General features: G+C 70.9%; 105 protein-coding genes (1 of these 105 cut by a window edge). 44 read left to right on the forward strand and 61 right to left on the reverse strand.

Translation table 11 applies throughout. The features are described 5' to 3' along the window. Together MKK54_RS15565 and MKK54_RS15570 are read right to left on the reverse strand one after the other, a co-directional pair. A partial coding sequence (locus tag MKK54_RS15565; protein WP_244012104.1) for a PepSY-associated TM helix domain-containing protein occupies positions 1–624 on the reverse strand: 624 nt, incomplete at its 3' end. Beyond that, positions 621–959: an iron transporter gene (locus MKK54_RS15570; protein WP_244012105.1), complete on the reverse strand. Its 339-nt coding sequence runs from the start codon at positions 957–959 to the stop codon at positions 621–623. The genes MKK54_RS15565 and MKK54_RS15570, both read right to left, overlap by 4 nt. A gap of 613 nt (positions 960–1,572) precedes the next feature. Between MKK54_RS15570 and minC the strand changes: the two genes are divergently transcribed. Then, positions 1,573–2,226 carry a septum site-determining protein MinC gene (gene minC, locus MKK54_RS15575; protein ID WP_244012278.1) on the forward strand — a complete coding sequence of 218 codons (654 nt, stop codon included), beginning with the start codon at positions 1,573–1,575 and terminating at the stop codon, positions 2,224–2,226. On the opposite strand, the gene MKK54_RS15580 is transcribed toward minC, so the two are convergent. The 3 genes from MKK54_RS15580 to MKK54_RS15590 form a co-directional block, all read right to left on the reverse strand. Next, positions 2,204–3,244 (reverse strand): ABC transporter ATP-binding protein, encoded by a 1,041-nt coding sequence (locus MKK54_RS15580; RefSeq protein ID WP_244012106.1) that lies wholly within the window; start codon positions 3,242–3,244, stop codon positions 2,204–2,206. The genes minC and MKK54_RS15580 overlap by 23 nt on opposite strands. Positions 3,245–3,278: 34 nt before the next feature. Further along, a complete protein-coding gene (locus MKK54_RS15585) occupies positions 3,279–3,560 on the reverse strand; it encodes a hypothetical protein (protein WP_244012107.1) in 282 nt (93 codons plus the stop codon). A gap of 183 nt (positions 3,561–3,743) precedes the next feature. After that, complete coding sequence (locus MKK54_RS15590; protein WP_244012108.1) at positions 3,744–4,064, reverse strand: PetM family of cytochrome b6f complex subunit 7; 321 nt, start codon at positions 4,062–4,064, stop codon at positions 3,744–3,746. Positions 4,065–4,240: 176 nt separating this feature from the next. Here MKK54_RS15590 and MKK54_RS15595 point away from each other — a divergent pair, with 176 nt between their 5' ends. Both MKK54_RS15595 and MKK54_RS15600 read left to right on the forward strand, forming a co-directional pair. After that, a complete protein-coding gene (locus MKK54_RS15595) occupies positions 4,241–4,957 on the forward strand; it encodes an HAD family hydrolase (protein WP_244012109.1) in 717 nt (238 codons plus the stop codon). A 413-nt stretch (positions 4,958–5,370) separates the two neighbouring features. Then, the gene (locus MKK54_RS15600; protein WP_244012110.1) at positions 5,371–5,715 is read left to right on the forward strand and encodes a hypothetical protein; all 345 of its coding nucleotides are present in this window, start codon (positions 5,371–5,373) and stop codon (positions 5,713–5,715) included. 3 nt (positions 5,716–5,718) lie between these two features. Here the strand turns inward: MKK54_RS15600 and MKK54_RS15605 are convergent, their stop codons facing one another. From MKK54_RS15605 to msrA, 7 genes are all read right to left on the reverse strand, one after another. Continuing rightward, positions 5,719–6,387 (reverse strand): TenA family protein, encoded by a 669-nt coding sequence (locus tag MKK54_RS15605; protein ID WP_244012111.1) that lies wholly within the window; start codon positions 6,385–6,387, stop codon positions 5,719–5,721. After that, entirely contained in the window at positions 6,384–7,289 is a 906-nt protein-coding gene (locus MKK54_RS15610) for an aldose 1-epimerase family protein (protein WP_244012112.1), read from the reverse strand. Before MKK54_RS15610 ends, MKK54_RS15605 begins: the two co-directional genes overlap by 4 nt. A 49-nt stretch (positions 7,290–7,338) precedes the next feature. Further along, the gene (gene mepA / locus MKK54_RS15615) at positions 7,339–8,262 is read right to left on the reverse strand and encodes a penicillin-insensitive murein endopeptidase (protein WP_244012279.1); all 924 of its coding nucleotides are present in this window, start codon (positions 8,260–8,262) and stop codon (positions 7,339–7,341) included. Between the two features lie 121 nt (positions 8,263–8,383). Next, positions 8,384–8,926: a hypothetical protein gene (locus MKK54_RS15620; protein ID WP_244012113.1), complete on the reverse strand. Its 543-nt coding sequence runs from the start codon at positions 8,924–8,926 to the stop codon at positions 8,384–8,386. Positions 8,927–8,931: 5 nt separating this feature from the next. Further along, positions 8,932–9,141, reverse strand: a complete 210-nt coding sequence (locus tag MKK54_RS15625; protein WP_055948660.1) for a molybdopterin-binding protein — start codon at positions 9,139–9,141, stop codon at positions 8,932–8,934. A 197-nt stretch (positions 9,142–9,338) separates the two neighbouring features. Then, positions 9,339–9,686: a DUF2293 domain-containing protein gene (locus MKK54_RS15630; RefSeq protein WP_244012114.1), complete on the reverse strand. Its 348-nt coding sequence runs from the start codon at positions 9,684–9,686 to the stop codon at positions 9,339–9,341. Between the two features lie 153 nt (positions 9,687–9,839). Next, complete coding sequence (msrA, locus tag MKK54_RS15635; protein ID WP_244012115.1) at positions 9,840–10,496, reverse strand: peptide-methionine (S)-S-oxide reductase MsrA; 657 nt, start codon at positions 10,494–10,496, stop codon at positions 9,840–9,842. 383 nt (positions 10,497–10,879) lie between these two features. On the opposite strand from msrA, the gene MKK54_RS15640 reads away from it, so the two are divergent. The 9 genes from MKK54_RS15640 to MKK54_RS15680 all read left to right on the forward strand — a co-directional run bounded on the left by MKK54_RS15640 (position 10,880) and on the right by MKK54_RS15680 (position 19,679). After that, a complete protein-coding gene (locus tag MKK54_RS15640; RefSeq protein ID WP_244012116.1) occupies positions 10,880–12,007 on the forward strand; it encodes an HD-GYP domain-containing protein in 1,128 nt (375 codons plus the stop codon). A gap of 346 nt (positions 12,008–12,353) precedes the next feature. After that, on the forward strand, positions 12,354–12,950 hold the full coding sequence (gene msuE / locus MKK54_RS15645) for an FMN reductase (RefSeq protein ID WP_244012117.1): 597 nt from the start codon (positions 12,354–12,356) through the stop codon (positions 12,948–12,950). Between the two features lie 12 nt (positions 12,951–12,962). Beyond that, on the forward strand, positions 12,963–13,949 hold the full coding sequence (locus MKK54_RS15650) for an aliphatic sulfonate ABC transporter substrate-binding protein (RefSeq protein ID WP_244012118.1): 987 nt from the start codon (positions 12,963–12,965) through the stop codon (positions 13,947–13,949). A 5-nt stretch (positions 13,950–13,954) separates the two neighbouring features. Continuing rightward, positions 13,955–14,737, forward strand: a complete 783-nt coding sequence (gene ssuC / locus MKK54_RS15655) for an aliphatic sulfonate ABC transporter permease SsuC (RefSeq protein WP_244012119.1) — start codon at positions 13,955–13,957, stop codon at positions 14,735–14,737. Positions 14,738–14,851: 114 nt separating this feature from the next. Further along, complete coding sequence (locus tag MKK54_RS15660) at positions 14,852–15,718, forward strand: ATP-binding cassette domain-containing protein (protein WP_244012120.1); 867 nt, start codon at positions 14,852–14,854, stop codon at positions 15,716–15,718. Between the two features lie 39 nt (positions 15,719–15,757). Then, positions 15,758–16,921 (forward strand): FMNH2-dependent alkanesulfonate monooxygenase, encoded by a 1,164-nt coding sequence (ssuD, locus tag MKK54_RS15665; RefSeq protein ID WP_244012121.1) that lies wholly within the window; start codon positions 15,758–15,760, stop codon positions 16,919–16,921. A gap of 245 nt (positions 16,922–17,166) precedes the next feature. Next, positions 17,167–18,147 carry a sulfonate ABC transporter substrate-binding protein gene (locus MKK54_RS15670; protein WP_409564192.1) on the forward strand — a complete coding sequence of 327 codons (981 nt, stop codon included), beginning with the start codon at positions 17,167–17,169 and terminating at the stop codon, positions 18,145–18,147. A 294-nt stretch (positions 18,148–18,441) separates the two neighbouring features. Beyond that, entirely contained in the window at positions 18,442–18,786 is a 345-nt protein-coding gene (locus MKK54_RS15675; RefSeq protein WP_244012122.1) for a hypothetical protein, read from the forward strand. Between the two features lie 533 nt (positions 18,787–19,319). Then, positions 19,320–19,679 carry a hypothetical protein gene (locus MKK54_RS15680; protein ID WP_244012123.1) on the forward strand — a complete coding sequence of 120 codons (360 nt, stop codon included), beginning with the start codon at positions 19,320–19,322 and terminating at the stop codon, positions 19,677–19,679. 34 nt (positions 19,680–19,713) lie between these two features. On the opposite strand, the gene MKK54_RS15685 is transcribed toward MKK54_RS15680, so the two are convergent. The 5 genes from MKK54_RS15685 to MKK54_RS15705 all read right to left on the reverse strand — a co-directional run bounded on the left by MKK54_RS15685 (position 19,714) and on the right by MKK54_RS15705 (position 26,978). Then, positions 19,714–20,106, reverse strand: a complete 393-nt coding sequence (locus MKK54_RS15685; protein ID WP_244012124.1) for a hypothetical protein — start codon at positions 20,104–20,106, stop codon at positions 19,714–19,716. Between the two features lie 127 nt (positions 20,107–20,233). Then, complete coding sequence (locus tag MKK54_RS15690) at positions 20,234–20,443, reverse strand: hypothetical protein (protein ID WP_244012125.1); 210 nt, start codon at positions 20,441–20,443, stop codon at positions 20,234–20,236. Positions 20,444–20,619: 176 nt separating this feature from the next. After that, the gene (locus MKK54_RS15695) at positions 20,620–21,846 is read right to left on the reverse strand and encodes an oxalate decarboxylase family bicupin (protein ID WP_244012126.1); all 1,227 of its coding nucleotides are present in this window, start codon (positions 21,844–21,846) and stop codon (positions 20,620–20,622) included. A gap of 92 nt (positions 21,847–21,938) precedes the next feature. Further along, positions 21,939–25,385, reverse strand: a complete 3,447-nt coding sequence (locus MKK54_RS15700) for a helicase-related protein (RefSeq protein ID WP_244012127.1) — start codon at positions 25,383–25,385, stop codon at positions 21,939–21,941. A 108-nt stretch (positions 25,386–25,493) separates the two neighbouring features. Then, positions 25,494–26,978: a DUF2252 domain-containing protein gene (locus MKK54_RS15705; RefSeq protein WP_244012128.1), complete on the reverse strand. Its 1,485-nt coding sequence runs from the start codon at positions 26,976–26,978 to the stop codon at positions 25,494–25,496. A 632-nt stretch (positions 26,979–27,610) separates the two neighbouring features. On the opposite strand from MKK54_RS15705, the gene MKK54_RS15710 reads away from it, so the two are divergent. After that, positions 27,611–29,242, forward strand: a complete 1,632-nt coding sequence (locus tag MKK54_RS15710) for an alpha-D-glucose phosphate-specific phosphoglucomutase (RefSeq protein WP_244012129.1) — start codon at positions 27,611–27,613, stop codon at positions 29,240–29,242. On the opposite strand, the gene MKK54_RS15715 is transcribed toward MKK54_RS15710, so the two are convergent. Next, complete coding sequence (locus MKK54_RS15715; RefSeq protein ID WP_244012130.1) at positions 29,235–30,434, reverse strand: CaiB/BaiF CoA transferase family protein; 1,200 nt, start codon at positions 30,432–30,434, stop codon at positions 29,235–29,237. The genes MKK54_RS15710 and MKK54_RS15715 overlap by 8 nt on opposite strands. A 167-nt stretch (positions 30,435–30,601) precedes the next feature. Here MKK54_RS15715 and MKK54_RS15720 point away from each other — a divergent pair, with 167 nt between their 5' ends. The 4 genes from MKK54_RS15720 to MKK54_RS15735 all read left to right on the forward strand — a co-directional run bounded on the left by MKK54_RS15720 (position 30,602) and on the right by MKK54_RS15735 (position 34,711). Next, on the forward strand, positions 30,602–31,831 hold the full coding sequence (locus tag MKK54_RS15720; RefSeq protein WP_244012131.1) for an acyl-CoA dehydrogenase: 1,230 nt from the start codon (positions 30,602–30,604) through the stop codon (positions 31,829–31,831). Positions 31,832–31,867: 36 nt separating this feature from the next. Further along, positions 31,868–32,845, forward strand: coding sequence for a hydroxyacid dehydrogenase (locus MKK54_RS15725; RefSeq protein WP_244012132.1), 978 nt, complete (start codon positions 31,868–31,870; stop codon positions 32,843–32,845). Positions 32,846–32,897: 52 nt separating this feature from the next. Beyond that, the gene (locus MKK54_RS15730; RefSeq protein ID WP_244012133.1) at positions 32,898–33,833 is read left to right on the forward strand and encodes a dihydrodipicolinate synthase family protein; all 936 of its coding nucleotides are present in this window, start codon (positions 32,898–32,900) and stop codon (positions 33,831–33,833) included. 71 nt (positions 33,834–33,904) lie between these two features. Beyond that, positions 33,905–34,711 carry a fumarylacetoacetate hydrolase family protein gene (locus MKK54_RS15735; RefSeq protein WP_244012134.1) on the forward strand — a complete coding sequence of 269 codons (807 nt, stop codon included), beginning with the start codon at positions 33,905–33,907 and terminating at the stop codon, positions 34,709–34,711. Between the two features lie 260 nt (positions 34,712–34,971). Here MKK54_RS15735 and MKK54_RS15740 read toward each other — a convergent pair whose 3' ends face one another. The 3 genes from MKK54_RS15740 to MKK54_RS15750 are packed head-to-tail and all read right to left on the reverse strand — an operon-like array spanning position 34,972 to position 37,587. Further along, complete coding sequence (locus MKK54_RS15740) at positions 34,972–35,766, reverse strand: ABC transporter ATP-binding protein (protein WP_244012135.1); 795 nt, start codon at positions 35,764–35,766, stop codon at positions 34,972–34,974. Positions 35,767–35,782: 16 nt separating this feature from the next. Further along, positions 35,783–36,586 carry an ABC transporter permease gene (locus tag MKK54_RS15745; protein WP_244012136.1) on the reverse strand — a complete coding sequence of 268 codons (804 nt, stop codon included), beginning with the start codon at positions 36,584–36,586 and terminating at the stop codon, positions 35,783–35,785. A gap of 8 nt (positions 36,587–36,594) precedes the next feature. Then, positions 36,595–37,587 (reverse strand): ABC transporter substrate-binding protein, encoded by a 993-nt coding sequence (locus MKK54_RS15750; protein ID WP_244012137.1) that lies wholly within the window; start codon positions 37,585–37,587, stop codon positions 36,595–36,597. A gap of 114 nt (positions 37,588–37,701) precedes the next feature. On the opposite strand from MKK54_RS15750, the gene MKK54_RS15755 reads away from it, so the two are divergent. Together MKK54_RS15755 and MKK54_RS15760 are read left to right on the forward strand one after the other, a co-directional pair. Next, a complete protein-coding gene (locus tag MKK54_RS15755; RefSeq protein WP_244012138.1) occupies positions 37,702–38,640 on the forward strand; it encodes a 3-hydroxyacyl-CoA dehydrogenase NAD-binding domain-containing protein in 939 nt (312 codons plus the stop codon). Positions 38,641–38,722: 82 nt separating this feature from the next. Then, complete coding sequence (locus tag MKK54_RS15760; protein WP_244012139.1) at positions 38,723–39,493, forward strand: SDR family NAD(P)-dependent oxidoreductase; 771 nt, start codon at positions 38,723–38,725, stop codon at positions 39,491–39,493. Positions 39,494–39,499: 6 nt separating this feature from the next. Here MKK54_RS15760 and MKK54_RS15765 read toward each other — a convergent pair whose 3' ends face one another. Then, positions 39,500–39,910: a hypothetical protein gene (locus MKK54_RS15765; protein WP_244012140.1), complete on the reverse strand. Its 411-nt coding sequence runs from the start codon at positions 39,908–39,910 to the stop codon at positions 39,500–39,502. A gap of 149 nt (positions 39,911–40,059) precedes the next feature. Continuing rightward, positions 40,060–41,361 carry a leucine-rich repeat-containing protein kinase family protein gene (locus MKK54_RS15770; protein ID WP_244012141.1) on the reverse strand — a complete coding sequence of 434 codons (1,302 nt, stop codon included), beginning with the start codon at positions 41,359–41,361 and terminating at the stop codon, positions 40,060–40,062. Between the two features lie 309 nt (positions 41,362–41,670). On the opposite strand from MKK54_RS15770, the gene MKK54_RS15775 reads away from it, so the two are divergent. Continuing rightward, positions 41,671–41,997, forward strand: a complete 327-nt coding sequence (locus MKK54_RS15775; RefSeq protein ID WP_244012142.1) for a hypothetical protein — start codon at positions 41,671–41,673, stop codon at positions 41,995–41,997. A gap of 55 nt (positions 41,998–42,052) precedes the next feature. Here the strand turns inward: MKK54_RS15775 and MKK54_RS15780 are convergent, their stop codons facing one another. The 3 genes from MKK54_RS15780 to MKK54_RS15790 form a co-directional block, all read right to left on the reverse strand. After that, complete coding sequence (locus MKK54_RS15780; RefSeq protein ID WP_244012143.1) at positions 42,053–43,153, reverse strand: tyrosine recombinase XerC; 1,101 nt, start codon at positions 43,151–43,153, stop codon at positions 42,053–42,055. 64 nt (positions 43,154–43,217) lie between these two features. Continuing rightward, a complete protein-coding gene (gene fghA / locus MKK54_RS15785; protein ID WP_244012144.1) occupies positions 43,218–44,051 on the reverse strand; it encodes an S-formylglutathione hydrolase in 834 nt (277 codons plus the stop codon). 135 nt (positions 44,052–44,186) lie between these two features. Next, positions 44,187–45,323: an S-(hydroxymethyl)glutathione dehydrogenase/class III alcohol dehydrogenase gene (locus MKK54_RS15790; RefSeq protein ID WP_244012145.1), complete on the reverse strand. Its 1,137-nt coding sequence runs from the start codon at positions 45,321–45,323 to the stop codon at positions 44,187–44,189. Positions 45,324–45,595: 272 nt separating this feature from the next. On the opposite strand from MKK54_RS15790, the gene MKK54_RS15795 reads away from it, so the two are divergent. Together MKK54_RS15795 and MKK54_RS15800 are read left to right on the forward strand one after the other, a co-directional pair. Then, positions 45,596–46,213, forward strand: coding sequence for a DUF938 domain-containing protein (locus tag MKK54_RS15795; protein WP_244012146.1), 618 nt, complete (start codon positions 45,596–45,598; stop codon positions 46,211–46,213). 92 nt (positions 46,214–46,305) lie between these two features. Beyond that, positions 46,306–50,088 carry a PAS domain S-box protein gene (locus tag MKK54_RS15800; protein ID WP_244012147.1) on the forward strand — a complete coding sequence of 1,261 codons (3,783 nt, stop codon included), beginning with the start codon at positions 46,306–46,308 and terminating at the stop codon, positions 50,086–50,088. A gap of 43 nt (positions 50,089–50,131) precedes the next feature. On the opposite strand, the gene trmFO is transcribed toward MKK54_RS15800, so the two are convergent. The 3 genes from trmFO to MKK54_RS15815 all read right to left on the reverse strand — a co-directional run bounded on the left by trmFO (position 50,132) and on the right by MKK54_RS15815 (position 54,075). Then, positions 50,132–51,562 carry a methylenetetrahydrofolate--tRNA-(uracil(54)-C(5))-methyltransferase (FADH(2)-oxidizing) TrmFO gene (gene trmFO / locus MKK54_RS15805; protein WP_244012148.1) on the reverse strand — a complete coding sequence of 477 codons (1,431 nt, stop codon included), beginning with the start codon at positions 51,560–51,562 and terminating at the stop codon, positions 50,132–50,134. 31 nt (positions 51,563–51,593) lie between these two features. Beyond that, on the reverse strand, positions 51,594–52,568 hold the full coding sequence (locus MKK54_RS15810; protein WP_244012149.1) for a S1C family serine protease: 975 nt from the start codon (positions 52,566–52,568) through the stop codon (positions 51,594–51,596). Positions 52,569–52,659: 91 nt separating this feature from the next. Beyond that, positions 52,660–54,075, reverse strand: coding sequence for an FAD-binding oxidoreductase (locus tag MKK54_RS15815; protein ID WP_244012150.1), 1,416 nt, complete (start codon positions 54,073–54,075; stop codon positions 52,660–52,662). A 268-nt stretch (positions 54,076–54,343) separates the two neighbouring features. Between MKK54_RS15815 and serA the strand changes: the two genes are divergently transcribed. The 4 genes from serA (at position 54,344) to MKK54_RS15835 (ending at position 58,676) form a co-directional block, all read left to right on the forward strand. Continuing rightward, positions 54,344–55,591: a phosphoglycerate dehydrogenase gene (gene serA / locus MKK54_RS15820; protein ID WP_244012151.1), complete on the forward strand. Its 1,248-nt coding sequence runs from the start codon at positions 54,344–54,346 to the stop codon at positions 55,589–55,591. A 248-nt stretch (positions 55,592–55,839) separates the two neighbouring features. Next, entirely contained in the window at positions 55,840–56,436 is a 597-nt protein-coding gene (locus MKK54_RS15825; protein WP_409564193.1) for a sigma-70 family RNA polymerase sigma factor, read from the forward strand. Beyond that, the gene (locus MKK54_RS15830) at positions 56,433–57,158 is read left to right on the forward strand and encodes an anti-sigma factor domain-containing protein (protein WP_244012152.1); all 726 of its coding nucleotides are present in this window, start codon (positions 56,433–56,435) and stop codon (positions 57,156–57,158) included. Before MKK54_RS15825 ends, MKK54_RS15830 begins: the two co-directional genes overlap by 4 nt. 198 nt (positions 57,159–57,356) lie before the next feature. Beyond that, positions 57,357–58,676 (forward strand): MFS transporter, encoded by a 1,320-nt coding sequence (locus tag MKK54_RS15835; RefSeq protein ID WP_244012153.1) that lies wholly within the window; start codon positions 57,357–57,359, stop codon positions 58,674–58,676. Here MKK54_RS15835 and MKK54_RS15840 read toward each other — a convergent pair. From MKK54_RS15840 to MKK54_RS15850, 3 genes are all read right to left on the reverse strand, one after another. Beyond that, positions 58,657–59,178 carry a GNAT family N-acetyltransferase gene (locus tag MKK54_RS15840; RefSeq protein ID WP_244012154.1) on the reverse strand — a complete coding sequence of 174 codons (522 nt, stop codon included), beginning with the start codon at positions 59,176–59,178 and terminating at the stop codon, positions 58,657–58,659. The two genes, MKK54_RS15835 and MKK54_RS15840, sit on opposite strands and share 20 nt — an antisense overlap. 32 nt (positions 59,179–59,210) lie before the next feature. Continuing rightward, positions 59,211–60,137 carry a DMT family transporter gene (locus MKK54_RS15845; RefSeq protein ID WP_244012155.1) on the reverse strand — a complete coding sequence of 309 codons (927 nt, stop codon included), beginning with the start codon at positions 60,135–60,137 and terminating at the stop codon, positions 59,211–59,213. 202 nt (positions 60,138–60,339) lie between these two features. Continuing rightward, a complete protein-coding gene (locus MKK54_RS15850) occupies positions 60,340–62,058 on the reverse strand; it encodes an L-lactate permease (RefSeq protein WP_244012282.1) in 1,719 nt (572 codons plus the stop codon). Positions 62,059–62,338: 280 nt separating this feature from the next. Here MKK54_RS15850 and MKK54_RS15855 point away from each other — a divergent pair, with 280 nt between their 5' ends. Continuing rightward, positions 62,339–63,262: a manganese catalase family protein gene (locus MKK54_RS15855; RefSeq protein ID WP_056468548.1), complete on the forward strand. Its 924-nt coding sequence runs from the start codon at positions 62,339–62,341 to the stop codon at positions 63,260–63,262. A 91-nt stretch (positions 63,263–63,353) separates the two neighbouring features. Here the strand turns inward: MKK54_RS15855 and MKK54_RS15860 are convergent, their stop codons facing one another. From MKK54_RS15860 to yajC, 5 genes are all read right to left on the reverse strand, one after another. Next, on the reverse strand, positions 63,354–64,235 hold the full coding sequence (locus MKK54_RS15860) for a phytoene/squalene synthase family protein (protein WP_244012156.1): 882 nt from the start codon (positions 64,233–64,235) through the stop codon (positions 63,354–63,356). A 65-nt stretch (positions 64,236–64,300) separates the two neighbouring features. Continuing rightward, complete coding sequence (locus MKK54_RS15865) at positions 64,301–64,690, reverse strand: Mth938-like domain-containing protein (protein WP_244012157.1); 390 nt, start codon at positions 64,688–64,690, stop codon at positions 64,301–64,303. 8 nt (positions 64,691–64,698) lie between these two features. Then, entirely contained in the window at positions 64,699–65,646 is a 948-nt protein-coding gene (gene secF, locus MKK54_RS15870) for a protein translocase subunit SecF (RefSeq protein ID WP_244012158.1), read from the reverse strand. Positions 65,647–65,725: 79 nt separating this feature from the next. Beyond that, positions 65,726–67,333: a protein translocase subunit SecD gene (secD, locus tag MKK54_RS15875; protein WP_244012159.1), complete on the reverse strand. Its 1,608-nt coding sequence runs from the start codon at positions 67,331–67,333 to the stop codon at positions 65,726–65,728. Positions 67,334–67,414: 81 nt separating this feature from the next. Next, the gene (gene yajC / locus MKK54_RS15880; RefSeq protein ID WP_244012160.1) at positions 67,415–67,750 is read right to left on the reverse strand and encodes a preprotein translocase subunit YajC; all 336 of its coding nucleotides are present in this window, start codon (positions 67,748–67,750) and stop codon (positions 67,415–67,417) included. A gap of 273 nt (positions 67,751–68,023) precedes the next feature. On the opposite strand from yajC, the gene MKK54_RS15885 reads away from it, so the two are divergent. Further along, positions 68,024–68,935, forward strand: a complete 912-nt coding sequence (locus tag MKK54_RS15885; protein ID WP_244012161.1) for an ATP-binding protein — start codon at positions 68,024–68,026, stop codon at positions 68,933–68,935. 107 nt (positions 68,936–69,042) lie between these two features. Here MKK54_RS15885 and MKK54_RS15890 read toward each other — a convergent pair whose 3' ends face one another. Further along, positions 69,043–69,459: a DUF3597 domain-containing protein gene (locus MKK54_RS15890; protein ID WP_244012162.1), complete on the reverse strand. Its 417-nt coding sequence runs from the start codon at positions 69,457–69,459 to the stop codon at positions 69,043–69,045. Between the two features lie 349 nt (positions 69,460–69,808). Here MKK54_RS15890 and MKK54_RS15895 point away from each other — a divergent pair, with 349 nt between their 5' ends. Next, positions 69,809–70,837 carry an ABC transporter substrate-binding protein gene (locus MKK54_RS15895; protein ID WP_244012163.1) on the forward strand — a complete coding sequence of 343 codons (1,029 nt, stop codon included), beginning with the start codon at positions 69,809–69,811 and terminating at the stop codon, positions 70,835–70,837. 155 nt (positions 70,838–70,992) lie between these two features. Here MKK54_RS15895 and MKK54_RS15900 read toward each other — a convergent pair whose 3' ends face one another. Next, entirely contained in the window at positions 70,993–72,582 is a 1,590-nt protein-coding gene (locus MKK54_RS15900) for an ATP-binding protein (RefSeq protein ID WP_244012164.1), read from the reverse strand. A gap of 396 nt (positions 72,583–72,978) precedes the next feature. On the opposite strand from MKK54_RS15900, the gene MKK54_RS15905 reads away from it, so the two are divergent. Both MKK54_RS15905 and MKK54_RS15910 read left to right on the forward strand, forming a co-directional pair. Beyond that, positions 72,979–73,185 carry a hypothetical protein gene (locus MKK54_RS15905; RefSeq protein WP_244012165.1) on the forward strand — a complete coding sequence of 69 codons (207 nt, stop codon included), beginning with the start codon at positions 72,979–72,981 and terminating at the stop codon, positions 73,183–73,185. Positions 73,186–73,248: 63 nt separating this feature from the next. Continuing rightward, complete coding sequence (locus MKK54_RS15910) at positions 73,249–73,527, forward strand: hypothetical protein (RefSeq protein ID WP_244012166.1); 279 nt, start codon at positions 73,249–73,251, stop codon at positions 73,525–73,527. A 206-nt stretch (positions 73,528–73,733) separates the two neighbouring features. On the opposite strand, the gene MKK54_RS15915 is transcribed toward MKK54_RS15910, so the two are convergent. The 9 genes from MKK54_RS15915 to MKK54_RS15955 form a co-directional block, all read right to left on the reverse strand. Continuing rightward, positions 73,734–74,087, reverse strand: coding sequence for an STY0301 family protein (locus tag MKK54_RS15915; protein ID WP_244012167.1), 354 nt, complete (start codon positions 74,085–74,087; stop codon positions 73,734–73,736). Continuing rightward, complete coding sequence (locus MKK54_RS15920) at positions 74,074–74,508, reverse strand: BPSL0067 family protein (RefSeq protein ID WP_244012168.1); 435 nt, start codon at positions 74,506–74,508, stop codon at positions 74,074–74,076. Before MKK54_RS15920 ends, MKK54_RS15915 begins: the two co-directional genes overlap by 14 nt. A 148-nt stretch (positions 74,509–74,656) precedes the next feature. Next, positions 74,657–75,652, reverse strand: coding sequence for a P1 family peptidase (locus MKK54_RS15925; protein WP_244012169.1), 996 nt, complete (start codon positions 75,650–75,652; stop codon positions 74,657–74,659). Between the two features lie 56 nt (positions 75,653–75,708). Beyond that, positions 75,709–76,566, reverse strand: coding sequence for an EamA family transporter RarD (gene rarD, locus MKK54_RS15930; protein ID WP_244012170.1), 858 nt, complete (start codon positions 76,564–76,566; stop codon positions 75,709–75,711). A 100-nt stretch (positions 76,567–76,666) separates the two neighbouring features. After that, a complete protein-coding gene (locus tag MKK54_RS15935) occupies positions 76,667–77,089 on the reverse strand; it encodes a hypothetical protein (RefSeq protein WP_244012171.1) in 423 nt (140 codons plus the stop codon). A gap of 125 nt (positions 77,090–77,214) precedes the next feature. Continuing rightward, positions 77,215–77,943 (reverse strand): amino acid ABC transporter ATP-binding protein, encoded by a 729-nt coding sequence (locus MKK54_RS15940; RefSeq protein ID WP_244012172.1) that lies wholly within the window; start codon positions 77,941–77,943, stop codon positions 77,215–77,217. After that, the gene (locus tag MKK54_RS15945) at positions 77,940–79,076 is read right to left on the reverse strand and encodes an amino acid ABC transporter permease (protein WP_244012173.1); all 1,137 of its coding nucleotides are present in this window, start codon (positions 79,074–79,076) and stop codon (positions 77,940–77,942) included. Before MKK54_RS15945 ends, MKK54_RS15940 begins: the two co-directional genes overlap by 4 nt. A 13-nt stretch (positions 79,077–79,089) precedes the next feature. Continuing rightward, entirely contained in the window at positions 79,090–80,247 is a 1,158-nt protein-coding gene (locus MKK54_RS15950) for an amino acid ABC transporter permease (protein WP_244012174.1), read from the reverse strand. A 96-nt stretch (positions 80,248–80,343) separates the two neighbouring features. Next, positions 80,344–81,333 carry an amino acid ABC transporter substrate-binding protein gene (locus tag MKK54_RS15955; protein ID WP_244012175.1) on the reverse strand — a complete coding sequence of 330 codons (990 nt, stop codon included), beginning with the start codon at positions 81,331–81,333 and terminating at the stop codon, positions 80,344–80,346. Between the two features lie 173 nt (positions 81,334–81,506). Here MKK54_RS15955 and metC point away from each other — a divergent pair, with 173 nt between their 5' ends. Both metC and MKK54_RS15965 read left to right on the forward strand, forming a co-directional pair. Continuing rightward, entirely contained in the window at positions 81,507–82,694 is a 1,188-nt protein-coding gene (gene metC, locus MKK54_RS15960; protein ID WP_244012176.1) for a cystathionine beta-lyase, read from the forward strand. Positions 82,695–82,825: 131 nt separating this feature from the next. Then, positions 82,826–83,749: a three-Cys-motif partner protein TcmP gene (locus MKK54_RS15965; protein ID WP_244012177.1), complete on the forward strand. Its 924-nt coding sequence runs from the start codon at positions 82,826–82,828 to the stop codon at positions 83,747–83,749. Here MKK54_RS15965 and MKK54_RS15970 read toward each other — a convergent pair. The 6 genes from MKK54_RS15970 to MKK54_RS15995 form a co-directional block, all read right to left on the reverse strand. Beyond that, entirely contained in the window at positions 83,701–84,453 is a 753-nt protein-coding gene (locus MKK54_RS15970; RefSeq protein ID WP_244012178.1) for a DUF5131 family protein, read from the reverse strand. The two genes, MKK54_RS15965 and MKK54_RS15970, sit on opposite strands and share 49 nt — an antisense overlap. A gap of 108 nt (positions 84,454–84,561) precedes the next feature. After that, positions 84,562–85,155 (reverse strand): pyridoxamine 5'-phosphate oxidase family protein, encoded by a 594-nt coding sequence (locus MKK54_RS15975; RefSeq protein WP_244012179.1) that lies wholly within the window; start codon positions 85,153–85,155, stop codon positions 84,562–84,564. Positions 85,156–85,165: 10 nt separating this feature from the next. Further along, positions 85,166–85,507, reverse strand: a complete 342-nt coding sequence (locus MKK54_RS15980) for a lipid-A-disaccharide synthase N-terminal domain-containing protein (protein ID WP_244012180.1) — start codon at positions 85,505–85,507, stop codon at positions 85,166–85,168. Between the two features lie 4 nt (positions 85,508–85,511). Beyond that, positions 85,512–86,237 carry a glycosyltransferase family 2 protein gene (locus MKK54_RS15985; protein ID WP_244012181.1) on the reverse strand — a complete coding sequence of 242 codons (726 nt, stop codon included), beginning with the start codon at positions 86,235–86,237 and terminating at the stop codon, positions 85,512–85,514. 21 nt (positions 86,238–86,258) lie between these two features. Next, the gene (locus MKK54_RS15990; RefSeq protein ID WP_244012182.1) at positions 86,259–87,989 is read right to left on the reverse strand and encodes an ArnT family glycosyltransferase; all 1,731 of its coding nucleotides are present in this window, start codon (positions 87,987–87,989) and stop codon (positions 86,259–86,261) included. A 152-nt stretch (positions 87,990–88,141) separates the two neighbouring features. Continuing rightward, on the reverse strand, positions 88,142–89,188 hold the full coding sequence (locus MKK54_RS15995) for a GlxA family transcriptional regulator (RefSeq protein WP_244012183.1): 1,047 nt from the start codon (positions 89,186–89,188) through the stop codon (positions 88,142–88,144). A 59-nt stretch (positions 89,189–89,247) separates the two neighbouring features. Here MKK54_RS15995 and MKK54_RS16000 point away from each other — a divergent pair, with 59 nt between their 5' ends. The 6 genes from MKK54_RS16000 (at position 89,248) to mfd (ending at position 98,982) form a co-directional block, all read left to right on the forward strand. Beyond that, positions 89,248–89,958: a DJ-1/PfpI family protein gene (locus MKK54_RS16000; RefSeq protein ID WP_244012184.1), complete on the forward strand. Its 711-nt coding sequence runs from the start codon at positions 89,248–89,250 to the stop codon at positions 89,956–89,958. Between the two features lie 125 nt (positions 89,959–90,083). Then, on the forward strand, positions 90,084–91,397 hold the full coding sequence (locus MKK54_RS16005; protein ID WP_244012185.1) for an O-antigen ligase family protein: 1,314 nt from the start codon (positions 90,084–90,086) through the stop codon (positions 91,395–91,397). Next, positions 91,394–92,569, forward strand: a complete 1,176-nt coding sequence (locus MKK54_RS16010; protein ID WP_244012186.1) for an acyltransferase family protein — start codon at positions 91,394–91,396, stop codon at positions 92,567–92,569. Before MKK54_RS16005 ends, MKK54_RS16010 begins: the two co-directional genes overlap by 4 nt. A 10-nt stretch (positions 92,570–92,579) precedes the next feature. Beyond that, a complete protein-coding gene (locus MKK54_RS16015; protein ID WP_244012187.1) occupies positions 92,580–94,454 on the forward strand; it encodes an acyltransferase family protein in 1,875 nt (624 codons plus the stop codon). A gap of 97 nt (positions 94,455–94,551) precedes the next feature. Next, positions 94,552–94,875, forward strand: coding sequence for a GCG_CRPN prefix-to-repeats domain-containing protein (locus MKK54_RS16020; RefSeq protein ID WP_244012188.1), 324 nt, complete (start codon positions 94,552–94,554; stop codon positions 94,873–94,875). Positions 94,876–95,388: 513 nt separating this feature from the next. Then, on the forward strand, positions 95,389–98,982 hold the full coding sequence (mfd, locus tag MKK54_RS16025; RefSeq protein ID WP_244012189.1) for a transcription-repair coupling factor: 3,594 nt from the start codon (positions 95,389–95,391) through the stop codon (positions 98,980–98,982). 123 nt (positions 98,983–99,105) lie between these two features. Here the strand turns inward: mfd and MKK54_RS16030 are convergent, their stop codons facing one another. Then, positions 99,106–99,450 carry a hypothetical protein gene (locus MKK54_RS16030; RefSeq protein ID WP_244012283.1) on the reverse strand — a complete coding sequence of 115 codons (345 nt, stop codon included), beginning with the start codon at positions 99,448–99,450 and terminating at the stop codon, positions 99,106–99,108. Between the two features lie 297 nt (positions 99,451–99,747). Next, a complete protein-coding gene (locus MKK54_RS16035) occupies positions 99,748–101,151 on the reverse strand; it encodes an AMP-binding protein (protein ID WP_244012190.1) in 1,404 nt (467 codons plus the stop codon). Positions 101,152–101,609: 458 nt separating this feature from the next. Between MKK54_RS16035 and MKK54_RS16040 the strand changes: the two genes are divergently transcribed. Beyond that, the gene (locus tag MKK54_RS16040) at positions 101,610–102,389 is read left to right on the forward strand and encodes an invasion associated locus B family protein (protein ID WP_244012284.1); all 780 of its coding nucleotides are present in this window, start codon (positions 101,610–101,612) and stop codon (positions 102,387–102,389) included. A gap of 124 nt (positions 102,390–102,513) precedes the next feature. Here MKK54_RS16040 and hspQ read toward each other — a convergent pair whose 3' ends face one another. Both hspQ and MKK54_RS16050 read right to left on the reverse strand, forming a co-directional pair. Then, positions 102,514–102,870 carry a heat shock protein HspQ gene (gene hspQ / locus MKK54_RS16045; RefSeq protein WP_244012191.1) on the reverse strand — a complete coding sequence of 119 codons (357 nt, stop codon included), beginning with the start codon at positions 102,868–102,870 and terminating at the stop codon, positions 102,514–102,516. Positions 102,871–102,948: 78 nt separating this feature from the next. Further along, positions 102,949–104,001, reverse strand: a complete 1,053-nt coding sequence (locus tag MKK54_RS16050) for an HpcH/HpaI aldolase/citrate lyase family protein (RefSeq protein WP_244012192.1) — start codon at positions 103,999–104,001, stop codon at positions 102,949–102,951. A gap of 206 nt (positions 104,002–104,207) precedes the next feature. Between MKK54_RS16050 and MKK54_RS16055 the strand changes: the two genes are divergently transcribed. After that, positions 104,208–105,470, forward strand: coding sequence for a patatin-like phospholipase family protein (locus MKK54_RS16055; RefSeq protein WP_244012193.1), 1,263 nt, complete (start codon positions 104,208–104,210; stop codon positions 105,468–105,470). A 19-nt stretch (positions 105,471–105,489) separates the two neighbouring features. Here MKK54_RS16055 and MKK54_RS16060 read toward each other — a convergent pair whose 3' ends face one another. Beyond that, complete coding sequence (locus MKK54_RS16060) at positions 105,490–106,701, reverse strand: FAD-dependent monooxygenase (protein WP_244012194.1); 1,212 nt, start codon at positions 106,699–106,701, stop codon at positions 105,490–105,492. 192 nt (positions 106,702–106,893) lie between these two features. Between MKK54_RS16060 and MKK54_RS16065 the strand changes: the two genes are divergently transcribed. Beyond that, a complete protein-coding gene (locus MKK54_RS16065; RefSeq protein ID WP_244012195.1) occupies positions 106,894–108,285 on the forward strand; it encodes a GntP family permease in 1,392 nt (463 codons plus the stop codon). On the opposite strand, the gene MKK54_RS16070 is transcribed toward MKK54_RS16065, so the two are convergent. After that, the gene (locus MKK54_RS16070) at positions 108,264–108,506 is read right to left on the reverse strand and encodes a hypothetical protein (RefSeq protein ID WP_244012196.1); all 243 of its coding nucleotides are present in this window, start codon (positions 108,504–108,506) and stop codon (positions 108,264–108,266) included. The genes MKK54_RS16065 and MKK54_RS16070 overlap by 22 nt on opposite strands. Positions 108,507–108,832: 326 nt before the next feature. On the opposite strand from MKK54_RS16070, the gene MKK54_RS16075 reads away from it, so the two are divergent. Further along, positions 108,833–109,807, forward strand: coding sequence for a quinone oxidoreductase family protein (locus tag MKK54_RS16075; protein WP_244012285.1), 975 nt, complete (start codon positions 108,833–108,835; stop codon positions 109,805–109,807). 28 nt (positions 109,808–109,835) lie between these two features. After that, the gene (gene pncA / locus MKK54_RS16080; RefSeq protein WP_244012197.1) at positions 109,836–110,480 is read left to right on the forward strand and encodes a bifunctional nicotinamidase/pyrazinamidase; all 645 of its coding nucleotides are present in this window, start codon (positions 109,836–109,838) and stop codon (positions 110,478–110,480) included. Here the strand turns inward: pncA and rimO are convergent. After that, positions 110,462–111,685, reverse strand: partial view of a 30S ribosomal protein S12 methylthiotransferase RimO gene (gene rimO, locus MKK54_RS16085; RefSeq protein ID WP_244012198.1) — the 3' portion only. The gene runs 120 nt beyond the window's last position; the window shows 1,224 of its 1,344 coding nt (coding positions 121–1,344); the start codon falls outside the window, past its right edge; the stop codon is at positions 110,462–110,464. The two genes, pncA and rimO, sit on opposite strands and share 19 nt — an antisense overlap.

The raw sequence follows: 111,685 nt of genomic DNA on the forward strand, positions 1-111,685 counted from the left end.
CAGCGCGAGGGTGACGATGCCCGTGTAGGTGATCATGAGGTGGAAGGGCAGGGCGAGCACGCCGGTGACGTTGTGGGCGTCGAGCCAGCCGCGCTGGGCCGCCTTGTCCCGCCGGAAGGTGAAGAAGTCCGCGAAGATGCGCCGATGCGTGATCACGCCCGAGATCAGCGCCACCAGCATGATCATGGCGCAGAGGCCCACGATCCAGCGGCCGAGCACCGGCATCATCTGAAGCTCGTAATGGAAGCGGTACAGGAAATCGCCGCCCTGGGTGTCCCGCGCCGTGGTGGGCCGGCCCGTCTCGACATCCAGCATCGCCTGCCGGATCGGCGATTCCAGGGTGTCCAGCCAGTAGACCCCGATCATCGGCCGGTCCGGCTGGGGCACCGAGACGAACCACGACATGGCCTTCGGCGCATGCGTCTTCAGATAGGCGATCCCGTGCTCGGCGGCCGGCGCCGGCTCGCTCGCCCCGGCGCGGAGTTCCGGGCGCATCCAGAGCGAGATGTCGGTGCGGTAATAGGTGGCGGTGCCGGTGACGAAGACCGCGAACATCACCCAGCCGGTGACCAGCCCGGCCCAGGTGTGAAGCCAGGCCATGGACTGGCGGAACCCCTGCCTCATGCCGGCGCCCCCGCCGGGCTGAGCGCCAGGGCGATCCAGAGGCCGAGCCCGAGCAGCGCGAGGGGCAGGGCGAGGCCGATCGCGGCGCGGGTCAGCGTGCGCGCGGCAAAGACCCAGATCACCGCACCCGCGAGGATCGCGAAGCTCAGCAGGGTCGCGGTCGCGACCGCCTCGGAGCGCACCATCGGCAGGGTCAGCGACAGGAAGGCGGTGGCGAGCGCGGCCACGCCATAGCCGCCGAAGGCCGCGAGCAGGACGCGTCCCGCCACCGCCGAACGATAGCGCCAGCCGCGCCTGATGCGGTCTCTCTCGATGAGGCCGGAAACGTCCGCCACGGGCAACACCCTCGATCCAAGAGCCGAACAGACAGGTACCGGCAGCAACCTGGCAGGATCAGCGCGGAGCAGATCCCGAAGGATCGAACCGGCACGAACCGAACACCATCCTGCCGGAGCCGGACGACATCGCTATAGCGAGCGTGGTCTTGGCGCCGCAAACGCTATGTTGTGGAATCATTCCAGGTTCATGCGCCCAGGTCCGAGCCGTGCTCCGTGCCCGCGGTCCGGGCATGGCCGGGAACGGGCGCTCCGCCAAGGGCGCTCTGCGAAGGGCGCGGCGGGATGGCGGCGGTGTCCGACGTTGCCTTTCGCCTCTTGGCGAGGCCGGTGGATTGCCGCCGCATGGCCTGCGACGCCCTGGCGCATCCGGGCACGTCGTGTCGACGGGACATCGTGTCGACGGGACATCGGGCTCGCCCCGTCCCCCGAAACTTCCCTCGTGCTCCACCTTGCCCTGTGCCCCAGGGGCGCGGGTTCGGATAAGGTGACCGGCAGCACCCGCGCCCCGCACAGCCGCCCGCAAGCCGCGAACACCGCCCATCGTGGAAGACATCCCATCGTGACCGCAAGCTCCTCCCGTCCCCCGATCCGCTTTCGCGGCCGCTCGTTCATGGCCCTGGTGCTCGCCCCGGTTCTGCCCGTCTCCGACTGGCTCGACGACCTCGACGCGCTGGCGCGGCGCTCACCGGCCTTCTTCGTCGGCCGTCCCGTCATCCTCGACGTGGCGGGCCTCGGCCTCGACCGGGACGGGCTCGTGAACCTCGTGGCCGAACTCGCCGCCCGCGACGTCACCGTGATGGGCATCGAGGGGGCGAGCGCCGGACAGCTCGGGCGCGGCCTGCCGCCGCCCCCGGCCGGCGGGCGCCCGGTGGACGAGGTCACCATCCCGGACCCGGCGGTGGACGCGCCCGTAGTGCCGCCAGCCCCGGCCCCGTTCCGCTCCCTGATCGTCGACGCGCCGGTGCGCTCGGGCCAGACCATCCTGCATCTCGAGGGCGACATCACCGTGATGGGCTCGGTCGCCTCCGGCGCCGAGGTGATCGCGGGCGGCTCGCTCCACGTCTACGGCGCCCTGCGCGGCCGGGCCATCGCGGGGGCGGCCGGCAACCCGGAGGCGCGCATCACCTGCCGCCGGTTCGAGCCGGAACTCATCGCCATCGACGGTCTCTATCGCACCGCCGACGACCTCGGACCCGTGCAGCGCGGGCTGCCGGCCCAGGTCCGGCTCGAGGGGGATGCGATCAAGGTCGCGGGGCTGGAATAGGGAGGCGATCTGAGGTTCGGACCTCGTGCCGGACGTCCGGTGCGGGCCGAGACGTCACGCCGGAGGGCGGATCTGGGCTTCGCTCAGCCCGCGCCGCTTCCCTGCGGATCGCCGCCAGGGTGAGGTGGGCCGGCGGGCCCTCGCCCGTGAGTGCGAGCCGGTCCGTGCCGGTGGCCAGCAGCAGGGCCAGCGCCTCGCGCAACGACGCCTCGGCGCGGATCGCGGGCGCATCTCCGGCGGCGCCCGGAACCGCCAGCGTTCCGGCGGCGATGAGGGCGAGGCGCCGCAGCGCCCGGTCCTGGCCGACGAAGCCGGCCACGAAGGCATCCGCCGGGTCGGCGAGGAGGCGCTCCGGCGTGTCGGCCTGGACGATGCGGCCCGCGCGCATGAGCACGACGCGGTTGCCCATCCGCATCGCCTCGTCGATGTCGTGGGTGACGATCAGCACGGTCTTGGAAAGGCGCCGCAGGATGGCGCCGATCTCCCCCTGCAGGCGGTCGCGGGCGAGCGGGTCCACCGCGCCGAAGGGCTCGTCCATGAGGAGGACCGGCGGGTCGGCGGCGAGCGCCCGGGCGACGCCGACGCGCTGGCGCTGGCCGCCGGAAAGTTCGTGCGGGCGCCGCCGGCGGTACTGGGTGGGATCGAGCCCGACGAGGTCCAGCATGGCATCGACGCGCTCGGCGATCCGCGTCCGCTTCCAGCCGAGGAGCCCCGGCACGGTGCCGACATTCTCCGCGACGGTGCGGTGGGGAAACAGGCCGACGCCCTGGAGCACGTAGCCGATGCGCCGGCGCAAGGCCACGGGATCGCCCCGGCTCACGTCCGCGCCGGCCACCAGGACCCGGCCCGAATCCGGCTCCACCAGCCGGTTGACCATGCGCAGGGTGGTGGACTTGCCGCAGCCCGACGGGCCGATCAGGGCGCAGATGCTGCCCTCGGCCACCCGGAGGTCGAGGCCGTCGACGGCGGGGCCGTCCGCGCCGGGAAAGCGCTTGGCGACGCCCTCGAGGCGGATCACGGGAGCGGCTCGGGCCGGGGCCTTTCGCGGTGCCTCAGCAGCCTTTGCAGATCGAGCCCATGGTGGTGCGCATCTTGTTGTCCCAGGCCTTGTCGCGGGCCGCCGCCGCGCGCTGGGCCTTGGCCATGTCGACCTCGGTCGAGGCCCGCGTGTAGGGCGCCTTGCCCCGGTCGCCGCCGCCCGGCGGCTTCGTGACGCCCGTGGCGGTGATGCTGCGCGGAACGGGCGCGCCCGGCGTACCGGGGCTCGGCTGCGCCAGGACCGGCGCGGTGCCGAGGAGGAGGGCCAGGGCGGAGGCGGCAACGATGCGGGACATGAGGCGGACAATCCCCGACAGGGTTCGACGATGCGGCGAGGCGATGCTGTCGCGGCGCCCCGTTTCACGCAACCCTATGACGGGCCGTGGTGAAAAATATGGCGCCTCGGCCATTGTACGGATGGGAGACCGCTGGGTCGGGTGCCAAACGGCACGCGGCCGGAGGCTGTCTCCGCTCCCGCCTCAGGAGTTGCTGAGGAAACCGATGCGCTCGCGGCCCGGCTGGCCGATCCAGAGCAGCATGGCGCCGATGACCAGGGCGACGAGGGCGGCGGGCGCCAGGGTCAGGGGCAGGACGAGGATCTTCCACAGCCAGGGGGCCACGCCCTCGACGCTGCCCTGGAGGGCGCTCGCCTTGTCCTTGAACAGCGTGAAGGCGAGGTCGCTGACGCTGGTGACGCGCAGGCCGTTATTCGCGATGGAGCGGGCGCCGTCATAGACGAGGCAGACGAAGCCGCCCGCGAGGAAGACGAGGCCGAGGAAGCGGCTGAGGAAACGGACCATCGCACCCGATCGCACCCGCCGGCAGCAGCGCCGGCCCGAGAGGCGTGAGTAGGAGCGCGCGCCGGCCGGCGCAAGCGGGGGCTCGCAGCTGGTTCTCGCGCGAAAGGGAGCCATATCCGGCGCGGGGGGTGGGGGCGTGCCCGGCCCCGACCCGAACGCGAGACTGTTTCCCGGATATGCGCGACGCTTCCACCCGCCTCGACCCGCAACCCCGGCCCGGCGACACCGCGCCGGCCCTCGCCCTGGTCATCTTCGACTGCGACGGGGTGCTCGTCGACAGCGAGCCGATCAGCCTCGCCCGGCTCACCGCCGGCCTGAACCGCATCGGCGTGCCGATCGACGTCGAGACGGTGCGGGCGCGCTTCGCCGGCACCTCCATGGTCTCGATCATGGAGCACATCGCGCGCGATTACGGCGTCGCGGCGCCCGAGGGCTTCGTCGACGCCGTGAAGACCGACACCCTGCAGGCCTTCGACGCGGAGTTGCGCGCGATGGCCGGCGTCGCCGAGGCGGTGGCCGCCCTCGGCCTGCCCTCCTGCGTCGCCTCCAGCAGCGACCCCGTGCGCCTGCGCCACTCCCTCGGGCTGACCGGGCTGCTGCCGCTGTTCGAGGGGCGGATCTTCTCCTCGTCCATGGTCGCGCGCGGCAAGCCGGCGCCGGACCTGTTCCTGCACGCCGCCGCCGCGATGGGCGCCGCGCCCGCGGCCTGCGTCGTGATCGAGGACAGCGTGCCCGGCGTCACGGCGGCGCGCGCCGCCGGCATGCGCGTCGTCGGCTTCAGCGGCGGCGGCCATTGGGGACACGACCCGGCGGCGGCCGACCTGACGCGGGCCGGCGCGTCCCAGGTCTTTCGCGATTATCGCGACCTGGCGGCCGTCATCGCGGCCGCCTGAGGCGCCGGCGAAGGACGCATGCGTGCGCGGAGCTGAGCGGGGCCGTTCCTGCTCGGCTTCGACTGGAATTCGAAAGATCGATCCGTTGACGAAAGGCGATGCGAACAGCATCTTGAAGACGTTCGGTGGCGCCAGGGCGCGCCGCCGAACCGCGGTGATTTGAAGTGTGTAGCTTGCGCCGCGTCACCAAACGCTAAAGCACCGCGATGCGCGCGCGCCTCGTGGTCCTTCCCGGAAAGGATGACTTGCCGTGACTGATCTCGCCGTGATCGATTTCGCCACAGCTGACGTGACCGTCAGCCAGACGATCCCGAGCCTCCGGTCCCAAGGCGGTTGCTGTCGACGCTGACGACCCCGTCACGTCCCGCCGTCAGACCTTCGCCGGCCCCGGGCCGGTCACCGGAGTTTCCCGCATGCCCCACCTTCACACCGACGCCACCGAACGGGCGCTGAACCGCCTGCACGCAGCCCCCGACTTCGCCGATCATCACGCGGCGCGCGCCCGCAATCGCCTGCACGCCGAGCCGGCCCCGCCGCGCATCATCGAGATCGGCGAGGTCGCGGCCGGCATCGCCGTGCCGGAGCCCGGCGGCGTGCGCTTCTTCTCCTCGAACCGCGACTTCGATCCCCTCGACGGCACGGTCTTCCGCAGCGTCGAGCAGGCGGCCCGCGCGGCGCGCGAGCGGTTCCGTGGCCGGACCCGTCCGGGACCCGGGGCGCGTCGTCACGCGGCCGGAGCCCGGCTTCGGGCCGTGTAGCGGTCAGACCGGCCAGGCCGCGTCGCGGTAAGCGCCGTCCCAGAACAGGTATTCGAGGCGCGTCGCCTGGGTGTAGGCGCGGTGCATCCGCGCCCGCACGTCCGGCGAGGCGCGCCCCGCCGCCTCATCGGTCGCCGCGATCATGGCGGCGACGGCGTTCGCGAAATCCTCGCCCGCATAAGTGTCGATCCAGGCCCGGTACGGGTTGTCGGTCCGCGCCCGCGAAAAGATGTCCCGGCCGATCTCCGCGTAGATCCAGAAGCAGGGCAGCAGCGCGCCGAGCACCACCTCGTACGGCTCCGCGTAGGCCGTGGCGATGAGATAGGCGACGTAGTGGTCGCAGGGGGGCGAGAGCGGGGTGGCCCCGAAGGTCGCGGCGTCGATGCCGTAATCGCGGAAGAATCCGCCGTGCAGGGAGCGCTCCACCACGATGGCGGTCTCGGCGGCGCGGGCGAACTGCACCATCCGGTCTGGGTCCGGCGCCTTCGCGGCGGCGAGCGCCAGGGCGCGGCCGAAGCCTACGAGGTAATGCGCGTCCTGCACGATGTAGTGGAGGAAGCGCGTCCGCGCGAGGGAGCCGTCCGCGAGTTCGGCGTTGAACGGCATGGTGCGGATCGCCTCGTAGGCCTCCGCGTTGCGGGCCCAGGCCTCGGCGGAGAAGGTGTCGGTCACGCCTGAATCTCTCCGTCGTGAAGGTCCTGCTCATAGGACAGGGTGACGCCGTGGCGCGCCTGGGCGCCGGGCGCCAGCAGGCGCTGCGAATCCCGCTGCGTCAGGTCGCCCGAAAACCCCGCCCAGTCGGCGTGGCCGGTCCAGCATTCGAGGGAGAGGAAGGGGGCCGTCGGCTTCGTCCAGACGGCGAGGTGGGGGAAGTCCGAGACCGCGAGGCGGATGGCGTCGCCGCCGGGACCGGTGAAGCACATCCAGTCGCTCGCCGCGTCCCGGAACACCAGCGCCTCGGTGAAGATCGCGGGGTCGAGGGGCAGGGTCGCTCCGTCCAGGGGAACCGGCCGCTCGGTGCGCAGGAGCAGGCCGCCGGCTCCCACCTCCGGCGCGAAGGGGCGCTCGGGATGCGCGAACCGCACCGCATAGCCGCCGCCCGCCGCGCGGGTGCCGCCGGCGAAGGGCCAGGGGAAGGCCGGGTGGAAGCCGAGCCCGTAGGGCAGGGGCACGGAATCGGTGTTCTCGATTCCGATCTCGAAGTCGAGCCGGCCGGGGCCGACCCGCGCGGTGATGTCGAGGCGGAAGGCGTAAGGGTAGTGCGCGCGGGTCTCCAGGCTGTCGGTGAGGCGCAGGCTCACGCTGTCCTCGGCTCGCGCGATCACCGTGAAGGGCAGGTCGCGGGCAAAGCCGTGCTGCGGCATCGGGTAGGCCCGGCCGTCCACATGCACCGCGCCGCCCGTGGAGGCCCCGACGACCGGAAACAGCCAGGGCGCGTGCCGGTCCCAGTGCGCGGGATCGCCGCCCCAGAGGCATTCGCGGTCCGCCACCTGCCAGGAGACGGGCTCGGCGCCGTCGACCGCGATGACGGCCCGCGTGCCGTCCCCGGCGCTGATCGTGATCCGTTCGCCCATCGGGTCCTGTCGTCCGGCTGGCCGCCCTTCCGGGACGGCGGGAGAGGGATCAGCGCGCCTTGAGCACCGAGCGGCAGGCGGCGGGAAGGGCCGCCAGGGTCATGGGGGGCTTGGGGCGCGGCGGCTTCGTTGCGGGCTTCGGGTTCATGATCGCGTCGCTGAACCAGTAGGCCAGTTCCTCGCCGCAGCCGTCGCCCGAGGGGGGCGGGGCCTGGTCGCCGCACTGGTCCTGGCCCGCCGGGCAGGCGAGGCGGATATGGTAATGGTAGTTGTGCCCGTACATCGGCCGCACCTTGGAGAGCCAGGCCCGGTCGCCGCCGGCCTCGCGGCAGAGCGCCTTCTTGATCGCCGGGTTGACGAAGATGCGCGCCACCTCGCGCTCCTGCGCCGTCATCCGGATCAGCTTGAGATGCTCGGGCGTCCAGACCTGCGGGTCGATGTCGAGGCGGTCGGCCCGCACCACGTTGGTGGCGGAGGTCTCCTCGCGCTCGGCCCGGCTCATGCGGTGGTCGGGCATCGGCGTCAGCCAGATGTCGGCGTCGAGGCCGAGCTGGTGCGAGGCGTGGCCGGTGAGCATCGGGCCGCCGCGCGGCTGGGACATGTCGCCCACGAGGAGGCCGTTCCAGCCGATGCGCGGCGCCTTGGCGGCGAGCCGCTCCAGGAATTCGACGAGGGGCGGCGTGCCCCACATCCGGTTGCGCGACAGGCGCATCACCTGCCAGTTCGGCCCGTCGACGGCCAGCGCCTCGCCGCCCGAGAAGCAGCCTTTGGCGTAGGAGCCGTAGGCGTGGGCGGGGCCGGGCGCGGGCGTGGTCGCCCGCCCGAACAGGGCCTTGGCCGGCGTGTCCGGCGCATCCGGATTGGCCAGCGGCGGCAGCGGCTTCGGATTGACGCTGCCTCGGTCCTGGGCCTGCGCCGACAGGGGAAGGCCGAGGAGGAGGAGCGTCGCGAGGTGGAGCGGGCGGAGGGTCAGCGGACGGGCTCCCGAAAAATCGCGTCCCCGGCGGGCGGGGCGCCAACAAGCATCGTGTGGAGACGTGAGCCACGGCGCCACGCTAATGATCGGGACGCGGCGCGTCGAGGGTTACGCCGCGCTACTCCGCCGGGGCGACGGCGATGCGGATCGCGTCGGAGGCGGCGTTGCTCACCACGATGGTGATGGGCGCGGTGCCGAGCTGGACGCGCACGCTTTTCGCGAGCATCGGGCAGCCGGTCCGCGCGGTGCGCGCGGAGACCGGACGCGTGGTCCGCCCGTCCTGGCTGACGTCGATCCAGGCTGGGTTCGAGAGGGTGACCTGATAAGCGCCGGGCGAAAGCGGCGCCTCGACGTGCAGGACGCCGCCATAGGTGCCGGGCTTCGGCTCCCGCGAGGGCGCGACGGGCGGGGCGACCTGCGCCTGCGGCTTCAGACCGAGCAGCGCCGCCGGCATCGCGGAGGCCAGCGTACCGCCGGATTCCACGCGCGGCAGGCCGGCGGCCGAGAACCAGGCCTGCTCGCGCAGCAGCGACCAGTCGAACTGCGTGCAGGCCGCCGGGTCGGCGGCCGGCAGGGTGCCGGAGGTCGGGGTGCCGGCGTTCTGCGCCCGCGCCGCCGTGGCGGCGATGGCGAGGACCGCGATCGCGGCGGCGCGGCGCATCGCCCTCAATCCACCGCGACCAGGACGTCGGAGGACTTCACGACCGCGTAGGCCTCGCCGCCCACGGTCAGCTTGAGGCTGTCGACGGATTCGTTGGTGATCGAGGCCGTCACCAGCTGGCCGCCCGCGATCTCGATCTTCACATGGGCGGTGGTGGCGCCCTTCTCGACGGAGACGACCTTGCCCTTGAGGACGTTGCGCGCGCTGATCTTCATGAAACGGATATCCTTTGAATTGTCTTGCCTGAACTGTCTCGGCCCGAGCGACGCGGGGGCTCGATCGGGCGGGACGATGCCGCGCGGCCACGCCCGGTGCAAGCGGTCCGGGCGCAACCCTGCCGGGGGCCGCGCGCCTTGGCGCGCCGGATCGAGACCGAGCGGTCACGCCTATGTGCGCGGGCTTGTGCGCGGGCTCAGGATTCCTCGGGTTCTGCGGATTCCTCGGGGTCTCCGGATTCATCCACGGTCTCGGCATCGGAGACCTGGCGGCGCGATCCCCATTCGGCGAGCACCGCGTTGAGGTCGTCGAGGACGAAGTGGCGGGCGCTGTCGCGGTCGTAGCCCTCGTCCAGCAGGGCGTCGTACTCGGTGAAGACGTGCCGGGCATAGGCCACGAGGGCGAGCCAGACGGCCGTGTCGGGCCGCGCGTTGCGCAGGCCCGGACTCGCCAGGGCCCGGTCGATCACCGCCTCGGTTTCGAAGTCGGGCAGGCGCGGCGCGAGCCGCGCCAGGGCCGCCGCGAGGACCTCGCGCCGATTCATCGTCACACTCCTCGGGACATCGTCGCCGCGATCCGGGATCAGATGCGCGAGGTCCTCGAAGAAGTCCAACCCGCGGCGTCCGCCCCCTCCGCCCCGGGAGAGGGCACCCGTCGCGCCCGACCGATCGTTCCGCGGCCGGCCCGGCGCCCGGCCTCAGGCGGCGATGCCGGTCCCGATCGGACAGGTGACGCCGGTGCCGCCGACGCCGCAATAGCCGGCCGGGTTCTTGGCGAGGTATTGCTGATGGTAATCCTCCGCGAAGTAGAAGGTCTCCAGCGGCTTGATCTCGGTGGTGATCGCCCCGAAGCCGCGGGCCCGCAGCGCCTCGCCATAGGCGGCGCGCACCCGCTCGGCGACCGCCGCCTGCTCGGCATCGAGGGTGTAGATGCCGGAGCGGTACTGGGTGCCGACATCGTTGCCCTGGCGCATGCCCTGGGTCGGGTCGTGGTTCTCGAAGAAGGTCTTGAGCACCGCTTCCAGCGTCAGTTCCGCCGGATCGTGCACCACGAGCACCACCTCGTTGTGGCCGGTCATCCCGGAACAGACCTCCTCGTAGGTCGGGTTCGGGGTGGTGCCCCCGGCATAGCCCACGGCGGTGACGAAGACGCCGCGCGGCAATTGCCAGAACTTGCGCTCCGTGCCCCAGAAGCAGCCGAGCCCGAGGACGATCCGCTCGAAACCCTCGGGGTAGGGCCCTTTCAGCGGGTGTCCGTTGACGAAGTGGCGCTCGGCGGTGGGGATCGGGTTCGGCCGGCCCGGCAGGGTGTCGGCGGGATCGGGCATCTCGGGCCGCTTGCGGAACAGGAACATCGTGTGGGTCTCCGGCTGGGACCGGCCCGCGCGGGGTGCCGAACGGGTCCGGCGCCGGACCCGCGCGGGACCGGATGGCGGGCCGCTCGGACCGGCGGACGCGGCCGGCAGGGCGATCGATTGTTGGAGATATGGGGCGCGTCGCCCGGAAGTTGAAGCGCGGGGCGCGCACCGTTCGGCCCGCCCGCCCGCCGGACCCGGAAAGCATCGGAGCGTCCCGCGCAAGATGTGCGCGTGGTTCCTGCGGGACGTCGTCTGCGGCGAGCGGCGGCCCGGCGAAATCCCAGGATGATTTGTCGTGAATTGTTCGATAATGAATCCGTGTCAAATGTCGACCGCCGGGCGGAAGGCCGGACCACGCGCCACGTTGACCGGATCCGCTCGTGACTCAGACCAGCACGGTTCTCATCGTCTCGGACAGACCGCATCTCGCGGCCCTGCTCGCGCGGGCGGTCGAGAATGTGGTCCCCTGCCGTTGCATCGACCCGCGCGAGGCGCTGCCGACCCTTCTTCCCCTGGTCGCCGTCGTGGACGTCAGCCGGGACGCGCGCCTGGCCCGGGCCTGGATCGCACGCCTGCACGCCTCCCACGTCGCGAGCCTCCATCTCACCAACCTGCCCGCTCCCACCGGCCGCGCGGCCGCCGCGACCAGCACCCTGCGGGCGGACGCGCCCCGGACGATCGTGCTCGCCACCCTGTTCGGCCTCATCGACACCTGGCAGGCGGTGCGCCGCGCGGCCGCCGCGACCGCCGGGACGCGTCAAGATCAGGCGGTCCCGGCACAGGCGGGTTCCGACCCGACGGTGTCCGGAAAGGCCGCGAACCTCGCGCGGGTCGTCAGCGGCCTGGTCTCGCAACTCTTCGAGGCCGCCGAGACGGGGCACCCCCTGACGGCCGCCGAGGCCGATACCGGAACCGAGATCATCCTCACGGCGATCTCGGATTGCGGAATCCGGACGTGGCTCGAGGTCATCGAGCGGCATGACCAGCAACTCTACCAGCATTCGTTGAGCGTCGCGGGCTACGCCGCCGCCTTCGGAGCCGGCCTGAAGCTCGCCCGCGCCGACCAGATGCGCCTCGCCCGGGCCGCCCTCCTGCACGACCTCGGCAAGGCGAGGATTCCCCTGGAGATCCTGAACAAGCCGGGGCGCCTGACCGCCGATGAGATGGCGGTGATGCGCACCCACCCGGCCATCGGCGCGGACCTGCTTACGGCCCAGGGCGGGTTCGACGCCGCGACCCTCGCGGTCGTCCGGCACCACCACGAGATGCTCGACGGCAGCGGCTATCCCGACGGGCTCGCGGGCGCGGCGATCCCCGACCTCGTGCGCCTCGTCACGATCTGCGACATCCACTCGGCGCTGACGGAGCGGCGGCCCTACCGCGATCCGCTCCCGCACCGCGACGCCCATACGCTGATGCGGGGCATGCTCCCCAAGCTCGACGCCGACCTCCTGCGCGCCTTCGAGCGCGTGGTGCTGCAGGGCGTGCTCGAGGACGCGGAGGCCTGAGGCCACGCGCCCATCCCCGTGCAGGATAACGCGCCGGCGGACGAGATTCCGGCACGATAATGCGCCTCGAACGCGATCGTCTCCCGAAGGCGCGCGGCTCGGAGGGATCGTCTCCCGCGCGCGCTGCTTTCAAAAGAACGTTTCATTGATTCTCGGCCCGCCAAAGGGCACGTTTTCGACAGGGCGCCGCTCTCGCAGCGGCGCATGATCCGTCGCCGTTTCAGCGCGCAGACCCTTGGACATGTCGGTGTCGATCGACGCTCGGCTCGAGCGATGGCGCAGCCACGTCCCGAAGTCTCGTCCCGAGGTCTTGTCGCGAATTGTTGCGGCCCAAGAAAGTGATCCCATGTCGCTGCCCCGCATCGTCGGCTTTACCGCCAATCTCCAGCGCCCCTCGAAGACGCGGGCCCTCGCCGAGTCCCTGGCCGAGGCCGTGGGCGCGCGGGTCCGGGCCGAGATCCGCCTGTTCGACATGCTCGATGCCGGCACCGGCCTCGGGGCCGCCTGGTCGCGGGACCTGCTGCCGCTGCCGGCCCGCCGCATCGTCGAGGCCATCGAGGGCGCCGACGCGCTCATCGTGGGCTCGCCGGTCTACAAGGGCTCCTATACGGGCCTGTTCAAGCACCTGTTCGACTTCGTCGAACCGTCGGCCCTCGTGGGCAAGCCCGTGATCCTCTCGGCCACCGGCGGCGGCGCGCGCCACGCCCTCGTGGTCGAGCATTCCCTGCGCCCCCTGTTCGGGTTCTTCAGCGCCCACACCATTCCCAGCGCCGTCTACGGCTCCGACGCCGATTTTCGCGATGGCGTCCCGGTCGATGCGGGCGTGCAGGCGCGCATCCAGGATGCGGCGAGCCAGCTCGCCGACCTCCTCGGCGCCCGCGCGGCCCGGGCCGGCGCCCCGGAGGTCACGTCCCCGGTCGCCGCCTTCGCCAGCGCCGGCTGAACGGCGCCGACCATGCTCTCCCGACGCAGCCTCCTCGCCACCGCCCTCGCGGCGGCGGCCTTGCCCGGACAGGCCGTCCTGCCGGGCCTCCCCGTCGCGTCCGCCCGCGCCGAGGGCGGCGTGTTCCGCATCGGGTATCAGAAGAACGGCATCCTCGTCGTCGCCAAGCAGCAGGGCGCCATCGAGCAGGCGCTGAAGCCCCTCGGCGTCTCGGTCCGCTGGACCGAGTTCTCGTTCGGTCCCCCGGTCCTGGAGGCGCTCGGCGTCGGCGCCATCGATTTCGGCCAGACCGGCGCGCCGCCCCCGGTCTTCGCGCAGGCCGCCGGCAATTCCCTCCTGTACGTCGCCGCCCAGGAGGCCGGCGGCTCGGGCGAGGCGATCCTGCTGCCGCAGGGCTCGCCCCTGAAGACCCTGGCCGATCTCAAGGGCCGCCGCGTCGCCTTCGCCAAGGGGTCGAGCGCCCATTATCTGGTCGTGAGAGCCCTGGAGAAGGCCGGGCTGACCTATGCCGACATCGAGCCCGTAACCCTGGCGCCGGCCGATGCGGCCGCCGCCTTCGCGCGGGGCGCCGTCGATGCCTGGGCGATCTGGGACCCCTACTTCGCCATCGCCGAGCGCCAGCCCGGCACCCGGATCCTGGCGAGCGCGGCCGACATCGCCAAGCCGAGCAACTATTTCCTGGGCAACCGCGACTTCACGCAGGCCAACGCTCCGGTGGTCCAGGCGGCGCTCGCCGCCCTCGGCGAGGTGGCGACCTGGTGCGAGGCGCATCGCCCGGAGGTGGCCGCCCTGCTCTCCAAGGGCACCGGCGTGCCCCTCGACGCGACGCGGCGCGCCGTCGACCGCAGCCTCTACGTCATCGCGCCGCTGACCGAGGCGACCATCGCCGACCAGCAGCGCGTGGCCGACCGCTTCCACGCGCTCGGCCTCATCGCCAACCCCATCCGCATCCGCGACGCCGTGTGGACGCCGCCGGCCGCCCCGGCGAGCAAGGGCTGAACCCCATGACCGTTTCCTTCAAGACCCGCACGCTCGAGCGCCTGACGCCCTGGCTCGTCCCCGCCGCGATCCTGCTCGGCTGGCAGGTCGCCGCCTCCACCGGCCTCGTCTCCACCCGCTTCATGCCGGCGCCTTCCGGCGTCCTCGCGGCCGGCTGGCAGGCGGCGCGCAGCGGCGAACTCTGGACCAACCTCTCGATCAGCTTCGCCCGCGCGGCCGTCGGCTTCCTCATCGGGGGCGGCATCGGCTTCGCGCTCGGCCTCGCCAACGGCCTGTCGCGGCTCTCCGAGCGCCTGACCGACACGACGTTGCAGATGATCCGCAACATCCCGCACCTGTCGCTCATCCCCCTGGTGATCCTGTGGTTCGGCATCGACGAGGAGGCCAAGCTCTTCCTCGTGGCGATCGGGGTGTTCTTCCCCGTCTATGCCAACACCCTGCACGGCATCCGCTCGGTGGACCCGCAACTCGTCGAGATGGGCCGGGTCTACGGCATGTCGCCGGTGAGCCTGTTCACCCGCGTGGTGCTGCCGGGAGCGCTGCCCTCGATCTTCGTGGGCCTGCGCTACGCGCTCGGCATCATGTGGCTGACGCTCATCGTCGCCGAGACGATCTCGGCCTCCTCCGGCCTCGGCTACATGGCGATGCAGGCCCGCGAGTTCATGCTGGTCGACGTCGTGGTGCTGGCGATCGTGATCTATGCCGGCCTCGGCAAGGCCGCCGACGCCGTGACCCGGCTGCTGGAGCGCAAGTTCCTGGCCTGGAACCCCGCGTATCGGAACGCGTGACGGCCATGCGCGCGACGGTTCGGCCATCCCCCTGTTGTCGACGCACCTGATCCTGCCGCCGGCGCACGACGCCGCGCGTCCCGCCTCCCGAACTCCTCATCCGACGGTCCGTCCATGCTCGCCACTGCCCTTCGCGTCTCCGAGGACGCCACCGCCCGCGAGGCCAAACCCCTCGACGCGAGGCCGCGCGAAAAACCGGCTCCGAAAGGCGTCTCGACGTCCCCGCTTCGCCCGGCGCCCTCCGCCACCGGCATCGGCGTCACCATCCGTGACCTGACCAAGGCCTTCGACGGCCATACGGTGATCGCGGGCCTCGACCTGCACATCCCGGCCGGGCAGTTCGTGGCCGTGGTCGGACGCTCGGGCTGCGGCAAGAGCACCCTGCTGCGCCTGATCCTCGGCCTGGAGCAGCCGAGCGGCGGCCGCATCGGCCTCGAAGCCCAGGCCGTGCGCACGCCGCCCAAACGCATCATGTTCCAGGAGCCGCGCCTGCTGCCCTGGGCCCGCGTCGTCGACAACGTGGCGGTGGGCCTCGGCGAGGACGGCTCCCGGGCGGAGCGGCGGACCAAGGCGCAGGCGGCGCTGGCCGAAGTCGGGCTCTCCGAGAAGGCCGGCAACTGGCCCGCCACCCTGTCGGGCGGCCAGCGCCAGCGCGTCGCCCTGGCCCGCGCCCTCGTCAGCCGCCCAGGCCTGCTGGCCCTCGACGAGCCGCTCGGAGCGCTGGACGCGCTCACCCGCATCGACATGCAGGCGATGATCGAGCGGATCTGGCGGGCGCAGGGGTTCACCGCGATCCTCGTCACCCACGACGTCGCGGAAGCCGTGGCGATGGCCGACCGCATCCTCGTGGTGGAGGCCGGCCGCATCGCCCTCGACGTCACGGTCGACGTGTCGCGCCCGCGCCGCCGGGGCGATGCCGACCTCGCGGCCCTGGAAGGCCGCATCCTCGACCATCTTCTCTCCGAGCGCGCGCCGGCCTGAGCGCCGCCGCCCTCGTCACCAAACCGCACGAGAGACCCCATGACTGGACAGACCGACGTTCTCTGGTTCCTTCCCACCCACGGCGACGGCCGCTACCTCGGCGCCCAGGACGGCGCGCGCGACGTCTCGATCTCGTACCTGCGCCAGATCGCGCAAGCCGCGGACGAGCTCGGCTATTACGGCGTGCTCCTGCCCACCGGCCGCTCCTGCGAGGATTCCTGGGTGGTGGCCTCGGCCCTGGCGCCCCTCACGAAGCGCCTGCGCTTCCTCGTGGCGGTGCGCCCCGGCCTGCAGGAGCCTTCCATGGCCGCCCGCATGGCCGCGACCCTGGATCGGGTCTCGGACGGGCGCCTGCTCATCAACGTCGTCACGGGCGGCGATCCCGTCGAACTGCGCGGCGACGGCGTCTTCCTCGACCACGACGAGCGCTACGTCGTGACGGACGAGTTCCTGCACATCTGGCGCGGGCTGATGTCGGGCGAGACCGTGTCCTACGAAGGCAAGCACCTCAAGGTGGAGGAGGGGCGTGTGATCTTCACGCCCGTGCAGAAGCCCTACCCGCCGCTCTACTTCGGTGGTTCCTCGCCGGCCGGCATCGAGGTCGCGGCCGAGCATTGCGAGGTCTACCTGACCTGGGGCGAGCCCCCGGCCGGCGTGGCCGAGAAGATCGCCAGGGCCCGGGAAGCCGCCGACCGCAAGGGCAAGACCTTCTCCTACGGCATCCGCCTGCACGTCATCGTGCGCGAGACCGAGGGCGAGGCCTGGCAGGCCGCTGAGAACCTGATCTCGCGCCTCGACGACGAGACCATCGCCAAGGCGCAGGCCACCCTGAAGCGCCAGGATTCCGTGGGGCAGAGCCGCATGATGGCCCTGCACGGGGGCGACCGCACCAAGCTCGAAGTCTCGCCGAACCTCTGGGCGGGCGTCGGACTCGTGCGCGGCGGCGCCGGCACCGCCCTCGTCGGCTCGGCGACCCAAGTCGCCGACCGGATGAAGGAATACATCGACCTCGGCATCGACCGCTTCATCCTCTCGGGCTACCCGCATCTCGAGGAGGCCTACCGCTTCGCCGAGCTGGTCTTCCCCAAGCTGCCCCTGCGCGCGACCACGGGCGTGGCCCCGAGCAACGCCCGCAACAACGGGCCGTTCGGCGAAGTCATCGCCAACGACATCGTGCCGAGCCGCCGCATCGCGGCGCATTGAGGCGCGGGGCGCATCTCCTCGGCCCGCCAGGGCTTCGGGATGCGCCACCACGGCTCTCGCAGGCGCAACGCGTCCCCTCCGCGTTGCGGGGCGGGGCCAGGAGTCGGCTCGCCGGCCTTCCGCGAGGCCGGTCGAGGGTCGCCCGGCCACCCCCGTCTCCGGCGCCTCCCCACGCGGGCGAGGCGGGCCGCATCGCGCCTCCGGGGAAGAATCCGAAATCCCGTCGTTCACCCGAAGGAGGCCCCATGCCCGCCGCCACCCGCGCCCTCGCGCTCCGTCCCGACGGCACCCGCCGCGCCCTTATGCTGCTCACCGCCCTGGCGCTCCTCGTCCTCGGCGCGCTCCACGCCCGCGCGGACGAGAAGGTGATCCGCATCGGCTACCAGAAATACGGCACGCTGGTCCTCCTGAAGGGCAAGGGCCTGTTGGAGCAGCGCCTGAAGCCGCTGGGCTACCGCGTCACCTGGGCCGAGTTCCCCTCGGGGCCGCCCCTGATGGAGGCACTGAATGCCGGCGCGGTCGATCTCGGCTCGGCGGGCGAGGCGCCCCCGATCTTCGGCCAAGCCGCCAGCCCGGACCTGCTCTACGTGGCGCACGAGCCGGCGGCCCCGAAGGGCGAGGCGATCCTGGTCGCCAAGGACAGCCCCATCAAGACGGTGGCGGACCTGCGCGGCAAGAAGATTGCCCTGAACAAGGGCTCGAACGTGCATTACTTCCTGGTTCGCGCCCTGGAGCGGGCGGGCGTGCCCTATGATGCGGTGACCCTGAACTTCCTCGCCCCCGCCGACGGCGCCGCGGCCTTCGCGCGGGGCGCCGTCGACGCCTGGGTGATCTGGGACCCCTACCTCGCCTCCGGCGAGCGCAGCACCGGCGGCCGCATCCTCGTGGACGGCACCGACCTCGTGCCGAACCGCCAGTTCTACCTCTCCACCCGCGCCTTCACCGCCGCCAACGGCCCGGCGCTCGACGCGACCCTGGCGGCGATCGGCGAGATCGACGCCTGGGCCAAGGACAACACCGACGCGGTGGCGACCGAACTCGCGCCCTCCGTCGGCATTCCCGCCCCGATCCTCACGGTGGCCCTGCGCCGCCTCACCTACGGCGTCACGCCCCTGAACGCCGAGACCATCGCCGACCAGCAGAACGTGGCCGACACCTTCCACCGCCTCGGCCTGCTGCCGAAGCCGCTGGACGTCGCCTCGGCGGTGCGCAAGACCGGAAGCTAGGGTTCCCCACGGCCGAACCGGGCGCCGGTTCGGCTCAGGAGAGCGCGACAAAACGAGACCTGAGAGCTGCTCCCGGCTGCCATGATCGGGAAGGGCTCCGGCGGGAACAATCCGAGGCTCGGTGCCTGTGACGAGCGGTGGCGGGCGACTCTATACGGATATGGGCATGTGGCCGATCATGCTTGCGTTCGAGTCAGTCGCGCGCTGTGATTTGTCGATTTTTGCATCAAAATTCTTTCATTTGTCTTCGCTAGTGTGCTGTGTGCGATAACAAATTTGACTTGCGAACCAGCTATGCAGAGCATGCTTTCCATTTTTGGTGTGGTTGTATATGCCGCGACATTCCTCTTGCTTGCTGCTGTGAATTTCGTCAATGGAGGCAAGATAGATAATAAAAAAGTTCCGATGCAGTGGAACTTCAAAGGTGATCCTACTTGGTATGCCGACAAGCAGATAGGCTTGTGGTTTCCGGTCCTGATATTCCTTCTGGTCGGAGGATCATTGCTCTACAAGGCGAGAAGCTCCGCGCCCCATTTTTGGCCTGACTATGGTGTTTTGCTGTTTTTATGCGTGTTTGTCGTGGGTGTGCATTACTGGCATATCTCGAAAGTCATAGCGTGGTCGCAGAAACAGCTTTGAGTTTCACTGGCGACAGCACAAACCATCCGGAGCGGACCCCAGCGTGCGCGGATCAACCGTCCAGATTTTGACCCCTAGTCCGCGTTTCGATTGGTCGCTTCGGTGCCATGCCATCGCCGTCATCCCAGGGCCGCGCAGGGGAGCACGGGATTCAGAAACGGCACGATCCCCAAGCGGCAAGATCCCGAACGCAGGTCGCGATCCATTCGGTACGTGGCGAGCGGGGTCTTTTCCTTGGAAGGAGAGGGAGCGCGTCGCGTCCATCCGAATCGAGGAGATCAAACGGCGCCGGTATGCGTCCGCTTCCCTTCTCGCCGCCATGACGGAGGCACCATTGGCCTCAAAGGAAAGCCTTTCCTGGCGCATGACGATGACGCGACGGTTGCGCATCGGTGGATCGGCAGAAGACATTCGATGTCGACCTGTTCCGGCTGTTATTATTCTAGACTTATTAGAATCGAAGTGGCAGCGTTGCCGTGTCTTGACAGTTCTGTCCGAAGACTGAACATGCGCCCCGAGACAAAGGAATTGTCATGATGCGCATGTCCACCGCTCTGATCGTGGTCGCCGGGGTCCTGAGCGCCCTGCCGGCCGCCGCCCAGGATCAGGCGCCCGAACTCACGGTCCCGCAGAACAGGGCGGCCAAGCTCGCGGGGCTGGCGGGCTTCGTCAACATGTCCTGTCCCGAGATCCAGACCGAGAAAGACCGTTTCCGCACCGCCATCGAGGCCCTGCGGATCAATCCGGCCGATCTGGAGCACGGAAAGATGCGGCTGAGTGCCGAATCCTACATCATGGCCTATCAGAAGGATGTGCCCGCCAGTTGCCGCCAGGCGGGTGAACTGTTCGGCCGGAACGGAAGCGTCATCCCCGGTCTGTTCGTCTCGCGGTAGTGGGCGACGCGCCCGGTTCCGGCCGGAGCGGCGATCAGTCCAGGCACATCGTGAAGTACAGTTGCCGGATGTGCTCCAACTCCTGAAATCCCGGTGCCCTCGGATTGAGGAGTTCCGGCCCCTCGGGAACCCGGCCGAGGAAGTCCGTGGCGAGATCGACCACGAAGCCGCGCTCGCCGATATAGAGGCCGTCCCGGTTCTTCACGTTGACCGCGCCGCAGATCCAGGTGCCTTCGGCCTTCCGCAGGGCCGTGACCTTCGGATCGAGCGGCTTGAAGCGCTGTCCGATGAGGTCGAGCACGCGGGCGGCGGCCGGTTTTCCGATCGCGGCGTCGGATCCGTCCTCCACGACCTGCGCCCGGGCGCCGACGCTCAGCGCGAGCGTCAGGGCGATGGCGAGGCCGGAACAGGCTGGCGTCGATCTCACGATGGTTCTCGTCTGCCCATGTCTGTGGCGAGCCTGTCCGGTCGCGCGTGGCGGAACGCTTGGCCGAGACCCCTGGCCGAGACGCCTCACGATTCTCATCGAATCGCGGTGTTCCGTTCGCCGGTCCTCACTGCGGCAACGTGCCGGCGTCCGTGTTCCGGCGCGCCAGCACCTCGGAATCCGCGATGAGGATGTCGAGCGATCGCCGGACGATCTCCACCGCGCTCACGCCTGCGAGGTCCGCCTCGGCCTGGACTTCGGCCTGCTCGTCCGGACTCATCCCGGCCAGGAGCGCCTGCGCAACCTGGGCCGACGCATCCTTGTGATGTTCACGCATCGCGAGGTCACCCATTGAGATGAGAGCGTAAAGACAAGCTGATTTATAAAGATCTTATGAGAAACACGTGGGCTTCTCAGAAGAAATTCAGTCTTGTCTTCCTCATCTTCGGGCGGAGATCAATGGTTTTCTTGGAAAGCCACGCGATCGCGCGTCACGCTTCAGCCAAGCGGGCCTCAGCCGGGCAAGACCGGAGACTTGACCCCCGGCAGGCGGTCGAGGTCGCCTTTCGTCAGATGCGTGTGCGCCGCCACGAGGGCGTGCGGGGTCAGGGCCAGCCATTGCCGGAGCGAGATGTCGGCGTAGGTCGGGCTGCGGAACATCTCCAGGAACTTCAGCGGCGTCGTGCCGGTGTTCTCGATGTAGTGGCCCATGGCGAAGGGCACGTAGCCCACGTCGCCACCCTGGTAGTCGAAGGTCCGGGCCTTCGATTCCGAGCCGAACACCGTCATGCGGCCCTGGCCCTCGATGTAGAATTGCCACTCGTCGCCGTTCGGGTGCCAGTGCAGCTCGCGGATCGCGCCGGGCTCCAGTTCCACGAGGGCGGCCGCGATGGTCTTCGAGGCCTTGAACACCGAGGAATCGGTGATGCGCACGCTGCCGCCCGGCAGGCTCAGCGGTGCCTGGGCCAGCATGCGGTGGCTGAACGGCTCCGGAACCGGTCCGGCGCCGCCCATCCGGTCCCCGGCGAGCGGCCCCGGCATCGGCCCCGGAAAGATGTAGAGTTCCGTCTCCGGCAGCCCGTCGAAGGCGCTCTGGGGCAGGCCGAAATTCTTGGCCAGGATGTCCTTCGGCGTGTGCGCCATCCAGTCCGTCAGGAGGAAGGTCGAATCCTCCGAGAACCCGCCATCGTCGAAGACGAGCAGGAACTCGCAACCGTCGACGCCCTCGCTCGCCAGCCCCTGGATCGAATGGGGGATGCCGGAGGGAAAGTACCAGAGGTCGCCCTCCGCGACGTCGTCCGCGAAGGTGCGCCCCTGCGCGTCCACCGCCGTGATCCGGGCCTTGCCCTTGAGCATGTAGGCCCACTCGGCCTCCTTGTGCCAATGCATCTCGCGCACCACGCCCGCGCCGAGCCGCATGTTCACACCGGCCATCGCCTTGGACACCGGCAGTTCCCGGATGGTGGTCTGCCGGGCCCAGCCGCCCTCTTCGAGCCGCATGTGGCTATCGGCGAAGGACCATTTCAGGTTCGGCATCGTGCCGTGGTCGGTCCTGGGCGGGCGCAGGGTGAACGGGTCCTCGGCCTCCCGCGCGGGGTTGCGCGGGCCGAGAATCGTGGCGCCGTCCTTGCCCCGGATCGGGGCCTGCGCGGTGGGCTGACCCTGGGCGCCCGCCAGCGTGAGCAGCGATCCCCCCGTGGCGGTGGCGGCCAGGAGGCTTCGGCGGGACAGGTCCGTCATGCGCTTCGATTCTCGCGTTGAGTCCGAGGGCGCCCCAGGGCACCCTCTTGATGCGGCATCAATCACGGCCCGCGCGCGACCGTTCCGTGGGCTCACGGGCTCGTGCGGCGCGCGCCCTGCGCCCGCAGGCGCTCCAGGAAGGCGGCGGCGAGGCGCCCGCGCGTCGCCGGGTCCTCGCTGCCCTGGCGCAGGAGCACGCGGTTGTCCCGGCGCTCGATATGGGCGTGTGCCGGCACGGTGAGTGGCGGCGCGTTCGGCCGGAGGTCGGCCGCCAGCCCCTGCGGGCCGCCGCTGAGGCGGTGGATGCCGAGCGCCAGGCAGGCGACCCGGAGCCGGGCTAGGGCGATCAGGTCCTCGAAGGGCGCCGGCGGCGGCCCGAAGCGGTCCACCACCTCGCTGCGCAGGGCCTCGACCTCCTCGGCGGAGGTGAGGCGCAGGGTGCGCGTGTAGAGCCCGAGCCGCACCTCCGGCTCGGGCACGTAATCGGCCGGCACCGCGCCCGAGAGGCCGAGGCGGATCTCGGGGTTCCAGTCCTCGGCCGGCTCGCCCTTGGCGGCGCGCAGCGCCAGATGCAGCAGGTGCTGGTAGAGCCCGAGGCCGATCAGCTTGACGTGCCCGGCCTGGTTCTCACCGACGAGGTCGCCCGCGCCGCGCAGGTCGAGGTCGCGGGCGCTGATGGCGAAGCCCGCGCCGAGGCGGTCGAGGGCCTCCAGCGTCCGCAGGCGCTTCTCGGTGGCGGGCGTCAGCGGCTTGTCGGGGCGGCTCAGGAGGTAGACGACGCCGCGCCGCTGGCCGCGCCCGACCCGGCCGCGCAGCTGATGCAGCTGCGACAGGCCGAAGCGTTCGGCGTCCCAGACCAGCATGGTGTTGGCGCGCGGCACGTCGAGCCCGCTCTCGATGATGCTGGTGGCGAGCAGCACGTCGCCCTCGCCGTCGGCGAAGCGCACCATCACGTCGTCCATCTCGGCGGCCTTGAGCTCGCCATGGGCCACCAGGGTCGCGAGATCCGGCACCAGCCTGGCGAGGCGTGCCGCCATGGGGGCGATGTCCTCGATCCGGGGGCAGACGATGAAGCTCTGGCCGCCGCGCCGGTGCTCGCGGTTGAGCGCGTCGCGCATCGCCTCGTCCTCGAAGGGCGCGATCACGGTGCGGATGGGCTGGCGCACGGAGGGGGGCGTGGCGATCACGCTGAGGCTCTGGAGGCCGACCAGCGCGCTCTGGAGCGTGCGGGGGATCGGCGTCGCCGTCAGGGTCAGCACGTGGCCGTCGCCGGCCGCCTCGCGCAGGCCCTGCTTGACCTTGGCGCCGAAGCGCTGCTCCTCATCGATGACCATCAGGCCGAGATCGGCAAAGCTCACGCCGGCCTGGGCGAGGCAGTGCGTGCCGACGACGAGGCGGATCGAGCCCTCGGCGAGTCCGGCCTTCACGCGCTTGGCCTCGGCCGGCGAGACGAGGCGCGAGAGGTGCGCCACCTCGATGCCGAAGCGGGAAAAGCGCCGGGTGAAGGTCTGAACGTGCTGGCGGGCCAGCACGGTGGTGGGCGCCACGATTGCGACCTGCCGGCCGGCGAACAGGGCGGCGGCGGCGGCGCGCAGCGCCACCTCGGTCTTGCCGAAGCCGACATCGCCGCAGACGAGGCGGTCCATCGGCCGTCCCGAGGCGAGGTCGCCCATCACGCCGGCCACCGCGCTCGCTTGGTCGGCGGTGAGCGCGTAGCCGAAGCCGGCGGCGAAGCGCTCCATCTCGCGGTCCGGCGGCACCAGCACCGGCGCCCGGATCGCCCGGCGCTTCTCGGCGTCGGCCAGCATCACGCGGGCGGCCCGGGCCATGCAGGCCTCCGCCTCCAAGCGGCGGCGGCCCCAGGATCCCTTCTCCGACTTTCCCCCCTCCAACTTGTCGAGGGTCACGGCCTCGACCTCGGAGCCGTAGCGCCAGATCCGGTCGGCCTGGGAGACCGGCACCATCAGGATGCCGTCGCCGGCAAAGCGCAGGCGCAGGGCGTCCTCGCCCGCGCCCGCGCCGGTCTCGACCCGCTCCAGGCCCTCGAAGACGCAGAGCCCGTTGTCCCGGTCGACGGCGACGTCGCCGATGCGCAACTCGACCTCGCCGATGGGCAGAATCGCGCTCGGGCCGCCCGCCGCCACGGTGGCGGCGCGCGCGCCGAACAGGTCGGCGGCCGCGATCACGGCAATCCCCTGGTCCGGCACCCGGAAGCCCGCCTCGATCGGGGCTTCCAGGCTGAGCAGGGCGCCGGACTTGGCCGAGACCGCTTCCCCCCAGGCCCCGACCGGCCGGGCCTTGCGGCCGAGCGCCCGCTCGGCGGCGCGCACCAGCCGCGCCAGCGGTTCGGCCGGCCCCGTCAGCAGGACGCGGTCGCCGGCCTTGAGCCGCTCGCGCAGGGTCTCGGCCAGGGCCGTGTTCGGCCGGGCCGCGCGCACGAAGGCCGGCATGGCGAGGTCGCCGTCCTCTCCCGCCTCGGCGCTGGCGAGGCGGCGCGCGTCCCGCAGCGCGGCCCATTCCTCCGGCGTCAGGTAGAGGCCGGCATCGTCCGGCACGCCGCGCCGGCCGCGCGCCAGGGCCTCGCGGCCTTCCGCGATCTGCTCGAAGAAGGCCTGGGCCCGCTCCTCGGCGCCGTCCTCGACGACGAGGCGCGCGTCCGGCACCTGATCGAGGAAGGTCGTGAGCCCGGCATAGTAGCGGGCGAGCCCGTGTTCCTGGCCGGTGAAGGGCTCCAGCCGGCTCTCGGAGCCCTCGGGCAGGACGATCTCGGTGGCGGGGTCGATGACCAGCACCTGCGCATCGGCGAGCGAGCGCTGCGAGACCGGATCGTAGGAGCGGATCGCCGTGACCCGGCCGTCCTCGTACTCGATGCGGCAGGGCCGGTCGGCGGCGGCGGGAAAGACGTCCACGGTCCGGCCCCAGACCGCGACCTCGCCGGGCTCGTCGACCCGGTCGTCGAGGATGTAGCCGAGGCGCCGCAGGGCGCCGGTGATCGCGGGTGGATCGAGGGCGTCGCCGACCCGGATCTCGAGATGCGCGTCGCCCCAGGTCTCACGGGGCGGCACGCGCTGGATCAGCGCCGGGGCGGTGGTCAGGACGATGTCGGGCAGGGCCGCCGTGTCGGTGAGCCAGCGCAGCACGCCGGTGCGGGCGCCCATCACCCCGCGCGAGGGCGAGGCGCGGTCGTAGGGCAGGCAATCCCATTCCGGATAGAGCGCGACCCTGCACTCGGGCGCCAGCGCCCGCAGGATCTTCGCGATGGACTCCAGGCGGTGGCTCTCGCGGGCGGTGTGGACCAGCGGCGTCCCGCATGCGGTCAGCCCGAGCAAGGCCACCGCGAGGGCGCCGGCGGGGACGAGCGGCGCCACGATCTCGGGGCTCGCCGGGCTCGGCGCCGGCTCCGCGGCGGCCCGCTTCGGCGCGGTGGTCTTGCGGCGCGACGGCGCGCGCAGGCGGGTCCGGGACGCAGGGGTTTTCGGCGCGCGCGCCTTGGTGGGAGTGGCGTGTTCGGAAGGCGTCTCGGTCCTGCGTTTTGCCATCGGAAAGGTGCGCTGCCCGGCTCGAGGATTGGACGTGAGGAACGCGCCGGACGAGGCCGGGGCTCCCTGGTTCGCCCCGCCGTCCCCAGTTTGTCGCAGGCCTGTGGATTAGAGTTCGGGGTCCGCCGCCGCCTCGAGGCGGCCGCTCTCGATGGCGGCCCGGAAGGCGGAGAAGTCGGCCTCGTTCTGGTCGCCATAGGCGAAGGCCCAGTCGGCGAGCGCCTCGCGCAGGTCCGCCTGCCGGTCGCGGCCGCAATAGCCCGCGATCGCGGCGGCGTCCCCGGTGCGGGCATGCGCCCGGGCCAGCAGCGCGCCGTAGGCCCAGGAGAAGTAGATCAGCGGCTGGCCGCTGAGGCCCGCCACCGGGATGTCGCCCTTCATGTTCTTCATCTGGCGCACGTAGAACGGCCGGTCCGCGATGGTGGTCCAGCCGAGCAGGGGGTCGCCCACCGCCTGGAGCAGGCGCTGGCCGTAGATCACCCGCTCGCCCTCGTGGTCCCCGTAGGCGTCGGGCATGCCGCCGAGGTAGGGCGCGTGGGCGGGTGTGACCGCCTCCTTGACCTGGAGGAAGAGCACGTCCTGGTCCGAGTTGCCGCAGAGGAGCGCGACGTAGGCGCGGGTGCCGACGCTGCCGACGCCCACGACCCGGTGGGCGACGTCGACCACGTGGTAGCGGCTGAGCATGAACCGGCGCTCGCGCGGCAGGGTCTCGGCGTAATGCTCCAGCCCGCCGATCACCGCCTCGCGGGTCTCGTCATCGACGCGGGTGAGGATCGGGGCGTCCTCCTTGAAGCGCCAGCCGCCATCGGTGCGGCGCTCGCCGACGCGGGCGAGCAGGCTCTTGTTGTTCTTCCGGCGCGCCTTCTCCACCGCCCTGGAGATGACGGCCTTCGAATCCTCGTCGATGGAGAGGCCCGTGAAATCGAGCCGGTCGGCCCGCGCCGCCTGGTGCCAGACGTCGAGGGGGCCCTGCGGCGCCAGCTCGGTCATGGTGTGCTGGTAGCCCGCCATCGCCGCCACGACGGCCTCGCGCCGCTCGGACCTGGCCACCCCGTCCGTCCGGGCGGCCACCTCGATGCTGGCGGCGAGGCGCTTCAGGTCCCATTCCCACGGGCCGATCGTGACCTCGTCGAAGTCGTTGAGGTCGAGCACGATGTCGCGCTGGGGCGTGCCGAACAGGCCGAAATTGGCGAGGTGCGCGTCGCCGTTCATCACCACCGCGATGCCGCTGCGCGGGGTGTGGGCGAGGTCCCAGGCCATGACGTGGGCCGCGCCCCGCAGGAAGGCGAAGGGTGAACTCGCCATGCGGGCCACCCGGAGCGGGATCAGGTGCTCCTGACGGCCCGCATGGGCGGCCTCGATCAGGGACACCGGGTCCGGCCGGTCGGCGGGCGGAACCCACGCGGCGTGGGCCGCGTGCGGCACCGTCTCGCGCAAAGCCTTGCCGGCGTGCCGGCGCTTGTCCCAGGGCTCGCCCGCCTCCCGCAGGTTGATGCGCGGGATGTCGGCCAGCGGCGCGAGCAGGATCTCCTCGGCCTCTGCCGCTGCCTGCTCTCCCTGGTCGAGCAGGCGGACATCCTGCGGACATTCCATGGTCGGTCCTCGCACGCGTTTCGGTCACGAGGACAATCTTGGCCGTTTCGCTTCGTTCCCGGGGCACTACGTCTCAGCGCGGCCCTTCATCCCGCAGGCTGAATCAAATTTGAAGCGGGACCGCTCGCTTGGTCGGTACAGCCGGGCGGATTTCACAGTCAGAGGGTGATGGAACGTCTCGCGCGAGCGGGAAGAAGGCCGGTGCTGCTTTGCGCCGCCCGAGCGGGTTCGCACGAAGTCAATGGAGGCCGAGGTCTGGATTTGAACCGGACGTGCGGATCCTTGCAGGGATCCTGGCTAAGCACTCACCCACCTGGCCACAGATCTTGAATCACGTTCGCGACGAAGGTGCAAGGGAGTCCGGGTGCGAGCCTTGACATGGAATGACCTGCGGCGGGCCGGGGACAACGATCGCTGGTTTGATCACCGATGGCCATGGACCGTCCCGCGCGCCGGCCGATGCTTGGCTCAACTGAGCCGCAGGGGGGAGGATATCCACGCGCGGGCTCGCGGCGCCGAGCTTGGCGATTGACCCCGGATGGCAAACGGCGTTCTTGAGCGCCGAGAACCGAAGCCCGAAGATCCGTGCGGCCCAAAACCTTTCGCGGCCAAAAACCCGGAGTGCCCGAACGATGTCCGTCACGACCGTCCCGACGACGCCCTATGACGACCAGAAGCCGGGCACGTCCGGCCTGCGCAAGAAGGTGCCGGTCTTCCAGCAGGCGCGCTACGTCGAGAACTTCGTCCAGGCGATCGTGGATTGCATCCCCGACCGGGCGGGCCGGACCCTCGTGCTCGGCGGTGACGGCCGCTTCCTGAACCGCGCGGTGGTCCAGATCACCCTGAAGATCGCGGCCGCGAACGGCTTCGCCCGCGTCCTCGTCGGCCGGGGCGGCCTGCTCTCGACCCCGGCCGCCTCCTGCGTCATCCGCAAGCACGGCGCCGTCGGCGGCATCATCCTGTCGGCGAGCCACAATCCCGGTGGCCCCGACGGCGATTTCGGCATCAAGTACAACACCGCCAACGGCGGCCCGGCGCCCGAGGGCGTCACGGCGGCGATCTATGCCCGCACCCGGAGCCTGACCGAGTATCGCATCGTCGAGGCGCCCGATCTCGACCTTGACACCCTCGGCGAGACCCGGCTCGGCGACATGGTGGTCGCGGTGATCGACCCGGTGGCGGATTACCTCGCGCTGATGCACGACCTCATCGATTTCGACGCGATCACCCGCCTGTTCGCCGGCGGCTTCCGCATGCGCTTCGACGCCATGAGCGCCGTCACCGGCCCCTACGCCACGGCGATCCTGGAGGGCGTGTTCGGGGCGGAAGCCGGCACCGTCCTCAACGGCACGCCCCGGGAGGATTTCGGCGGGCACCATCCCGATCCGAATCCGGTCCACGCCCACGAACTCTACGACCTGATGCTGAGCGCGCGGGCGCCGAATCTCGGGGCCGCCTCGGACGGCGACGGCGACCGCAACATGATCGTGGCGCCCGGCCTGTTCGTGACCCCGAGCGACAGCCTCGCGATCCTGGCCGCGTATGCGCACCTCGCCCCCGGCTACGCGAAGGGTCTCTCCGGCGTCGCCCGCTCGATGCCGACGAGCCGGGCCCTCGACCGGGTCGCGGCCTCGCTCGGCATTCCCGCCTACGAGACCCCCACGGGCTGGAAGTTCTTCGGCAACCTGCTCGATGCCGGGCTGATCACGCTGTGCGGCGAGGAGAGCGCCGGCACCGGCTCGAACCACGTGCGCGAGAAGGACGGCCTCTGGGCCGTGCTGATCTGGCTCAACATCCTGGCCGTCACGGGCCGGCCGGCCCAGGACGTGGTGCGCGGCCACTGGGCGACGTTCGGGCGCGACTACTACACCCGGCACGATTACGAGGAGATCGATGCCGAGGCCGCCGGGCGGCTGATGGACGGCCTGCGGGCCAAGCTCGCCGGACTGCCCGGCACGCGGCTCGGCGGCCTCACCGTCGCGGCGGCGGACGACTTCCGCTACGTCGATCCGGTGGATGGCTCGGTCACCGAGCAGCAGGGCGTGCGCGTCACCTTCGCGGAGGATGCGCGGGTGGTCTACCGCCTGTCCGGCACCGGCACGGCGGGCGCGACCCTGCGGGTCTATATCGAGCGTTACGAATCCGCCCCCGACCGCCTCGAACTGCCGGTGGCGGACGTGCTCGCCCCCGTGGTCGCGGTCGCGGGCGAACTCGCCGACATCGCCGCGCTCACCGGCCGGTCCGAGCCCAGCGTGATCACCTGAGCCCGGACCCCTCGGGCGTCCCGGCCAGAAGTTCGGCCCGGATCTCGTCTCCCGAGGCATCGAGGGCGGGCGGCGTGCGGCGGACGGGCAGGCGCGCCCCGTCGAGGCGATAGGGCGGTGCGAGCACATGCGCGGTCGCGCCGGCCTCGCCGTGCGGAATCACGAGGTCGCCGGCCCGCTCCGAGGTCAGGGCCTCGTGCAGGCCCAGCACCTCGCCGCAGGGAATGCCCGCCGCGTCGAGGCGGGCCAGGAGGTCGGCCCGCGTCCAGCGCGCGAGTTCGGCCTCGATCGCCGGCAGGAACTGCGCCCGGTTGCGGGAGCGCTCCAGGTTGGTCGAGAAGCGCGGGTCCGAGGCGAGGTCGGGGCGCTCCAGCACCTGTTCGCACAGGCGGCGGTACTGCCCGTTGTTGCCCACCGCCAGCACCACCGGCCCGTCGCCGGTCTCGAACACGCCGTAGGGCGCGATCGACGGATGGGCGTTGCCGGCCCGGACCGGATCGTGTCCGCGCACCATCGCCTCCAGCCCGCAATAGGCGGTGAGCGCCACGCCGCAATCGAACAGGGCGAGCTCGATGTGCCGGCCGCGCCCGGTGCGCTCGCGCTCGAACAGGGCGGCGAGCACCCCTTGCGCGGCGTATTGCCCGGTGAAGAGGTCGACGGCCGCGAGGCCGAACTTGAGAGGCGGGCGCTCGGCCTCGCCGTTGAGGGCCATCAGGCCGGCCTCTCCCTGCACGACGATGTCGTAACCGGGTCGGGTCGCCTCCGGCCCGTCCGAAGCGTAGCCCGAGATCGAGCAGTAGATCAGGCGCGGGTTCTCGGCGCTGAGGGCCGCGTAGCCGAGACCGAGGCGGTCGGCGCCGCCGGTCTTGAAATTCTGGACCACCACGTCGCTGGTCCGGGCGAGGTCGCGCGCGGTGGCCAGACCCTCGGGGGTCGCGAGGTCGAGGGCGATCGAGCGCTTGTTGCGGTTGGCCGCGTCGAAATACGAGGTGTTGCTCGCCCCCGTGCGCAGGCCCCAGTCGCGGGTGTCGTCGCCGCGCTCCGGATGCTCGACCTTGATCACGTCCGCGCCGAGATCGCCGAGGCACATGGCGCACCAGGGCCCGGCGAGCACCCGCGAGAGGTCGAGCACGCGGATGCCGGCCAGCGGCAGGGAGCGGGCGCCATCGTCGCGCGCCGTCGTCTCGCTCATGGTCGGCTCTCCGTGTCCCCGCATGCGGCATCTATTCAGGGATCGGTGGCGCCGTTCAAGCCGCGCCCTTCCAACAAGACGCTACGGTATCCCGACGGCCCGGGCGGGTGGCCTCGCGTGCGCAGCCTGATAGGATCGTCTGAATACGGAATTCCGAGGGAACGCCCATGAACGCCCCGACGCGCCCGCCCGGCTCCGCCGCGCCCACCGCTCCCGCTTCCGCCGGCTTCGCCTGGGAGGACCCGTTCTTCCTCGACGACCAGCTCAGCGAGGACGAGCGCGCCATCCACGACGCCGCCCGGGCCTTCGCGCAGGAGGAACTCCTGCCCGGCATCGTCGAGGCCTACGCGCAGGAGACCAGCAACCCCGACCTGTTCGCGAAGATGGGCGCGCGCGGGCTGCTCGGCGTGACGCTGCCCGAGGAATATGGCGGCGCCGGCGCGACCTACGTCGCCTACGGCCTCGTGGCGCGGGCCGTCGAGGCGGTGGATTCCGGCTACCGCTCGATGATGAGCGTGCAATCCTCCCTCGTGATGTACCCGATCCACGCCTACGGCTCGGAAGACCAGCGCCGGAAGTTCCTGCCCAAACTCGCGTCGGGCGAATGGATCGGCTGCTTCGGCCTGACCGAGCCCGATGCCGGCTCGGACCCGGCCGGCATGAAGACGAAGGCGGTGAAGATCGACGGCGGCTACCGGCTCTCGGGGGCCAAGATATGGATCTCGAACGCGCCCTTCGCCGACGTGTTCGTGGTCTGGGCGAAATCCGAGGCGCATGAGGGCGCCATCCGGGGGTTCGTCCTGGAGAAGGGCATGAAGGGCCTCACGGCCCCGACGCTCAAGGGCAAGCTCTCGTTGCGCGCCTCCACCACGGGCGAAATCGTGATGGAGGACGTGGAGGTGGGCGAGGACGCACTGCTGCCCAACGTCTCGGGCCTGAAGGGGCCGTTCGGCTGCCTCAACCGGGCGCGCTACGGCATCGCCTGGGGCGCCATGGGCGCGGCGGAGGATTGCTGGCACCGGGCGCGATCCTACACCCTGGAGCGCCGGCAGTTCGGCCGGCCCCTCGCCCAGACCCAGCTTGTGCAGAAGAAGCTCGCCGACATGCAGACCGAGATCGCGCTGGGCCTCCAGGCCGCCTTCCGGGTCGGCCAGCTCTTCGACGAAGGCCGGATGGCGCCCGAGATGATCTCGCTGATCAAGCGCAACAATTGCGGCAAGGCCCTCGACATCGCCCGCACCGCCCGCGACATGCACGGCGGCAACGGCATCATGGGCGAGTACCACGTCATGCGCCACGCCCAGAACCTCGAGACGGTGAACACCTACGAGGGCACGCACGACGTCCACGCACTGATTTTGGGCCGGGCGCAGACCGGGTTGCAGGCGTTCTTCTGAGGCCCCGTCCCCGCGTCTCAGCACGGCAGCCACCCCTTGCGCGCATCCGACACCGATCTCCCCCTGGTCGTCCTGACGAACCCGATCCACGCGGAGGCGGTGGCGCTGCTGGCGCCGCACGCGCGGGTCGTCACCGCCAGGGACACGCGGCCCGAAACCCTGCGCACGCTGGCCGCCGAGGCGGCCGGGCTGATCGTGCGGGCGCAATTGCCCGACGACATCCTCGACCACGCGCCGCGCTTGCGCGGCATCGTGCGCCACGGCGTCGGGCTCGATTTCGTGCCCCTGGAGGCGGCGACCGCGCGGGGCATCCCGGTGGCAAACCTGCCCGGCAGCAACACGCAAGCGGTGGCCGAATACGTCTTCGCGGCCCTGTTCCACTTGCGGCGGCGCCTCGGCCTCCTCGACGGGACCCTGCGCGGGACCGGCTGGCTGCCGGCCAAATCCCTGGCGAGCGACCTCGGCGAGATCGGCGGCACGACGATCGGCATCCTGGGGCTCGGCGAGATCGGGCGGCGCGTCGCATCCATCGCACGCCACGGCTTCGGCATGCGGGTGCTCGGCCATTCCCGCAGCGCGCGGGCACAGGATGGCCTGATCGAGGCGGTGGACCGCGAGACGTTGTTCTCGGCCAGCGACGCGGTCGTCGTCGCCTGCCCGCTGACGCCCGAGACGCGAGGCCTCGTGGATGCCGACCTGATCGGCCGGATGCGGCCGGACGCGGTGCTGATCAACGTGGCGCGCGGGCCCATCGTGCGGGACGACGTCTTGGCCGCGGCCCTGAAGGCCGGGACCATCGGTGGCGCGGCGCTCGACGTGTTCGCGGTCCAGCCACTCCGCGAGGACCACCCGTATTTCGCTTGCCCCAACCTGCTCCTGACGCCGCACGTGGCCGGAACCAGCGCCGCCAGCCTGCGGGTGATGGGCCTGGGCGCGGCCGAAGAGATGCTGCGCATCCTGCGCGGCGCGCCGCCGCGCAACCTCGTCAATCCGGCCGCCCTGGCGGTCCGCTGACCGCGTCGGCGCATCGCGGGAGCGGGCTCACGGAAAACCTCAGGAGAACACCATGGCTCTGACCAGCGCGATCAAGGGGGTGATCCCGATCGCCCCGACGCCCTTCCACCCCGATGGCCGGATCGACGAGACCTCCCTCGACCGGATGTCCGAGTTCTTCCTCGGCGCCGGCATCGACGGTCTCACCATCCTGGGGCAGCTCGGCGAGGCGCCGAAGCTCGACCATGCCGAGGCGGTCGGCATCACCAAGCGGGTCATCGGGCGCATGAACGTGCCCGTCCTCGTCGGCGTCTCGGCGCCGGGCTTTGCCGCCATGCGGTCGCTCGCCCGCGAGGTGATGGAGCTCGGCGCGGCCGGCGTGATGATCGGGCCGCCCAACACCCTGCGCACGGACGATCAGGTGGTGGCCTATTACCGCAACGCCGCCGAGGCGATCGGCCCCGACGTGCCCTTCGTGATCCAGGACTACCCGCTGACCTTCTCGGTGGTGATGACGCCGGCCGTCATCCGCCGGATCGTCACCGAGAACCCGTCCTGCGTCATGCTCAAGCACGAGGACTGGCCCGGCCTCGACAAGATCACGGCCCTGCGCGGCTTCGAGCAGGACGGCTCGATGCGCCACATCGCGATCCTCACCGGTAATGGCGGGCTGTTCCTCGATTTCGAGATGGAGCGCGGCGCGGACGGCGCCAACACCGGCTACGCCTTCCCGGAGATGCTGGTGGACGTGGTGCGGCTGTCGAGGGCCGGGATGCGCGACGCGGCGCACGATCTCTTCGACGCGCACCTGCCCTATCTGCGCTACGAGCAGCAACAGGGCCCGCTCGGCCTCGCCGTGCGCAAATACGTGTTCCAGAAGCGCGGGATCTTCGCCTCGGATGCCCAGCGCAAGCCCGCCGCGAGCCTGTCGGCGCAGGCGCGCGCGGAGGTCGACTACCTGCTGTCACGCATCGCCCGCATCGACCCCCGGGCCCGCGTGGCCCCTTGAGCGGGCCGGCACCGGCTCCGCGACATTCCGATAGACGCAAGGCCCTGTCCCGGCCGCGAAGAGGTCCGCCCATGTCCGATACCTTCATGTCCGAAACCTTCAGGTCCGATACCTTCGACCCCCAGCCCGCCGCCGACCTCCTGCTGGCGGCCTATCGGGAGGGCCGGCAATTCGCGGAACTGCCGGAGGCCGTCCGCCCGCGCACGATGACGGAGGGCTACGACATCCAGGACCGTCTTCTCGCGGCCATCGGCGACGGCTTCGCGGGCTGGAAGCTCGCCATCGGCAGCGCCAAGGGCAAGCGCACCTCGGGCGTCGGGCGCTCCATCGCGGGGCGCGTCCTGAAAGGCCAGCTCCACGAGCCCGGCGCGGCGCTGCGCATGCCCCATGCCGGGGCGGTCACGGTGGAATTCGAGATCGCCTACCTGATCGCCCGCGACATCGCGCCTGACGCCCCCGCCGTCGCGGCGGCGAGCGTCGTGGCCGAGACCCGCGTGGCGTTCGAACTCGTGCTGTCGCGGTTCTTCGACCGCCGCGCCGTCGGCTGGCCGAGCTTCGCCGCCGACAATTCCGCCTTCCAGGCCCTGGTGATCGGCCCCGCCATCGAGCCGGCCGACCTGCCCGAACTGGCCCGGAGCCTCGTCGTGACGGTCGACGGCACGGAGCGGGTCCGCGCGGTCACGGGCGAGGACCTGACCGACCCGCTCGCGGCGCTGACCGATCTCATGGCCGTGGCCCGCGAGCGCGGGGAGACGATCCCGGCCGGCAGCATCGTCTCCACCGGAACGCTGTCCGTGCCGTTCGACCTGACCGGGCCGGGGACGGTCACGGCGGCGTTCCTGGGGCGGACGCTCGGGTTCACGCTCCTGCCCGTGTGACCCGGGGGCTCCGATCTGCGAGGGCGATGCCCTCGCGACATCGACGGGTTTTCCTCAGACACCCGGTCATCCCGGGGCCGCGCAGCGGGCCCGGGATCCAGACACACAGGCGGTGCAAGGTCTCACGCCGTCGGCGGCTCTGGGTTTCGGGCTCGCCCGCGGCGACGGAATGACGGGGATGGCCGTCATCGACGACGGCCCGAGGCTCGTCCCGTGGCGTCGATGTTTGGGAATCGGGCCTGCGCCCGACCCCCAAACCATCAGTCCACCGCCGTCCCGTGCAATTCCGCGCTGGTGAAGCGCTGCTGCTCGGCCATGACGAGGCCGGCGAGTTCGCGCTTGAGGGCGTTGAACTCGCCCGACGCCGTGTCGCGCGGGCGCGGGATCTCCACGGTGATGTCGCGCTTGATGCGTCCGGGCCGGTAGGTCATCACCAGGATGCGGTCGGCGAGGTAGATCGCCTCCTCGATGGAGTGGGTGACGAAGATCACCGTCTTGCGGTACTCGGCCCAGATCCGCAGGAGTTCGTCCTGCAGGGTGCGCCGGGTCAGGGCGTCGAGCGCGCCGAAGGGCTCGTCCATCAGCATCACCGGCGGGTCGAGGGCCAGGATGCGGGCGATGGCCACGCGCTGGCGCATGCCGCCGGAGAGGTCCTTCGGGTAGCGCTTGCGGAAATCCGACAGGCCGAGGGTCGCGACGATGCGGTCCACCGTCACCGTGGCGTCGGCGCGGGGCACGCCCCGGATGTCGAGGCCGAAGCGGACGTTGTCCTCCACGTTCATCCAGGGGAACAGGGCGTATTCCTGGAAGACCATGCCCCGGTCGGGCCCCGGCTCGGTGATGGCGCGGCCGCCCATGGTGATCCGACCGGCGCTGAGCGGCGCGAAACCCGCGATGGCGTTGAGCAGGGTGGATTTGCCGCAGCCGGATGGCCCGAGCAGGCAGAGGAACTGCCCCTCCGGCACCGTGGCGGAGATGTCGTCGAGGGCCGAGACGGCGGTTTCGCCGGCCCCGAACACCTTGCTGGCGTGGGCGATCTCGATCTGCGCCGACATGATGAGGCGTCCCGGTTCAGCGTTCAAGGCCGCGATGCCAGCGCAGGAGGTGGTCGTTGAGGCGCGACATCGCCCCGTCGATGATGAGGCCGAGGATGCCGATGGTCAGCATGCCGCCGATGATCTTGTCGGACCACATGTACTCGCGGGCCTCCAGGATGCGGTAGCCGAGCCCGTCCGAGACCGCGATCATCTCGGCCACGATGACCACGATGAAGGCGGTGCCGATGCCGATGCGCATGCCCGCGAGCACGAAGGGGCTCGCCGCCGGCAGGATCACCCGGCGGAACATCGTCCAGGAATTCGCCCCGAGGTTGCGGGCCGCGCGGATGTAGATCGAATCCACCTGCCGCACCCCCGCGATGGTGTTGACCAGCACGGGAAAGAAGGTGCCGAGCGCGATCAGGAACAGGGCCGGCGGGTTGCCGAGGCCGAACCAGACGATGGCCAGCGGGATGTAGGCGATGGGCGGGATCGGACGCAGGATCTGGAGGAGGGGGTTGAACAGCGCGTAGAGCCGGTCGCTGGTGCCGAGGACGAGCCCGGCCGGCACCGCGAGGCCCGCCCCGACGCAGAAGCCCATGATCACGCGGGTGAGGCTCGCCACGGCGTCGTGCGGCATCTCGCCGGAAAACATCCAGTGGAGATAGCTCTCGGTGGCCGGGTCGTAGGGCAGGCCGGGCAGGAGGCCGTGATACCACTTCACCGCCACCGCGCTGGGCGGCGGCAGCACGATGGGGGAGAACACGCCCGTCCGGCTCAGGACCTCCCACAGCACGAGGAGGGCGAGGGGGACGAAGGCGCCGCGAAGCCGGTTCATGCTGCCGCTCAGTTCGTCTTGAGTTCGGCTTTGGCCTTGTCGAGGAGGTCGGTCTTCACCCACTCGGCGTCGGATTTCGGCGGGTTCACCATCTTACCCAGGCCGTACTTCACCATGTAGTCGGTCGTGGTCTGCATGTGCCCGGCCGGCACGTCGTAGGTGTACTTCGCGTTGGCCATGCCGTCGCGAAAATCCTGGCTCGAGAGCTGACCCTTGAACACGGTCTCGCGGACGTACTTCTCGGCGAGCGCCGGATCGTCGATGAAGGCCTTGGTGGCGGCCACGAACAGCTTGAGCACCTTGGCGGCGACCTCGGGCCGCTCGTTGTACATCTTCTCGGTCATCACCAGCGGACGCACCGGCACGCCGATGGGGGTGTCGTAGGGCTTGACCACCTCGGTGGCGTAGCCGGCGCTGATGGCCTGCGTCGATTGCGGCTCGCTCTGGCAGATCACGTCGACGTATTTCTGCGACAGAGCCTGGTTCAGGTCGGCGTAGTTGTTGAAGTAGATCAGCTGCACGTCCTTGCCGGGCCGCTCGGACCAGGTCATCCCGTGCTTGTCGAGTTCGGCCAGAAGCATCAGGTCCTGGGTGCCGCCGCGGACGGTCGCGACCTTGAGGCCCTTCACGTCCTTGAGGGTCTTGACCGTGTCGAGGTCGGGCCGGCGCAGGATGCGCACGCCGCCATTGGCGAAGCCCGCCACCACGTAGAGCTTCACGCCGTTGCCGCGCGCGGCCACCGCGCCGTCGGCGCCCGAGGCCGAGATGTCGATCTGGTCCACCGCCATGGCGGGGTAGATGTCGGCGCCCTTGGCGAAGACCTTCTCGTCGATCTTCAGGCCGTATTTCGGCGCGATCTCCTTCATGTAGGAGATGGCTCCGTAATGGGCGAATTTCAGGTTGCCGAGCCGGACCACATCCTCGGCCCGGGCGCTGCCGAGGGCACCCAGGGTCGCCAGGACGAGCAGGGCGGCGCGAGCCGTCGCGTTGCGCGTGAACATCGGTTTCCTCCGGTCGCGGGTCGTTTCGCCCGCTTCGTCCGCCGCGAAAACGGTCGGCACGCGCTTGAATAAGCGTATTCTTGATTCGAATGTAAAGGCGCGCGGGAGGCAGTTTTGGCGGACACGGAACGGGATGAAATCGCGCGGGTCGCCGTGCTGGGCTGCGGAACGCTCGGCGCCAGCTGGGCCGCCCTGTTCCTCGCCCACGGACTCGACGTCGCGGCCTACGATCCCACGCCCGGCTTCGCCGAGCGGACGGCCGGGGCCATCGCCGAGGCGCGCGCGCAGCTCGCGGAACTCGGCCTGCGGGGGCAGGGCATGCTCCGGTTCCACGACCGGCTGGCGGCGGCGCTGGCGGGCGCGGATTTCGTCCAGGAGAACGCGCCCGAGAACGAGGCGGTGAAGCGTGCCCTGCTCGCCGAGGTCGATGGATTGCTCCCTCCCGCGATCCTCGTCGCGTCGAGCACGTCCGCGATGCTGCGCAGCGCGATCGTGGCCGATTGCGCCCGGCCGGAGCGCGTCCTCGTGGCGCACCCGTTCCACCCGCCCCACCTCGTGCCCCTGGTGGAGATCGTCGCGGCCACGCCCGAGGTCGCGTCGCGGGCGGCCTCCTTTTATGGCCGCCTCGGGCGCCGGCCCGTGATCCTGAACCGCGAGATGCCGGGCCACATCGCCAACCGTCTCGCCTCGGCGCTCTACCGCGAGGCCGTGAACCTCGTGGCCGAGGGGGTCGCGAGCGTGGCCGACATCGACGCCGCCCTGTGCAACGGCCCCGGCCTGCGCTGGGCCGCGATGGGCCCGCACATGACCTACCATCTCGGGGGCGGGGAGGGCGGCATCCGGCACTATCTCGACCATCTCGGGCCGAGCCAGGTCCGGCGCTGGGCGAGCCTCGGCGCGCCGGACCTGACGGAGGACGTGAAGGACCGGATCGTGGCCGGCATCGCGGCGGAGGCCGGCGGCCGCTCGGTCCAGGCGCTGGCGGCCCGCCGCGACGCGGCGCTCATCGCCATCCTCGGCGCGCGCATCGAGGTCGCGGGGGAGGCGGAGTAGGGCCGCGACGGTCCCCCCGCTCGGAACAGCGCCCGCCCCCGGCCTCTTGTCCTTGCATCACGGCCAAGGAGACCGGTTCATCATGAAGTTGCAGGGCAAGCGCGCGCTCATCACCGGCGCGGATTCGGGCATCGGGCAGGCGGCGGCCGAGCTCTTCGCCCGCGAGGGCGCGGACGTGGCGATCACCTACAACACCGACGCGGAGGGCGCGCGCGAGACCGCGCGCCGGGTCGAGGCGGCGGGGCGCCGCTGCCTGGTGATCCGGAACGACGTCGGCGATCCCGCCTCGGTGGAGGCGACCTTCGCGCAGGTCGCGCAAGAGTTCGGCGTACTCGACATCCTGGTCAACAATGCCGGCCAGGCCATGAGCGGCATGCCGGTGGCCGAGATGGACGACGCCAAGCTGGAGCAGATCCTGCGCGTCAACCTGATGGCGCCGGTCTTCTGCGCCCGCGCCTTCATCAGGGTCCGGCGCGCCCAGGGCGGGCGCGGCAAGATCGTGATCGTCTCCTCGGTGGCCCAGCACCTGCCGACCCCCGAGAGCGCGCCCTACGGCATGTCGAAGGCGGGCGTCGGCTCGCTCTGTCGCAGCCTGTCGCGGGAACTCGCCGAGGACCGGATCAACGTCAACAACGTGGCGCCCGGCCTGATCGAGACGCCGATGACCAGCGATCGCTTCGAGAACCCGGACAAGCTGGCGCAATCGCTGGAGCGCATCCCGTGGCACCGGGCCGGCCAGCCGGGGGAGATCGCCCAGGCGATCCTCTACCTCGCGTCCGACGACGCCGACTACGTCACCGGCCACACCCTCGTGGTCGATGGCGGGCTGACCATGCAGTGGGGCGGCGCCTGACGCGTCTCAGCGCGGGTTCTGCCAAGTGGTCACAGGAGAACTCGTCGCAGGGGAGGTCGTCGCGGACGAGGTCGGCGCGGGCTTTGGGCTCGCGGGCGCGGACTTGGCCGGCGCGAGGCTGCCCGTGGCGGCCGGCACGGGCCGGGCCGTGTCCTCCGCCACGCGCAGCTTGCGCGGCGGCGCGACCGCCGCCCGGCGGGCGGCCCGGACGCGGCGGCGGCGCGGGCGGGGGCTCTCGGCGGTGGCGCCGATATAGCCGCCGACGATGCCGCCCACCACGGCGCCCACGGGGCCGCCCACGAGCGCGCCGGCCACCGCCCCGGTGCCGACGCCCACCGTGGTCTTGCTCGCGGCCATGGCGGCCTGCGGCACCGCGAGCGCTCCCATGAACAGAAGAGCGTAGGTGAATGTCTTCATGGCAGTCGCAAACCTCCGGGTTCGACTGCGGTCTCTGGCCGGCCACCGTGACCAAATCTGGGCCGCCCCGGTACGTGGCGCGAACGCGTCGGACCAACTCGGCCGAAACGGGACCGACTGTGCTTTCCGGACCGCACGCGTCCGATCCTCTATGCCGTCCATGCGTCCGCGAGGATTGGCAGGATCTGTGAAAAGTCGGGACGCCCCGCGACGTCGGCCTGGATGCAGGCCCGCTCCAGGTCGCGCAGCGGCCCTGCCGCGACCCCCGCCAGGGTGAGGAGTTCGCCGAGCAGGAGACCCCAGGAGCGGACCTCGACGCGCCGGAGCGCATCGCCGTCCGGTCCCCCGGGCAGGCTGGAGGCAGCGCCGAAATCGCTCACCACCGCCGCGCCCCGCGTGCCGTCCCAAAGGATGTTGTGGCCGTAGAGGTCGCCGTGCAGGATGCCTCGGGCGTGCAGGTGGGCGCAGGCGCGGGCCGCGCCGTCCGCGATGCGCAGGGCCGTCTCCGGCGCCAGGGTCAGGGCGGGGTCGTAGACGTCGCGGCTGCAACTCGCGAGGCTCGGCGGCCCGGCGAGCACCCGCCAGTCGGGCGGCAGCAGCGGCATCACCAGCCCCTCCGCGCCCTGCGGATGCGCCGCGATGCGCCCGAGCGCCCCGGTGAGGTTCGGATGCGTCCCGGCGGCGAGGCAGGCCGCCATCTCGCGCTCGGGCAACCCGTCGCTGGTCATCGTGCCCTTGAAGAGCTTCAGGGCGACGGCCTCGGGTGCCCCGCCGCCCTTGCGCCAGAGCGCGCGGTGGACCCGCCCGGAGGTGCCCTCGCCCAGCAGCGCGCCGGCCTCGAGATCGGCCCAGGGCACGGGCGGCACGTCCGGCAGGGTCGGGGCGCCCTCGAAGGGATTGCCCGCGAACGAGGTCCAGGCGAGGCCCGGCAGGGTCGGCAGCCAGGCGGGCAGTGCCTCCAGCCGGTTGGCGGCGAGCCGGATCAGTTCGAGGTTCGGCGCGCCCGCGAGGCTCTGCGGCAGGCGCGCCAGGTGGTTGCCCGAGAGCATCAGCTTCTGAAGTCGCGGCCGTTCGCCGATCGCATCGGGCAGGGTGGCGATGCGGTTGTCGGTCAGGGTGAGCCAGCGCAGGGCGGGCGGCAGCGCCTCGCCCGGCACTTCGGCGAGGCCGCAAGCGCGAAAGCCGACCTGGGCCAGGGCCGGGCAATCCCCGAGCACGGGCGGCAGGCGGGTGAAGCGCGTGCCCGAGCAGAACAGCACGCGCAGGCGCCTGAGGCGGCCGAGATCGTCCGGCAGCGTGGACAGGGCGCTGCCGCTGAAGTCCAGCAGTTCGAGGGTATCGGCGAGCCCGAAGATCTCGCGCGGGAACTCGGTGAGGCCCGGCGGGAAGCGAAGTTCCCGCGCGCCGGCGCAATCGCCCCGGCGCAACGCATCGAGGAGGCTCACGGTCATCGGGCGCAGACGGGGGCGAGGCGGCGGCGGGGCATGCGTGGGCTCCTGGGGGACGGGCGCTGGGGCTTGGTAGCCAGCCTCGGGCGATGCTTTCAAGCCGGGGTGGGTTCGATGCGGGTCACGGGCTCGTCCGAACGAGGGGCGGGCGGTTCGCTCGCCCCGCGGGCCGCCGATTTGAAACGCTCAGGCAAAGGATTGGAACGCTCGGGCATGTCCCTCGATAAAGCCACGCTTTAAGCCGGACCGGCCGTCGGCAGGGCCGACTCGGCGGAGCGGGGGGACTCCAAGGCGCCCCAGGACTTTTTCTCGATGATCGTTCGCGTCACCCTCGCGGCCTGCGCCGCCCTGTACCTGCTCGCCGGCCCGGCCGGAGCCGCCAACCGCAAGGTCGATATCGTCAACAAGACCGGCATGGCGATCAGCCACTTCTATGCCTCGTCGACCGGCACGGACGACTGGGAGGAGGACATCCTCGGCCGCGACGTCGTCGACACCGGCGAGACCTTCGAGATCGACATCGACGACGGCACCGGCGCCTGCCGGTTCGACTTCAAGGCCGTGTTCGACAACGGCAAGTCGATCATCCGCAAGAACATCAACGTCTGCGAGATCAGCAGCTTCACCTATACGCCCTGAGCCGCGCGGGCTCGGACGACACGGTTTGCCGCTGTGACGAAGCGGGTTTGCCGTGTCAGCCCTCGTTCGCCGGCACGGGAGATCGTGCGGGCGCGTGGGCTGACACGCCCGGCAGGGCTCCCGGTCGCGTCGAGGCTCTCGGGGAGGGTCTGCCCGCCCGCGGATGGGCCGCGTCGAAGGCCTCCATCAGGCGGGTGGCGTCGATCCGGGTGTAGAGCTGCGTCGTCGAGAGCGAGGCGTGGCCCAGAAGCTCCTGGATCGCCCGCAACTCGCCCTGGCGCGCCAGCAGGTGGGTGGCGAAGGAATGCCGCAGCGCGTGCGGCGTCGCGCTCGGCGGCAGGCCGAGGGCGCCCCGCATCGCCGCCACCGCGTACTGGATGATCCGGGGCGAGAGCGGACCACCCTTGGCCCCGACGAAGAGCGGACCCTCCGGCGCCAGCGCGTAGGGACAGGCCGCCCGGTAGGCGGCCACCGCCGCGCCCACCACCGGCAGCACCGGAACCATCCGCATCTTGCCGCCCTTGCCCAGCACCGTGACGGCATCGACGCCCGGCCCGGGCGCGTCCCCCGCGCGGATGCCGAGGGCCTCCGAGATGCGCAGGCCCGAACCGTAGAGAAGCGCGAGCACCGCCGCGTCGCGGGCGTGAATCCAGGGGTCGCGGTCCTCGCCCGCCCGAAGCTCGGGCCCCGTCATCGCCCGCGCGGCGGGGATCGGGATCGGACGGGGCAGGCGCCGCTCGACCTTGGGTGAGCGCATGGCGCCGAGCGCCGCCACAGTGCCGTGTCCCTCGCGCTCGATGTGGCGGGCGAAGGAGCGCAGGCCCGCGAGCGCCCGCATCAGCGAGCGCCCGCCGACCCCCTCGGCACGGCGGGCGGCCATGAAGCCGCGCACGTCGCGGGGTTTCAGGGCGACGAGGCCCGCGAGGTTGGGCGTGCCGTGGCGGGCGGCGCGGTGGCGCAAGAACTGACGCAGGTCGCGCGCATAGGCCTCGACGGTGTTGGGCGAGAGCCGCCGCTCGCGCGCGAGTTCGTCCTGCCAGGCCAGCGCGGCGGCCCGCAGCGCCGCGTCGCCGGGATAAGCGAGGGCGTCCGCCGCCGGGGCGGGCTCGGCGGCGGACGGGCCGGTGGTCGTCGCGGGCGCAAGCGAGGCTGTCATGCCTGCCATCAAGCCAGGGAGGCGTTGACGCTCCGTTGCGCGGCGGACTCTTCGCGATCCGGCATCACTTCAGGCGGGCGGCTGCCCAGGCGATGTGGTCGGCCATGAAGGTCGAGATGAAATAATACGAGTGGTCGTAGCCCTCGCGCATGTTGAGCGTGAGCGGAATGCCGGCCTCCTTGCACGCCTGCTCCAGCAGCCAGGGACGCAGGCCGTCGTCCAGGAAGCTGTCGGCGGTGCCCTGGTCCACCAGGAACTCGGAGAACCGCTTGCCGTCCGCGATCAGCACCGTGGCGTCGTGGGCGCGCCACGCGGCCGTGTCGGACCCCAGGTACTTCTCGAAGGCGGGCTTCGACCATCCGGCCGTGGAGGGCTGGGCGATCGGCGCGAAGGCCGAGCAGGACTTGAAGCGCTCCGGGTAGGTCAGCGCGATGGTGAGCGCGCCGTGCCCGCCCATGGAATGGCCGAAGATGCCCTGGCGCGACATGTCGGCGGGGAAGTGCTCGGCGACGAGGGCGGGAAGCTCCTCCGTGACGTAGCTCCACATCCGGTAATTCGCGGCGTAGGGCGCCTGGGTGGCGTCGAGGTAGAAGCCGGCGCCGGAGCCGAACTGCCAGTTGCCCTCCTCGTCCGGGATGCCGGGGCCGCGCGGGCTCGTGTCGGGGGCCACGACGATGACGCCGTGCTCGGCCGCCGCCTTGCGGTACTCGCCCTTGTCCATGACGTTGGCATGCGTGCAGGTGAGGCCGGACAGGTACCACAGCACCGGGACGGGGCCGTGCTCCGCCTGGGGCGGCACGAACACCGCGAAGGTCATCGGGCAGCCCGTTGTCGTCGCATCGTGCTTGTAGACGCCCTGCGTGCCGCCATGGGCGCGGGCCTTCGAGATGGTTTCCATGAAGCTGCTCTCCTGATGGACCTGAGACGATCGTCGGTGCTGGAATCCCGGCGGGGAAGACGCATCCCTCGCCCCGCGAGCGGGGCGAGGGAGAGGTTCACCGGCGCCTTCGACACCGCATCGATGGAAATCCGCTCAGTAGACGACGACCGAGCGGATCGACTTGCCCTCGTGCATGAGGTCAAAGCCGTGGTTGATCTGGTCGAGCGGCATGGTGTGGGTGATCAGGTCATCGATGTTGATCTTGCCCTCCATGTACCAGTCGACGATCTTCGGCACGTCCGTGCGGCCGCGCGCGCCGCCGAAGGCCGAGCCCTTCCAGACGCGGCCGGTGACGAGCTGGAACGGACGGGTCGAGATCTCGCGGCCGGCCTCGGCCACGCCGATGACGATCGACTCGCCCCAGCCGCGATGGCAGCATTCCAGCGCCTGGCGCATGACGTTGACGTTGCCGGTGCAGTCGAACGAGAAATCGGCGCCCCCATTCGTCGCGTCGAGGATCGCGGCCACGACGTGATCGTTGCCGACCTCCTTCGGGTTGATGAAGTGGGTCATGCCGAATTTGCGGGCCATCTCCTGCTTGTCCGGATTGATGTCGACGCCGATGATCTTGTCGGCGCCGACCATGCGGGCGGCCTGGAGCACGTTGAGGCCGATGCCGCCCAGACCGAACACCACCACGTTCGCGCCCGGCCAGACCTTGGCGGTGTAGATCACCGCGCCGATGCCCGTGGTCACGCCGCAGCCGATGTAGCAGATCTTGTCGAAGGGCGCGTCCTCGCGGATCTTGGCGAGTGCGATCGCCGGCAGCACCGTGAAGTTCGAGAAGGTCGAGCAGCCCATGTAGTGGAACAGGGGGTTCGCGCCGCCCGGGCTGCCGCCGGTGGAGACGCAGGAGAAGCGCGAGGTGCCGTCCGGCATCACGCCCTGGCCCTGCGTCGCGCGGATCGCGGTGCAGAGGTTGGTGCGCTGCGACAGGCAGGACTTACATTCGCGGCATTCCGGCGTGTAGAGCGGGATGACGTGGTCGCCGGGCTTCAGCGTGGTGACGCCGGCGCCGACCTCGCGCACGATGCCCGCGCCCTCGTGGCCCAGGATCGCCGGGAACTTGCCCTCGGAATCGAGACCCGAGAGGGTGTAGGCGTCGGTGTGGCAGATGCCGGTGGCCATCAGCTCGACGAGAACCTCGCCGGCCTTGGGTCCTTCGATATCGATGGTCTCGATGGTGAGAGGCTTCTTGGCCTCCCACGCGACCGCTGCGCGCGTCTTCATCACGTCTTCCTGTTGTCTGGACGATCACGGACGGCGTCGAACTGCCGACTCTTCGGCGCGCCTCGCTCGAGGGGCGGCACGCCGAACGGCCCGAAAATCTGGCGCGTGTTTGCTGGTTCTCGCGCCCGGATGCAACGGTTAAGGGTTCCTGGGGCCGGAGCCCGTGACGTCCGCGCCCGAGAATGGGTATGAGGTCCCGGCGCGGGATCGCGGATGGAGGCCCCCAATGCCGGTCCGCATCGGACACGCGAGCGCGAAGGGTCGGGACGACGATGGAAGACCAGGATACCCGCGCTGACGCGCTGACGGCCCCTGCCGTCGCCCGCAACCGCGCGGCGATCCTCGCCGTTCTGCGCGAAAACCTGCCCGCGTCCGGCACGGTCCTGGAGGTCGCCAGCGGGTCCGGCGAGCACGCCGTCCACTTCGCGTCCGCCCTGACGGAGCTGACGTGGCGCCCGAGCGATCCCGAGCCCGCTCATCGCCGCAGCATCGAGGCCCATCGCGCCGCCGCCGGGCTGACGAACGTCCTGCCGCCCCTGGACCTCGACGTAACCGCGCCGACCTGGCCGATCGATCGGGCGGACGCCATCCTGTGCATCAACATGATCCACATCGCCCCCTGGGCGGCGACGCCGGGCCTGATGACGCAGGCGGGCCGCATCCTGCCGGCCGGCGGCCCGCTGGTCCTCTACGGCGCCTTCCGGGAGAACGGGCGGCACACCGCGCCGAGCAACGCGGCGTTCGATGCCGACCTGCGGGCGCGCGATCCGCGCTGGGGCGTGCGGGACCTCGAGGTCGTCGCGGACGTGGCCGCGCGGGCGGGGCTGCGCCTGGACCGGCGCATCGCCCTGCCGGCGAACAATCTGGGCCTGGTCTTCCGCCGCGCCTGACCGCCCGTCAGCCTGCGCGCCAAGGCCCGTTTAGGCGATCCAAACCATTCGGCCCATAAGGTGCCCGACCGCGAATCCGACCGAGACCGTCCATGGCCAGCCCCTTCGATCCACCGTCCACGGGGGGAGCACCGAGCCGGATCGGACGATCGGTCGACCGGTTTCAGGCGCTGGTCCTCGTCGCCGGGCTCATCACGGTCGGCGTCATCTGGTCCGGCCTGCTGTATCACCTGAACCTGCGCGACCAGGACCTGCGCGAGCAGGCGCGCCACGATGTCGTCAATCTCTCGATCGGCGTCGAGAAGCATGTCGAACGCCTCTTCGTGGGCGTCGACCAGATCATGCGCTTCATCGCGGAGGATTTCTTTCAGGACCCCGACACGTTCGACTTCAACGACTGGCTGAAGCGGTCGACCTCCCTCCAGGGGATCGCCCATCAGATCGCGATGTTCAACGAGCGGGGTGACCTCGTCGCCTCGCGGATTCCCGTGGCCTCGGATGCGCCGAGGGTGAACGTCCGGGATCGCGACTACTTCAAGGCCCTGGAGGCGCGCTCGGATCTCGGCCTCTATGTCGGCCGGACCCTGAAGGGCCGGATCAGCGGGCGGGACGTGCTCCAGACCGCGCACAGGCTGAACCATCGCGACGGGCGCTTCGCCGGGGTGATCGTCACCTCGGTCGACCCGGATTACCTCTCCGACCAGTTCAAGGCCATCGAGCTCGGTCCCCGCGGCAGCGTGGCCTTGATCGGCGAGGACGGTTTCGCGCGGGCGCGCTCGCCCCAGGTCCCGGACCTGTACGCGATCAACACGCGCCTCCTCGATCTGGCCGGCGACCTCTTCTCCCAGGCCCGCCGGAGCCCCACCGGGTCCTACGAATTCGTCAGTCCCTACGACAACGTCCGGCGGGTCTACGGCTACCGCCCCGTCGGCACCCTGCCGCTGATCGTCAACGTGGGAAAATCGCTCGACGCGGTGCTCGCGCCGCTCGCGGGCGAACGCAGACGCGCGATCCTGGCGGGGGCCGGCATCACGGCCGTACTCCTGGCCGTGATGGTCATCCTGGTGCGCGGGCTGGACCATGGCCTGCGCCAGCGCGAGGCCCTCGCGCAGGCCAACCGGACCCTGGCGGACAGGGAGGTGGCCGCGCGCATGGCCGAGGCACGGGTGCAGGAGGCCAACAGGCTCCTCGTCCTCGCCGCGCAGATCGCGCATATCGGCCATTGGCGCATCTCCATCCCCGAGAGCACGGTGACCTGGTCCGACGAGGTGCTCCGGATCTTCGGGCGCGCGCCCGAAGAGGGGCCTCCGACGATCGGGCAGGCCGTCGATGCCTATCACCCCGACGACCGCCCGATGGTGGCGCGCCGGGTCGACGAGGCCCTGAGCCTCGGCCAGAGCTTCGGGTTCTCGGCGCGGGTCGTGCTGCCGGACGGAAGCGTGCGCGACGTGGTGTCCCGCGGGCTCTGCGAGCAGGACGCGCAAGGGACGACCACGGGCGTGTTCGGCACGATCATGGACGTCACCGACCTGCGCCGCACGGAACGCGCCGCCGTCGAGAGCGAGGCGCGCTTTCGCATGCTCGCCGACAACACCAGCGACATGATCGTGCAGGTCGATCTCGAGACCACCCGGCGCTACGTCTCGCCGGCCTGCCGGGACATCCTCGGCTACGAGCCCGAGGAACTCATCGGCACGCGGCCCCTCGACATGGTCCATCCGGAGGACCGGCCGGTGGTGGCGGTGCTGCTCGGCGAATTGTTCGCGGGGCAGCGCGACCGGGCGCTCAAGCGGCAGCGCTATCGCCGCCGGGACGGGAGCTACGTCTGGGTCGAGGTGAACTACCGGATGATCCGCGACGCGACAGGCACGCTCATCGGCTGCGTCGCCTGCACGCGCGACGTCTCGCAGCCCATCGCGGCGGAGCAGCGCCTGCGCGAGAGCGAGCACCGCTTCCGCCTCCTCGCGGAGAACACCAGCGAGCTGATCATCCTCGGCCACGACGACGGCCGCCGCTCCTACATCTCGCCCGCCTCCGAGCGCCTCCTCGGCTACGCGCCGGACGAACTCGGGGCCATGCGGCTCAGCGCCTACGTGCATCCCGACGATCTTCAGAACCTGTTCGCGGTCACGAACCGCCTCGCGCACGGCACCGCCGAGGCGTCCTGCGCCTACCGGGCGCGGCACAAGCGGCGCGGCTGGATCTGGGTCGAGGGCATCTTCCGGCGCATTCCCGACGCCGAGGGAGAGGCGCCGACGATCGTGGCGACCTTCCGGGACATCTCGGAGAGCCGGGAGCAGGCCGAGGCGCTGCGGGAGGCCAAGATCGCCGCCGAGCGCGCCAGCGCGGCGAAATCGGACTTCCTGGCCACCATGAGCCACGAGATCCGCACGCCGCTGAACGCCATCATCGGCTTCACCGACCTGATGGTCGGCTCCCGCCGCCTGCCGCCGGACCTGCAGCGCCAGGGCGAGCTGGTGCGCGCCTCCGGCGAGGCCCTGCTCACGGTCGTGAACGACATCCTCGACTTCTCGAAGGTCGAGGCCGGCGCCGTCGTGCTGGACCGGCAGGCCTTCGATCCGCGGGCGCTGGTCTACAACTGCCTCGCCATCGTGCGCGGCTCGGCCCAGCCGAAGGGGCTGGACGTGCGCGCGGTGATCGACCCCGCCGTGCCGAAGGGCCTCGTCGGCGACGAGGCGCGCCTGAGGCAGGTCCTGCTCAACCTGCTCAACAACGCGGTCAAGTTCACCCGGCACGGCTCCGTGACCCTGAGCGTACAGGATGGCGGCGCCACCGAGAGCGGGCAGCGCCTGCGGGTCAGCGTCTCCGATACCGGCATCGGCATCGCCCGGGAGAAGCAGGGCCGGCTGTTCCAGCGCTTCAGCCAGGTGGACGGCTCGATCGAGCGGGATTTCGGCGGCACTGGCCTCGGCCTCGCCATCTGCAAGCAGCTCATCGACCTCATGGGCGGCGAGATCGGCGTCCTCTCGGAGGCGGGCTTCGGCGCCACGTTCTGGTTCGCGCTGACCTTGCCGCTCGGCACGCCGGACCAGACGGCCTCGCGTGCCGGCGCCGCGCCCGTCGCGCGGCGCCCCGGACACCTGCTCCTCGTCGAGGACAACCGGATCAACCAGGAACTCGCCCGGGCCGTCCTCGAGCTCGGCGGACATACCGTCGATGTGGTCCCGGACGGCGCCGCCGCCATCCGGGCGGTCGAGGAGGGCGGCTACGACCTCGTCCTGATGGACGTGCAGATGCCGGGCATGGACGGCATGACGGCCACCCGCCACATCCGCAAACTCGGCACGGCCGCAGCCACGCTCCCGATCCTGGCGATGACGGCCAACGTCCTGCCCGATCAGGTCCGGATGTTCCGGGAGGCCGGCATGAACGATCATGTCGGCAAGCCCTTCGATCGGGCCGAACTCTATCGCGTCATCGACCGATGGCTGTCGCGGAGCGTGGACGCGCCGGGCGCCGTGGACCCGCGCGAGGATGACGGCCTGCTCGACCGCATCGCCTACGATGCCATGGTGCGCACGATCGGCGCCGCGAGCGTCGCGGGCGCGCTGGACCTGCTCGCCGAGGACCTGGATGCCGGCCTGGCGGAGGCCTGCGAGACGCGCGAGGAGCGGGACGACCTGCGCTTCGAGGCGCATCACTGCGTGTCCTCGGCCGGCGCGCTCGGGTTCTTCGCCCTGTCCGACGCGGCGCGTGCCGTCGAGGCCTGCAACGAACAGCGGATCGCGCAGGAGGGCCCGGAGGTCTTTCGCCGTCTGGTCGCGGGCAACCGGGCCCTGGCCGGCCGGACGGCGCGCTACGCCGAACGGCTCGCGGCCGAGATCCGCGGCCGCGCGGAGGCGCGTGCGCCCTAGGACCCGCTCCACCGGAGCGGGCCCGCCACGCCGGCCACGGATGCTACTCGGCCGCGATCCGCCCCGCGCCGTTCCCCATCCAGGCCGCCAGATCCGCCCGCGCCCGGTCGGTCAGCGCCTTCTTCTTGGCGATCGCCTTTTCCGGACCTTTGAGGCGCTTGCCGCCCTCGCCCTTCGGGGCGTGATCGAGGGGCGGGAACAGCCCGAAATTCACGTTCATCGGCTGGAACGAGCGTGGGCTGCCCGCATCCTCGGCCGCGATGTGGCCGCCGGTGATGTGGCCGATGAGGGCGCCGAGGGCCGTGGTGGCGGGCAGCGGCGCGAGCGCCTGCCCGCGCGCTTCCGCCACGGCGAAGCGGCCGGCCATGAGACCGATGGCGGCGCTCTCGACGTAGCCCTCGCAGCCCGTGATCTGGCCGGCGAAGCGTAAGGACGGCCGCACCTTCAGCCGCAGGGTCGCGTCGAGGAGGCGGGGGCTGTCGAGGTAGGTGTTGCGGTGCAGGCCGCCGAGGCGCGCGAACTCGGCGTTCTCCAGGCCCGGGATGGTTCGGAACACCCGCACCTGCTCGGAATAGGTCAGCTTCGTCTGGAAGCCGACCATGTTGTAGAGGGTGCCGAGCGCGTTGTCCTGGCGCAGCTGGACGATGGCGCAGGCCTTCACGGTCGGGTCGTGCGGGTTGGTGAGGCCGACCGGCTTCATCGGCCCGTGGCGCAGGGTCTCGGGGCCGCGCTCGGCCATGACCTCGATCGGCAGGCAGCCGTCGAAGTAGGGGGTCGAGGCCTCCCATTCCTTGAAGCCGATCTTGTCGCCGCCGATCAGGGCCTGGATGAAGGCGTCGTACTGCGCGCGATCCATCGGGCAGTTGATGTAGTCGGCGCCCGTGCCCCCGGGCCCGACCTTGTCGTAGCGCGACTGGAACCAGGCCTTGCCCATGTCGATCGAATCGCGGTGCACGATCGGCGCGATGGCGTCGAAGAAGGCGAGCGCGTCCGCCCCCGTCAGGTCGCGGATGCCCTGCGCCAGGGACGGCGCGGTGAGGGGGCCCGTGGCGATGATGGTCCGGCCCCAGGCCTCGGGCGGCAGGCCCTCGACCTCCTCGCGCGCGATGGTGATGCGCGGATGCGCCTCGATCGCGGCGGTCACCGCCTTGGCGAAGCCCTCGCGGTCGACGGCCAGCGCCCCGCCGGCCGGGACCTGATGCGCGTCGGCCGCGCGCAGGATCAGCGAGCTCAAGCTGCGCATCTCCTGGTGCAGCAGGCCGACGGCGTTGCCGTCGGCGTCGTCCGAGCGGAACGAGTTCGAGCAGACGAGTTCGGCCAGATCGCCGCCGTGATGCGCCTCGGTGCCGCGCACGGGACGCATCTCGTGCAGGATCACGTCATGGCCGCTCTCGGCGACCTGCCAGGCGGCTTCCGACCCGGCGAGGCCGCCGCCGACGATATGGATGGGCAAGGGGGCCGGACTGTCCGTCATCGCCACGGGATAGACCCCGCCGGCACTCGGATCAATGGAGCTGCGGCGAGACGAGGAAGCGCTCGCGGTCGGAGGAGGTCACCGCGAGCTTGAGCGGATTGCCGTCGCGCCGGATCGTCAGGGGCACGCGCACGCCGGCCTCGCCCAGCGCCCAGACCTGGCGGAAGAACCCGGCGAGGTCGGAGACGGGCTCGCCCGCCACCGCCACGATGACGTCGCCGGGGCGCAGGTCCGCCGCCTCCGCCGGCCCGTCGTCGGCCAGCCCCATCACCACCACGGCATCCTCGCCGTCGCTGGCATAGAGGCCGAGCCAGGGCCGGGCCGGGCGGTCGGCTCGGCCCCGCGCGGTCAGGTCGTCGAGGATCGGCGGAAGCAGGTCGATCGGCACGATCATGTTGATGGTCTTGGGGCCTCCCGTGCCGCCCTGCTGCAGTTGCAGCGAGCCGATGCCCAGGAGCGCGCCGTCCGGCCCGATCAGCGCGGCGCCGCCCCAATGCGGGTGGGCGGGCGCGGTGAACAGGGCCTCGTCGAGGACGTATTCCCAGTAGCCGGCGAATTCCTGGCGCGCGACCACCTCGACGGCGAGGCTGCGCGCGCGCCCGCCGACGCCGGCCATCACGGCCCGGTCGCCGATCTTGATCGGGGCCGAGCGTCCGAGCTTCAGCGGCTTGATCCGGAGGTCGCCCAGCGCCTGGACGAGGCCGAACCCCGTCACCGCGTCGAAGCCGACCACGTGGCCGGGCACCGAGCGCCCGTCATGGGTGGTGAGCCAGACCGAATCCGCCTCCGTCACGAGGTAGCCGATGGTGAGCACGAGGCCGTCCTCGCCGATGACGACGCCGTTGCCGGCCCGCTCGGTGCCGAGCGTCTCGGCGGTGAAGGCCTCGGGCGGCACCCGCGTCGAGAGCGCCACGATGGCGGTGAGCGCCTGCTCGAGGTCGTAGCCGTAATCGGCGGCCCGGGGCTGGGCGGATGCGGGGATCTTCCAGTCTCCGGGCGAGGCCATGCCAGCGTCTTTCCTGCCGTCGTGTCGAGCGGTTCAACACGGGAGATAGGACGTCGGCTCGGATTTCGACAGTCTCCGGGAGGACGCCCGATCAGGGACTTCCGGGATTGCGCACGCGCAGCACCTTGCCGGGATTGAGCAGCCCGCGCGGGTCGAGGGCGTCCTTGATGCGCCGGGCCAGCGCCATTTCCGCCGGCCGGCGGTGGCGGACGAGCTCGTCGACCCGGTACTGGCCGATGCCGTGCTCGGCCGAGATGCTGCCGCCGAACCGGGCCACGGCATCGTGGACGATGCAGTTGATCGCCTCCGCCGCGTGCTCGGGGCCGATCAGCACGTTGTAGTGGATGTTGCCGTCGCCCATGTGGCCGAACACGTTCGGGCGAGTGCCCGGCGCGCCGGCCCGAAGCGCCTCGTCCGCCGCCGCCAGGAAGTCGGGAATCGCGGGAATCGGCACCGAGACGTCGTGCTTCACGCTCTTGCCCGCCCGTGCCTCGGCCTCGGTGATGTGCTCGCGCAGGGCCCAGAGGCCGGCCGCCTGCTGGCCGGATTCGGCGATCACGCCGTCCACGGCGTCGCCCCACTCCAGGGCCTCGCCGAGCAGCGTCTCCACCGCCTCGCGCAGGCCCGCGAGGCTCGATCCCGCCTCCATCAGCACGGTCCAGGCGGCCGCCCCGATCGGGCTCGCCAGCCCCGCATGCTCGGCCACGAGGGCGAGGGAATCGCCCGCGATCAGCTCGAAGGCCTGGATGGTGTCGCCGAGGGCGTCCTGCGCCGCCCGCAGCAGGCGCAAAGCCGCGGCCGGGTCGGGCACCGCCAGGAGCGCGGTGGCGGTATGGCGCGGGCGCGGCACGAGGCGCAGGATGGCGGCCGTGACGATGCCGAGCGTCCCCTCGCTGCCGATGAAGAGCTGCTTCCAGTCGTAGCCCGCATTGTCCTTGCGCAGGGCCCTGAGGCCGTCGACCACCGTGCCGTCGGCGAGCACCACCTCGAGCCCGAGCACGAGGTTGCGGGTCATGCCGTAGCGCAGGACGTTGATGCCGCCCGCATTGGTGGCGATGATGCCGCCGAGCATGGCCGAGCCCTCCGCCGCGAGGCTGACGGGCAGGAGCCGGCCCTCCGCTTCCGCCGCGTCCTGCGCCACCTTGAGGATGCAGCCGGCCTCCGCCTCCAGGGTCAGGCCGAGGGGATCGAGCCGGCGGATCGCGTTCATGCGGGCGAGCGAGAGCACCACCTGTCCCCCGGAGGCGTCCGGGGTTGCGCCGCCCGCAAGGCCGGTATGTCCCCCCTGGGGCACCACCGCGACCCCGGCGGCGTGGCAGGCGGCCAGCACGGCGGAGACCTCGGCGGTGCTGGCGGTGCGTGCCACGGCCGCCGGACGGCCGGGAAACAGGCGCCGCCAATCCACCGCGTAGGGGGCGAGATCGGCCTCCGCCGTGAGCAGTCCGCCCCGTCCGAGGCAGGATTCCAGGCGGCCGAGGAGATCGGCGGGCACGGGCGTCTGGCTCATGGGATCGATCCTCATGCTGGCGGCTCGGGCGGGGCCGACCGGCCCGAAAACAGGTCGCCCCGGCATTCCGGCGGCGGCTCTCTGGGTCAAGGGGGGCGGCCTGACAATCCGGGCCGATGCTCAAGGCCGGGCCTTGACCGTGCCGGTGAACTGGCCTCTCACACCCGCATTCGCGGGCTCGCGCCGGGCTCATCGCCGCCGCGCATGGCCCCAGGCCCCGGCGCCGCATCCGCCGGATCCGAGACCACGACCCTAGAAGAAGACGCCCATGGCCGAACGACTCTCCTTTCCGAAGGACAAGATCCGCGTCCTGCTGCTCGAGGGCATCAACGACAGCGCCGCGAAGCTCTTCGAGGCCGCCGGCTACACCAACGTCGTGCGCGTGCCCAAGGCGCTCGACCGCGAGGCCCTGCACGAGGCCCTGAGGGGCACGCACATCCTCGGCATCCGCTCGCGCACGCAGCTCGACGCGGCCGCGCTCGCGGCCGGCGAGCGCCTGCTCGCGGTGGGCTGCTTCTCGGTGGGCACCAACCAGGTCGATCTCGAGGCCGCCCGCCACCGCGGCATCCCGGTCTTCAACGCGCCCTACTCGAACACCCGCTCCGTGGCCGAACTCGTCATCGGCGAGATCGTGATGCTGCTGCGCCGGATCGTGCCGCGCTCGGTCGGCGCGCATGCGGGCGAATGGGACAAGTCGGCCACCGGCTCGCAGGAGGTGCGCGGCAAGACGCTCGGCATCGTCGGCTACGGCAACATCGGCTCGCAGCTCTCGACGCTGGCCGAGGCGATGGGCATGCGGGTGGTCTACTACGACCAGACCGACAAGCTGCGCCACGGCAACACCGAGCCCACCGAGACCCTCGGGGGCCTGCTCGCCCAGAGCGACGTGGTCTCGCTCCACGTGCCGGAGACGCCCGAGACCCACAACATGATCGGCGAGGCCGAGATCCGGGCGATGAAGCCCGGCGCCTTCCTGATCAACAACGCCCGCGGCACCGTGGTCGACCTCGACGCCCTGGCCGGGGCTTTGCGCGACGGCCACCTGCGCGGGGCCGCCGTAGACGTGTTCCCGGTCGAGCCCGGCTCCAACCAGGACCGCTTCGTCAGCCCGCTCCAGGGGCTGCCGAACGTGATCCTGACGCCGCATATCGGCGGCTCCACGGAGGAGGCGCAGGAGCGCATCGGTTCCGAGGTGGCGCGCAAGCTCGTCGACTATTCCGACATCGGCTCCACGGTCGGCACCGTGAACTTCCCGCAGGTGCAGCTGCCGGCCCGCCCCACCGGCACCCGCCTCATCCACGTCCAGCGCAACATCCCCGGCATGCTGGGGCGCCTCAACGACGCCTTCGCGCGGCGCGGGGTGAACATCGCGGCGCAGTTCTACCAGACCGACGGGGAAGTCGGTTACGTGGTGGTGGAGACCGACGTGACGGATGCCGACGCCGAGACCTTGCTGGAGGAGATCCGGGCGCTGGACGGCACCATCCGCGCGCGCCTGCTCTACGAGCGCCGCTGAGAGCGGCCGGGCGTCGCGGTCAGGAGGCCGGGCGCCGCTATCGGCGGCTGGGCGCCGCTATCGGCGGCGCCGTATCCCCATCGATCGCGCGCGCTTCGATCGGGCCCGGTGGCGCGGTGCCCCGGCGTCGATTAATCTCGGGGGGAACGGTCCCGTCCGAAGGACCGCACCGGATCGATCGGGGCCGCGCCATCGCGGCGCGGCGCGCGAGGCTCGAAGCCCTCACGCGTGAGGAGGATGCCCAACCGTTGCGTGCCAGCCCCTCGCGTCATGCCCCCCCGGCGGACGACCCCAAGCGCAGCGACGCCGCGCTGGCGCGTCTCGTCGCGGCCGTCGCCCGGCGCGACGAGGCCGCCCTGCGGACGCTCTACGATCGGACGGCGGCGAAACTTTTCGGCGTGATCCTGCGTATCCAGGCGGATCGCGGCATGGCCGAGGACGTGTTGCAGGATGTGTACCTGCGCGTCTGGCAGAATGCCGCGTCCTACAGCCCCGAGGCCGGTCGGCCGCTGGCCTGGCTCTGCACCATCGCGCGCAACCGGGCGATCGACGGGCTGCGCAGACGGCACGAGGTCCAGGGGCCTGTCACCGAGGACGGAGAGGATTGGGTGGAGCGTCTGGCCGATCCCCACGACAGCGCGGGCGCGATCCTCGACGGCCACGCGCTCCGGGCCTGCCTCGACCGGCTCGAGGCGATGCACCGTGATTGCATCGTGCTGGCCTATTGCGAGGGCCGGTCCCGCGAGGACCTCGCCCTGCGCTACGACCGCCCCGTCAGCACCATCAAGACCTGGCTGCACCGCGGCCTCGCGGCCTTGCGCGGCTGCCTGGACGGTGCCGCATGACCCCCGATCCGAACGAACGCGACCTGCGCCTCGCCGAGTACGTGCTCGGCACCCTGACGCCCCCTGAGCGGGCGGCGGTGGACCTCGAACTCGCCGTGGACCCCGCCGCCCGCGCGGCGCGCGCGGCCTGGGATCGCCGCCTGGCCCCCCTCGCCCTCGCGGCGCCCGAGGCCGAGCCGGGGCCCGGCGTGTGGCCGGCCATCGCCCGGTCGATCGCCCAGTCGATCGCCGATGAGACGGCCCGCCCCCTGGCCGCCAACGACGACCGCATCGGCGCGCTCCAGGGTTCGCTGCGGCGCTGGCGGCTCGCCGCCGGCACGGCCGCCGCCCTCGCGGCGGGCCTCGCCCTGTTCATCGCCGTCGGTCCGCCGCGGCCGGGCGACGGGGACGGGCGCTACCTCGCGGTCGTCAACAGCGGCGGCGAGGCACCGGCCCTCCTCGTCAGCATCGACACCCGCGCGGGCACCGCGCGGGTCCGCCCCGTGGGCGCGCAGGCTCCGGCGGGGCACAGCCTCGAACTCTGGTACGTGGGCGCCGGCCAGGCCCCGAAGACCCTCGGCCTCGTCGGAACGGGCGCGCACGGGGTGACCCTTCCGGTGAAGGCCGACGCGCAGGCGCTCACCGCCGGCAGCTTCGCGGTCTCGGTCGAGCCGGAGGGCGGCTCCCCCACGGGCCAGCCGACCGGGCCGGTGGTGTATTCGGGCCGGCTGATCCGGGATTAGGGCCGTCTCCCGATCCCGTCGCGGCACGGTTCAGGGCGCCGGGGCACGATGGGCGGGGCGCGCCGCCGGCGCGTGCCCCGGCGACGGATGGACGGGATTGAAACCGTCCCCGCCCCCGCCGCCCCTGGATTCCGCGAAAAAATGCGCCCACCCTGGGATGAACGGCCGAGCGCCGAACGTATCAGGCGAGGATCTTCGATGGCGGGCCATCCGGACGAGGACCAGGGCGGCTCGAAAGCCGCCGCCGTGCTGCGCGTCACCAGCGGCAACTTCCTGGAGATGTTCGACTTCTTCGCGTTCGGGTTCTACGCCTCCTATATCGCCAAGGCGTTCTTCCCCAGCGAGAACGAGTTCGCCTCGCTGATGCTGACCTTCATGACCTTCGGCGCGGGCTTCCTGATGCGCCCGCTCGGGGCGGTGCTGCTCGGGGCCTATGTCGACCGGGTCGGGCGGCGCCAGGGGCTCATCGTCACCCTGGCGATCATGGCCGCCGGCACCGTGCTCATCGCGCTGGTGCCCGATTACGCGACGCTGGGCCTCCTCGCCCCCGCCCTGGTGCTGATCGGGCGCCTGCTTCAGGGCTTCTCGGCGGGCGTCGAGCTCGGCGGCGTCTCGGTCTACCTCGCGGAACTCGCGCCCCCCGGCCGGCAGGGCTTCTACGTGGCCTGGCAATCGGGCAGCCAGCAGGTGGCGATCATGGCGGCGGCGGCCATCGGCTACGCCCTCAACCGCCTGCTGATGCCGGCGGAGATGGGCGCCTGGGGCTGGCGCATCCCCTTCCTGATCGGCTGCCTGCTGGTGCCGTTCCTGTTCTACATCCGCCGCTCGCTGCAGGAGACGCCGGCCTTCCGGGCGCGCAAGGTCCACCCGCCGGTGGGCGAGGTCGTGCGCAGCCTCGGCCGCAACTGGCGGATCGTCGGGCTCGGCATGCTGATGGTGGCGATGACCACGATCGCGTTCTACGCGATCACGGTCTACACGCCGACCTTCGGCAAGAGCGTCCTCAGGCTCTCCGACACCGACAGCCTGGTCGTGACCTTCTGCGTCGCGGTGTCGAACCTGTTCTGGCTGCCCGTGATGGGGGCGCTCTCCGACCGGGTCGGGCGCCGGCCGATCCTGCTGCTGTTCTCGGGGCTGACCCTCGTCACCGCCTATCCGGCGCTGGCCTGGCTCGTGGCGCATCCGAGCTTCGAGACCATGCTCGCGGTGCTGCTCTGGCTGTCCTTCCTCTACGGCAGCTACAACGGCGCCATGGTGGTGGCGCTCACCGAGATCGTGCCCGTGGAGGTCCGCACCGCCGGCTTCTCGCTGGCCTATTCCCTGGCCACCGCCATCTTCGGCGGGATGACGCCGCTGATCGCTACCTGGCTGATCGAGGCCTCGGGCAACCGGGCCGCGCCCGGCCTGTGGATGGCCTTCGGCGGCGCCTGCGGCCTCGTCGCGACCCTGGTGCTCTATCGCGGGGGCGCGGCCCGCGACGTTCCGGCGACCGGCGCCGTCAGGTCGGCTCGACCGTGAAGATGCGCCGGCCCGGCAGCTGGCCCGCGTCGCCGGTGTCGCGGAACCCGACCTTGGTGAGCAGGCCCACCGAGGCCACGTTGTCGAGGCGGCACTGGGCGATGATGAAGCGGTGCGGGAAGCGCTTGCGCAGCAGGGCGAGGACGCCCGCCACCGCCTCGCCGCCGTAGCCCTGCCCGCGCGCCGCGCCGCCGACCCAGTAGCCGATCTCCACCGCCTTCTCCCCGCGCAGGTGCAGGCCGACGATCGCCACGAGGGTGCCGTCCCGCCCCCTTGCGCCGAGGAAGCAGTCGGTGGTCACCTTGGCCGGGCCGATCAGCCGGCGGGCATCCGCCAGGGTGAAGGGATCGGACAGGAACGCCACCGCCCCGGTGATCGCGGGATCGTCGGTGAGCGCGCGCACGGCCTCGGCATCGGCCGGTTCCAGCGGCGTCAGGCGCAGGCGCGCGGTCTCGACGGGGGGCAGCTTGGCGAGGGAGTAGCGCGAGGCGAGATTGAGCATGGCCGGGCGATCTTATCAGATCGCACGCCGTTCTACCTCGGGTTTCGCTCCGGGTTTCGGGCAAACGTCCTGGGGGTTTGGGCAAAGGTCTTGGGGGTTTGGGCAAAGGTCTTGGCGCCGGCGACGCAGAGCACGACCAAGCCCGTCACCGCCAGCATGGACGGCGCGACGGGCTCGCCCAGGAGCCAGCCCGCCAGCGCCAGCCCGAAGAAGGGCTGCAGGAGTTGCAACTGCCCCACGCCCGCGATGCCCCCGAGGGCGAGCCCGCGATACCAGAACACGAATCCGACGAGCATGCTGAACACCGAGACGTAGGCAAGCCCGCCCCAGGCCGGCCAGCCGATGCCGCTCCAAGCCACGGGCCGGGTCGCCACCGCGAGGACGGCCATCATCGGCAGGGACAGGACGAGGGACCAGGAGATGACCTGCCAGCCGCCAAAGCGGCGCGACAGGGCCCCGCCCTCCGCGTAGCCGAGGCCGCAGAGCAGGATGGCGGCCAGCATCAGGAGGTCGCCCGTGAGCGAAGCGCCGCCATCCTGCGCAAGGGCGAACCCCGCCACCGCCGCGGCGCCTAGGACGGAGAACAACCAGAAGGCCGGCCTCGGGCGCTCGCCTCCGCGCAGGACGCCGAACAGGGCCGTGGCGAGCGGCAGGAGACCGACGAAGACGATGGAATGCGCGGCGGTGACGTGCTGGAGCGCCAGAGCGGTCAGCAGCGGAAAGCCCATCACCACGCCCAGAGCCACCAGGGCCAGGGCACCGAGATCGCCCCGCACCGGCCGCTTCTGGCGCAGGAGCGCCAGCAGGGCCGCCCCCAGAAGCGCGGCGATCACCGCCCGGGCGGCGGTGAGAAAGAGCGGCGCGAAGCCCTCCACCGCCACCCGCGTGGCCGGCAGCGAGGCGCTGAAGATGAGAACTCCGAGAAGGCCGCTGCCCCATCCCGCCGTGCCACCGCGCATGATCCGCTTGCCCCTGCCTCGCGGACACCGCGATAGCGCCCCAGCGCATGCCTGCAACAGCGACACCGCCCGGACAATCCGATCGAACTGTCCGGGCAATAGGCCGGACAGCGTGGCGCGCGCGGGTGCGGCGGGCGCATGAAAAAAACCCGCCCCGGCGCTGAGCCGGGGCGGGTCCGATCGTCAGGTCCGTGCGTCGCAATTACGGGTGAATCACCATCGCGTTGAACGGGTAGACGTAGGCCTGGAGCATCACGAGGCAGCCCACGAGGCAGGCCAGCACGATGGAGTGCCAGAACACGAAGCGCAGGATCTTGCTCTCCTGGCCGAAATAGCCGGTGGCGGTGGAGGCGACGACGATCGACTGGGCGTCGATCATCTTGCCCATCACGCCGCCCGACGAGTTCGCCGAGGCCATGAGGATGCCCGACAGGCCGAGCTGCTCGGAGGTGATCTTCTGCAAGCCGCCGAAGAGCACGTTCGAGGCCGTGTCGGAGCCCGTCAGCGCCACGCCGAGCCAGCCCAGCAGGGTGCCGAAGAACGGGTAGAGGATGCCGGTTCCCGCGAAAGCGAGACCCAAAGTGGCATCCACGCCGGCGTAGCGGGTGAGCACGCCGAGGGCCAGCATCGCCGCGATGGTGATGAGCGAGTAGCGCAGGACCCAGATCGTCTCGAGATAGGCCGTCACCAGGCGCAGCGGCGAGAAGCGCATGATCAGGCCGGAGATGATCGCGGCGAACAGCACGCCGGTGCCGGTGTAGGACATGTATGTGAAGGCGAAGACAGCGGCTTCCGGATGGGCCTTGGCCACCACCGGCGGCACCTTCATGATCACGTTGTGCAGGCCCGGCACCTCGTACTTCCAGGTGAAGAGCGGGTTGACGAGGCCCTTGAACCAGCCGGTGCCCCAGATCGCCACGATCACCGAGAGGATGATCCACGGCACCCAGGCCATGGCGATCTCGCGCGAGGTCGCGGTGCGGCCGCCGAGATCCACCTTCGGCAGGTCGCCGGGCACGGCCGCGCCCAGGGAGACCGGACGGCCGCCATTGACGTAGCCGAGGGAGGGGTCGTTGCCGCGCAGGGCCGGGGAGGTCCAGATCTCCTTCGGCTGCCAGACCTTGAGGAAGGCCACCAGGGCGCCCATCGAGACGAGGGAGGCGCCGATATCGACGATCCAGGGGTTCACGTAGTTCGAGATCAGGAACTGAGCCACCGCGAAGGAGCCGCCGCAGACCAGGATCGGCGGCCAGATCTTCACCATGCCGCGGAAGCCCGCGAACACCCAGATCAGCCAGAACGGTACGAGGATCGAGAAGAACGGCAGCTGCCGGCCGATCATGGCGCCGAGGATGTAGGGGTCGTAGCCCGTCACCGAGGCGAGGCCCTGGATGGGGGCGCCGAGCGCCCCGTAGGCCACCGGCGCGGTGTTGGCGATGAGCGAGAGGCCGGAGGCGGCGAGCGGCGAGAAGCCGAGGCCGATCAGGATCGCGCCCGTCACCGCCACCGGGGTGCCGAAGCCGCCCGCGCCCTCGAAGAAGGCGCCGAAGGCGAAGGCCACCAGCAGGAGCTGGAGGCGCCGGTCCGTGGTGATGCCCGCCACCGATTGCTGCAGCGTGCCGAACCAGCCCTTCTCCACCGTCAGCCGGTAGAGGAAGATGACGTTGAGGATGATCCAGCCGATGGGGAACAGGCCGAGCGCGACGCCGTAGGCGGAGGCGCGGGTGGCGAGGTCGGCCGGCATGCCGAACAGGAAGACGGCCACGCAGAAGGCCAGCACGAGAGAGAGCACGGCGGCGATGTGCGCCTGCACCTTGCCGCTCGCGATCATGCCGAGGAGGGCGATGACGGGCAGCGAGGCGGCCAGGGTCGAGAGCCAGGCATTCCCGAATGGGTCGTAGACCTGATTCCAGGTTGTCACTGTGTTCACGGGCGCCAAACTCCTCCAAGCGAACCCGATCTCGCGCCGGGCCTTAGCATCCGTTGCTACCAGAGCGGTTCGACCGGCTCAACGCGCATTAATCATGTATTCAGAGAGTGTTGCACGCGGACATCCGCCGACCCCGGCCGGTGCCGGGCCCCGCGCCGATCGGATCCGCCGACGCGGCGCAGGATCTATCGGGCCGGACACGCGGAACATGCACGTCCGGCGACCCGTTCCCTGTCGAGATCCCGAGCGACCGGAAGCGGAGAATTGATCTATGTTTATGCGCGTTGACAAGCTACAGGCCGAGCTTCCTGCCCCGAAAAGGAAAGATCCGAACGCCGCGGCGGCCCTGCAAGAACTGCTCGGCGGCAAGTATGGCGAGATGTCGACGCTGGGGAACTACATGTTCCAGAGCTTCAATTTTCGCAGCAAATCGAAACTGCGCCCGTTCTATAGCCTGGTGGCGGCCATCACGGCGGAAGAACTCGGCCATGTCGAGCTCGTCAGCAACGGCGTGGCGATGCTGAACAACGGCCCGGACAACGACGGCGACGAGACGGATGGCGGCGACATCTCGAAGGCGCCGTTCGAGGACATGAAAGACATCCGCCTCGCGGCGGCCTTCCTGTCGAACGGCGGCGGCGTGACCCCGGTGAACAGCAACGGCGCCTCCTGGAACAACGACTTCATCACCACCACGGGCAACGTCGTGGTGGACCTGCTGCACAACTTCCACCTCGAATGCGGCGCCCGCCTGCACAAGCTGCGCGTCTACGAGACCCTGAAGGACCCGACCGGACGCGAGGTCTGCGGCTACCTCCTGGTGCGCGGCTCGGTCCACGCCCACGCCTACGCCCTGGCGCTGAAGAAGATCACCGGCGTGGAGATCGAGAAGTTCCTGCCGACCCCGAACATCAACCTCGACAAGATCCCCGAGTGCCAGAAGTACCTGCAGGAGGGCTCGCACCGCCGGCTCTATACCTTCAGCCCCGGCGACTACACCGAGATGGCCGGGATCTGGGGCAACGGCGAGGTGGCGCTTCCGGGCGACCCGCCGGGCGAACTCAGCGTCGTCGAGGGCATGCCCGAGGGTGGCAAGATCCACCAGCTCACCGGCGTACCGTCGGCCTTCACCCCGGATTACGCCCCGGAGGAGATGTTCGAGATCGCCGAGAAGCTGACCAAGAAGGCCCGCTGAGGCACGCTCTCGCGGCGCCGGATACGAAATCGAAGGGGCGGCTCCGAGGGGGAGCCGCCCCTTTCTCGTGAGCCAAAGCCACGACCGGCGTTCAGCGCCGCCGGGAGGCGCGCCAGAGCGTCCAAAGGCGGCGCCAGCGCGGAATCTCAATCACCGTGTTCAGCGGGTCGTAGCCCGGCCGCTCCATCGCGGCGACGTAGGGCTCCACCAGCGCGACGGGCAGGAAGGCGGGGCGGGCGGCGGGCGCGATGGTGGCGCGCGCCGCCTCGTAGGCCTTGAGATGCCGGCGGGCGAGCGCCCGCAGGTCGGCGGTGGCGCGCAGGAGACCGGGCCCGCCGCGCCCGGTGACGATGTCCTCGCGGGTCACGCCGTAGGATTTCAGGATGTCGGCGGGCAGGTAGACCTGGCCCGAGCGGGCGTGCCAGGGCAGCGCCCGCAGCAGGCCGGTGACCCCGTAGGCGACGCCCGCATGGCCGGCGGCCGCGGCCCCACCGGGCTCGACCCCGTCGCAGAGCACGAGGGCGCCGAGGCGGATGAGCGCCGAGGCGGTCTCGCCGCAATAGCCCTCGAGGTCGTTCACCCGGGGCATCGGGTCCTCGTAGAGGTCGAAGACGCGGGCATCGATGAGGTCGACGAAGGGCTGGCGCCCGAGCTTGCGCCGGACGATGGCGTCGTCGAGGGCGGCGGCGACGGGATTGGCCTTGACGTCGCCCCGCGCTTCCCCCTGGAGGGCGTCGCGCCACCATTGCAGGCGGATCTCGCCGGCCATCGGGTTCGAGGCGGCCTCGCGCACGCGCGCGATGGTCAGGCTGAAGGCGATCAGGGCGAAGAGGTGGGGGCGGGCGCTCGCGGGCGCGAAGAGAGTGGCGAAGTAGCGGTCGGGGTCGCCCTCCCGCACCAGGGCCTCGCAGTGCTGGAAGGCGAAGGCGAGGTTGCCCTCGATCGCGCCGGCGCGGGTCTCGGACTCCGTCATGTCCAAGATTCCCTCATACCCAAGATTCCCTCATACTCAGGATTCCCTCATAACCCAGGCCTCCGTCATGCGACCGCGATCAGGGCGGCGGCGACCTTGCGGTTCTCCGCCATGAGGATGTTGTAGGTGCGCGCCGCGGCCCCCGTCTGCATCACGTCGAGGCCGATGCCACCCTCCTTGAGCCAGCGCCGGAGCGCATCGGGAAAAGGCGCGATCTCGAGCCCGGTTCCGACGAGGAGGAGTTCCACCGCCCCCGCCTCGGCGAGGATCGGGCGCAGCGCGTTGCGGTCGATGGCCCGGGGCTCGGTCACGTCCCAGGCCCGGATGCCTGCGGGCGTCACCAGGATCGAGCCGCGATGCGACATCTCGGCGAAGCGGAAGCCCCCGTTGCCGTAGGCGTCGATGAGGTGGCGCCCGGGAACGAATCCGTCGTGCAGGCTGCCGGGGGACGCCATGCCGCCCCCTACTCCGCCGCCTGGGGCACGCGCCCGCCGGCCGGACGCCCTTGCGCCTTCACGCCCGACAGCATCAGGCCGAGATAGATCAGCACCGGCGTCGAGACGAAGATCGCCGAGTAGGTGCAGATGACGACACCCGCCAGCATCACGATGGCGAAGCCCTTGATCGCCTCGCCGCCGAACAGCACCAGGGCCAGCAGCGAGAGGAAGGCCGAGGTCGCGGTCATCACCGTGCGCGACATGGTGGAGTTGATCGAGAGGTTGAGGAGTTCCACCGTGGGAATGGTCTTGTAGCGCCGCATCAATTCGCGGGTCCGGTCGAACACCACCACGGTCTCGTTGAGCGAGTAGCCCACGATGGTGAGGATCGCCGCGATCGAAGTCATGTTGAACTCGATGCGGGTGATGACGAAGACGCCGAGGGTCAGCACGATGTCGTGGAGCGTGCCCACGATGGCGCCGAGCGCCAGTTCCCGCTCGAAGCGGAACCAGAGGTAGAACAGCACGGCCAGCACCGAGAGCACGACACCGATGGTGCCGGACTGGACGAGTTCGCCCGAGACGCGCGGCCCCACGGTCTCGGTGCGGCGGAACTCGTACTCGGCATCGAAGGCGGCGTGCGCCTTCTGCATCACCGCCGTCTGGCCCTGCTCGCCCGGCTGGAGGGGGAAGCGCACCAGCACGGTGCCCTCAGCGCCGAGTTCCTGCACCTCGGTCTCGCCGAAGCCGAAGCCGTTGGCGGTGTGGCGCACGGCCCCCACATCGGCGGATTTCGACTTCGCCTGAAGCTCCACCAGGGTGCCGCCCTTGAAGTCGATGCCGAAATTCAGCCCGACCGTGAGGAACAGCACCACCGTCGCCACCGACATAAAGGCCGAGAGCGGGAAGGTGAAGCGCCGGAAGCGCATGAAGTCGACGTGCGACTCGTCGGGCCAGAGGCGGAGCAGGCGCATGATCGGTCTCGAAACTCTTGTCCGGGACGGCGGCCGGAAGGGCCGCGTCCGTCCCCAAATGTCGGCGCGGGGCCGACGATTAGAACGGCAGGGCCTTCGGCCGGGCCATGTTGTACCACAGGGCGATCATCATGCGGGTCAGCGTCACGGCGGTGATGACCGTGGTGAGGATGCCGAGGATGAACACCACGGCGAAGCCCTTCACGGGGCCGGAGCCGAGGAAGAACAGGATCAGGGCGGCGATCGCCATGGTCGAGTTCGAATCGATGATGGTGGCGAAGGCCTTGTCGAAGCCCGCCTGGAGCGCCGAGACGATGGAGCGGCCGGCCCGCACCTCCTCGCGCACGCGCTCGTAGATGAGCACATTGGAATCCACCGCCGTGCCGATGGTGAGCACGATGCCGGCGATGCCCGGCAGGGTCATGGTCGCCTCCAGCACCGACATCAGGCCGAGGATGAGGCCCACATGGACGATGAGGGCGATGTTGGCGAAGAAGCCGAACACCCCGTAGGTGGCGAACATGAAGACGACGACGAGGGCGCCGGCCACCAGGGTCGCGAGCTTGCCGGCCTGGATCGAGTCGCGGCCGAGGCCGGGGCCGACCACGCGGCGCTCGACCACGGTGAACTTCGCCGGAAGGGCGCCGGCGCGCAGCAGCACCGACAGGTCGTTGGCCTGCTGGACCGTGAAGTTGCCGGTGATCTGGCCGGAGCCGCCGGTGATCGGCGTGTTGATGCGCGGCGCGGAGACCACCTCGTTGTCGAGCACGATCGCCATGCGGCGGCCGACATTCTCCGAGGTCGCCTGACCGAAGCGCTGGGCGCCCTTCAGGTTGAACTTGAAGCTGACCATCGGCTCCTGGGTCTGATGGTCGAAGGCCGGCTGCGCGTCGGTAAGATCGCCGCCATCGGCCATGATCCGGCGCTCGACCGGCACCTTGGCGCCCTTCTCGTCCCGCGACGGCAGCAGGTCGACGTCGCCGGAGGGCGAGTCCGCCAGCATGCGGAACTCGAGCTTGGCGGTGGAGCCGAGGAGCTTCTCCAGGCGCTCCGGATTCTGCTCGCCCGGCACCTGGATCAGGATGCGGTCGGCGCCCTGCTGCTGGATCGAAGGCTCGGTGGTGCCCGTCGAGTCGAGGCGGCGTCGGATGACCTCGATGCCCTGGCTCACCGCGCGGCGGGTGCGCTCGGTTATGCCCGCATCGGTCAGCGCGAGGCGCACGAGGCCGTCGGGCTGCTCGGTGATGTCGAGGGTGCGTCCGGCGCCCTGGCCGACCAGCGGGTTGGAGATCGGCTGGGCGAGTTCGCGCAGCTTCGGCAGCAGCTTGGCGCGGGCGGCCGCGTCCGCGACGCGGACCTGGACACCGCGCGGCAGGAGCTGGATGCCGCCCTCGGCGCGCACGCTCTCCTGCTGCAGGATGCGGCGGACATCGTCGCGCAGGACCTTGGCCTGCGAGGCGACGAGTTCGGCCTGGTCGACTTCGAGGAGGAGCTGCGAGCCACCCTGCAGATCGAGGCCGAGCACGATGGCGCGCTGGGGCACGATCCAGCTCGGGAACCAGCCCGGCAGGGAGGCCATGAAGCCCTTGCGCTGCTCGGGCGAGAAGAAGCTCGGCACGGCGAGGCTGAGGCCGATCAGGATGACGGCCAGCGTCGTGACGATCTTGGTTCTCGAGAAGCGCAGCATCCGCCGGTACCGTCCTGTGTCCGTTGTCTCAAGGAGCGGTGCGGGCCCTTGGCCGGGCCCGCACCGCTTCGGGTCGCCCGATCAGGCGGCCTTGACCGGCGCGCCCTTGACGCGAACCTCCGAGATCATGGTGCGCACGACCTTGACGCGGACGTTGGGCGCGATCTCGACCTCGATCTCCGAGGCCTCGTCGGCGACCTTGGTGACGCGGCCGACGATGCCGCCGGTGGTAACGACCGTGTCGTCGCGGCGCACGTTCTTGACCATGCTCTGATGCTCCTTCACGCGGCGCTGCTGCGGGCGGAGGATCAGGAAATACATGATGACGAAGATGAGGACGAACGGCACCACCTGCAAGGCGATGTCCGCTCCGCCAGCGGCCGAGGTGGCCCCTTGCGCGAAGGCGGGGGTGATCAAGCGGGTGACTCCTCAAGGATGCGGCCCGCGCCGCCAGACCCTCGGTCGAGGGGGCGTCCGGGCTCGTCAAAAAGCGCGCGGACTATAGCCAGGGGCTAGTTGAAAGCAACGCCGCCCGGGTGAGGCGAATGGGTCGGGGTCCCGAAATCGCCGGCCGGGCGGCGATTTATTGGGTTCACGCCCGGGTTCGTGCCGGTTCCCGGCTTCATGCCGGCGGCCCGGCACCGTAAAGGACGGCACCCGTCGCTGTTCTCCCCGTTCGAGGAGCCGTCCATGACCGCCACGCCCCCCGCCGATGCGGCCGCCCTCGCGGCGCTCTTGCCCGTTCAGGAGTTCTTGCCCGTGCTGGAGCGGATCGCCGCCGCCCTGGAACGGGCCGCTCCGGCCCCGCGCCCCCCCGTCGACCTGAACGCGGCGGACGCCTTCCTGTGGGGACCGGAGCGCCGGCTGATCCCGGTGCCGCGCGTCAATCGCGTGGCGATCGGCCTCCTCACCGGCATCGACCGGGCCCGCGACACCCTGGTCGAGAACACCCAGCGCTTCGCCGCCGGCCTGCCGGCCAACAATGCGCTCCTCTGGGGCGCGCGTGGCATGGGCAAGTCCTCGCTCGTCAAGGCGGCGCATGCCGAGATCAACGCCGCGCGCCCCGAGGGCGCCCTGCCCCTGAAGCTCGTGGAGATCCATCGCGAGGACATCGAGGCGCTGCCGGACCTGATGGCGACCCTGCGGGGCGACGCCCATCGCTGGATCGTCTTCTGCGACGACCTCTCCTTCGATGGCGACGACACCTCGTACAAATCCCTGAAGACGGCGCTCGACGGCGGCATCGAGGGGCGGCCCGAGAACGTGCTGTTCTACGCCACCTCCAACCGGCGCCACCTCCTGGCGCGGGAGATGGTGGAGAACGAGCGCTCCACGGCGATCAACCCCGGCGAGGCGGTGGAGGAGAAGGTCTCGCTGTCCGACCGCTTCGGCCTCTGGCTCGGCTTCCACAAGTGCAGCCAGGACGAGTACCTCGCCATGATCCACGCCTACGTGGAGCGCCACGGCCTGAGCGCCGATGCCGACCGCGTGCGGGCGGAGGCCCTCGAATGGGCGACCACGCGCGGCTCGCGCTCGGGCCGCACCGCGTTCCAGTTCATCCAGGATCTGGCCGGCCGCCTGGGGCAGCGGTTGGAGGGGTGAGGCCCCGTCCCGCCGCCGGCCCGAACGTGAAAGAGGGCAGAGGATGATGCCCCTGCCCTCTTCCGGGCGCGACCCCAAGCCGGGCCACGCCAAATTCCCGAAAGGCCTCAGTCCTTGAGGTCGGCCGGGACCTTGCCGCCGTTCTCTTCCAGCTTCTTGATCACCTGCTTGTGCAGCCAGACGTTCATGGTCGCCGAGTCCTCCTTGTCGCCGGTGTAGTGCAGCTCGTCGGCGAGCTGCTTGCGGGCGGTGAGGCTCGAATCGAGGTCGAGGAGCTTCATCAGGTCGACGATCGAGGTGCGCCAGTTCAGGCTCTGCGAATTCTTCGCCGCCATGCCGTTCAACACCTCCTCGACGTCGACCGGGCCGCCGGACGCGGTGCCGGTCGAGGCCGGCGCGTCCGAGCCGCCGGCGGAGGGCTGCGCATCCGCCTGGGACGGCGTGCCGTCGGCGGGCTTGGCCTGCGCGTCGCCGCCGCCGAACGGATGGAGGATCTTGCTGACGATGCTGCCGAGGAGGCTCATGACGGGTTTCCCTCAATCTCACGTCGGCGGCCGGTGCCGCGACGGTCGGGGTGACAACGGAACTTACCCGGCCCTGTTCCCCCAGGGGGACGTATCGCGCGGCGTCCCTCGGCTCGAAACGGCCTCGACATCCGCGGCGCGACCTCTCCGCCGACTTGCGAAATCCACACGGTGTCCTCGCTCACGGTGTCCTTGCGATATCCGCCTCCCCCGGGGGCGATCGCGCGATGAATTTGCCAATGACTCGGGAAGACATCCGGAGACGAGCGCGAATTCTTGCGCCGGAGCGACGTGCATGCCACTGCGCGGACATCCACTCCCGGACCCGTCCCCGCCCCGGAACCCCTCGATGCGCCTCACCCTCCTCGCGACCGCCCTCGCCGCCCTGACGGGCCTTCTGAGCCCCGGCCTCGCCGCCGCGCAGAACGCCGCGCCGGTGCCGGTGCGCATCGGCGTCATTCCCGTCATCGGCGCGTCGCCGGTCTTCGTGGCCAACGGCGAGGGCTGGCTCAAGGAGGCGGGTCTCAGCCCCAGCTTCACCACCTTCGAATCCGGGCCGAACATGATCCAGGCCCTGGCGTCGGGCACCATCGACGTCTACGTCGCCGGCGTCGCGCCGCTCGCGGTCGCCCGCACCAAGGGCATCGACGTGCGCGTGGTGGCCGCCACGGCGATCGAGGAGATGGTGTTCGTGGCGGGGCCGAAGCTCGCCCCCTACTTCGCGAACGGCGCGGACAAGGCCGAGGCGTTCCGCCAGTTCAAGGCCAAGGAGGGCCGTTCGGCCCGCCTCGCCACGCAGCCGCCGGGCTCGGTGCCGAACACCACCCTGCAGCACTGGCTCTGGCAGGTCGCCAAGGCCGACAAGGCCAATGCCGAGGTGGTGGCCATGGGCATCGACGCGACGCAGCAGGCGATGCTCGCCGGGGCCGTCGACGGCGCCTCGATCCGCGAGCCGGCGCTGACCATCGTCCAGATGCGCAACCCGGCCATCAAGCTCATCGCCACCGGCGGCGAGATGTTCCCCGACCAGCCGGGCACGGTGGTGGGCGTGTTCGGCGCCTTCGCCGACAAGAACCCGGCCGCCGTCGAGGGCCTGGTCAAGGCCGTGATGCGCGCCACCGAACTCCTGAAGAGCGACCCGGCCCGCGCGGCCAAGCCCGTGGAGGCGGCGCTGGGCAAGGGCATCACCGACACCGCGACGATCACCAAGGCGCTCACCTCGCCGGCCGCGAAGTTCACCGCCGACCCGCGCGCCATCATCGAGGCGACGAAGAAGATGCAGGCCTACCAGGTCTCCATCGGCACCCTCGACAAGGACGTGCCGCTCGACGGCCTGTTCGACGCGTCGTACTTCGAGAAGGCCAGCGCCAAGCCCTGAGACGCCGCCGGATCCGGGATCCGGCGTGTCAGGTCAGGCCCGGGCGCGCCGCGCCTGGGTCAGGCCGGCATGGCCCAAGGATTCCGCCGGCACGTCGTCCACCACCGTGTAGGTCGTGAGCGGCAGCCGGTGCGCCGCCGCGATGAACACGGCCCCTACTCCGCCGCGAACAGCCCCGGCATCTCGAGGGCGCCGCCTTGCGGCTTGGCCACGCCGGCCTTGTCCTCCCCGCCGGGGGCTCGGCCCTCGCCCGCGGGCGCCTTCGGATCGCCCGGCGCGGTCTCGCAGTTCAGGGCCGGCAGGGCGACGATGCGGTTGCCCTTGTAGTCCATGCGGCAGACGATGGTGCCGCGGGTCTCGACATAGGCCAGGAGCCGCTTGGCCCGGCCCGGCGAGCGGCTGCCGATGGCCCGGGCCAGGGCCTCGTCGCCCGGACAGGGCTCGCTGGCCAGGGCCGCGCGGGCCAGGAGCAGGAACAGGCCCTGGACCTCGTCCGGCAGGGCGGCGGCGGCGGCCTGCGCCTCCTCCCAGCGCCCGTCCGCCTCGCTTGGGCCGGCATCGGCCTCGTCGAACCCGGCGCGGGCGACGCCGAGGCGGCGGCGGAAGGCGGCCAGACTCATCGCCTCGCCGTCGAGGCCGCGCATGCGGCAGCGCACGAGGAAGTCCTGGTAGACCACCGCCACGGGCTGGCCGCCGGCATCCGGGTCGGCGGCGATGCCGCGCAGGACCGCGTCGAGCCCGGCGCGGATCTCGTCGGCGCTCATCGGCTCGGGCGCCTCCGCCGGCTCGGGGCGATAGGCGCTGAGTTCGCGCATGAGGTCGGCGGGCGTGGCGCGCGGGGTCGGCGGCGTGCGCGGCGCGGGCGCCCAGGCCTGCGCCGGCTCGTCGGGCGAGCGGGTGAGGATGAGGGCGCGCAGGTCCGCGTCCGCCGGGGCGGGCAGCGGCACCAGCTTCGGCGAGCCCGAGCGCGCCGAGGTCGTGACCGGGCCGATGCGCAGGGCGAGCGGCCGCCGGCTCAACGCCGGCCCGAGGGCGACGAACTCGCCGCGCGCGAGATCGCGAAAACGCTCGGCCCCGCGCCGGTCGAGGCCGAGCAGATCGGCCGCGCGCGCCATGTCGATGTCGAGGAAGGTGCGGCCCATGAGGAAGTTGGTGGCCTCGGCCGCCACGTTCTTGGCGAGCTTGGCGAGGCGCTGCGTCGCGATGATGCCGGCCAGTCCCCGCTTGCGGCCCCGGCACATCAGGTTGGTCATGGCCCCGAGCGAGGCCTTGCGGGCCTCGTCCGAGACGTCGCCGGCGGCGGCGGGCGCGAAGATCTGCGCCTCGTCGACGATGATCAGCGCCGGGTGCCAATGGGTGCGCTCGGCCTCGAACAGGCCGCCCAGGAAGGCGGCGGCGGCGCGCATCTGCGCCTCCATGTCGAGGCTCTCGAGGGTGAGCACCACCGAGACCCGGTGCGCCCGCACCCGCGCGGCGATGGCCTGGAGGTCGGCCTCCCCGTGGGCGCCGTCCACCACCACGTGGCCGTAGGCCTCGCCCAAGGTGACGAAGTCGCCCTCGGGGTCGATCACCACCTGCTGCACCGCGCCGACGCTCTGCTCCAGCAGGCGCCGCAGCAGGTGCGACTTGCCCGAGCCGGAATTGCCCTGGACCAGGAGACGCGTCGCCAGGAGCTCCTCGAGGTCGAGACGCGCGGGCTCCGCCCCCGGCCCCATGCTCAGACCCATCTCGATGCCGACCGTCATGCCCGCTCCGGCTCCCGCGCCCGGGGCCCGTTCCCCGACGCTTCCTGGCTCTCGCACGAAGGTCTTAACACGCGCGCCGACGGGCGGGTCCGGACAGAGGCGGCGGCGTCCACAGGCTTGGGGCCGCACCCGGCGACGAGGGCCGGGGATGCGGAGAAGCCGCAGTCCTGCTTTGTTCTTCTTACGTTCCACCCGCACTTCGGCGGCAAGATTTCTAACCTAGGAATATCGACATAGTCGAATTGTCCTAGGAATGATCGCCGCTGGCACGAGGTAGGGCGTCCTCCTGCCAGGAACATGAGCGGAACATCGCTCGATCCCCGGCCGGCAACACATCGCGCGCCGGCGCGCGGCCGGCCCTTGCCGCTCCGGCGCGCTGATCCAGTTAATCCGGTCATGAACTCAGTCCTCGTCGTCGCCCTCGTCTGCGCCTCCACCGTCCAGGCCCCGGACTGCTCCCGGGAAACGGCGCTCGACATCATCACCGGACCCGCTCACACGCTTCAGGAATGTCTGATGCAGGGGCCGGTCCTCGCCGCCAATGCCGGGCACGGCAACGAGCCGGGCACCTACGTGAAGACGCGCTGCGAACCCCGGCGCTGAACGCGCCGCGAGCCTGACACCAGACCGCCCGCCGGGCATGATCGAAGAGAGACGGACCACGCCATGGACGATGTCGACCCCGAGCGCGCGGTGATGATCCGCCTGCGGGCCCGCCTCGCGGTGGTGGAGCGCGCGGCCTGGTTCGGCCTCGTCCAGGCCATGCGGACGCAGCCCGCCGAGACGGAGGCCTATCTCACCGCCGAGCGGGCCAAATGCGCCGAGGGCTTCGGCCGGCGCGGCTGGGCGGCCGACCTGACGGAGGCCGAGCGGCGCATGCTCGGAGCCGAGGTCGATGCGGGCCTCGCCGGCCTCATCGCGGATGCCAAGGCGGAATTGGGCTGAGGCCCGACGTCTGACCGATCCGGAATGCGCGAGGGGTCGGTCGCTTCCGCGACGATCCGTTTTCCGGGTAAGAGGTCACCGAGGTCGCTCGGGAACCCACGCGACCGGACCGAAAGCCGAAGGATCGCCTGGCCGGAACGTCGGACGGGCGAGCTTTACGTGGTGCCGCCGCTCCGGCTGATGCCCGATGCGACCGGCGCGGTGCCCTACCGGCAGCGCAGATCGAGCACCGCCTGCTTTGACAACGTGTAGCGGCACTCGGAAACCCTGGACAACCGCACCTCTGTGCTGGCGCCGCCCTCATATTTGCACTTGAGCGTCACGGACCGTCCGGAATCGTAGACATAGGCGAGATTCCACTTGCCCGACCGTGCCCCGGCGACATCGGGAACCAGAATGACGTTCTCTGCGGGCACACCGTCGAAGACGTCAACGTAGCGGAGCGGGCGACCGACCTGCGTCGGACAGTGCTGCGATTCGACCGCCTCGCCGACCGCCGCCCAACACATCGCCGGGCAGAGTGTCGCGAACGCTCCGATCGCCCTTCTATTCCACGACATAGAAGTTGTTTCCGTTGTTGGAATTGCCGCTCGCCTTCCATCTCAACGTGCGCGGGCCGACAGGTTTCGGACTGGGCGGCGTCACATACTGATCATAGACTTGGATGCCGTCCTCATCCTGTCCCACGTAGATCGCGGCATGGCCCTTGTATTTCAAGCCGCTGAACGTTGCGATGACTGTACCGGGAAGCAGTTTGTCGTTGCCTTTCACCGGCGGCCCTTTTTTCCACGCGAACGTCGCCGGAAGGCTGGGACACACCGTCTTCACATAAGAAACACACTGACCGCACAGCTCGGTTCCCTTGGTGGCGTCTCCCGTCGGCACGCTCGCCAACGGGCCGCTCTTGGAAGTCGGCGCGCATGTCCATTTACCGGCCGGAGCATTCGAATTCGAGTCGTAGTTCGTTGCGACGTATGCCACCGACCGTTCCCGTTGTTCGAGCCACACCGGCATCGATCGTGAACACTATTCGGGCCGCATCCCCGCTGCAACGGCGTCCGATTTCTCGAGAGGATCAGGTGGCGATCGTGACGGTCGGTCGCGGTCTTCCAGAGAATGAGTCCCCCCCTCACCTCCCGAAGCGCTCCGCCCAGGCCGGCGGCATCCGCGCCGAGCCCGGTAGCGAGGTAGCGGCATGGACACCGATCGCCACGGCACGCGCCAGGGTCCGGGCGGCGGCGTCGCCGAGACGGGCCAGGCCGAGGACCTGGTCGGCGAGCGCGACCCGGCCGGTGGATACGGCGAAGACCACGTCGCCATCCAGGGGGGTGTGAACCGGGTGGATGGCCCGGGCGAGACCGTCCTGCGCCATCACCGCGAGGCGCCGGGCCTGAGCCTTGGTGAGGCACGCGTCGGTGGCGACCACAGCGAGCGTCGTGTTGGCTCCGGCCAGCGCCTTGCGCGGCCAAGCGAAGGCGTCCTTGGGCAGGCGGACGGGAGACCCGAGCCCACCGAACTCCGCGTCCACCTCGTAGGGCGCCGCCCAGAAATGACGCCCGTCTCCCACGGTGACCCGGCCGAAGGCGTTGACGGCCACGAGTGCGCCGATGTGGGCGTGCGTCCCCGCCACCCGGGCGCAAGCGGAGCCGATCCCGCCCTTCAGGTTGGCGGTGGCCGCCCCCGTGCCGGCGCCGACGGAGCCGAGGGCGAAATCGCGCGCGGCCGCGGCCGCCGCCGCGTATCCGAGGTCGCGATAAGGCGGGTAGCGGCCCCAGGCCTTGTCGCCGCCGTTGAGGAGGTCGAACAGGATCGCGGCCGGCACGATCGGCACCCGCGCCGGCCCCACGGCGAAGCCGCGTCCGCTCTCGGCGAGATGGGCGACGATGCCGGCGGCCGCGTCGAGGCCAAAGGCCGAGCCGCCCGAGAGCGCCAGGGCGTCGATGCGCTCCACCGTGCGCTCCGGGTCGAGGAGGTCGGTCTCGCGGGTGCCGGGGCCGCCGCCGCGCACGTCGACCCCCGCGACCACGGGTTCGTCGAAGAGGATCGCGGTGACGCCGCTGGCGAGCCGCAGATCCGTGGCGTGGCCGACCCGGATGCCGGCGATGTCGGTGATGCGGTTGGCCATGATGATCTCCCGGGGGCCAGGATCGCATGCCGACCCGGCCCCGGCGAGGGACGCGATCATCCCGCCCGCGCCCGGCGAGCGGCGCGATAGGCGTCGCCCGCGTAGATCGCCAACGCCAGCCAGATCAGGCCGAACAGCACCATGCGGTGGGGCTCCAGCCGCTCGCCGTAGACCAGCGTGCTGAGCACGAGGAGGCAGGAGGGCGCGAGGTACTGCATCAGACCCAGGGTCGCCAGGGTGAGCCGCTCGGCGGCCGCCGCGAACCAGATCAGCGGCAGAGCGGTGGTGGCCCCCGTGAGCAGGACAAGGCCGGCGCGCACCGGGTCCCCCTGGATCACCGCCGGCGCGAAGGCCGCGAGGTAGATCAGCGCGATCGGCAGGAGCAGCAGCGTCTCGGCGGCGAAGCCCACCATGGCGTCGACGCCCACGACCTTGCGGACGAGGCCGTAGAGCGAAAAGCTGCCCGCGAGCGCGAGCGAGACCCAGGGCAGGCTCCCCGCCAGGGCGACGGCCAGGAGCACCGCCGCGGCCGCGAGCGCCACCGCCCCGGCCTGGACCGGGCGCAGGCGCTCGCCGAGCACCAGGGCGCCGAGCGCCACGCTCATCAGCGGGTTGATGAAATAGCCGAGACTCGCGTCGAGCATGTGCCCGGACTGCACGGCCCGGAGGTAGAGCAGCCAGTTCACGCCGATCAGCCCGGCCGACAGGGCGAGGAGCCCGTGCCGGGGCCGCAGCGGAAACGGGGTGCGGATGCGGCGGCGCAAAGCCACGAGGAGCCCGGCCACGAGCAGGCTCGACCAGACGATGCGGTGGGCCAGGATGCTCGGGGCCGGCACGGCGTCGAGCAGGCGAAAATGCACCGGGACCACGAGGCCCCAGCTCAGGTAGGCGCCGAGCGCGTAGATCAGACCCAAGGACCGCCTCCCCTCGCCTCCCCACGGGGACAGGGCGCGGCTTGTAGCAGGTCCCGACGGGGATCGGGCGTGCGGGATGACGCCCGGCGGACCCCCGCGCTCAGCGGCTGCGGGCGAGGGTGACGGCGGGGTCGCCGCGCATCAGGGCGTTCAGGCGCTCGGTGTCGAAGCCCTCGGCCGTCCGCTTCACCGGCGCTTTCGCGGCGGGCTTGACCGCGACCCGGGCCGCCGCCTCGCGCGCCGTCGCCGTCTTGGACGTGGTGGATTTCGGCGCCGACTCCCTTGTCGCCGAATCCCGCCCAAGACCGTCGCGGCCGAGGATGTCGCGGATCGAGGGGCCGGTCTCGACCGGCAGCGATCCGGTCACGGTGGGCTCGGGCGGGCGGACCCGGGTGAGCGTGGTCACCGGGCCAGCGCGCCGGACGGGCGCCGGATGATCGATCCGGTCGATGCAGGCGAAGGCGATGGTCAGGGCACTGCCGCCGAAGACGCTGCCGACGACGATGTTCCGCAGGATACGCAAGGGACGAGCTTCCCGGATACGCGAGTACCAGACGGGATTTAGCGCCTCTGCGTTAACGAACCGGAGCAGACCCCTTCGCGAAACTTCCTGCGCCGGCACAATGTCGCGGTGATCGCGGTCCGGCCTCAGAGGAGGCGGGCGAGGAAGTCCCGGGTGCGCGGATGCTCGGGACGATCGAAGAACGCTCCCGGCGACGCAACCTCGACGATCTGGCCCTGGTCCATGAACACCACCCGGTCGGCGACGCGGCGGGCGAAGCCCATCTCGTGGGTGACGCAGAGCAGGGTCATGCCGCGGTCCGCCAGCGCCGTCATGGTGTCGAGCACCTCCTGCACCATCTCGGGGTCGAGGGCCGAGGTCGGCTCGTCGAACAGCATCACCGCCGGGTCGAGGCAAAGGGCGCGGGCGATGGCGACGCGCTGCTGTTGGCCCCCGGAGAGCTGGCCGGGATGGCGCCCCGCCAGATCCGCGATGGCGAGGCGTTCGAGTTCCTCCCGGGCGCGGCTCTCGGCGGCCCGCCGCGCCGTGCCGAGGGCGTGGATCGGCGCCAGGGTGCAGTTCTCCAGCACGGTGAGGTGGGAAAACAGGTTGAAGTGCTGGAACACCATGCCGACCGTGCGCCGCACGGCGGGGATGCGGGCCGGCGTGAGGTCCCGGCCGTCCACCCGGATCGTGCCGCCCTGGTAGGATTCGAGGCCGTTGACGCAACGGATCAGGGTCGACTTGCCCGAGCCCGAGGGGCCGCAGATCACGATCTTTTCGCCGGGCGCCACGGCGAGCGAGACGTCGCGCAGGACGTGGGCGCTCCCGAACCATTTGTTCACGCCGAAGAATTCGATCGCCGGCGCGCTCATCGGCGTCCCCGCTCGCCGGCTTCCAGACGCTGCTCGACGAAGCCGGCATAGCGCGCCATCGAGAAGCAGACCGCGAGGTAGAACAGGGCCGCGAAGGCGTAGGCCGTAGCGGGGATCGTCGGGGCCGACCAGCGCGGATCGGCGCGCGCGGCCTCCAGCACCCGGATGAAGTCGGCGATGCCCACGATCGAGACGAGGGTCGTGTCCTTGAACAGGCCGATCAGCGTGTTGACGATGCCGGGCACCACCACCTTGAGGGCCTGGGGCAGGACGACGAGGCGCATGGCCTGCGCGCGGGTGAGGCCGAGCGCGAGGGCCGCCCGTCCCTGCCCCTCGGGAATCGCCTGCAAGCCGCCGCGCACCACCTCGGCCATGTAGGCGGAGGCGAAGAGGGCGATGCCGACCAGCGGCCGCACCAGCCGGTCCACGGTGAGGTCGCCGGGCAGGAACAGCGGCAGCATCACGTTGGCCATGAACAGCACGGTGATCAGCGGCACCCCGCGCCAGAACTCGATGAAGCCGATGCAGGCATAGCGCAGCACCGGCAGGTCCGAGCGCCGCCCGAGCGCCAGCAGGATGCCGAGCGGCAGGGAGGCGACGATGCCGACGAGCGAGACCACCAGCGTCACCAGCATGCCGCCCCACAGGCTCGTGGCGACGGGGGCCAGCCCCAGGAGGGAGGCGCCCGAGAGCAGCCCGTAGGAGAGGACGGGACCGGCGAGGAACACGAGCACCGCGCCGAGGCCGCGCCGAGGCGCGTCGAGCCAGAGCATCCAGGCGCCGCCGAGGGCGACGAGGACGAAGAACAGGTTCGGGCGCCAGCGCTCGGCGGCCGGATAGGAGCCGTAGACGAGGTAGTTGATCTTGTCCCCGATGAAGGCCCAGCAGGCGCCCACCGGGTGCCCGGCGACGGCCGGGCGGCAGACCTCGCCCGAAGTCCCGCTCCAGACCGCGTCGGTGATCAGGAATCGGACCGCCGGGGGCACCAGGAACGCCAGTGCCGCCAGGATCGCCAGGGTGGTGAGCGTGTTGCCGAACCCGGAGAACAGGTTCGCCCGGAGCCAGCCGAGGGCTCCGCCGGTCCGGCGCGGCGGCGGGGCCGGGGGCAGCAGGGTCTCGCGGATCACGGTCATCGGGTCATCACGCTCATCGGCTCACCGGCGCCGCGCGGCGGTTGTAGCCGTTCATGAGGGCGGCGAGGCCGAGGCTCAGGGTCAGGTAGACCGCCATGGTGATCGCCACGACCTCCACGGCCTGGTTGGTCTGGTTGAGCACGGTGCCCATGAAGACGTGGACGAGGTCGGGATAGCCGATCAGCACCGCCAGCGACGAGTTCTTGGTGATGTTGAGGTACTGGCTGGTCAGCGGCGGCACGATCACCCGCATGGCCTGGGGAATCGTGACGAGCGCCAAGGTCTTGGCCCGGCCGAGCCCCAGGGCGGCGGCCGCCTCGCCCTGTCCGCGCGCCACGCTGTTGAGGCCCGCGCGCACGATCTCGGCGATGAAGGCCGCCGTGTAGGTGGAGAGCCCGAGCAGCAGGGCGGCGAATTCCGGCAGCACCCCGAGCCCGCCCTCCGGCCCGTAGGGGCCGGGGGCCGGCCACGCGATCGCGACGGGGTGGCCGCTCGACGCCAACCCGATCCAGGCCAGCGCCGGCAGGCCGAGCACGAGGGCGAGCCCCGGCCAAAATACGGGCCTCGGGCGCCCGCCGGCCTCGACGCGCCGGGCGGCGCGGCGTCCCCAGGCGAACGCGCCGAGGAGGCCTCCCAGGAAGGCCAGCGGCACGAGCCAGGCGATTCCGAAAAACTCCGGGCGCGGCAGGACGAGCCCGCGCTGGCTCAGATACGCCCCGCCCCAGGCCGCCGGATCGCGCGCCTCGGGCAGCGCCACGCGCACGGCCACGTACCAGACCAGGAGCTGGAGCAGGAGCGGGAGGTTGCGCAGGGTCTCGACATAGGCGGCCGCGAGGGTCCGGGCGAGCCAGTTCGGCGAGAGCCGGGCGATGCCGACCGCGAAGCCGAGGACGCTCGCCAGCACGATGGCGAGGGCCGAGACCAGCAGCGTGTTGAGGAGCCCGACCACGAACGCGTCGAGATAGGTTGAGGTCGCGGCGGCGTAGGGGATCAGCCGCTGGCTGATGTCGAACCCGGCCGCCCGCGACAGGAAGCCGAACCCGGCGGTGATGCCCTGGCGCGCGAGTTTCTCGGACGCGTTGGTGGCGGCGAAATAGACCAGCGCCGCCAGCGCGAGGGCGACGAGGGCCTGGAGCGCGAGGGCGCGGAGACGGAACGGGCGCCTAGGCATGGCCCGTCCCACTCGGCGAGATGGGGTCCGCAGCACGCGGACGCGTCCGCCCGCTCTCGAGGGACCGCGCGGCCGCGCTCCGTCCTGCGCCCGTCCTCACCGGATCGGCGGCCCGTATTGCAGGCCCCCGTTCGTCCAGAGGGCGTTCAGCCCGCGCGGGATCTTCAGCGGGGTCGCGTCGCCGAGGTTGCGCGCGAAGACGTCGCCGTAATTGCCGACGTGGTGGACGATCCGGTAGGCCCAGTCGCCGGTGAGCCCGAGGCCCTGGCCGTACTTGCCCTCGACGCCGAGGATGCGCTTCACGTCCGGGCTCAGGGTCTCCTTGCGAAGCTGCTCGACATTGGCCTGGGTGATGCCCGCCTCCTCCGCGTCGAGCATCGCGTAATGGGTCCAAGCGACGAGGTCGCGCCAGGCATCGTCGCCCTGGCGCACGCCCGGCGCGAAGGGCTCCTTCGAGATCGCCTCGTCCAGGATCACGTGCTCGTCCGGGTGCGCGGTCTTCAGGCGCTCGCCGTAGAGGGAGGACTTGTCCGTCGAGTAGGCGTCGCAGCGCCCCGATTCGTAGGCGCCCAGGGTCTGCTCGCTGTTGGCGAAGGTGACCACCTGGTAGGTCAGCCCGCGCGTGCGGAACCAGTCGGCGGTGTTGAGCTCGGTGGTGGTGCCCTGCTGCAGGCAGATCGTAGCCCGGTCGAGCTGCTTGACCTGGGTGATGGCCAGGGATTTCCGAACGAGGAAGCCCTGCCCGTCGAAGAAGGTGATCGCCGGAAAGTTCATCGCGGCGGTGTCGCGCGACAGGGTCCAGGTGGTGTTGCGGGCCAAAACGTCGATCTCGCCCGATTGCAGGGCGGTGAAGCGCGCGGCCGAGGATTGCGGGATGAAGCGCACTTTCTCCGGATCGTCGAAGATGGCGGCGGCCAGCGCCCGGCAGAAATCCACGTCGAGCCCGTGCCAGCGCCCCTGCCCGTCCGGCATGCTGAAGCCCGCCACCCCGCCGCTGACCCCGCAGACGAGGTGCCCGCGCGCCTTCACCCCGGCGAGCGTGCCGTCCTGTGCCTGCGCGGGAAGGATGGCCGGAAGGATGGCCATGAGCCCGCCGAGAAGTGCTGTCGGGATCGATCGCATGCCGCGCATTGCAGGGGATCGGCGGCCGGGGTCAAGCCGGGATGATCCGGTGCCGGCGTCCGGCCTTCCGGGTTGACGGATGCGCGCCCGCCGGGCTGAGGTCGCGGCAAGTCCTCCCCCGCCTCCCATCGGTGCCGATGTCGAACACCCCTCCCCGTGATCCCGCCCGCTTCGGGGCCAGCACCCGCCTCGTCCATGCGGGGCGCGACCCGTCCAGCCAGCACGGCTTCGTCAACACGCCGATCTATCGCGGCTCCACGGTGCTGTTCCCGACCTACGACGACCTCAAGCACCGGCGCGGGCGCTATGATTACGGCACCTCCGGCACGCCGACGACGGATGCGCTCACGCGCGCCTGGAGCGAGCTCGCGGGGGCGGCCGGCACCGTGCTGACGCCCTCGGGGCTGGCGGCGCTCACCGTGGCGCTGATGGCGGTGGTCTCGGCCGGCGACCACCTGCTGGTGAGCGATTCCGCCTACCGCCCCACCCGCATCTTCTGCGACGGCGTCCTCAAGCGCTTCGGGGTGGACGTGGAATACTACGATCCTCTGATCGGCGCCGGCATCGGCGCCCTGATGCGCGACACCACGAAGGCCGTGCTCGTCGAGGCGCCGGGCTCGCAGAGCTTCGAGATGCAGGACGTGCCGGCGATCGCCGAGATCGTGCATGCGCGGAACGCCGCCGTGATCATGGACAACACCTGGGCGACGCCGCTCCTGTTCCCGCCGCACGCGCGGGGCGTCGACATCGCCGTGGAGGCCGGCACCAAGTACCTTTCCGGCGGCTCGGACCTGCTCCTCGGCCTCACCTCGGCGAACGCGGCGTACTGGCCGGCCCTGCACCGGACCTTCGAGCACTTCGCCATGTGCCCCGGTCCGGAGGACGTGTTCCTGGCCCTGCGGGGCCTGCGCACCATGGCCCTGCGCCTGCGCGAGCACGGCGCTCAAGGGCTTGCCATGGCCCGATGGCTCCAGGCCCGGCCGGAGGTGGCGCGGGTGCTCCATCCCGCCCTGCCCGACGATCCCGGCCACGCCATCTGGGCCCGCGATTTCTCCGGCGCCTCGGGCCTGTTCGGCGTGATCCTGAAACCCGCCCCGGAGCGCGCCGTGGCGGCGATGCTCGACGGGCTGGAACTCTTCGGGATGGGCTTCTCCTGGGGCGGCTTCGAGAGCCTCGTCATCCCGTTCGACTGCCGGACCTACCGCACCGCCACCCAGTGGAACCCCAGCGGCCCGGGCCTGCGCTTCCACATCGGCCTGGAGGATCTTTCGGACCTTCAGGCGGATCTCGACGCGGGGTTTTCGCGGTTGCGCGCCGCGCTTTGAGAGGCAGCTATCTTCAGTTCGAGCAGAGCGGCTGCGCCTCGGAACCCTCCTCTCAATTAACGCTTAACAACTTGTGCGCGTGCTCTCTTTGGGTTTCAATGGCTATGGAGCGATAGGGGTGAATGGGGCACATGACAGACGATCACGACTACGGGGGAAATTGGACTGACCAGAAATTAGATATACTTCAAAAATATTTATCTTTCTTCACAACAGCATTAAGAAATCAGAACTTTCAGCTTCTTTATATAGATGGATTCGCAGGCAGCGGCGGACGCGTAATCGAACGCATCCTTGCTAGAGAATCACCTCTTTTTGGAACAACAAATCAATCCGAAAAAGTCAACGCCCCGGGATCGGCACGAATTGCTCTTGAAACGGATCCGCCGTTCCATCGTATACTACTGAACGAACGTCATGGAAAACGCTTCGCTGCCCTCAAGAAGCTATGTGCTGAACATCCCAATATTCAAATCGATTTACTCAAAGGCGACGCGAATGATGCAATTGTCGACCTCTGTCAGTCGACGGTCTGGCGTGGGCCGCGCGTCCCAGATCGCGGCGTACGTGCAGTGCTTTTTCTAGATCCCTATGGAATGAATTTGAAGTTTTCAACGCTGGAGGTGATTGCAGCAACCCAAGCGATTGATGTGTGGTACCTATTCCCCTTAAGTGGCGTTTATCGTCAAGCCTCTATTGATGGTCGAAAACTCACATCTAAGAAACGCGAATCAATAACGCGGATCTTGGGCACAGATGAATGGGAAACTGAATTTTATCCACCACGTGAAGATCTTGATCTTTTTGGAAGCCTACCTGAATCAGTTCGCTCAGCAAACGTTCAAGCAATAGAAAATTATGTAAAGAAAAGATTGATGACTATTTTTCCAAAAGTAACAGACCCACGCAGATTAAGCATGGATAACGGAGCGCCTTTATTTTCATTATTCTTTGCTATGTCTAATCCTGATCCAAGAGCGATTGGGCTTGCTTTAAAAGCAGCCAATCACATTCTCAAAACAGGCATTTCATCCCATGTTCGACCGCGAAATTGACGTCCCGTCTTGCGCTTGTTGGGACCGCCCCACTGTTTAAAGAAGAATGCTGCGTCGCTTGCACGGCAAAGCCCCTCAATTTCCTCAACCCACGTTTCCTCAATGGCACGTGCCCTGGGGCCGCTCTCACCACCAACAATAGCCCAGTGAATATTATCTAAATTTGCCTCTCTGACTGAACTTAAGAGAGGCTCAAACGAAACAAACCGAATAGAGGCTGGAACTCTTCTTAATTCGTCAAGACGGATCAATACATCTGGACATTCAACGCTTGTTCCTAGCCACACGTTTGGTAAAACTGGCAATTCCGATGAAATCAATATTTCTGCCATACGTGCAGGTCGCTTGGTCAATATTTGAAACGTGTGATGTGAAGCTTCTTTCATAATAGTCCACACCCGCACAATGAACTCCTGCGGAACGTCTTCATGAAAAAGATCACTCATGGAGTTCACGAATACCAGCCGCCTGCCCCGCCAGTGCCGTGGGGCGTCAAGCGCGGCTTCATTACATTGAACACGACCGGTCCAAACCGCGCGTCCACCGCTCTTCCGTGTCAATCCCTGGTATTTTGCAATACCCATAGCTTCGAGCCGAGCTGCCATCCGCATGGCATAGCAATTAGTGCACCCAGCACTGACGATAGTGCAGCCCACGACAGGATTCCAAGTCGTATCAGTCCACTCAATTTTTGTATCCGCCATGGCTCATGCTCTCCGCGGAGATCTCATTCTAGAACGTGAATCGACCACAAACACAAGTAGTGCCGGAGTGATTCGTATGGATCAACTCCTACCTCTCAGTCCTACGCCTCACGGCACCAGCCAGCACCCAGCCCAGCCGTCGGCCCGTTCCCAGGCGGCCCGGCGGTGCCCGCGCCGGTCGAGGTAGAGGAATTCGAGGCGGGCCACGCGCAGGATCGCGGCGCAGAAATTCGGTCGGCCGAGCGTCAGCGCCGTCTCGGCATCCGGCAGGGTGTAGGCGTGCCCCTCCGGCAGGATCGCGCCGGGGGCCGGGTCGGCGCCGTAGCAGACCCGGCTCATCGCCATCGCGCCCGTCCAGGCGGCCTCCGCCAGGGCGTCGTCGGTGTGGAGGGTCGCCGGGCCGGCGGCGCGGATCTGGATCTTCGAGGCGGAATCGTAGCCGTGGAGGGCCGCGACCCCGGAGGCCGCGATCTCGGCCGCCTTGGCCGAGCGCCGGTCGCAGTGGAAGCGCAAGGTTCCGGCCGCGCGGTCGGCCGCGCGCAGCACCACGGTGCGCACCTGCGGCTGCCCGTCCGCGTCGACCGTGGCCAGCGCCGGCATGTGGAAGGCGTTGCGCCGGAGCGCCGGCCCCTCCTCCAGCAGGCGCCAGACCTGCGCCAGCGCCGCGTCGAGGTCGTCGTGGAAGGGCGGCAGCGGGGTCATCGGGGCAGGATCATCGAGGCGGGGGCACGGCGCGGGCGGCGCGGCGCTCGCGCAGGATCAGGATGACGTTGCGCAGGTAGATGAAGGTCGAGAGCGCCTGCCCGAAGATGATCACGGGCTCGCGCCGCACGAGGCCGTAGACCAGGGTCATCAGCCCGCCCGCGATGGAGAGGAACCAGAAGGCGAGCGGCATCACGCTGCGCCCGGCCCGCTCGGAGGCGAGCCACTGCACCACGAAGCGGGCGCCGAACACGGCCTGCGCCAGGATGCCGAAGACCAGCCAGGCATCGAAGCGGGTGACGAAGACGTCGTAGACGTAGCCTCGAACGTCCGCGGCGAGCTGGATCAGCATGGGCTCACGCTCCGGTGATGTCGGTGACCCGAGGCGTCACGCGCTTGCGCCGGATCAGCCACCACACCCCGGCCAGATCGAGGAGCCCGACCCAGAGCCGGTCGAACAGGCCGTATTTCGAGGTGCCGGTGAAGCGCGGCCGGTCGATCACGTCGCGGTGGACCACGTCGTAGCCCGCGCGGGACACGAGGGCCGGCATGAAGCGGTGCAGCCCGTCGAAGAACGGCAGGGCCTGATAGGCCTCGCGCCGCACCAGCTTGTAGCCGCAGCCGGTGTCGCGGGTGGAATCCTTGAGGATGCGCACGCGCACCCCGTTGGCGATGCGCGACTGGATCGTCTTCAGCCGCCCGTCCTTGCGCCCGACGCGCTGCCCCTGGGCGAGGCCGACGCGCGCGCCGCCCGCCTCGATGGCCTCCAGCAGGGGAAGGAGGAAGGCCGGGTCGTTCTGGCCGTCGCCGTCCATCAGGGCGCAGATGGGCGCGCGGGCGGCGGCGATGCCGGTATGCACCCCGGCCGCCTTGCCGGCGGTGCGGTCGTGGCTGAGCACCCGGAGCCAGGGCCGCCCGCGCCGCGCCGCCGCCAGGGCCTCGGCGGTGCCGTCGGTGGAGCCGTCATCGACGTAGATCACCTCGAAGGGCGCCAGGGCCAGGCAGGCGGCCTCGAGTTCGGAGACGAGGCTCGCGATGTTGCCGGCCTCGTTCTTCACCGGGACGATCACGGAGAGGCGCATGGGGGTTCGATCCGAGAGAGGTCAGGGCGTGACGGCATAGGCCGAGAGGTCGACCCGGCGCCCGCCGTTGATGTTGAAGCCCGAGACCGTCCCGACCCGGTTCGGCGCCAGCCCGGCGGCTTTTGCCTCGGCATCGAACGCCGCCGCGAACCGGCCCTCCACGTAGACGAGGCGGCAGCCCTCGCCCTTCAGGAAATCGGCGGCCTCCGCGCCCGTGCCCAGCATGGCCAGGTCCGTTCCGATCAGGAAGACGAAGCTCGGCTCGCGGTAGCCGAGGCTCGCCACGCGGGGATGCGGACAGGGCAGGGCATCGCGGATCGCGGCCAGACGCGGCGAGACCTTGAGGGCGGCGATCACCGGCTGGGTCAGGCCGAACACGGCGGGCGAGAGCAGCATCGAGGCCAGGATGCCGAGGCCGAGGGCCCGCTCGGGCAAGCCCTTCGCGAACGCCGCCCAGGCCAGGGCCGCCACGGCGCAGGCGGCCAGCAGCAGCGGCAACCCGGCCAGAGGCAGGGTCCGGTCGTAGACCCAGGCGAAGGCCGAGAGGCCCAGCGTGAGCCCGACCGGGATCAGCACCACGAGGCCGGCGGTGAGGCGCGCGCCCCGGCGCTCGGGGTGGAGCGCCCCGGCGGCGAGCGCCCGCAGGGTGAGGATGGCGATGGCCGGCATCAGCGGCAGCACGTAGTGCGGCAGCTTCGTCGGCACGATCTCGAACAGGATCCAGGTCGGCACGATCCAGGCGAGGAGGAAGGCGATGGCAGGGTCGCGGCGATGGCCCCAGGCGAAGGGCGCGCTCAGGGCGGCAAACGCCGCGCCGGGCCAGAACGTGCCGAAGAACACCAGCAGGTAGGCGCCCGGCGGGGCGAAGTGCTTCTCCGAGCCGCCCTGCACCTTGCTCAGCATGTCGTGGCCGACCGCCTCACCGTAGAAGGCGCCGCCGCTCTTCCAGGTGATGGCGAGGAACCAGGGCGCCACGATCACCAGGGTGAGGGCCAGGCCGAGACCCGGCCGCAGGACACCGAGCCAGCGGCCGGAGCCGGACCGGAGGGAGAGGATCAGGGCCGGCAGGCCGCAGAACAGCGGCACCATCGGCCCCTTGATCAGGATGCCGAACGCCAGCCCGAGCCAGAAGGCCAGCACCGTGACGGTGTCGAGGCGCGGCGCGTCGGGACCGGTGCCCGCCCGCCGGAGCCACGCCCGGGCGAGGCCCCCGAAGCTCGCGACCGCGCAGGCGCAGAGGAGCGCGTCGGTCTTGGCGAGGCGCGCCTCGGCCGAGAGCACCACGCAGGCCCCGAACAGGGCGGCGGCGAGCACGGCGCCGCGCCGGGGCAGGAAGGCCAGGGCCGACCAGTAGGTGAGGAGCACCGCCCCGATGGCGCCGAGGAGGGAGGGGATGCGGTAGAGGCCGATGGTGGTGCGGGCGTTCGGCACGCCGAGCGCCTCGGCGGCGCCGACGAAAGCCGCCTGCGCCCAGTAGATCCCCACCGGCTTCTTGTGCCGGGCCTCGCCCTGGAAGCGGATGTCGACGAGGTCGCCGGTCTCCAGCATCTGCTTCGAGGCCTGGGCGAAGCGCGGCTCGTCCCGGTCCATGGGCTGGAGCGAACTGAGCCCGGGCAGGAAGCAGACGAGGCAGAGCGCCACCAGGATCGCGCAGGCCCGGGCATGGCTCCGGGTCGCGGCGGCCAGGATGGCGTCCGGAAACACGAAGGCGTCGCCACGGGCCGGGCGAGGCACGAAGGCGCGGCCGGTCATGCGGAAGGATGGGCCGTCAGGCGGGACATACGCGGCTCCGGGCCGGCACTCGGCCCGGGAATCCGCCCGGGAACCCGGTCGATGATTCCGGTCGATGCCGCGAGGCGGGCGGTGTCGATGATGCGGCCCGGAATGTCAAATCCCGCGCGTGCTCAATCCTGGCTGGCCTCCCGTTCCGGCGCGCCCTCCCCGCGCGCGCGGAACCGCCCGCGATAGGCCGCCGGGGTCACCGCGACGTGCCGGAAGAAGCTGCGCCGCAGGGTCTCCTCGGAGCCGAAGCCGCAGCGCTCGGCCACCCGCTTCACCGGGAGCGCGGTCTCGGCCAGGAGCCCGCGCGCCGCCTCGACGCGCAGGCGTTCCAGGGCGCGCGCGGGGGTCAGGCCCGTGGCCGCGCGGTAATGGCGGGCAAAGCCGCGCGGACTCATGCCGGCGACCTCGGCGAGGCGCGCGACCGTGAGCTCCTCGGCCAGGTGCTCGGCGATCCAGGCGTGCAGCGGCTCGAAGCGCGCGGCCCCCGCCTCGGGCGACAGGACCTGGAGCGCCAGGACGGTGCTGAACTGGGCCTGGCCCCCCGGGCGCTTGAGGAACACCACGAGGTGCCGGGCGACGGCCAGGGCCGCCGCCCGGCCGAGATCGGCCTCCACCAGGGCCAGCGCCAGGTCGATCCCCGCCGTCACCCCGGCGGAGGTCCAGACCGCGCCGTCGCGGATGAAGATGGGGTCGGGCTCGACGCGGATGTTCGGGTAACGCCGCGCGAGCTCGGCGCAGTGGGTCCAGTGCGTCACCGCCCGGCGCCCGTCGAGAAGGCCCGCCGCGCCGAGGAGGAAAGCGCCGGTGCAGACCGAGGCCACGCGCCGGGCCCGGGGCGCGCGGGCGGCGATCCAGCCGGGCAGGTCGCCCGCCGCCGCGTCCGTGACGCCGCGCCCGCCCGCCACCAGCAGCGTGTCGAGGGGCCGGTCCGCGGGCGGAAGCGGCTCCCCGGCGAGGTCGAGCCCGGCGGAGCTGCGGACCCGGCCGTCCCGCGCCGCCACGAGGCGCGGGGCGTAGGGCGGCCGGCCGGGCGCCGCCAGGTCGTTGGCGGTGGCGAAGACCTGGAGCGGTCCCGCCACGTCCAGGAGCTGGACATCCGCGAAGGCCAGGATCTCGATGCGGCGGGGCGTATCGGCGACGTCTGGCAGGAAACGAGGGGTCTTCGTCATATCTGCCGGATCGTGTTCGATTAGGGTCGTGCCTGTCCAGACCTGACGGAGCATCCACGATGGCCCTCGAGATCGGCCTCCTCACCTTTCCGAACGTTCAGCAGCTCGACCTCACCGCGCCCTACGAGGTGTTCGTCGGAATCCCCGGCGCCCGGGTTCACCTCGTGGCGGCCGGGCCGGACCCGGTGATCAGCGCCACCGGCCTCGTGCTCACCCCGACGATGCGGATGGCGGATTGTCCGGCCCTCGACGTGCTCTGCATCCCGGGCGGCCTCGGCGTGAACGCGCTGATGCAGGACGCGGGCGTGCTCGACTTCGTGCGCGCGCAGGGGCGGAACGCCCGCTACGTCACATCCGTCTGCACCGGCGCGCTGGTCCTCGGCGCGGCGGGCCTGCTCGGGGCACGGCGGGCCACCACCCACTGGGCCGCCCTCGATCTGCTGGCCGCCTTCGGGGCGATCCCGGTGGCCGAGCGGGTGGTGCGCGACGGCAACCTCGTCACCGGGGGCGGCGTCACCGCCGGGATCGACTTCGCCCTCACCCTCGCGGCCGAACTCTGCGGACGGCCGGCGGCCGAGGGCATCCAGCTCGGCCTCGAATACGCGCCGGCCCCGCCCTTCGGCGCCGGCACGCCCGCCACCGCCGACCCCGCGGTGCTCGCCGCCGCCCGGACCCGCCTCGCCGCCAGCCGGGCCGAGCGCGAGCGGATCGTGCGGGCGATCACCGGGGCGACCGGGATCGTATCCTGGCGCGACGGGCCGGCGGGGTGAGCCTGCCCACGGCTCTCGTCGGTTCGCGATCTTTGCAGCTTCGAAAGTATTCTGCGCGTCTATCGGCCGGGGCGCCCGGCATGGGACGATGGATCGTCTGCCGGCCCTCAGCGCGGGAGTGAACCATGACGATGGGCCTCGCCTCCGATTCGGGCGCGGCGGCGCGGGGTGACCTGCCCGACGCCGTGCGCGTCGCGACGATGGGCGCGATCCTCCTCTTCGTCCTGATCGGCGCCGATCCGTTCCTCGACGGGACGGCGGCCGAGAACGCGGCCTCCCGCGCGGGCGGCAACCTCGTCAACCAGGTGCTGTTCCTGATCCTGGGCGCGGCCTCGGTCGCCGTGCTGGCCTGGCGCGGGCGGGAGGCGTTGCGCCCGCTCGCCACCCTGCCGATCCTGGCGATGCTCGGCTGGATCTGCGTCTCCACCGCGCTCTCGATCGAGCCCGCCGTCTCGGCGCGCCGCCTGATCTCGCTCTTCATCATGTTCGGCGGGGTGGTGAGCGTGCTGGTGCTCGCCCGCGACGCGCGCCAGTTCGCCGACGTGCTCGGCGGGAGCGTGCTCCTCGTCCTCGTCCTCTGCTATCTCGGCCTCGTCCTCGTGCCCGAGCGCGCCATGCACACGGCCCTCGACCTGATCGAGCCCGAGCATGCGGGGAGCTGGCGCGGCGTCTACGCGCACAAGAACGGCGCGGGCGCGGCCATGGGCCTCTACGTCATCGTCGGCCTGTTCTGGGCCGCGATGGGCCGGCGGGTGCCCGGCACCCTGGTCGTGGTGCTGGCGGCCGTCTTCCTCGTCTTCACCAACGCCAAGACCTCCCTGGCCATGACCCCGGCGGTGCTCGGGCTGAGCTGGGCCTGCACCCTCTCGGGCTCGCGCAACTGGCGCCGGCTCGTGCTCCTCGGCCCCCTGGCGCTGCTGCTCGTCGCGACGGTGGGCTCGGTGATGGTGCCGGCCATCGGGGCGGCGGTCGCGAGCCTGACCTCGGACCCGACCTATACCGGCCGCACCGAGATCTGGACCTTCGCGCTCGAGAACATCGCCAAGAAGCCCATCACGGGCTTCGGCTACGGCGCCTTCTGGGAGAGCGTGTTCTACGGCGGCGGCGCCGACGCGACGACCTGGGTCAACCGCGCCACCGACGCGCATGACGGCTACCTCAACACGGCCCTCGAGAACGGCCTGCCGGGCCTCGCCTTCACGGTGTGGTGGCTGGTGCTGGCGCCCCTGTCCGATCTTCAGGCCCGCCGGCGCGAGCGCGGCCAGCTCGACCCGCTCGCGATGCTGTTCCTGCGGATCTGGCTGTTCGGCCTGATGGTCGCGGTGTTCGAATCCGTGTTCTACCAGGCCACCAACACGCTGTTCTTCCTGCTCTGCGTCGCGGTGCTCGGCCTGCGCTTCTCCGCCGGGGCGCGGCTGATCGAGGCCGCCCCGCGATGAGGCGCGTGCCGGATGCGGGGCCGCCCCTGCCGCCGAGCCGGGCCCATCCGCCAGTCGCCCCGCTGCGGGCGCTCACGGCCCTGCGCTTCGTGGCCGCCGCCTATGTCCTGGTGTTCCACTACGCCGGCTTCTTCTTCCCCGGGGCCGCCCCCCCGGCCGTGATCGGCCTCGGCTATTCCGGGGTGACGTTCTTCTTCCTGCTCTCGGGCTTCATCCTGGCCTACAACTATCACGCGGTGGACCTGTCCGACCGCGCCGCCCTCGCCCGCTTCGGCCGGGCGCGGGTGGCCCGGATCTACCCCGTCTACCTCGTCTGCCTCGCCCTCAGCCTGCCCTGGTTCGCCGCCTGGGTCATGAAATCAGCGCCCCCCCTCCAGGGCCTGATGGCCGCGAGCGGAATCCTCGCGCCGCTCGGCCTCCACGCCTGGGTGCCGGGCGCCGCCTGCGCCCTCGATTGCCCGAGCTGGTCGGTCTCGGCCGAACTGTTCTTCTACGCGCTGTTTCCGCTCCTGCTGCCCCTCGCCCTGCGGGCACCGGGCCGCGTCGCGCTCCTCACCCTCGGCGCCTGGGGCGCAATGAGCGCTGCCGCCATCCTCGCCTGGGCGCGCTACGCGCCCGGCCTCTCGCTGATCTCACCCGAGGCGGGCGCCGGGCCGGTGCTGCTGGCCCAGGCGATCAAGTACAATCCCCTGCTGCGCTTGCCGGAATTCGTGGCCGGCCTGCTCCTCTACGCGGCCTGGACGCGGATGCGGATGGCGACCCCGGCGCTCCTCGGCCTGTCCACGCTCTCCGCCCTCGCGCTCATCGCGGCGGCGCCGCGCCTGCCCGAGGCGCTCCTGCACAACGGGCTCACCGCGCTCGCCTGGGCGCCGCTGATCCTGGCCGGCGCGCAGATCCGCTCCGGCCCCCTGGTGAGCCCGTGGTTCGTCTTCCTCGGCCGGATCTCCTTCGCGCTCTACCTCGTGCATTCCCCGGTCTACGCCCTCGTGAACAGCCTCGACCGGGCCGCCCTCGGGGGCCGGCTCGCCGCCCTGCCCTGGCTCGGGGCGGGCCTCGCCGCCGCGCTGGCCCTGGCGCTCAGTCTCGCGCTGCATCTCGGCGTCGAGGAACCGGCGCGCCGGCGCATCCTGCGCCGGACCTCGGGCGAGGCCGCGCCCCTTCCCGCCGGTTGAGCCGACCCGAATGGTCTACCGCCCCGACATCGACGGCCTGCGCGCACTCGCGGTGCTGGTGGTCCTGGCCTTCCATGCCGGAATGCCCGCGCTGAGCGGCGGTTTCGTCGGGGTCGACGTGTTCCTCGTCATCTCGGGCTACGTCATCACCGCCAAGATCCTCGCCGACGTCGAGGCCGGGCACTTCACCGTGGCGGGGTTCTACGAGCGGCGCATCCGCCGCATCCTGCCGATGCTGGCCGCGACCCTCCTGGGCACCGCGCTGGCCGCCCCCCTGCTGCTTCCGGCGCCAGCGCTGGCCGATCTGGCGCGCAGCATCGCCGCCTCCGCCGGGTTCGTCTCAAACCTCTATTTCTGGAAGAGCTCGAGCTATTTCGACGTCGCCGCCCAGACCCGGCCCCTGCTCCACACCTGGTCGCTCTCGCTGGAGGAGCAGTTCTACCTCTTCATTCCCCTGCTGCTGCCGGTGCTGCTGCGCCGGCCTCACGGCCGGAGCCGACGCCCCGCGGCCGCGATCCTGCTCGCCGGGGCCCTGGCTTCGTTCGCGCTCAGCCTCTGGCTCACCCCGCGCGCGCCGACGACGAGCTTCTACCTGCTGCCGACGCGCGCCTGGGAACTGCTCCTCGGCGGCCTGCTCGCCTTCCTCCGGCCCGGGCTGGTTCCGGCGCGCGCGCCGCGCGAGGGGCTGGCCGCGGCCGGGCTCGCGCTCATCCTGGTGCCCATGCTGAGCTACGACGAGGCGACGCCCTTCCCCGGCCTCGGCGCCGTGCCGCCCTGCCTCGGGGCGGCGTTGATCATCCTGGCGGGCGCCTCCGGACCCAGCCGCGTCGGGACCCTGCTGGCGGCGCGCCCCTGCGTCGCCGTCGGGCTCGCGTCCTACGCGCTCTACATGGTGCATTGGCCGCTGATCGTGCTCACGCGCTACGCGCTGCTGCGCGACCCCACCGGCCTCGAGACCGTGGCCCTGATGGCGGCCTGCGGTCTCCTCGCTTATGCGGGCCGGCGCTGGATCGAAACGCCGTTCCGGTACCCCGCGCGGCCCGTGCCCCGGACCGTCCTGTTCCGCCGCACGGGCGCGGCGCTCATGGCCAGCGCCGCCCTCGGCCTCGCCGTGGGAGCCTGGGCGCGCGGGGCGGACCCGGCGGCGACATCGCTGGCCGCCCTGGAGCGGGAGGCGTGGCGGGGCGGGCGCTGCTTCCTCGAGAACCAGGACCCGTCCGCCTGGGCCGGGGAGGCCTGCCGGCTCGCCACCGGCACCGGGCGCACCGCCCTGCTCTGGGGCGATTCCTTCGCAGCCCACTACATGCCCGGTCTGGCGCGGAACGCCGGCGCCCTGAGCCACGACATCCTGCAATACACCGCCGCCGGCTGCCCGCCGCTCCTCGCCTACCGCTCCCGCGCCCATCCAGACTGCGCGGCCTTCAACGCCCGCCTGCCCGAGGTGATCCGCGCGCACGGGGTCGACCACGTGGTGCTGGCCGCGCGCTGGGACCTCGTTCCGCCCCGCGCCCTGGCGAGCCTGCCCGACACCCTGGCGCGTTTGCGCGTGGCGGGGGTCTCGGTCTCGCTCATCGGCCCCTCGCCGCTCTTCGCCTTCGACGTCGCGCTCCTCGGCGCGCGCGGCGCCGGAACCCGGAACGACGGCTCGGCCGCCTGGTTCGCCCGGTCCGGGCACCGGGAGGCCGAGACCCTGCGGGCCTTGGCGCCCGGCGCCGGCCTCATCGATCCGGAAGCCTATTTCTGCACCCCGCCCCTGTGCCGCTACCGGGCCGAGGGCACCGATCTGTTCGTGGATTACGGCCACTTCTCGGCCGCCGGCAGCGACCGGGCGGTGCGGGCCTATTTTCCGCTGCTCCGGCCCCTGCATGCGGCCCTGGCGCCCTGAAGATCCCGTCAGCGTGCGTTCAGACGTCCGCGGGCAGGTTTCGCCCGTCCGGCCCTCGCGAGGCCGGATTCGGACAACAGCAGAAGGTCATGGTTCCATGTCCGTGAATGTCTCGCTCGTGAAAGCGCCGGTGAAATCCCTCGCGGCGGCGCTGACCCTCGCCGGCGGCATCGGCCTCGCCTTTGCCGCTCAGGCCGCCCCGATCGCCCCGGCCCCCGCCGCCACCCCGGCGGGTGCCGCCGTGGAGACCGTCGCCTATGGCTGCGGCCCCGGCTTCATCCCGAACCGGTTCGGCTACTGCCGGCCGATGTACCGCCCCTACGGCTACGCCCGGCCGCGCCCGTTCTACGGACCCCGGCCGTTCTACGGACCGCGCTACGGCTATTACCGTCCGCGTCCGCTCTACGGGCCCTTCTTCTAGCCACCACGCCTGCCGGCGGGATGCGGGCGGCCCCGCGCCGCCCGCATCCCGCCCGTGTCCTTTTCTCGATGAAATTCCTATCCCCGGCCTGTAGCCCCGGACCTGCCGCCCGGCCCGAATCGGGAGCCCGACCGGAGACCGACCAGCGGGCCGGGGGCGGCGGGAACCCGGCAACATGACGGCGCGACGGTTGGGTTTACGCGGCGTCCCGCGTCCCCGTTCGGCGTGTCCTCGCGGGCCATGCCCCCGGCGCGGGATCGCGCGCGGGGGCGAAACCGCGTGGGAGCGGGGAGGCGCCGAGCGTTGCGCCGGATCAACGCGGGGGCGTGCGTTAACGCCGGTACGGCGTCGCGCGGGTCTGGTAAGGACCGGGCGCACGGATACATACGGTCCTGCGCCCGGAGGGCGGCCGACCCCGCCGTCGCGGCGGCCGAGGCGGTCCTTTCAGACGACGAGGCCGGACGGACCGGACGGTTCCGGCCCGACACAGCACGAGTTCAAAACCCCGACCCGATGGCAAAACCTCAGCCCAAAGCTCCCGCGCCAGCCCCGAAACCCCAGACGGCGCGCTTCGCCCTGCCGAAATCCGGGGCGCTGGCCCGGGCCCTCGACGCGCTGAAGCGCGGCGACAGCCCGACGCTCGCCAACGTGCCGGAGGGATTCGACGCGGTGGTCGTGGCGGACCTCGCCCGCGCGCTCAGCCGCGACGTCGAGGGACCGGCGGTGCTGGTCCACGTGGCGCGCGATTCCGGGCGCTCGGCCGCCTTCGTCAACGCCCTGAAGTTCGTCGCCCCCGAGATCGAGGCGATGAGCGTGCCGGCCTGGGACTGTCAGCCCTACGACCGGGTCTCGCCCAACGGCGCCATCGCGGCCCAGCGCATGACCGCCCTCTCGCGGCTCGCCCGCTCGCGCTCCTCGGAGGAGCAGCCGCGCATCCTCTGCACCACGGTCAACGCCCTGATTCAGCGGGTGCCTCCCCGGGAGAAGATCGCGGTGGAGACGTTCTCGGCGGCGATCGGCAACGTGGTGCCGATGGACACCGTGACCGCCTGGGTCGAGGCCAACGGATTTTTGCGCACGGGGACGGTGCGTGACACCGGTGAATATGCGGTGCGCGGCGGCATCCTCGACCTGTCGCCGCCCGGACTGCCGAACCCGATCCGCCTCGACTTCTTCGGCGACACCCTCGAATCGATCCGCGCCTTCGACCCCGAGACCCAGCGCACCATCGGGCAGCTGCGCTCCCTCGACCTCGTGCCGATGAGCGAGGTGCAGCTCACCACCGAGACGATCCGGCGCTTCCGCCAGGGCTACGTCTCGAATTTCGGCGCGGCCACCCGCGACGACCGGCTCTACGAAACGATCAGCGAGGGCCGGCGCTACGCCGGCCTCGAGCATTGGATGCCGCTGTTCTACGACCGGCTGGACACGCTGTTCGACTACGTGGCGGGCGTGCCGATGGTCTTCGACGCGCAGGTGGACGAGGCGGCGGCCGAGCGCCTGACCCTGATCCGCGACTATTACGACGCCCGCGCCGAGGCGATGAAGGCGCCCTCCCCGGGGGTCGCGCCCTACAAGCCGCTCAAGCCCTCCGCCCTCTACCTCACCCCGAACGAGTGGCGCGACCGGGTGGCGGCGGCCTCGGTCGCCAGGCTCTCGCCCTTCTCCATGCCCGAGAGCCCGGAACGCGCCACCATCGATTGCGAGGGCCGCCAGGGCCGCAGCTTCGCGGCCGAGCGCGCGGAGGAATCCGCCAGCGTCTTCGACGCGGCGGTCGCGCACGTGCGGGACCTCCAGGGATCCGGTCATCACGTGATCCTGGGATCCTGGTCCGACGGCTCGCGCGACCGGCTCTGCGCGGTGCTCGGCGACCACGGCCTCAAGAAGCCCGTCGCCATCAACACGCTGGCCGCCGTGAACGCGTTGAAGCGCGGCACCGACGTGGCGGTGGCGGTCTGGGGCCTGGAATCCGGGTTCGTCGTCGACCGGCTCGCGGTGATCTCGGAGGGCGACATCCTCGGCGACCGGCTGGTGCGCCAGAAGCGCAAGGCCAAGCGCCCGCAGGACATCATCCTGGAGGTGCAGGCGCTCCAGCCCGGCGACCTCGTGGTCCATGCCGACCACGGCATCGGGCGCTTCGTCGGCCTCAAGACCGTGACGGCGGCGGGCGCCCCCCACGATTGCCTGGAGATCCAGTATGCCGGCGGCCTGCTGCTGCTCCCCGTTGAGAACATCGAGCTCCTGACGCGCTACGGCTCGGAGGACGCGGAGGTCGCCCTCGACCGTCTCGGCGGCGGCGCCTGGCAGGCCCGCAAGGCCAAGATGAAGAAGCGCATCCTCGAGATGGCCGGCCAGCTCATCCGGGTCGCGGCCGAGCGCTTCGTGCGCCAGGCCCCGCGCCTGCACGCGCCGGAGGGCCTCTACGACGAGTTCGCGGCGCGCTTCGCCTTCAACGAGACCGAGGACCAGGCCAACGCCATCGACGCGGTGCTCACCGACCTCAACGCGGGCCGCCCGATGGACCGCCTCGTCTGCGGCGATGTCGGCTTCGGCAAGACCGAGGTGGCCCTGCGCGCCGCCTTCGCGGGCGCGCTCGGCGGCAAGCAGGTGGCGGTGGTGGTGCCCACCACCCTCCTGGCGCGCCAGCACTACCGGACCTTCGCCGAGCGCTTCAAGGGGTTGCCCGTGGAGGTCGCCCAGATGTCGCGCTTCGTGTCCAACACCGAGATGAAGCGGGTGCGCGACGGGCTCGTCGCCGGCACCGTCGACATCGTGGTCGGCACCCACGCGCTGCTGGCCAAGGCCGTGGCCTTCAAGGATCTCGGCCTGATCATCGTCGACGAGGAGCAGCATTTCGGCGTCGCCCACAAGGAGCGCCTCAAGGCGCTCCAGGCGGATGTCCACGTGCTCACCCTGTCGGCGACGCCGATCCCGCGCACGCTGCAGCTCGCCATGACGGGGGTTCGCGAACTCTCGATCATCGCGACGCCGCCGGTGGACCGCCTGGCCGTGCGCACCTTCGTGACGCCGTTCGATCCGCTCCTCATCCGCGAGGCCCTGCTGCGCGAGCGCTATCGCGGCGGGCAGTCCTTCTACGTGGTCCCGCGCATCGAGGATCTGGCCGAGGTCAAGCGCTTCCTCGACACCGAGATGCCCGAGACCAAGGTGGCGGTGGCCCACGGCCAGATGGCGGCGGGCCAGCTCGAGGACGTGATGACGGCCTTCTACGAGGGCAAGTTCGACGTGCTGCTCTCCACCACCATCGTCGAATCCGGCCTCGACATCCCCACCGCCAACACCCTCATCGTCCACCGGGCCGACATGTTCGGCCTCGCCCAGCTCTACCAGCTGCGCGGCCGCGTCGGGCGCGCCAAGGCCCGGGCCTACGCCCTGTTCACGACGCCGGCCAACCGCACCCTCACGGTGCAGGCGGAGAAGCGGCTCCAGGTGCTCCAGACCCTCGACACCCTGGGGGCGGGCTTCCAGCTCGCCTCCCACGACCTCGACATCCGGGGCGCCGGCAATCTGCTCGGCGACGCCCAGTCGGGCCACATCAAGGAGGTCGGCTACGAACTCTACCAGCAGATGCTGGAGGACGCGGTCACCGCCCTGAAGGCCGGCATCGACGAGCCGGTGGCGGAGGCCTGGTCGCCCACCATCGCGCTCGGCGCCCCCGTCACGATCCCGGAGGACTACGTCGAGGACCTCACCGTCCGCCTCGGGCTCTATCGCCGGCTCTCGACGCTGGAGAACGACGCCGAGATGGAGAGCTTCGGCGCCGAGCTCATCGACCGGTTCGGGCCGCTGCCTCCCGAGGTGGAGCAGCTCCTCAAGATCGTCACCATCAAGATTCTGTGCCGCGACACCAACGTGGAGAAGGTCGAGGCCGGGCCGAAGGGCGTCGTCGTGCATTTCCGCGACAAGGCCTTCGCCAACCCGCAGGGGCTGGTGACCTACGTGGCCGAGCAGGCCTCCTTCGCCAAGGTCCGCCCGGACATGAGCATCGTGTTCATCCGCGAGCTCGACACCATCCCGGACCGCCTCAAGGTCACGACCACGATCCTGCGCAGCCTCTCGACCATCGCCCGGCGCAAGAAGGCCGCATAGGCGGGCGGCGCGATCTCCGAAACGCGAAGGGCTCGAAACGCGAAGGGGCGCGCCATCCGGCGCGCCCCTTCGAGAAAATCCTGCCGTGAAAACGGTTTGCGCCGCTCGGCTCGACCGTCGCTTTCAGAGATCGGGCTGATTGAGGACGTAGGGCCCGATCTGGCTCTGCAGGTCGATGAACGTGCCCGAACGGCGCGCCATCACCTCATCCACCACGATCACGGGGATGCCGGCCTGGCGCATCTGCTCGCGCAGGCGCTCGGAGAGCTGGGCATGGGCCGGATCGCGGCGGGAGGAGGCCTGGAGCAGGATCGCGGCCGGGCGCGCGATCACCGCGAGCACGTCGTGCGCCGCCTCGAGGGATGCGGTGACGCTCGCGTAACCGAGCTCCGCGAGCTCGGCGGCGAGCGAATGATCGATGGCACGGTGGCCATCGTCGACAACGAGAACTTGTTGCAGCGCACCCATGAGCATCAGTGCTAGCCCATCCATCGTCCCTTGGGAAGAGACCCGTGTGACAACACACATGGAGGCGGTTGGTTCGCCGGCCACGTTCCGACGATGACCTTGCCGTTACACGTCTGACCGAAGGATGAACCGATTCGGTGCGTCGCATCATCCGATCGGCGAAGGACCACCGACATCCGACGCAAGCCCCTGCGCCGGCCCGTCAATCCCGCCCGCCGCGCTGCGATCACGACGGAGCCGGCGCGCCGACCCGGCCGGAATTCCGGACCCCGCTCGCGATGACGGGAGGATGACGCGTCAGGCGCGGCGGATCGCCAGGGTCCGGTCGTCCTCGACCCCGCTCGCGAAGGACGAGGCCGTCCACGCATCGGCCATCTCGGGGATCGCGATATCGCGTTGCAGCGCCCCGGCGTGGCAGGCCCGGCCCCGGAAGGCGAGGCGTCCGTCGGCATCCCGGCGCAGGGCCATGAGGGTCGAGAACAGCGGCCCGCGCTCGGGCTGGGTCAGCGTGAGGGCGACATCGTTGGCCTCACGCGCGCCGGTGAGCAGCGCGGTCTCGTCGAAGGCGACCACGTCCACGATCGGTCGGCTCGGCCGCGGGGTGAGCCAGCGCTGGCCGAGGCGGCCCGGGGCGCGGTGCGCGAGGACGATGGAATCCAGGGTCCCGGGCAGGCGGCTGGCGGCGAGGTTCCGCTCCAGGGCGGCGGGCACGACGAGCCGGGTCGCGACGGGCCGTTCGAGGGCGGCGGCGAAGCTGCGCCCCTCGAAGACCGGCAGCGTCTCGACGCCGGCGCCCGCGACCAGGGCCGCTCCGAGGCCACTGACGAGGCCGCGCAGGTCGCTCTGCGGCAGCAGGTTGAGGATGCGGTCGCCCGGCAGCACGCGGGCGGTGACGAGGTAGACCGCGATGGCGGCGAGCAGCGCGTCGCCGCTGCGATGGACGGGCCGCGCCGGGTCGCCGGCCGCGAAGCTGATCAGGCCGCCGGGCCCGGCCGCGAAGGGGCCGCCTGCCTGGTCGAGGGCCATCGCATCGAGGTTGATCACCCCGTCCGGCACGTCCGGCCCGAAGGCGGCGAGGTAGCGAAGGCCGAAATAGCGCACGGCGACCCGGCACAGGCGCTCGGCCGGCGCGAGGGGTCCGAAACGGGTCTGGGTGATGACGGCGGGAAGGGCGGCCGCCTGCACGGCGGCGAGCAGCGCCTCCTCGTCGAGGCCGAGCGGAAGCAGGCAGGGGATGTGCCCGGCCGCCTCCACCGCGAGATAGGCGAGGAAGGTCTCGGAGCTGCCGGCCAGCGCGATGCCGATGCGGCTCGCGGGCGCCAGGCGCCAGGCGCGCAGGCCGTTGGCGAGCCGGGCGACGATCTCGGCGGCGGCCGCATAGGTCCAGGTGATGGCGGGCCGCCCGCTCCAGAGCGGCTTGTGCGACGGATCGACGAAGACGACGCGGTGGGGGTGGGCATGGGCCGTGGCCGCCAGCAGGGTGCAGAGGCGCTGCGCCCGGGGCGGCGCCCGAACGCCGTCCGGGCCTTCCGGCGCCGAACCTTGCGATGCCGACCCCTGAGTCACCGAACCTTGAGACACAGGACCTTGCGCGGCCGGGTGCCGCATCGGGCCGCCCGTCCCGGCCAGGGCCCCGACCCTGGACAGGGGAATCCCGGCGCGGACGGACTCGAGAAGATGGGCTGCTTGCTGCGCCGGCACGTGCGCTGACTCCCGCTACCCGTCGTTGATGAAGCCTTAGGGTTAAGCCGGCCTTAAGCGGCGGCGCCGGGCTCCGGTCGCGGTTCGCGCGCGACGCGCGACGGCAGCGGTGTCATGTCTTCGCCGCATTCGGGGGGAAAGCAGGCCGCCCAGTCGTTCGGGCGGGACTGCGCCGTCGACCGGTGCGGTCCGTGGGTTGCCGGGCGGGGGCGGAGGGTCTTCCGCCGCACCGGCACATTCCAGTCCGGTCATGGTCTCGACCCGAGGGAAATCTTTCGTCGAAGGGGACGATTTCGGCATGCCCGGCGCCTAGAAATCCGCCGGACCTTCGCCGGAACCTCGCTCCCACGGCCGAAGCGCCCTTGAAGTCCGAACCGTTCGATGCGAATCCGCGCCCCAGCTTCGAGGCGCATCCCGCGAGCCGAATCCGTTACGCCGAATCCAAGGGGTCAGAGCTGATGTTCTTCGCCAACCGTCCCGCGCGCCCGCTGCGTGCCGCCGCGTTCCTCGCCCTGGCGGGCCTCACCGGACTGGCGGGCCTTTCCGGACCGGCCTTCGCGCAGCCCAAGGGCAAGGCCGCGCCGGCTCCGGCCGCGCCCGCCCCGGCCGCTCCGGCCGCCGCCCCGACGGGCGCGGCCCAGACCGGTCCCCAGATCGTCAACGTGAAGTCCGATCCGGCTCAGACGGAATGGACCAAGGTCTGCGGCAAGGACCAGGGCAGCAACACCGACGTCTGCTACACCACCCGCGACTTCGTCTCCGACCAGGGCCAGCCGGTTCTCGCCGTCGCCGTCTACGAGATGAAGAACCCCACCCAGAAGCAGGAAGTGCGCGTGGTGCGCTACCTGCTGCCCCTGGGCCTGCTGCTGCAGCCGGGCATCCGCTTCAGCATCGACGGCCAGCAGGCCACCCCGGGCAAGTTCGCGGTCTGCTTCCCCAACGGCTGTTTCGCGGAAGCCGGCAATGTCGGCCCCGAGCTCATCAACGCGATGAAGAAGGGCACCACCCTCAGCGTCAGCGTCCAGAACCAGACCCAGCGCGAGGTGACGTTCGCGGTGCCGATCGCCGGCTTCGGCAAGGCCTTCGACGGCCCGGCCATCGACCCGAAGGTGCTGGAAGAGCAGCAGAAGAAGCTCCAGGCCGAGCTGGAGAAGCGCAGCGAGGACATGCGCAAGAAGCTGGAGCAGCAGAACGCGGGCGGCGCCGCAGCCCCGGCGGCCACCCCGCCGAAGCCCTGATCGGCGTCTCCGACCCCGCCCCGGCCGCTCCACGCGGCCGGGCTCCGAAGGGCGGGAAGAGGACCGGATACGAAACAGGCCGGGGCGATTGCCCCGGCCTTTTTTTACGTCCGCCGCGCCGCCCTCAGTTCGCGTGGGCGGCGCCCCGCATCCGGTAGTGGCCGTCGGCGTCGCGCTCGAACACCTCCGGGATGCCGGTATGGCGCAGGGCCTCGCCCGAGGTGTCGGGCACGAGGTTCTGCTCGGAGACGTAGGCGACGTACTCGCTCTCCGCGTTCTCGGCCAGCAGATGGTAGAAGGGCTGGTCCTTGCGCGGACGAACCGCCTCGGGAATCGCCAGCCACCATTCCTCGGTGTTGTCGAACACCGGATCGATGTCGAAGACGATGCCACGGAACGGGTAGATGCGGTGGCGCACCACGGCACCGAGGCCGAACTTGGCGGTTCTCATCACGGAATCGGCGGTGATCGTGTCGGTCATGATCGGGAAATAAGCCGCCTCGGCCCGGTTGTCATCGGCGGCGCGCCGCCGACGACAGGACGGGATCGCCAAAAAAGCTCAGGCCAGACCGTAGGTCCTGGCCAGTTCCGGGTCCTTCTCGGCGACGAGCCTGGCGAGATCGACGATGACCTTGGCCTGCTTCCAGGTGGCATCGTCCTGCATCTTGCCGTCGAGCATCACCGCGCCCGTGCCGTCCGGCATCGCCTCGACGATCCGCACCGCGAAGGCGACCTCGGCCGGGTCGGGGGCGAAGACCCGCTTGGCGATGGCGACCTGGTTCGGGTGCAGGGTCCAGGCCCCGGCGCAGCCCATCAGGAAGGCGTTGCGGAACTGGGCCTCGCAGGCCTCGCCGTCCGAGAAGTCGCCGAAGGGGCCGTAGAAGGCCTTGAGACCGTTGGCCATGCAGGCATCGACCATTTTCGCGATCGTGTAGTGCCAGAGGTCCTGCTGGGCGGAGGCCCGGGCGGCGCCGTCCTGGGTCGGGTCGGCGATCACGCGGTAATCCGGGTGGCCGCCGCCGACCCGGGTCGTCTTCATGCCGCGCGAGGCCGCGAGATCGGCGGGGCCGAGGCTCATGCCGTGCATGCGCGGCGAGGCGGAGGCGATGGCATCGACGTTGGCCACACCCTCGGCGGTCTCCAGGATGGCGTGGACGAGGATCGGCTTCGTCACGCCGTGCCGCGCCTCGAGCTGGGCGAGCAGCTGGTCGATGTAATGGATGTCCCACGGCCCCTCGACCTTGGGCACCATCACCACGTCGAGCTTGTCGCCGACGTTCGCGACGATCTCGAACAGGTCGTCGAGAATCCAAGGGCTGTTCAGGGCGTTGATGCGGGTCCACAGGCCGGTGCCGGTGGCGGCGAAATCCGTGGCCTGCGCCATGGCGACGAAGCCCTTGCGCGCGGCCTCCTTCTGATCGACGGGCACCGCGTCCTCGAGGTTGCCCAGCACCACGTCCACGGTGGCCGCGAGTTCGGGCACGCGGGCGCGCACCTTCTCATTGTGGGGCGGCACGAAGTGGATCATCCGCTCCAGCTTGACGGGAAGCTCGCGGAACGGCGCCGGTGCGCCGGTGGCGAGCGGCTGGAAGAAGCGGCGTGGCAGTTTCATGGGCGTCTCTGGCTCCTGTTCTTCCGTGCGGTCGGGGTCTCGCCCCTGCGGTTAGTTCAAGCCCGGCCTCCTCGTAAAGGTGTGCAAGCGCACGCAAACCATTTGCCCTCGAACCGGAACGGGCGTTTGCTTCGGAACGCGGGTCGCCCCGTCACGTTTTTACGGTCGAGGGGGGGCACCTCAACCAGACACGAAGGACGGACCTCATGTCCGGATCATCGATCAGGCGGAGCGGGCTCCGGCATCGGGCGCTGCTCGGCGCGGCCGTGATGGCCTTGAGCCTGCCGCAGACGACATTCGCCGCCGAGCGGAGCCGAAAGGCCGAGGCGCAGCAGACCGAGCGCGTCGCCTTCACGGCCGCCGAAGCCGGCACGGCCCGCCCCGACGGGTTCAACCCCGCGGTGCGGATCCAGGGCGACGACGCCGCGGCGTTCCGGGCCCTCGTGGATGGAGCCTCCGCCGCCGACCGGCCCTGGCTCGTCCTCTCGGGCGGCGGCGAGAACGGCGCCTTCGCGGCGGGCCTCCTCAACGGCTGGAGCGAGGCCGGCACGCGGCCGGATTTCGGAATCATCACTGGCGTCAGCACCGGCGCGATGATCGCGCCCTTCGCCTTCATCGGAGCGGCCGGCGATGCGGCCCTGCGCCAGAACTACACCGAGGTCTCGGCCGCCGACGTCTTCGAGTTCGGCGGCACGAACGAGGCGCTCACCGACACCTGGCCCCTCAAGCGCCGGATCGACCGGGCGGTGACGCCGGCCCTGCTCAAGGCGGTGGCGGCCGAGCATGCCAAGGGCCGTCGCCTCCTTGTGGCGACCACGGCGGTGGACGGCGAGCGCCCGGTGCTCTGGGACATGGGCGCCATCGCCCAGGAGGGCGGCCCCAAGGCGCTGGCCCTGTTCCGCGCGATCGTCCTCGCCTCGTCCGCCGTGCCGGGCGTGTTCCCGCCCGTGATGATCGACGCGGTGGCGCAGGACGGCAAGCATTTCCAGGAGATGCACGACGACGGCGGCACGACGGCACCGTACTATCTCGCCCCGGAATCGGTGCTGCAGGCGAGGGACCCGGCCCCCCTGCCGACCCGGCAGGTCTACCTCGTCGTGAACAACAGCCTGACGCCCGACTTCCAGATGGCCAGCCGCACGACCCTGAGCGTGCTCGGCCGCTCGATGTCGGCGGCGATCAAGGCGCAGACGCGCGCGGCCCTCGCGCTGAGCGAGACCTTCGCCCAGCGCACCGGCCTCGACCTGCAGGTGGCGCAGATCGACGGACGTTTCGGGCAGACCTCGGCGGCGCCCTTCGATCAGACCTACATGAAGGCCCTGTTCGCCCACGGCGTGGCCCTCGGCCGGGCCGGCACCGCCTTCCGGGACGGAGCGGCCCCGCCGGACCTCGCCACCGGAGCGGTGAACCGCCAGGCTTCGCAGCCGATGCCGGCCCAGCTGCCCGTCCGGAACGTCGCCCGCCGCTGAATCTCAGCGGCGCTGAATCTCAGCGCATCAGGCTCGGCGCACCGAGGCGCGGCAGCACGCCCTCCCGCATGACGACGCGGCGCAAGGGGCCGATCGTCGTCATGGCGAGCAGCCCGAGCCCGCGCAGGGCGTCCACCGGCACGAGGCTGGCGAGGAGGCTGCGGTTGAGCGCATCCACCGCCGTGGTACGCAGCCGCGCATCGAGGTTCCGGCTCCGCGCGAAGCCGGCGAGCGCCGCGCGCGAGCCCGGATCGCGCCCCTCCTCCACCGCCCGCACCACCGTGTCGCGCAAGGACGCCGCGTCGCGCAGGCCCAGGTTGAGGCCCTGCGCGCCGATGGGCGGGAACACGTGCGCGGCCTCGCCGATCAGGGCGAGGCGGGGCGCCACGGGGCTCGGCACCGACAGGCCCCGCATCGGCACGAGACCGCGCGGACCGTCGATCCGCATCGCGCCGAGCATCGCCTGCGCCTGATGCTCGACCGCCCGGGCGAGGGCGTCGTCGTCGAGCCCGGCCACGCGCTTGGCCGGGCTCTCGCCCATGACCCAGACGAGGCTGGAGCGCTGCCCGCCCGGCAGCGGCACCAGGGTGAAGGGTCCTTGCCGGGTGTGGAACTCGGTGGAGACGTCGCGATGCGGCCGCGCATGGGCGAGGATCGTGGTGATCGCGCTCTGCGGGTAGGACCACGTGCGCGGCACGATGCCGGCGGCCTCGCGCAGCTTGGAGCGCGCACCGTCCGCCGCGACCACGAGGCGCGCCGCGAGGGTGCCGCCCGCGGCGAGCCCGATCGTCGCCTCCGTCTCACCGGCCACGAGCCCTTCGGCGTCGCGCTCGAACAGCGTGAGGTTCGGGGCCGCCCGCGCCTGGGCCCGCAGCCCCTCGACGAGGCGGGCGCTCTCCACGTTCCAGCCGAAGGCCTCGAGCCCGATCTCGGTGGCCACGAAGCGGGCCGGCGGCGGCCGGAACAGGCTGCCGGTGTCGTCGACGATGTGGAGTTCGGCCAGCGGGCTCGCATGGGGCGCGATGACCCGCCAGACGTCCAAGGCATCGAGGAAGCGCACTGACCCGTCGAGGAGCGCCACCGTGCGCCCGTCCGCCACGGGGGCGTGCCGGCCGACGAGGGCCGTGGCGACGCCCGCGCGGGCGAGCGCCAGGGCGAGGCTCAGGCCCGCCGCGCCGGCACCGACCACGGCGACCGCGAAGGAGGAGGGATTCGGAGGCGCTGTCACCACGGGTTCACGGTCTCCTGAGGATCGGCCGGTTCGGGGGCGTAACGCTTACAGAGGCGTGTTGCGCGGCCGGTCAAGTCCGCGATGGCGCCGCAGGGGAACGGCCTGTAGCGTCCGGCCGCCGAATCGCCCCCACGGCCTCGAATCCTGGCGAACGCGCGGCGACCCCTTGGCCTCCCGGAGGATGCCCGTCCCATGAGCCTGTTCATCGCCCTCCTGGCGCTCGGCTTCCTGATGCTGGTGGCCTATCGGGGCTTTTCCGTCATCCTGTTCGCGCCGGTGGCCGCCCTGCTGGCGGTGCTGCTCACCGACCCGTCGGCGGTGCTGCCGGTGTTCTCCGGCCTGTTCATGGAGAAGATGGTCGGCTTCGTGAAGCTCTACTTCCCGGTGTTCCTGCTCGGGGCGGTGTTCGGCAAGGTCATCGAGATGTCGGGCTTCTCCCGCTCCATCGTGACGGCGGTGATCGAGCTCGTGGGCGCGCGCCGGGCCGTGCTCTCCATCGTGCTGGTCTGCAACCTGCTCACCTATGGGGGCGTCTCGCTCTTCGTGGTGGTGTTCGCAGTCTATCCCTTCGCGGCGGAGGCCTTCCGCCTCAGCGACATCCCCAAGCGCCTGATCCCCGGCACCATCGCGCTCGGCGCCTTCTCCTACACCATGGACGCGCTGCCCGGCACGCCGCAGATCCAGAACATCATCCCCACCACCTTCTTCGGCACCAACACCTGGGCGGCCCCCTGGCTCGGTCTGATCGGCGCGGCCTTCATCCTCCTGGTCGGCGTCACCTATCTCGACCGGCGGATCGCCTCCGCCAAGCGTCGCGGCGAGGGCTACGGTAGCGGCCACAGCAACGAGCCCCAGGTCATGGACGAGGCGTCCCGCGCCCACCCGGCCATCGCGCTCCTGCCGCTGATCGTGGTCGGCCTGTCGAACCTCGCCTTCACGGCCCTGATCCCGCGCCTCTACGGGGCCAAGGCCGAGACGGCGCTCGCCGGCCTCGACAAGCCCATCGTCACCACGGTCTCCTCCGTCACGGCGATCTGGGCGGTGGAACTGGCGCTGCTCGCCGGCATCCTCACGGTGCTGGCCTTCGCCTGGCGCCCGGTCTCGCGGGGCTTCGCCGAGGGCAGCCGCTCCGCCGTGGCGGGCTCCCTGCTGGCGGCCATGAACACCGCCTCCGAGTACGGCTTCGGCGCGGTCATCGCCGCGCTGCCCGGCTTCCTCGTCATCCGCGAGGCGCTCTCGGCGATCCCCAATCCGCTGGTGAACGAGGCCGTGACCGTGACGGCACTCGCCGGCATCACCGGCTCGGCCTCGGGCGGCATGAGCATCGCGCTGGCGGCCATGTCCTCCACCTTCATCGCGGCCGCGCAGGCCGCCGACATCCCCATGGAGGTGCTGCACCGGGTCGCCGCCATGGCCAGCGGCGGCATGGACACGCTGCCCCATAACGGCGCCGTCATCACCCTCCTGTCGGTGACGGGCCTCACCCACCGGCAGGCCTATGCCGACGTCTTCGCCATCACGGTCCTGAAGACCGTGGCGGTGTTCCTGGTGATCGGGGTCTATTATCTCACCGGGATCGTCTGACCGGCCAACGCCGCGTCCTGCGCGGGGGCCGGCTCTACGATCCGGAGGACCAGCTGCGTGAAGGGCTGGATGTCCCAGGCCGGCCCCGCATTGTACATCATCACGACGGGCCGGCGCGCCAGGACCTGGAACGCCGGCATGCCGGCCTCGGGCCGCAGGATCGTGCCCGGCTGGACGGAGGCGTCATATCCGGCGGGCCGTATCCACACGATCTCATCCATCCAGCCGATCCGCCTTCATGGTCGTGTCGGGACACCCGCCGAGCCCGCACGGTGCGGGACGCCCGCACGGCGCAGGCGCGAGAGCCCACCGATCTTGCGTTAATCACGCGCGTGTCGAGGACGCAATCGGATCGTGGCTCGGCGCCGGGCCGCGTTCGGAACACGCGCGACGGCGTGCGCGGCCCGCATGGCGAGCAGACATGGCGGACGGACATGGCGGGTAGAGGCCGATCGCCATTGCCGGCGCGCCCGGACCGTCTATGTCGCTTCTCATCGCGACCGGCGGCGCGGCGGTCGCAACGAACACCAGCGCGAGGAGCGACACGATGCCGAAGGCGATCCGGGTTCACGAATACGGCGGCCCCGAGGTGATGCGCTACGAGGACGTGACCGTGCCGGATCCCGGCCCGGGGCAGATCCGCGTCCGCCAGACCGCCATCGGCGTCAACTTCATCGACATCTACTTCCGCTCGGGTGCCTACAAGGCGCCGCAACTGCCCTTCGTGCCCGGCAAGGAGGGCGCCGGCGAGGTCGTGGCGCTCGGCGCGGGCGTCTCCGAGTTCCGGATCGGCGAGCGCGTGGCCTACGGCTCGGCCGCGGGCACCTATGCCGAGGAGGTCGTGATCGAGGCGAGTGCGGCCGTTCACCTCGCCGACGACGTCGATGACAAGACCGCCGCCGCGATGATGCTCAAGGGTCTCACCGCCGAGTACCTGCTGCACCGGACCTACGCGGTGAAGCCGGGCGACACCATCCTGTTCCACGCCGCCGCCGGCGGCGTCGGCCTGATCGCCTGCCAATGGGCCAAGCATCTCGGCGCCACCGTGATCGGCACCGTGGGTTCGCAGGAGAAGGCGGACCTCGCCCGCGCCAATGGCTGCGACCACGTCATCCTCTACCGCGACGAGGATTTCGCGGCCCGCGTGCGGGAGATCACGAAGGGCAAGGGCGTGCCCGTGGTCTATGACGGGGTCGGCAAGGATACCTTCCCGGCCTCGCTCGATTGCATCAGCTCGCTCGGGATCTTCGTCAGCTTCGGCTCGGCCTCCGGCCCGGTCGACGATTTCAGCTTGGCGCTCCTCGGCCAGAAGGGCTCGCTCTACGCGACCCGCCCCTCGCTCTTCGCCCATGCGAGCAAGCGGGAGACCCTCGACGCCATGGCCGGGAACCTGTTCTCCGTGGTGGCGAGCGGCGCCGTGAAGATCCCGGTCCACGCCACGGCCAGACTGGCCGACGTGCAGGACGTCCACCGCGACCTGGCCGGCCGCCGGACCACGGGCGCGACGGTGATGATCCCGTGATCCACGGATCCCGGACTCGGAGGATGCCGTGATCCCGGGATCACGGGACGTCCTCCTCGTCATCGACGTGCAGGTGGATTTCCTGCCGGGCGGGGCCCTGGCCGTGCCCGAGGGCGACGCCGTGATCGCGCCGGTCAACCGCCTGCTCGGGCTGTTTCCCCACGCGGTCCTGACGCAGGACTGGCACCCGCCGGAGCACGTCTCGTTCGCGGCGAGCCATCCCGGCGGGATCGCCTTCGACACCGTATGCCTGGCCTACGGGTCCCAGGTGCTGTGGCCGGAGCATTGCGTGCAGGGCAGCGCCGGGGCCGAACTCGCCCCGGGCCTCGCCAGCGAACGGGCCGAGCTGGTGCTCCGCAAGGGCCACCACCCCGCCGTCGACAGCTACTCGGCCTTCCTGGAGGCCGACCGGCGCACCCCGACCGGTCTCGCCGGTTACCTGCGCGAGCGCGGCTTCACCCGCGTGGTTCTCTGCGGCCTCGCCACCGATTACTGCGTCGCCTGGAGCGCCCTCGACGCCCGCGCGGCCGGGTTCGAGGTTCTGGTGGTGGAGGACGCCGTGCGGGGCATCGACCACGCGGGCTCGGTGGCCCGGGCCTGGGCCGAGATGGCGGCGGCCGGAATCGGGCGGATCGCGGCCGGGGCGATCGCGGGCTACACCGCGCTCCCGTAGAGGTCGTAGGCGTCCGCCCGCTCGATCTTCACGGTGACGATGTCGCCCACCCGCAGCGGCCGGCGCGACGTGACGTGGACGTTGCCGTCGATCTCGGGCGCGTCGTATTTCGAGCGTCCCTTGGCGACGCCGCCCTCGGCCGCGTCGATGATCACGGGCAGGCGCTTGCCGATGCGGGCCTTCTGCAGGCGCGCGGAGACGCCCTGCTGCGCCTCCATGAAGCGGCGCTTGCGCTCGGCCTTGACCTCCGGCGGGATGAGATCCCCGAGGGTGTTGGCGACGGCGCCGCCCACCGGCTCGAACTCGAAGCAGCCGACGCGCTCGAGCTTGGCTTCCCGAATCCAGGCGAGCAGCTCCTCGAACTCGGCCTCGGTCTCGCCGGGAAAGCCCACGATGAAGGTCGAGCGGATGGCGAGATCCGGGCAGATCTCGCGCCAGCGCCGGATGCGCTCCAGTTGGCGCTCCTGGTTGCCGGGCCGGCGCATGCGCTTCAAGACGGACGGCGAGGCGTGCTGGAGCGGCATGTCGAGGTAGGGCAGCACCTTGCCCTCGGCCATCAGCGGGATGACCTCGTCCACGTGCGGGTAGGGGTAGACGTAGTGCATCCGCACCCAGGCCCCGAGTTCGCCGAGTTCGGCGGCGAGATCATAGAACTTCGCCCGCACCGCCCGGTCGCGCCACGGGCTCGTGGCATAGCGGATGTCGACGCCGTAGGCGGAGGTGTCCTGCGAGACCACCAGCAGTTCCTTGACGCCGGCTTTGACCAGCTTCTCGGCCTCGCGCAGCACGTCGCCCGCCGGCCGGCTGACGAGGTCGCCGCGTAAGGAAGGGATGATGCAGAAGGTGCAGCGATTGTTGCAACCCTCTGAAATCTTGAGATAAGCGTAGTGGCGCGGGGTGAGCTTCACCCCCTGGGGCGGCACCAGATCGAGGAACGGGTCGTGCGCCGGGGGCACCGCCTCGTGCACCGCCGCCACCACCGATTCGTAGGCCTGCGGCCCCGTGACGGCGAGGAGGTTCGGGTACTTCTCGCGGATCTCGTCGGGCTGCGCGCCCATGCAGCCGGTCACGATGACGCGGCCGTTCTCCGCCATGGCCTCGCCGATGGCCGAGAGCGACTCGGCCTTGGCCGAATCGAGGAAGCCGCAGGTGTTGACGATGACGACGTCCGCCCCGTCGTGCCGGCGGGCGAGCTCGTAGCCCTC

Source organism: Methylobacterium sp. J-068, assembly GCF_022829445.1.
Classification (GTDB): Bacteria; Pseudomonadota; Alphaproteobacteria; order Rhizobiales; family Beijerinckiaceae; genus Methylobacterium.

Excerpts from the sequence above, each read along its gene's own strand:
- MKK54_RS15695 (WP_244012126.1), bottom strand. The coding sequence starts at position 21,846 with ATGACGGACCTGTCCCGCCGAAGCCTCCTGGCCGCCACCGCCACGGGG.
- MKK54_RS15585 (WP_244012107.1), bottom strand. The coding sequence starts at position 3,560 with ATGTCCCGCATCGTTGCCGCCTCCGCCCTGGCCCTCCTCCTCGGCACC.
- MKK54_RS15910 (WP_244012166.1), top strand. The coding sequence starts at position 73,249 with ATGGACGATGTCGACCCCGAGCGCGCGGTGATGATCCGCCTGCGGGCC.
- MKK54_RS15845 (WP_244012155.1), bottom strand. The coding sequence starts at position 60,137 with ATGCGCGGTGGCACGGCGGGATGGGGCAGCGGCCTTCTCGGAGTTCTC.
- MKK54_RS15790 (WP_244012145.1), bottom strand. The coding sequence starts at position 45,323 with ATGAAGACGCGCGCAGCGGTCGCGTGGGAGGCCAAGAAGCCTCTCACC.
- MKK54_RS15865 (WP_244012157.1), bottom strand. The coding sequence starts at position 64,690 with ATGGCGTCCCCCGGCAGCCTGCACGACGGATTCGTTCCCGGGCGCCAC.
- ssuC (WP_244012119.1), top strand. The coding sequence starts at position 13,955 with ATGACCGTTTCCTTCAAGACCCGCACGCTCGAGCGCCTGACGCCCTGG.
- MKK54_RS16065 (WP_244012195.1), top strand. The coding sequence starts at position 106,894 with ATGAGCCTGTTCATCGCCCTCCTGGCGCTCGGCTTCCTGATGCTGGTG.
- MKK54_RS16010 (WP_244012186.1), top strand. The coding sequence starts at position 91,394 with ATGAGGCGCGTGCCGGATGCGGGGCCGCCCCTGCCGCCGAGCCGGGCC.
- MKK54_RS15600 (WP_244012110.1), top strand. The coding sequence starts at position 5,371 with ATGCCCCACCTTCACACCGACGCCACCGAACGGGCGCTGAACCGCCTG.
- mfd (WP_244012189.1), top strand. The coding sequence starts at position 95,389 with ATGGCAAAACCTCAGCCCAAAGCTCCCGCGCCAGCCCCGAAACCCCAG.
- MKK54_RS15895 (WP_244012163.1), top strand. The coding sequence starts at position 69,809 with ATGCGCCTCACCCTCCTCGCGACCGCCCTCGCCGCCCTGACGGGCCTT.
- MKK54_RS15675 (WP_244012122.1), top strand. The coding sequence starts at position 18,442 with ATGCAGAGCATGCTTTCCATTTTTGGTGTGGTTGTATATGCCGCGACA.
- MKK54_RS15890 (WP_244012162.1), bottom strand. The coding sequence starts at position 69,459 with ATGAGCCTCCTCGGCAGCATCGTCAGCAAGATCCTCCATCCGTTCGGC.
- MKK54_RS15900 (WP_244012164.1), bottom strand. The coding sequence starts at position 72,582 with ATGACGGTCGGCATCGAGATGGGTCTGAGCATGGGGCCGGGGGCGGAG.
- MKK54_RS16040 (WP_244012284.1), top strand. The coding sequence starts at position 101,610 with ATGTTCTTCGCCAACCGTCCCGCGCGCCCGCTGCGTGCCGCCGCGTTC.
- MKK54_RS15595 (WP_244012109.1), top strand. The coding sequence starts at position 4,241 with ATGCGCGACGCTTCCACCCGCCTCGACCCGCAACCCCGGCCCGGCGAC.
- MKK54_RS16070 (WP_244012196.1), bottom strand. The coding sequence starts at position 108,506 with ATGGATGAGATCGTGTGGATACGGCCCGCCGGATATGACGCCTCCGTC.
- MKK54_RS15710 (WP_244012129.1), top strand. The coding sequence starts at position 27,611 with ATGTCCGTCACGACCGTCCCGACGACGCCCTATGACGACCAGAAGCCG.
- MKK54_RS15780 (WP_244012143.1), bottom strand. The coding sequence starts at position 43,153 with ATGACAGCCTCGCTTGCGCCCGCGACGACCACCGGCCCGTCCGCCGCC.
- MKK54_RS16030 (WP_244012283.1), bottom strand. The coding sequence starts at position 99,450 with ATGGGTGCGCTGCAACAAGTTCTCGTTGTCGACGATGGCCACCGTGCC.
- msrA (WP_244012115.1), bottom strand. The coding sequence starts at position 10,496 with ATGTTCCTGTTCCGCAAGCGGCCCGAGATGCCCGATCCCGCCGACACC.
- MKK54_RS15735 (WP_244012134.1), top strand. The coding sequence starts at position 33,905 with ATGTCCGATACCTTCATGTCCGAAACCTTCAGGTCCGATACCTTCGAC.
- MKK54_RS16075 (WP_244012285.1), top strand. The coding sequence starts at position 108,833 with ATGCCGAAGGCGATCCGGGTTCACGAATACGGCGGCCCCGAGGTGATG.
- MKK54_RS15625 (WP_055948660.1), bottom strand. The coding sequence starts at position 9,141 with ATGAAGATCAGCGCGCGCAACGTCCTCAAGGGCAAGGTCGTCTCCGTC.
- MKK54_RS15980 (WP_244012180.1), bottom strand. The coding sequence starts at position 85,507 with ATGCTGATCCAGCTCGCCGCGGACGTTCGAGGCTACGTCTACGACGTC.
- secD (WP_244012159.1), bottom strand. The coding sequence starts at position 67,333 with ATGCTGCGCTTCTCGAGAACCAAGATCGTCACGACGCTGGCCGTCATC.
- MKK54_RS15630 (WP_244012114.1), bottom strand. The coding sequence starts at position 9,686 with ATGAATCGGCGCGAGGTCCTCGCGGCGGCCCTGGCGCGGCTCGCGCCG.
- MKK54_RS15925 (WP_244012169.1), bottom strand. The coding sequence starts at position 75,652 with ATGGCCAACCGCATCACCGACATCGCCGGCATCCGGGTCGGCCACGCC.
- MKK54_RS15810 (WP_244012149.1), bottom strand. The coding sequence starts at position 52,568 with ATGGCCTCGCCCGGAGACTGGAAGATCCCCGCATCCGCCCAGCCCCGG.
- MKK54_RS15990 (WP_244012182.1), bottom strand. The coding sequence starts at position 87,989 with ATGACCGGCCGCGCCTTCGTGCCTCGCCCGGCCCGTGGCGACGCCTTC.
- MKK54_RS15760 (WP_244012139.1), top strand. The coding sequence starts at position 38,723 with ATGAAGTTGCAGGGCAAGCGCGCGCTCATCACCGGCGCGGATTCGGGC.
- MKK54_RS15775 (WP_244012142.1), top strand. The coding sequence starts at position 41,671 with ATGATCGTTCGCGTCACCCTCGCGGCCTGCGCCGCCCTGTACCTGCTC.
- MKK54_RS15690 (WP_244012125.1), bottom strand. The coding sequence starts at position 20,443 with ATGCGTGAACATCACAAGGATGCGTCGGCCCAGGTTGCGCAGGCGCTC.
- minC (WP_244012278.1), top strand. The coding sequence starts at position 1,573 with ATGGCCCTGGTGCTCGCCCCGGTTCTGCCCGTCTCCGACTGGCTCGAC.
- trmFO (WP_244012148.1), bottom strand. The coding sequence starts at position 51,562 with ATGACGGACAGTCCGGCCCCCTTGCCCATCCATATCGTCGGCGGCGGC.
- MKK54_RS15955 (WP_244012175.1), bottom strand. The coding sequence starts at position 81,333 with ATGGCCATCCTTCCGGCCATCCTTCCCGCGCAGGCACAGGACGGCACG.
- MKK54_RS15950 (WP_244012174.1), bottom strand. The coding sequence starts at position 80,247 with ATGCCTAGGCGCCCGTTCCGTCTCCGCGCCCTCGCGCTCCAGGCCCTC.
- MKK54_RS15740 (WP_244012135.1), bottom strand. The coding sequence starts at position 35,766 with ATGTCGGCGCAGATCGAGATCGCCCACGCCAGCAAGGTGTTCGGGGCC.
- MKK54_RS16005 (WP_244012185.1), top strand. The coding sequence starts at position 90,084 with ATGACGATGGGCCTCGCCTCCGATTCGGGCGCGGCGGCGCGGGGTGAC.
- MKK54_RS16020 (WP_244012188.1), top strand. The coding sequence starts at position 94,552 with ATGTCCGTGAATGTCTCGCTCGTGAAAGCGCCGGTGAAATCCCTCGCG.
- MKK54_RS15660 (WP_244012120.1), top strand. The coding sequence starts at position 14,852 with ATGCTCGCCACTGCCCTTCGCGTCTCCGAGGACGCCACCGCCCGCGAG.
- MKK54_RS15905 (WP_244012165.1), top strand. The coding sequence starts at position 72,979 with ATGAACTCAGTCCTCGTCGTCGCCCTCGTCTGCGCCTCCACCGTCCAG.
- secF (WP_244012158.1), bottom strand. The coding sequence starts at position 65,646 with ATGCGCCTGCTCCGCCTCTGGCCCGACGAGTCGCACGTCGACTTCATG.
- MKK54_RS15860 (WP_244012156.1), bottom strand. The coding sequence starts at position 64,235 with ATGACGGAGTCCGAGACCCGCGCCGGCGCGATCGAGGGCAACCTCGCC.
- MKK54_RS15795 (WP_244012146.1), top strand. The coding sequence starts at position 45,596 with ATGGAAGACCAGGATACCCGCGCTGACGCGCTGACGGCCCCTGCCGTC.
- MKK54_RS15835 (WP_244012153.1), top strand. The coding sequence starts at position 57,357 with ATGGCGGGCCATCCGGACGAGGACCAGGGCGGCTCGAAAGCCGCCGCC.
- MKK54_RS15965 (WP_244012177.1), top strand. The coding sequence starts at position 82,826 with ATGACAGACGATCACGACTACGGGGGAAATTGGACTGACCAGAAATTA.
- MKK54_RS15590 (WP_244012108.1), bottom strand. The coding sequence starts at position 4,064 with ATGGTCCGTTTCCTCAGCCGCTTCCTCGGCCTCGTCTTCCTCGCGGGC.
- metC (WP_244012176.1), top strand. The coding sequence starts at position 81,507 with ATGTCGAACACCCCTCCCCGTGATCCCGCCCGCTTCGGGGCCAGCACC.
- MKK54_RS15770 (WP_244012141.1), bottom strand. The coding sequence starts at position 41,361 with ATGACCGTGAGCCTCCTCGATGCGTTGCGCCGGGGCGATTGCGCCGGC.
- MKK54_RS15940 (WP_244012172.1), bottom strand. The coding sequence starts at position 77,943 with ATGAGCGCGCCGGCGATCGAATTCTTCGGCGTGAACAAATGGTTCGGG.
- fghA (WP_244012144.1), bottom strand. The coding sequence starts at position 44,051 with ATGGAAACCATCTCGAAGGCCCGCGCCCATGGCGGCACGCAGGGCGTC.
- MKK54_RS15620 (WP_244012113.1), bottom strand. The coding sequence starts at position 8,926 with ATGCGCCGCGCCGCCGCGATCGCGGTCCTCGCCATCGCCGCCACGGCG.
- MKK54_RS15680 (WP_244012123.1), top strand. The coding sequence starts at position 19,320 with ATGATGCGCATGTCCACCGCTCTGATCGTGGTCGCCGGGGTCCTGAGC.
- MKK54_RS15985 (WP_244012181.1), bottom strand. The coding sequence starts at position 86,237 with ATGCGCCTCTCCGTGATCGTCCCGGTGAAGAACGAGGCCGGCAACATC.
- MKK54_RS15745 (WP_244012136.1), bottom strand. The coding sequence starts at position 36,586 with ATGAACCGGCTTCGCGGCGCCTTCGTCCCCCTCGCCCTCCTCGTGCTG.
- MKK54_RS15670 (WP_409564192.1), top strand. The coding sequence starts at position 17,167 with ATGCCCGCCGCCACCCGCGCCCTCGCGCTCCGTCCCGACGGCACCCGC.
- MKK54_RS15705 (WP_244012128.1), bottom strand. The coding sequence starts at position 26,978 with ATGGAATGTCCGCAGGATGTCCGCCTGCTCGACCAGGGAGAGCAGGCA.
- serA (WP_244012151.1), top strand. The coding sequence starts at position 54,344 with ATGGCCGAACGACTCTCCTTTCCGAAGGACAAGATCCGCGTCCTGCTG.
- msuE (WP_244012117.1), top strand. The coding sequence starts at position 12,354 with ATGTCGCTGCCCCGCATCGTCGGCTTTACCGCCAATCTCCAGCGCCCC.
- MKK54_RS15840 (WP_244012154.1), bottom strand. The coding sequence starts at position 59,178 with ATGCTCAATCTCGCCTCGCGCTACTCCCTCGCCAAGCTGCCCCCCGTC.
- MKK54_RS15830 (WP_244012152.1), top strand. The coding sequence starts at position 56,433 with ATGACCCCCGATCCGAACGAACGCGACCTGCGCCTCGCCGAGTACGTG.
- MKK54_RS16015 (WP_244012187.1), top strand. The coding sequence starts at position 92,580 with ATGGTCTACCGCCCCGACATCGACGGCCTGCGCGCACTCGCGGTGCTG.
- MKK54_RS15730 (WP_244012133.1), top strand. The coding sequence starts at position 32,898 with ATGGCTCTGACCAGCGCGATCAAGGGGGTGATCCCGATCGCCCCGACG.
- hspQ (WP_244012191.1), bottom strand. The coding sequence starts at position 102,870 with ATGACCGACACGATCACCGCCGATTCCGTGATGAGAACCGCCAAGTTC.
- MKK54_RS16055 (WP_244012193.1), top strand. The coding sequence starts at position 104,208 with ATGTCCGGATCATCGATCAGGCGGAGCGGGCTCCGGCATCGGGCGCTG.
- MKK54_RS15720 (WP_244012131.1), top strand. The coding sequence starts at position 30,602 with ATGAACGCCCCGACGCGCCCGCCCGGCTCCGCCGCGCCCACCGCTCCC.
- MKK54_RS15995 (WP_244012183.1), bottom strand. The coding sequence starts at position 89,188 with ATGACGAAGACCCCTCGTTTCCTGCCAGACGTCGCCGATACGCCCCGC.
- MKK54_RS15945 (WP_244012173.1), bottom strand. The coding sequence starts at position 79,076 with ATGACCGTGATCCGCGAGACCCTGCTGCCCCCGGCCCCGCCGCCGCGC.
- MKK54_RS15970 (WP_244012178.1), bottom strand. The coding sequence starts at position 84,453 with ATGGCGGATACAAAAATTGAGTGGACTGATACGACTTGGAATCCTGTC.
- MKK54_RS15800 (WP_244012147.1), top strand. The coding sequence starts at position 46,306 with ATGGCCAGCCCCTTCGATCCACCGTCCACGGGGGGAGCACCGAGCCGG.
- MKK54_RS15815 (WP_244012150.1), bottom strand. The coding sequence starts at position 54,075 with ATGAGCCAGACGCCCGTGCCCGCCGATCTCCTCGGCCGCCTGGAATCC.
- MKK54_RS15975 (WP_244012179.1), bottom strand. The coding sequence starts at position 85,155 with ATGACCCCGCTGCCGCCCTTCCACGACGACCTCGACGCGGCGCTGGCG.
- MKK54_RS15650 (WP_244012118.1), top strand. The coding sequence starts at position 12,963 with ATGCTCTCCCGACGCAGCCTCCTCGCCACCGCCCTCGCGGCGGCGGCC.
- MKK54_RS16050 (WP_244012192.1), bottom strand. The coding sequence starts at position 104,001 with ATGAAACTGCCACGCCGCTTCTTCCAGCCGCTCGCCACCGGCGCACCG.
- ssuD (WP_244012121.1), top strand. The coding sequence starts at position 15,758 with ATGACTGGACAGACCGACGTTCTCTGGTTCCTTCCCACCCACGGCGAC.
- MKK54_RS15750 (WP_244012137.1), bottom strand. The coding sequence starts at position 37,587 with ATGTTCACGCGCAACGCGACGGCTCGCGCCGCCCTGCTCGTCCTGGCG.
- MKK54_RS15765 (WP_244012140.1), bottom strand. The coding sequence starts at position 39,910 with ATGAAGACATTCACCTACGCTCTTCTGTTCATGGGAGCGCTCGCGGTG.
- MKK54_RS15915 (WP_244012167.1), bottom strand. The coding sequence starts at position 74,087 with ATGTCGTGGAATAGAAGGGCGATCGGAGCGTTCGCGACACTCTGCCCG.
- MKK54_RS15700 (WP_244012127.1), bottom strand. The coding sequence starts at position 25,385 with ATGGCAAAACGCAGGACCGAGACGCCTTCCGAACACGCCACTCCCACC.
- MKK54_RS16000 (WP_244012184.1), top strand. The coding sequence starts at position 89,248 with ATGGCCCTCGAGATCGGCCTCCTCACCTTTCCGAACGTTCAGCAGCTC.
- MKK54_RS15885 (WP_244012161.1), top strand. The coding sequence starts at position 68,024 with ATGACCGCCACGCCCCCCGCCGATGCGGCCGCCCTCGCGGCGCTCTTG.
- MKK54_RS15855 (WP_056468548.1), top strand. The coding sequence starts at position 62,339 with ATGTTTATGCGCGTTGACAAGCTACAGGCCGAGCTTCCTGCCCCGAAA.
- MKK54_RS15610 (WP_244012112.1), bottom strand. The coding sequence starts at position 7,289 with ATGGGCGAACGGATCACGATCAGCGCCGGGGACGGCACGCGGGCCGTC.
- MKK54_RS15715 (WP_244012130.1), bottom strand. The coding sequence starts at position 30,434 with ATGAGCGAGACGACGGCGCGCGACGATGGCGCCCGCTCCCTGCCGCTG.